This window comes from Rhizobium sp. CB3171, from assembly GCF_029714265.1.
Lineage (GTDB): Bacteria > Pseudomonadota > Alphaproteobacteria > Rhizobiales > Rhizobiaceae > Rhizobium.
In genome coordinates this window covers 1326446-1440840 of the sequence record NZ_CP121653.1, presented here as the reverse complement: position 1 = coordinate 1440840, position 114395 = coordinate 1326446, and the positions used below count along the sequence as shown (strand labels likewise).

At 59.4% G+C, this 114395-nt stretch carries 111 protein-coding genes, 2 pseudogenes and 1 riboswitch (2 of these 114 running past the window's edge); of the genes and pseudogenes, 64 read left to right on the top strand and 49 right to left on the bottom strand.

The annotated features are described in order from the left end of the window. The 3 genes and pseudogenes from thiD to QA648_RS26000 form a co-directional block, all read right to left on the bottom strand. Nucleotides 1-521, bottom strand: partial view of a bifunctional hydroxymethylpyrimidine kinase/phosphomethylpyrimidine kinase gene (gene thiD, locus QA648_RS26010; protein WP_104826496.1) — the 5' portion only. It extends 280 nt beyond the left edge of the window; 521 of the gene's 801 nt are visible here — the first part of the coding sequence; it begins with the start codon at nt 519-521; its stop codon lies beyond the left edge, outside the window. A gap of 86 nt (nt 522-607) precedes the next feature. Then, nucleotides 608-691: pseudogene (locus tag QA648_RS26005) on the bottom strand (hydroxyethylthiazole kinase); the annotation flags it as partial. A gap of 52 nt (nt 692-743) precedes the next feature. Beyond that, nucleotides 744-840: riboswitch (TPP riboswitch) on the bottom strand. An 85-nt stretch (nt 841-925) separates the two neighbouring features. Further along, the gene (locus QA648_RS26000; protein WP_283051519.1) at nt 926-2404 is read right to left on the bottom strand and encodes a DHA2 family efflux MFS transporter permease subunit; all 1479 of its coding nucleotides are present in this window, start codon (nt 2402-2404) and stop codon (nt 926-928) included. A gap of 420 nt (nt 2405-2824) precedes the next feature. Between QA648_RS26000 and QA648_RS25995 the strand changes: the two genes are divergently transcribed. After that, nucleotides 2825-2971, top strand: a complete 147-nt coding sequence (locus QA648_RS25995) for a DUF1127 domain-containing protein (RefSeq protein WP_104826498.1) — start codon at nt 2825-2827, stop codon at nt 2969-2971. Nucleotides 2972-3620: 649 nt separating this feature from the next. Further along, nucleotides 3621-5255 carry a hypothetical protein gene (locus QA648_RS25990; RefSeq protein ID WP_283051516.1) on the top strand — a complete coding sequence of 545 codons (1635 nt, stop codon included), beginning with the start codon at nt 3621-3623 and terminating at the stop codon, nt 5253-5255. A 31-nt stretch (nt 5256-5286) separates the two neighbouring features. Here QA648_RS25990 and QA648_RS25985 read toward each other — a convergent pair whose 3' ends face one another. Beyond that, entirely contained in the window at nt 5287-5871 is a 585-nt protein-coding gene (locus tag QA648_RS25985) for a cation transporter (protein WP_283051515.1), read from the bottom strand. Nucleotides 5872-6091: 220 nt separating this feature from the next. On the opposite strand from QA648_RS25985, the gene QA648_RS25980 reads away from it, so the two are divergent. Then, entirely contained in the window at nt 6092-8164 is a 2073-nt protein-coding gene (locus QA648_RS25980) for an acyltransferase family protein (RefSeq protein WP_283051513.1), read from the top strand. Nucleotides 8165-8192: 28 nt separating this feature from the next. Here the strand turns inward: QA648_RS25980 and QA648_RS25975 are convergent, their stop codons facing one another. From QA648_RS25975 to QA648_RS25960, 4 genes are all read right to left on the bottom strand, one after another. Then, a complete protein-coding gene (locus QA648_RS25975) occupies nt 8193-9800 on the bottom strand; it encodes a DHA2 family efflux MFS transporter permease subunit (RefSeq protein WP_283051512.1) in 1608 nt (535 codons plus the stop codon). A gap of 1 nt (nt 9801) precedes the next feature. After that, nucleotides 9802-10854: an HlyD family secretion protein gene (locus QA648_RS25970; protein WP_283054272.1), complete on the bottom strand. Its 1053-nt coding sequence runs from the start codon at nt 10852-10854 to the stop codon at nt 9802-9804. 212 nt (nt 10855-11066) lie between these two features. Further along, entirely contained in the window at nt 11067-12452 is a 1386-nt protein-coding gene (locus tag QA648_RS25965; RefSeq protein ID WP_283051510.1) for a sigma-54 dependent transcriptional regulator, read from the bottom strand. Beyond that, the gene (locus QA648_RS25960; RefSeq protein WP_283051508.1) at nt 12449-14326 is read right to left on the bottom strand and encodes a sensor histidine kinase; all 1878 of its coding nucleotides are present in this window, start codon (nt 14324-14326) and stop codon (nt 12449-12451) included. Before QA648_RS25960 ends, QA648_RS25965 begins: the two co-directional genes overlap by 4 nt. 221 nt (nt 14327-14547) lie before the next feature. Between QA648_RS25960 and QA648_RS25955 the strand changes: the two genes are divergently transcribed. After that, nucleotides 14548-15873: a dicarboxylate/amino acid:cation symporter gene (locus QA648_RS25955; protein ID WP_283051507.1), complete on the top strand. Its 1326-nt coding sequence runs from the start codon at nt 14548-14550 to the stop codon at nt 15871-15873. A gap of 144 nt (nt 15874-16017) precedes the next feature. Continuing rightward, nucleotides 16018-16602, top strand: coding sequence for a hypothetical protein (locus tag QA648_RS25950; RefSeq protein WP_260304942.1), 585 nt, complete (start codon nt 16018-16020; stop codon nt 16600-16602). Nucleotides 16603-16617: 15 nt separating this feature from the next. On the opposite strand, the gene QA648_RS25945 is transcribed toward QA648_RS25950, so the two are convergent. The 4 genes from QA648_RS25945 to QA648_RS25930 all read right to left on the bottom strand — a co-directional run bounded on the left by QA648_RS25945 (nt 16618) and on the right by QA648_RS25930 (nt 18317). After that, on the bottom strand, nt 16618-16761 hold the full coding sequence (locus QA648_RS25945) for a hypothetical protein (protein ID WP_199773645.1): 144 nt from the start codon (nt 16759-16761) through the stop codon (nt 16618-16620). A 15-nt stretch (nt 16762-16776) separates the two neighbouring features. Beyond that, the gene (locus QA648_RS25940; protein WP_283051505.1) at nt 16777-17073 is read right to left on the bottom strand and encodes a BON domain-containing protein; all 297 of its coding nucleotides are present in this window, start codon (nt 17071-17073) and stop codon (nt 16777-16779) included. 77 nt (nt 17074-17150) lie between these two features. Next, entirely contained in the window at nt 17151-17513 is a 363-nt protein-coding gene (locus tag QA648_RS25935; protein ID WP_283051503.1) for a hypothetical protein, read from the bottom strand. Between the two features lie 78 nt (nt 17514-17591). Beyond that, nucleotides 17592-18317 (bottom strand): MgtC/SapB family protein, encoded by a 726-nt coding sequence (locus QA648_RS25930; protein WP_104826511.1) that lies wholly within the window; start codon nt 18315-18317, stop codon nt 17592-17594. Nucleotides 18318-18443: 126 nt separating this feature from the next. Between QA648_RS25930 and QA648_RS25925 the strand changes: the two genes are divergently transcribed. The 5 genes from QA648_RS25925 (at nt 18444) to QA648_RS25905 (ending at nt 21706) form a co-directional block, all read left to right on the top strand. Further along, nucleotides 18444-18671 carry a hypothetical protein gene (locus QA648_RS25925; RefSeq protein ID WP_104826512.1) on the top strand — a complete coding sequence of 76 codons (228 nt, stop codon included), beginning with the start codon at nt 18444-18446 and terminating at the stop codon, nt 18669-18671. Nucleotides 18672-18847: 176 nt separating this feature from the next. Further along, complete coding sequence (locus QA648_RS25920) at nt 18848-19282, top strand: CBS domain-containing protein (RefSeq protein WP_104826513.1); 435 nt, start codon at nt 18848-18850, stop codon at nt 19280-19282. 34 nt (nt 19283-19316) lie between these two features. Further along, complete coding sequence (locus tag QA648_RS25915; RefSeq protein ID WP_283051499.1) at nt 19317-19964, top strand: protein-L-isoaspartate(D-aspartate) O-methyltransferase; 648 nt, start codon at nt 19317-19319, stop codon at nt 19962-19964. Nucleotides 19965-20154: 190 nt separating this feature from the next. Beyond that, nucleotides 20155-21168 carry a LacI family DNA-binding transcriptional regulator gene (locus tag QA648_RS25910; RefSeq protein WP_260304944.1) on the top strand — a complete coding sequence of 338 codons (1014 nt, stop codon included), beginning with the start codon at nt 20155-20157 and terminating at the stop codon, nt 21166-21168. A 163-nt stretch (nt 21169-21331) separates the two neighbouring features. Beyond that, complete coding sequence (locus QA648_RS25905) at nt 21332-21706, top strand: NUDIX hydrolase (protein WP_245464172.1); 375 nt, start codon at nt 21332-21334, stop codon at nt 21704-21706. A gap of 18 nt (nt 21707-21724) precedes the next feature. Here QA648_RS25905 and QA648_RS25900 read toward each other — a convergent pair whose 3' ends face one another. Genes QA648_RS25900 through QA648_RS25885 form a run of 4 tightly spaced genes read right to left on the bottom strand, consistent with a single transcriptional unit; the run spans nt 21725 to nt 25889 of the window. Next, complete coding sequence (locus QA648_RS25900) at nt 21725-22927, bottom strand: FtsX-like permease family protein (RefSeq protein ID WP_283051493.1); 1203 nt, start codon at nt 22925-22927, stop codon at nt 21725-21727. Nucleotides 22928-22931: 4 nt separating this feature from the next. After that, nucleotides 22932-24083 (bottom strand): ABC transporter permease, encoded by a 1152-nt coding sequence (locus tag QA648_RS25895; protein ID WP_283051491.1) that lies wholly within the window; start codon nt 24081-24083, stop codon nt 22932-22934. Between the two features lie 5 nt (nt 24084-24088). Further along, on the bottom strand, nt 24089-24799 hold the full coding sequence (locus tag QA648_RS25890) for an ABC transporter ATP-binding protein (protein WP_283051490.1): 711 nt from the start codon (nt 24797-24799) through the stop codon (nt 24089-24091). 1 nt (nt 24800) lies between these two features. Further along, nucleotides 24801-25889: an efflux RND transporter periplasmic adaptor subunit gene (locus tag QA648_RS25885; protein ID WP_283054230.1), complete on the bottom strand. Its 1089-nt coding sequence runs from the start codon at nt 25887-25889 to the stop codon at nt 24801-24803. Between the two features lie 160 nt (nt 25890-26049). Here QA648_RS25885 and QA648_RS25880 point away from each other — a divergent pair, with 160 nt between their 5' ends. The 7 genes from QA648_RS25880 to QA648_RS25850 all read left to right on the top strand — a co-directional run bounded on the left by QA648_RS25880 (nt 26050) and on the right by QA648_RS25850 (nt 34034). Further along, nucleotides 26050-27075 carry an AraC family transcriptional regulator gene (locus tag QA648_RS25880; RefSeq protein ID WP_283054271.1) on the top strand — a complete coding sequence of 342 codons (1026 nt, stop codon included), beginning with the start codon at nt 26050-26052 and terminating at the stop codon, nt 27073-27075. 267 nt (nt 27076-27342) lie between these two features. After that, entirely contained in the window at nt 27343-28227 is an 885-nt protein-coding gene (locus QA648_RS25875; protein WP_283054229.1) for an AraC family transcriptional regulator, read from the top strand. Nucleotides 28228-28395: 168 nt separating this feature from the next. Then, a complete protein-coding gene (locus QA648_RS25870; RefSeq protein ID WP_283054228.1) occupies nt 28396-29481 on the top strand; it encodes a sugar ABC transporter substrate-binding protein in 1086 nt (361 codons plus the stop codon). A 93-nt stretch (nt 29482-29574) separates the two neighbouring features. Then, nucleotides 29575-30396 (top strand): ATP-binding cassette domain-containing protein, encoded by an 822-nt coding sequence (locus QA648_RS25865; protein ID WP_283054227.1) that lies wholly within the window; start codon nt 29575-29577, stop codon nt 30394-30396. Then, complete coding sequence (locus tag QA648_RS25860) at nt 30393-31643, top strand: sugar ABC transporter permease (RefSeq protein ID WP_283054226.1); 1251 nt, start codon at nt 30393-30395, stop codon at nt 31641-31643. Before QA648_RS25865 ends, QA648_RS25860 begins: the two co-directional genes overlap by 4 nt. Before the next feature lie 25 nt (nt 31644-31668). After that, complete coding sequence (locus QA648_RS25855) at nt 31669-32397, top strand: SDR family oxidoreductase (protein ID WP_104826524.1); 729 nt, start codon at nt 31669-31671, stop codon at nt 32395-32397. A gap of 2 nt (nt 32398-32399) precedes the next feature. Then, nucleotides 32400-34034 carry an FGGY-family carbohydrate kinase gene (locus QA648_RS25850; protein WP_283054225.1) on the top strand — a complete coding sequence of 545 codons (1635 nt, stop codon included), beginning with the start codon at nt 32400-32402 and terminating at the stop codon, nt 34032-34034. 42 nt (nt 34035-34076) lie between these two features. Here the strand turns inward: QA648_RS25850 and QA648_RS25845 are convergent, their stop codons facing one another. The 8 genes from QA648_RS25845 to QA648_RS25810 are packed head-to-tail and all read right to left on the bottom strand — an operon-like array spanning nt 34077 to nt 42142. After that, nucleotides 34077-35009: a dihydrodipicolinate synthase family protein gene (locus tag QA648_RS25845; protein ID WP_283054224.1), complete on the bottom strand. Its 933-nt coding sequence runs from the start codon at nt 35007-35009 to the stop codon at nt 34077-34079. A 10-nt stretch (nt 35010-35019) separates the two neighbouring features. Continuing rightward, nucleotides 35020-35973, bottom strand: coding sequence for an oligopeptide/dipeptide ABC transporter ATP-binding protein (locus QA648_RS25840; protein ID WP_283054223.1), 954 nt, complete (start codon nt 35971-35973; stop codon nt 35020-35022). Further along, nucleotides 35974-36990, bottom strand: a complete 1017-nt coding sequence (locus QA648_RS25835; RefSeq protein WP_283054222.1) for an ABC transporter ATP-binding protein — start codon at nt 36988-36990, stop codon at nt 35974-35976. 8 nt (nt 36991-36998) lie between these two features. Then, nucleotides 36999-37916 carry a dihydrodipicolinate synthase family protein gene (locus tag QA648_RS25830; protein WP_283054221.1) on the bottom strand — a complete coding sequence of 306 codons (918 nt, stop codon included), beginning with the start codon at nt 37914-37916 and terminating at the stop codon, nt 36999-37001. 19 nt (nt 37917-37935) lie between these two features. Beyond that, the gene (locus QA648_RS25825) at nt 37936-38814 is read right to left on the bottom strand and encodes an ABC transporter permease (protein WP_260304959.1); all 879 of its coding nucleotides are present in this window, start codon (nt 38812-38814) and stop codon (nt 37936-37938) included. Nucleotides 38815-38816: 2 nt separating this feature from the next. Beyond that, entirely contained in the window at nt 38817-39776 is a 960-nt protein-coding gene (locus QA648_RS25820) for an ABC transporter permease (protein WP_260304960.1), read from the bottom strand. 55 nt (nt 39777-39831) lie between these two features. Further along, entirely contained in the window at nt 39832-41415 is a 1584-nt protein-coding gene (locus tag QA648_RS25815) for an ABC transporter substrate-binding protein (RefSeq protein ID WP_283054220.1), read from the bottom strand. Then, nucleotides 41399-42142, bottom strand: coding sequence for a FadR/GntR family transcriptional regulator (locus tag QA648_RS25810; protein ID WP_283054219.1), 744 nt, complete (start codon nt 42140-42142; stop codon nt 41399-41401). Before QA648_RS25810 ends, QA648_RS25815 begins: the two co-directional genes overlap by 17 nt. 172 nt (nt 42143-42314) lie before the next feature. Here QA648_RS25810 and cobF point away from each other — a divergent pair, with 172 nt between their 5' ends. The 5 genes from cobF (at nt 42315) to QA648_RS25785 (ending at nt 46711) form a co-directional block, all read left to right on the top strand. Then, nucleotides 42315-43091 (top strand): precorrin-6A synthase (deacetylating), encoded by a 777-nt coding sequence (gene cobF / locus QA648_RS25805; protein ID WP_283054218.1) that lies wholly within the window; start codon nt 42315-42317, stop codon nt 43089-43091. A gap of 77 nt (nt 43092-43168) precedes the next feature. After that, a complete protein-coding gene (gene cobG / locus QA648_RS25800) occupies nt 43169-44581 on the top strand; it encodes a precorrin-3B synthase (RefSeq protein WP_283054217.1) in 1413 nt (470 codons plus the stop codon). A 2-nt stretch (nt 44582-44583) separates the two neighbouring features. Then, nucleotides 44584-45216 carry a precorrin-8X methylmutase gene (locus tag QA648_RS25795; protein WP_283054216.1) on the top strand — a complete coding sequence of 211 codons (633 nt, stop codon included), beginning with the start codon at nt 44584-44586 and terminating at the stop codon, nt 45214-45216. Then, entirely contained in the window at nt 45213-45950 is a 738-nt protein-coding gene (locus QA648_RS25790; RefSeq protein WP_260304966.1) for a precorrin-2 C(20)-methyltransferase, read from the top strand. The genes QA648_RS25795 and QA648_RS25790 overlap by 4 nt, the downstream gene beginning before the upstream one ends. Beyond that, nucleotides 45947-46711: a precorrin-3B C(17)-methyltransferase gene (locus QA648_RS25785; RefSeq protein ID WP_260304967.1), complete on the top strand. Its 765-nt coding sequence runs from the start codon at nt 45947-45949 to the stop codon at nt 46709-46711. Before QA648_RS25790 ends, QA648_RS25785 begins: the two co-directional genes overlap by 4 nt. On the opposite strand, the gene QA648_RS25780 is transcribed toward QA648_RS25785, so the two are convergent. Then, entirely contained in the window at nt 46675-47445 is a 771-nt protein-coding gene (locus QA648_RS25780) for a cobalt-precorrin-6A reductase (protein ID WP_283054215.1), read from the bottom strand. The genes QA648_RS25785 and QA648_RS25780 overlap by 37 nt on opposite strands. Here QA648_RS25780 and cbiE point away from each other — a divergent pair. Together cbiE and cobM are read left to right on the top strand one after the other, a co-directional pair. Continuing rightward, complete coding sequence (gene cbiE / locus QA648_RS25775; protein WP_283054214.1) at nt 47444-48670, top strand: precorrin-6y C5,15-methyltransferase (decarboxylating) subunit CbiE; 1227 nt, start codon at nt 47444-47446, stop codon at nt 48668-48670. The two genes, QA648_RS25780 and cbiE, sit on opposite strands and share 2 nt — an antisense overlap. Nucleotides 48671-48692: 22 nt before the next feature. Continuing rightward, nucleotides 48693-49451: a precorrin-4 C(11)-methyltransferase gene (cobM, locus tag QA648_RS25770; protein ID WP_283054213.1), complete on the top strand. Its 759-nt coding sequence runs from the start codon at nt 48693-48695 to the stop codon at nt 49449-49451. Between the two features lie 119 nt (nt 49452-49570). Here cobM and QA648_RS25765 read toward each other — a convergent pair whose 3' ends face one another. Together QA648_RS25765 and QA648_RS25760 are read right to left on the bottom strand one after the other, a co-directional pair. Further along, nucleotides 49571-50383, bottom strand: coding sequence for a TIM barrel protein (locus QA648_RS25765; RefSeq protein ID WP_283054212.1), 813 nt, complete (start codon nt 50381-50383; stop codon nt 49571-49573). A gap of 168 nt (nt 50384-50551) precedes the next feature. Further along, nucleotides 50552-51580, bottom strand: coding sequence for a LacI family DNA-binding transcriptional regulator (locus QA648_RS25760; RefSeq protein WP_283054211.1), 1029 nt, complete (start codon nt 51578-51580; stop codon nt 50552-50554). A gap of 150 nt (nt 51581-51730) precedes the next feature. Between QA648_RS25760 and QA648_RS25755 the strand changes: the two genes are divergently transcribed. The 6 genes from QA648_RS25755 to folD are packed head-to-tail and all read left to right on the top strand — an operon-like array spanning nt 51731 to nt 57066. Then, entirely contained in the window at nt 51731-52816 is a 1086-nt protein-coding gene (locus tag QA648_RS25755) for a fatty acid desaturase family protein (protein WP_283054173.1), read from the top strand. Nucleotides 52817-52848: 32 nt separating this feature from the next. Beyond that, nucleotides 52849-53163, top strand: a complete 315-nt coding sequence (locus QA648_RS25750) for a MocE family 2Fe-2S type ferredoxin (RefSeq protein ID WP_260304974.1) — start codon at nt 52849-52851, stop codon at nt 53161-53163. A gap of 10 nt (nt 53164-53173) precedes the next feature. Next, the gene (locus QA648_RS25745; RefSeq protein ID WP_283054210.1) at nt 53174-54400 is read left to right on the top strand and encodes an FAD-dependent oxidoreductase; all 1227 of its coding nucleotides are present in this window, start codon (nt 53174-53176) and stop codon (nt 54398-54400) included. Nucleotides 54401-54425: 25 nt separating this feature from the next. Continuing rightward, nucleotides 54426-55232: a 3-methyl-2-oxobutanoate hydroxymethyltransferase gene (locus QA648_RS25740; RefSeq protein WP_260304976.1), complete on the top strand. Its 807-nt coding sequence runs from the start codon at nt 54426-54428 to the stop codon at nt 55230-55232. A gap of 46 nt (nt 55233-55278) precedes the next feature. Continuing rightward, on the top strand, nt 55279-56163 hold the full coding sequence (gene purU / locus QA648_RS25735; RefSeq protein ID WP_104826551.1) for a formyltetrahydrofolate deformylase: 885 nt from the start codon (nt 55279-55281) through the stop codon (nt 56161-56163). A 3-nt stretch (nt 56164-56166) separates the two neighbouring features. Next, nucleotides 56167-57066 (top strand): bifunctional methylenetetrahydrofolate dehydrogenase/methenyltetrahydrofolate cyclohydrolase FolD, encoded by a 900-nt coding sequence (folD, locus tag QA648_RS25730; RefSeq protein WP_104826552.1) that lies wholly within the window; start codon nt 56167-56169, stop codon nt 57064-57066. Nucleotides 57067-57087: 21 nt separating this feature from the next. On the opposite strand, the pseudogene QA648_RS25725 reads toward folD, so the two are convergent. Next, nucleotides 57088-57201, bottom strand: a pseudogene (locus QA648_RS25725) (transcriptional regulator); the annotation flags it as partial. Between the two features lie 481 nt (nt 57202-57682). Between QA648_RS25725 and QA648_RS25720 the strand changes: the two are divergent. Continuing rightward, on the top strand, nt 57683-58774 hold the full coding sequence (locus tag QA648_RS25720) for a porin (RefSeq protein WP_104826553.1): 1092 nt from the start codon (nt 57683-57685) through the stop codon (nt 58772-58774). A gap of 157 nt (nt 58775-58931) precedes the next feature. Here QA648_RS25720 and QA648_RS25715 read toward each other — a convergent pair whose 3' ends face one another. Continuing rightward, nucleotides 58932-59543 carry a TetR family transcriptional regulator gene (locus QA648_RS25715; protein WP_283054208.1) on the bottom strand — a complete coding sequence of 204 codons (612 nt, stop codon included), beginning with the start codon at nt 59541-59543 and terminating at the stop codon, nt 58932-58934. Nucleotides 59544-59744: 201 nt separating this feature from the next. Beyond that, a complete protein-coding gene (locus QA648_RS25710) occupies nt 59745-60959 on the bottom strand; it encodes an ROK family protein (protein WP_283054207.1) in 1215 nt (404 codons plus the stop codon). Between the two features lie 193 nt (nt 60960-61152). On the opposite strand from QA648_RS25710, the gene QA648_RS25705 reads away from it, so the two are divergent. The 5 genes from QA648_RS25705 to QA648_RS25685 all read left to right on the top strand — a co-directional run bounded on the left by QA648_RS25705 (nt 61153) and on the right by QA648_RS25685 (nt 67598). After that, nucleotides 61153-62427 carry an ABC transporter substrate-binding protein gene (locus tag QA648_RS25705; RefSeq protein WP_283054206.1) on the top strand — a complete coding sequence of 425 codons (1275 nt, stop codon included), beginning with the start codon at nt 61153-61155 and terminating at the stop codon, nt 62425-62427. Between the two features lie 69 nt (nt 62428-62496). Next, nucleotides 62497-63381: a sugar ABC transporter permease gene (locus QA648_RS25700; RefSeq protein ID WP_283054205.1), complete on the top strand. Its 885-nt coding sequence runs from the start codon at nt 62497-62499 to the stop codon at nt 63379-63381. Beyond that, a complete protein-coding gene (locus QA648_RS25695; RefSeq protein ID WP_260304982.1) occupies nt 63381-64232 on the top strand; it encodes a carbohydrate ABC transporter permease in 852 nt (283 codons plus the stop codon). Before QA648_RS25700 ends, QA648_RS25695 begins: the two co-directional genes overlap by 1 nt. 58 nt (nt 64233-64290) lie before the next feature. After that, nucleotides 64291-65436: a sn-glycerol-3-phosphate ABC transporter ATP-binding protein UgpC gene (ugpC, locus tag QA648_RS25690; protein ID WP_283054204.1), complete on the top strand. Its 1146-nt coding sequence runs from the start codon at nt 64291-64293 to the stop codon at nt 65434-65436. A gap of 17 nt (nt 65437-65453) precedes the next feature. Then, nucleotides 65454-67598 (top strand): beta-galactosidase, encoded by a 2145-nt coding sequence (locus tag QA648_RS25685; RefSeq protein ID WP_283054203.1) that lies wholly within the window; start codon nt 65454-65456, stop codon nt 67596-67598. A gap of 109 nt (nt 67599-67707) precedes the next feature. On the opposite strand, the gene QA648_RS25680 is transcribed toward QA648_RS25685, so the two are convergent. From QA648_RS25680 to QA648_RS25670, 3 genes are all read right to left on the bottom strand, one after another. Then, nucleotides 67708-68724 carry a PAS domain S-box protein gene (locus QA648_RS25680; protein ID WP_283054202.1) on the bottom strand — a complete coding sequence of 339 codons (1017 nt, stop codon included), beginning with the start codon at nt 68722-68724 and terminating at the stop codon, nt 67708-67710. A gap of 437 nt (nt 68725-69161) precedes the next feature. Continuing rightward, nucleotides 69162-69572, bottom strand: coding sequence for a DUF4174 domain-containing protein (locus tag QA648_RS25675; protein WP_283054201.1), 411 nt, complete (start codon nt 69570-69572; stop codon nt 69162-69164). Nucleotides 69573-69711: 139 nt separating this feature from the next. Beyond that, nucleotides 69712-69945 carry a hypothetical protein gene (locus QA648_RS25670; RefSeq protein ID WP_260304987.1) on the bottom strand — a complete coding sequence of 78 codons (234 nt, stop codon included), beginning with the start codon at nt 69943-69945 and terminating at the stop codon, nt 69712-69714. A gap of 188 nt (nt 69946-70133) precedes the next feature. Here QA648_RS25670 and QA648_RS25665 point away from each other — a divergent pair, with 188 nt between their 5' ends. From QA648_RS25665 to QA648_RS25645, 5 genes are all read left to right on the top strand, one after another. Then, nucleotides 70134-70397, top strand: coding sequence for a hypothetical protein (locus QA648_RS25665; RefSeq protein WP_283054200.1), 264 nt, complete (start codon nt 70134-70136; stop codon nt 70395-70397). Between the two features lie 363 nt (nt 70398-70760). Further along, the gene (locus tag QA648_RS25660; protein ID WP_283054199.1) at nt 70761-71225 is read left to right on the top strand and encodes a YbhB/YbcL family Raf kinase inhibitor-like protein; all 465 of its coding nucleotides are present in this window, start codon (nt 70761-70763) and stop codon (nt 71223-71225) included. A 16-nt stretch (nt 71226-71241) separates the two neighbouring features. Beyond that, nucleotides 71242-71574, top strand: a complete 333-nt coding sequence (locus QA648_RS25655; protein ID WP_283054198.1) for a four-helix bundle copper-binding protein — start codon at nt 71242-71244, stop codon at nt 71572-71574. Nucleotides 71575-71609: 35 nt separating this feature from the next. Continuing rightward, nucleotides 71610-71780, top strand: a complete 171-nt coding sequence (locus tag QA648_RS25650; protein ID WP_283054197.1) for a hypothetical protein — start codon at nt 71610-71612, stop codon at nt 71778-71780. Nucleotides 71781-72007: 227 nt separating this feature from the next. Further along, nucleotides 72008-72196, top strand: coding sequence for a DUF3008 family protein (locus QA648_RS25645; protein WP_260304992.1), 189 nt, complete (start codon nt 72008-72010; stop codon nt 72194-72196). A 159-nt stretch (nt 72197-72355) separates the two neighbouring features. Here QA648_RS25645 and QA648_RS25640 read toward each other — a convergent pair whose 3' ends face one another. From QA648_RS25640 to treZ, 4 genes are all read right to left on the bottom strand, one after another. Then, complete coding sequence (locus QA648_RS25640) at nt 72356-73378, bottom strand: DNA topoisomerase IB (RefSeq protein ID WP_283054196.1); 1023 nt, start codon at nt 73376-73378, stop codon at nt 72356-72358. A gap of 142 nt (nt 73379-73520) precedes the next feature. Continuing rightward, complete coding sequence (locus QA648_RS25635) at nt 73521-73724, bottom strand: hypothetical protein (RefSeq protein WP_283054195.1); 204 nt, start codon at nt 73722-73724, stop codon at nt 73521-73523. Nucleotides 73725-73898: 174 nt separating this feature from the next. Next, nucleotides 73899-74303, bottom strand: coding sequence for a VOC family protein (locus QA648_RS25630; protein WP_260304995.1), 405 nt, complete (start codon nt 74301-74303; stop codon nt 73899-73901). Nucleotides 74304-74451: 148 nt separating this feature from the next. Beyond that, complete coding sequence (gene treZ / locus QA648_RS25625; protein ID WP_283054194.1) at nt 74452-76215, bottom strand: malto-oligosyltrehalose trehalohydrolase; 1764 nt, start codon at nt 76213-76215, stop codon at nt 74452-74454. 132 nt (nt 76216-76347) lie between these two features. Between treZ and treY the strand changes: the two genes are divergently transcribed. Continuing rightward, nucleotides 76348-78834, top strand: coding sequence for a malto-oligosyltrehalose synthase (treY, locus tag QA648_RS25620; RefSeq protein ID WP_283054270.1), 2487 nt, complete (start codon nt 76348-76350; stop codon nt 78832-78834). 89 nt (nt 78835-78923) lie between these two features. Then, nucleotides 78924-80999 (top strand): glycogen debranching protein GlgX, encoded by a 2076-nt coding sequence (glgX, locus tag QA648_RS25615; RefSeq protein ID WP_283054193.1) that lies wholly within the window; start codon nt 78924-78926, stop codon nt 80997-80999. An 80-nt stretch (nt 81000-81079) separates the two neighbouring features. On the opposite strand, the gene QA648_RS25610 is transcribed toward glgX, so the two are convergent. The 4 genes from QA648_RS25610 to QA648_RS25595 form a co-directional block, all read right to left on the bottom strand. Continuing rightward, the gene (locus QA648_RS25610) at nt 81080-81502 is read right to left on the bottom strand and encodes a type II toxin-antitoxin system VapC family toxin (RefSeq protein WP_283054192.1); all 423 of its coding nucleotides are present in this window, start codon (nt 81500-81502) and stop codon (nt 81080-81082) included. Continuing rightward, nucleotides 81499-81762, bottom strand: a complete 264-nt coding sequence (locus QA648_RS25605) for a type II toxin-antitoxin system prevent-host-death family antitoxin (protein WP_104826582.1) — start codon at nt 81760-81762, stop codon at nt 81499-81501. The genes QA648_RS25610 and QA648_RS25605 overlap by 4 nt, the downstream gene beginning before the upstream one ends. 112 nt (nt 81763-81874) lie before the next feature. Beyond that, nucleotides 81875-82975: a YihY/virulence factor BrkB family protein gene (locus tag QA648_RS25600; RefSeq protein ID WP_283054191.1), complete on the bottom strand. Its 1101-nt coding sequence runs from the start codon at nt 82973-82975 to the stop codon at nt 81875-81877. A gap of 110 nt (nt 82976-83085) precedes the next feature. Beyond that, nucleotides 83086-85359, bottom strand: coding sequence for a cation:proton antiporter (locus tag QA648_RS25595; RefSeq protein ID WP_283054190.1), 2274 nt, complete (start codon nt 85357-85359; stop codon nt 83086-83088). Between the two features lie 601 nt (nt 85360-85960). Here QA648_RS25595 and QA648_RS25590 point away from each other — a divergent pair. The 10 genes from QA648_RS25590 (at nt 85961) to QA648_RS25545 (ending at nt 96336) form a co-directional block, all read left to right on the top strand. Then, on the top strand, nt 85961-86677 hold the full coding sequence (locus tag QA648_RS25590) for a GntR family transcriptional regulator (protein WP_104826585.1): 717 nt from the start codon (nt 85961-85963) through the stop codon (nt 86675-86677). Beyond that, nucleotides 86674-87585 (top strand): dihydrodipicolinate synthase family protein, encoded by a 912-nt coding sequence (locus tag QA648_RS25585; protein ID WP_283054189.1) that lies wholly within the window; start codon nt 86674-86676, stop codon nt 87583-87585. Before QA648_RS25590 ends, QA648_RS25585 begins: the two co-directional genes overlap by 4 nt. Continuing rightward, the gene (locus tag QA648_RS25580; protein WP_260304528.1) at nt 87578-89095 is read left to right on the top strand and encodes an aldehyde dehydrogenase; all 1518 of its coding nucleotides are present in this window, start codon (nt 87578-87580) and stop codon (nt 89093-89095) included. Before QA648_RS25585 ends, QA648_RS25580 begins: the two co-directional genes overlap by 8 nt. Beyond that, a complete protein-coding gene (locus QA648_RS25575; RefSeq protein WP_283054188.1) occupies nt 89092-90435 on the top strand; it encodes an FAD-binding oxidoreductase in 1344 nt (447 codons plus the stop codon). Before QA648_RS25580 ends, QA648_RS25575 begins: the two co-directional genes overlap by 4 nt. A 79-nt stretch (nt 90436-90514) precedes the next feature. Further along, on the top strand, nt 90515-91366 hold the full coding sequence (locus tag QA648_RS25570) for a glycine betaine ABC transporter substrate-binding protein (RefSeq protein WP_104826589.1): 852 nt from the start codon (nt 90515-90517) through the stop codon (nt 91364-91366). A gap of 86 nt (nt 91367-91452) precedes the next feature. Beyond that, the gene (locus QA648_RS25565; RefSeq protein WP_260305002.1) at nt 91453-92541 is read left to right on the top strand and encodes a glycine betaine/L-proline ABC transporter ATP-binding protein; all 1089 of its coding nucleotides are present in this window, start codon (nt 91453-91455) and stop codon (nt 92539-92541) included. 22 nt (nt 92542-92563) lie between these two features. Next, entirely contained in the window at nt 92564-93412 is an 849-nt protein-coding gene (locus QA648_RS25560) for an ABC transporter permease subunit (RefSeq protein WP_260305003.1), read from the top strand. Continuing rightward, the gene (locus tag QA648_RS25555; RefSeq protein ID WP_260305004.1) at nt 93409-94260 is read left to right on the top strand and encodes an ABC transporter permease subunit; all 852 of its coding nucleotides are present in this window, start codon (nt 93409-93411) and stop codon (nt 94258-94260) included. The genes QA648_RS25560 and QA648_RS25555 overlap by 4 nt, the downstream gene beginning before the upstream one ends. 17 nt (nt 94261-94277) lie before the next feature. After that, complete coding sequence (locus tag QA648_RS25550) at nt 94278-95276, top strand: 4-hydroxyproline epimerase (RefSeq protein WP_260305005.1); 999 nt, start codon at nt 94278-94280, stop codon at nt 95274-95276. 43 nt (nt 95277-95319) lie between these two features. Then, complete coding sequence (locus QA648_RS25545) at nt 95320-96336, top strand: GlxA family transcriptional regulator (protein ID WP_260305006.1); 1017 nt, start codon at nt 95320-95322, stop codon at nt 96334-96336. Between the two features lie 29 nt (nt 96337-96365). Here QA648_RS25545 and QA648_RS25540 read toward each other — a convergent pair whose 3' ends face one another. Further along, a complete protein-coding gene (locus QA648_RS25540; RefSeq protein ID WP_283054187.1) occupies nt 96366-97910 on the bottom strand; it encodes an FAD-dependent monooxygenase in 1545 nt (514 codons plus the stop codon). 406 nt (nt 97911-98316) lie between these two features. On the opposite strand from QA648_RS25540, the gene QA648_RS25535 reads away from it, so the two are divergent. Next, on the top strand, nt 98317-98952 hold the full coding sequence (locus tag QA648_RS25535; protein WP_283054186.1) for an outer membrane protein: 636 nt from the start codon (nt 98317-98319) through the stop codon (nt 98950-98952). Nucleotides 98953-99091: 139 nt separating this feature from the next. Here the strand turns inward: QA648_RS25535 and QA648_RS25530 are convergent, their stop codons facing one another. The 3 genes from QA648_RS25530 to QA648_RS25520 form a co-directional block, all read right to left on the bottom strand. Further along, nucleotides 99092-99304 (bottom strand): DUF2945 domain-containing protein, encoded by a 213-nt coding sequence (locus QA648_RS25530; RefSeq protein ID WP_283054185.1) that lies wholly within the window; start codon nt 99302-99304, stop codon nt 99092-99094. Nucleotides 99305-99391: 87 nt separating this feature from the next. Continuing rightward, nucleotides 99392-99706 carry a hypothetical protein gene (locus tag QA648_RS25525; protein ID WP_283054184.1) on the bottom strand — a complete coding sequence of 105 codons (315 nt, stop codon included), beginning with the start codon at nt 99704-99706 and terminating at the stop codon, nt 99392-99394. Nucleotides 99707-99881: 175 nt separating this feature from the next. Next, nucleotides 99882-100565 (bottom strand): 5-formyltetrahydrofolate cyclo-ligase, encoded by a 684-nt coding sequence (locus tag QA648_RS25520; protein WP_283054183.1) that lies wholly within the window; start codon nt 100563-100565, stop codon nt 99882-99884. A gap of 113 nt (nt 100566-100678) precedes the next feature. On the opposite strand from QA648_RS25520, the gene QA648_RS25515 reads away from it, so the two are divergent. The 6 genes from QA648_RS25515 to QA648_RS25490 all read left to right on the top strand — a co-directional run bounded on the left by QA648_RS25515 (nt 100679) and on the right by QA648_RS25490 (nt 106961). Further along, on the top strand, nt 100679-101584 hold the full coding sequence (locus QA648_RS25515; RefSeq protein WP_283054182.1) for a LysR substrate-binding domain-containing protein: 906 nt from the start codon (nt 100679-100681) through the stop codon (nt 101582-101584). A gap of 49 nt (nt 101585-101633) precedes the next feature. Beyond that, on the top strand, nt 101634-102755 hold the full coding sequence (locus tag QA648_RS25510; RefSeq protein WP_283054181.1) for an HPP family protein: 1122 nt from the start codon (nt 101634-101636) through the stop codon (nt 102753-102755). 281 nt (nt 102756-103036) lie between these two features. Next, nucleotides 103037-104542 carry a lipopolysaccharide biosynthesis protein gene (locus QA648_RS25505; RefSeq protein ID WP_283054180.1) on the top strand — a complete coding sequence of 502 codons (1506 nt, stop codon included), beginning with the start codon at nt 103037-103039 and terminating at the stop codon, nt 104540-104542. Between the two features lie 95 nt (nt 104543-104637). After that, entirely contained in the window at nt 104638-105465 is an 828-nt protein-coding gene (locus tag QA648_RS25500; RefSeq protein ID WP_283054179.1) for a galactosyl transferase, read from the top strand. Between the two features lie 6 nt (nt 105466-105471). Next, on the top strand, nt 105472-106581 hold the full coding sequence (locus QA648_RS25495) for an acyltransferase (protein ID WP_283054177.1): 1110 nt from the start codon (nt 105472-105474) through the stop codon (nt 106579-106581). Nucleotides 106582-106685: 104 nt separating this feature from the next. After that, nucleotides 106686-106961: a DUF6522 family protein gene (locus tag QA648_RS25490; protein ID WP_104826608.1), complete on the top strand. Its 276-nt coding sequence runs from the start codon at nt 106686-106688 to the stop codon at nt 106959-106961. Nucleotides 106962-106972: 11 nt separating this feature from the next. Here QA648_RS25490 and QA648_RS25485 read toward each other — a convergent pair whose 3' ends face one another. Genes QA648_RS25485 through QA648_RS25475 form a run of 3 tightly spaced genes read right to left on the bottom strand, consistent with a single transcriptional unit; the run spans nt 106973 to nt 108590 of the window. Then, entirely contained in the window at nt 106973-107713 is a 741-nt protein-coding gene (locus QA648_RS25485; RefSeq protein ID WP_283054176.1) for an RNA polymerase sigma factor, read from the bottom strand. Between the two features lie 18 nt (nt 107714-107731). Beyond that, nucleotides 107732-108061: an amicyanin gene (locus QA648_RS25480; RefSeq protein WP_283054175.1), complete on the bottom strand. Its 330-nt coding sequence runs from the start codon at nt 108059-108061 to the stop codon at nt 107732-107734. A gap of 7 nt (nt 108062-108068) precedes the next feature. Then, complete coding sequence (locus tag QA648_RS25475; RefSeq protein ID WP_283054174.1) at nt 108069-108590, bottom strand: DUF4142 domain-containing protein; 522 nt, start codon at nt 108588-108590, stop codon at nt 108069-108071. A 480-nt stretch (nt 108591-109070) separates the two neighbouring features. Between QA648_RS25475 and QA648_RS25470 the strand changes: the two genes are divergently transcribed. The 4 genes from QA648_RS25470 to QA648_RS25455 all read left to right on the top strand — a co-directional run bounded on the left by QA648_RS25470 (nt 109071) and on the right by QA648_RS25455 (nt 112187). Beyond that, on the top strand, nt 109071-110156 hold the full coding sequence (locus tag QA648_RS25470) for a fatty acid desaturase family protein (protein WP_283054173.1): 1086 nt from the start codon (nt 109071-109073) through the stop codon (nt 110154-110156). 32 nt (nt 110157-110188) lie between these two features. Then, the gene (locus tag QA648_RS25465; RefSeq protein WP_104826613.1) at nt 110189-110503 is read left to right on the top strand and encodes a MocE family 2Fe-2S type ferredoxin; all 315 of its coding nucleotides are present in this window, start codon (nt 110189-110191) and stop codon (nt 110501-110503) included. A gap of 109 nt (nt 110504-110612) precedes the next feature. Then, nucleotides 110613-111170: an NADPH-dependent FMN reductase gene (locus QA648_RS25460; protein WP_260305022.1), complete on the top strand. Its 558-nt coding sequence runs from the start codon at nt 110613-110615 to the stop codon at nt 111168-111170. Nucleotides 111171-111299: 129 nt separating this feature from the next. After that, complete coding sequence (locus QA648_RS25455) at nt 111300-112187, top strand: DMT family transporter (protein WP_283054172.1); 888 nt, start codon at nt 111300-111302, stop codon at nt 112185-112187. A gap of 101 nt (nt 112188-112288) precedes the next feature. On the opposite strand, the gene QA648_RS25450 is transcribed toward QA648_RS25455, so the two are convergent. Then, nucleotides 112289-114395, bottom strand: partial view of a polysaccharide biosynthesis tyrosine autokinase gene (locus QA648_RS25450; protein WP_283054171.1) — the 3' portion only. Its footprint extends 233 nt past the window's final position; only the last 2107 of its 2340 coding nucleotides appear in the window; the start codon falls outside the window, past its right edge; the stop codon is at nt 112289-112291.

Here is a 114395-nt window from a genome sequence, read left to right as displayed (position 1 = left end):
ACCAGAACGGCCAGCGGGCCGAGCTTTGCTAAGCTTTCTGCCTGCCGCGCCATCGTCTCGCGATTTTCGGCAACGGGTTCGTGCAGAAGCGCCGCCGCTTCCGGCAGATTGGGCGTCAGCAGCGTGGCCAGGGGAAGAAGCTGGTTGGTCAGGACGTCGACGGCATCCGCGGCAAGCAGCGCTGCACCGCCCTTGGCGATCATGACGGGGTCCAGCACGATCGGCACGCCTCGATGGGGAGCGAGCGCATCGGCAACGGCTTCGGCGATTGCCGCATTGGCAATCATGCCGATCTTGACGGCATCGACGCGTATATCGGCAAAGATCGCCTTGATCTGATCGGCGACGAACTGCGGAGGAACGGGGTGAACGCCGGAAACGCCTTGCGTGTTCTGGGCCGTCAACGCGGTCAGCGCCGCCATGCCGTAGATGCCGCGTGCCGAAAATGTCTTCAGGTCGGCTTGAATGCCGGCGCCGCCGGAGGGGTCGGAGCCGGCGATGGAGAGGACGTTTCGGATCATGGGCGTGCCTTTCTGATCCAGCCGGTAGACAACGCACCGGAGATTGCGGCGAATTCGCCGACCTCCGTTTCGGCAAACGCCGTCGCGACCAAGTTGGTGATGCATTGCACCAGTGGAGGGTTTGTCCGCATGGCCGTCAGCAGCGCGCCGGGAGTGGTTTTATCTTGCATATCGCCCCTTTCGGGCGGGGCGAGACGCGAAGGGGACAACGACAAGAGCACGCCGAGACCCCGAGCGACTCCCTCCGCCAGCATTATCTGGTTCAGGTTCAAAGGGTGCTTCTCAGCCCATCACGCGACGGGCGCCCCTGTCTCTCATCACCGTCTTTTTCGCAGAGAAAGACCGCCCTGTCACCAGCAAATCGCAGTATCGAGATGACCGAGCTTCCGCAGCGTTGAATGTCTCTAGTGGTGGTGGCCCGCCTCCGGCCCGTGTTTTGGCTTTCTGATGAACAAGGCCGCCGCGATCGCTCCCAGCGAGATGATCGCCCCACAGAGAAATGCCGCCTTAATGCCGCCGGTCGTTGCCGTAAGGATACTGGCGCCGCTGGCGGAGAGGCTGGTGGACCGGAGCGTCATGATCGCGACAAACAGCGCGGTGCCGGCGGCTCCGGCGACTTGCTGGGTCGCACCGAGCATGGCGCTGCCATGCGAATAGAGGTTTGGCGGTAGCGATCCCAGGCTGACGGTGAATAGCGGCGTGAACATCAGCGCAAGACCGATGCTGAGCACGATATGGGCGATCAGCAGCATCCAAAACGGCGTATCCTGCTGAATGAAAACCAGTCCGCCCATCACCATGCTGAGCATGATGGCTCCCGGAATGATCAACGGCGCAGGACCATGTTTGTCGAACAGGCGCCCGACGGTCGGCGCGCAAAGGCCCATGATCAGCCCGCCGGGCAGCAACAGCAGTCCGGTTTGCAGCGTCGACAATCCCAGCACGTTTTGCAGATAGATGGGCAGCAAGATGAAGACGCCGAACATCGACATCATCAGAATGGCCATCATGGCAGCAGCGATCGTGAAGGTTTTTGTGGTCAAGGTGCGCAGATCGAGCAGCGCTCTATCCTGTTTCTGCAAATGCAACTGACGCAGTACGAAAACCGCGATGACGACAGCGCCGGTCAGGAGCGGAATCCATGGCGACACCACCGGCGCGCGAAGTGCTGCGTCGCCGAGCCCGCTGAGGCCGTAGACGAAACCGCCGAAACCGATGGCTGAGAGGATGATCGAAAAGATATCGATCGGCGCGGTGGTTGGAACCGTCACGTTCTTCATCCGCAAGGCGCCAAGCGTCAATGCGCCCAACGCGATCGGCAAGACCAGGAGGAACAGCCAGCGCCATTCGAGCGCCGAAAGGATGAGGCCGGAAATGGTGGGCCCGATGGCCGGCGCCACGGAAATGACGACCGAGATATTACCCATGGTCCTGCCGCGGGAGTCCGGCGGCACCAAGGTCATCACTGTCGTCATCAGCAGTGGCATCATGATCGCCGTGCCCGAGGCTTGCACGATCCGCCCGAGAACAAGCGCCGCGAAACCCGGCGCCAGCGCCGAGATCAGCGTACCGGCGCTGAAGAGCGACATGGCGAGAATGAATACTGGCCGGGTGTTGAGCCGTTGCAGCAGGTATCCGGTGATCGGGATGACGACGGCCATGGTCAGCATGAAGGCCGTGGTCAACCACTGAGCGGCACTCGCGGTGATATCGAGATCCGCCATCAGATGGGGGAGCGCAACACCCATGATGGTTTCGTTGAGAATGACGACAAAAGCCGACACCAGCAGCAGGGCTATAACGAGTTTGTTGCGGGCACTATGGTCTTCCACGGTGGGAATATCCTGTTCCACATCGGCAAAAGTCTGGCTTTCGGTCGTCATGGTGCTGCCTTGAGTTTGAATTCAGAAGGGCAATCGAATTGCCTGGAACGGTGAACCGCTTGGCGCTTTCCCGATTATGACGAACGGCCGCGTGAGATTACGACACGTGCAGCGAATTATTTTTGCGCCATTGATTGTCTGAGCAACGCGCGCCTGCAATTCTTGCCGGTTGCTCACCGGCAAGAATGCTAATGGGCTGACAAAGGTCAACCCTAAAGATGTTTCGGTTGGCCTGGTCCGGAGAGAGAATTTGAAGTGACAGAATGGGCCGCCTTCAGACCCATGCGCTACTTGCATGGGTGCAGTGAAGCCTTGGCGCTGCAATAACCGAGGGTGCCGTATTATATACCTCTCATCGAAGCAAAGGGGAGCGCCACGGACGGCAGCTCGGCTTCGAATGCCCGAAGAAAGGGGATCATCATGAACGTAGCACGCTCTTTCAACAACTGGCGGAAGTATCGTCAAACGGTCGCCGAACTGGGCCGTATGTCCACGCGCGAACTGGATGACCTCGGTATCGGCCGCGGCGACATCCGCAACATCGCTCGTGGCGCGGTTGCTCGCTAACGGCTCATAAACGCCATAACTTCGACTTTTCGTCAGCGCCTGCTTCCTCCCGAGCGGGCGCTTTTGTTTTGCGCACGCTGTCGGCGGTTTCCCGCATTTTCAATGTAAGTCGATGCTAATGGAGCATCCCGCTTTTCGCATAACGCATGCCTGCCCTGCAAAGAAATGCCTATGAACTGAGCAAATCTGCGATATGATCTTGGTTATCGAAGCGATGCACCTCCTCCCGCATCCCTTCGTGATGTAGGCGCCCTTATCCTCCTCCCAAGGTCGTCTGCGGGAACAGTAGCACTCCTCCTCCCAGCTACTGTTCGGTTCTTTTCGAAAGCCTGCCGCACCTCCTCCCGCGGCAGGCTTTTTCGTTTGGAGCTTCGGCAACAGCAGGGAGAGTTGATCGATTCTCGATGTTGTCATGAGGCTCAATGAGCTTTTCGCCGTAGAGGGGCCGCGCCTGCGCTTGCCGGATGACCCATTCGTGCGGAAAATATCGAGCAATCGTTGGTGCCGCCATCTGCGTCCCATCGGCAAGTCAGCTTCGCTCCATCTTATTTGTCCTAATGTTCCGTGCCCGAAATCATCCTGCGGGCCTCGTGCAGATCGCGGCGCTTGACGCGTTTCGATCTCAGGACTGTGAGAGGAATGTTTCCGCATGCTGAAGACCTTTGACGACTACGCCCCCGGCCTTGCCCCGAACGGCAAAATGGCTGAGACCGCAGGCGCGCCGTTAAAGCCGTCCGGCAAGGACAAGGATGCGCTTCTCACCTGCCTGATTTCCGGTGGGGACGAGAGATTGGAGTGCGACGCTGCAACCGGTCTCAACATGTATGGTTACGGGCCATCGCCCCGGCCGCAGGATCTGGCCTTCGGCTCCTCGACGGCATCGACCATTTCCGCACCGGCTTTCGCGGCGGTCGGCGCTTATTATGCTGATCTTTTGCGGGAGATGGAAACGCGGGCTGCGACCGACATCTACGCGCGGGATATCGCGCGGATGCGGACGAAACTGCTGCATCTGCTTGGCCTCGATCAAGGCTCAGGGCCTTCGCGGGTGGATGCCGTCATGGCGACGTCAGGCACCGATATCCATCTTTTCGCTGCGGAGCTGCTGGCGCGCCAGGACGATCGGACCTTGATGACCATCACGCTGATGGGCAACGAGACCGGGAGCGGGGTGATGACTGCCGCAGCCGGGCGTCACTTCATGAGCCGCGTCAGCAGCAATAGGCCCGTCGCCAAGGGTGAGGAACTAAGCCCGGGACATGCCACGCGAAATACGACGGTCGCGGTGCGCAATCCGGATGGCACGTTGCGGAGCGAAGAAGAGATAGAATTGGAATTGAGGGGGTTGATCGAGCTTGCCCGCGCGGCAGAACTCAGATGCCTTTTGGTCGTCACGGATGTTTCCAAGACCAGCCTGCTGGCGCCAGGCCTCGAAACGGTCTTTCGCCTGAAAGCGCGCTTCGGCGCTATGCTCGATATCATGATCGATGCCTGCCAGTTTCGCGTCTCCGGGGCAACGATCCGTGCCTATCTGGCCCATGATTTCCTTGTGGCCGTCACCGGCTCCAAATTCCTGGCCGGTCCGATTTTCAGCGGGGCGCTGCTGTGTCCGCCTCGGATGTCGGATCGCTTGAAACAGCGGCCTTTGTCTCCGGCTTTTGCCGATTATTGCGCGAAAGCGGATTGGCCGGAAGGCTGGGTGGCCCGGGACGCGTTGCCAGATCACGCCAATTTCGGCCTCTTGCTGCGATGGAAGGCGGCGCTGTTGGAACTGGAGCGCTTCGTTGGCATGCCTGAGCAAAAGGTGATTTCGGTGCTGAACACTTTTGCAGAGGCGGTCGGAGAGCGGCTGAAGCACGATAGCGCCTTCGAACTGCTCGATAGCCGGCCGATAGACCGGAAGAGCCTGTGGGGCGACTCGCACGCCCCGCGCTGGGATGAAATACCTTCGATCTTCTCATTCTATCTGCGCAATCCCCATCAGGACGGCATCCTGACGGCGACGGAGATGGCCGCGGTGTACAAGAACCTTGCCGTCGAGCAGAACGGCCTTACACCGGTGCGTCTCGGTCAGCCCGTTCGCTGCGCCGATTTCGGTGACATGCCCGCCAGTGCCTTGAGGATATGCCTGAGTGCGCCGTTGATCGTGCGGGCTTGTGAGAGTGCCGATGCGCTTGATGAGCTCATCTCACAGGCAATGACGGTCCTAGATCGAACGGCTGACATGGCCGCGCAATTGGCATCCCAGCCGAGCATGGCCCGCACGTCAGGCGTCCAAGCCTAGCATCCCACCGAAGCGGCGACAGCAGGGCATCTCAGGCGGCGGCACTATGTTCGCCCCTGGCCGCCGTCCATACCTCACGCGCCGCATCGGCGTTCATGGCGGCGATGGCGATGCCGACGATCAGGTCCGGCCAGGCGGAATTCCAGAGAAATGCGGTCACGAGACCTGCCGCAATGATGGCGACATTGGCGAGCGTGTCGTTGCGAGCCGATAAAAACGCTGCCCGGGTTAGGCTGCCGCCATGCGCGCGAAAACGGGCTAGCATCATGGCGCAGGAAAGATTGATGGCGAGCGCGCCGAGGCCCGCCAGCGATAGGGGCAGCGGTTCCGGCGCAACCGGCATCATGAATTTCTTCCAGGCGGTCCAGATGGTCGCCAGCCCGGGAACGAGCAGGATCGCTGCAAGAGCCATGCCAACGCGGGCGCGATTGCGGGCGCTCCAGCCTAGTGCCATCAGGATCAGGAGATTAACCGACGTGTCTTCGAGGAAATCGACGCTGTCGGCAAAGAGCGATACCGAACCGATGGACAGCGCGACCACAAACTCGACACAGAAATAGCCGAGGTTAAGAAGCGCCACACGTTTGACCACGTTGCGGAGTGTAATGTTGGTCATATCAGCTCTTCACACTCCTCGCCGACCCCAGCTTATCGAGAGCTATTAGGTCTTCCTTACAACCCGCTGAAATCCACCAAACCTCAGCTAAGCGACCGAACAAGACGAATATGGGCTGAACCTAAGTCGCTGCGGTGAGTTTTCAGTTTAACGTCAGCTCGCCGCGATAACAGCTTGGCCACGCCAGACGCAGAACCCTCGTGGCCTTCGGAGAATAAGATTGAATCTCATAGTACTGCGTGATTCTCCTGTTCCGGAGTTCGTGCGCCAGCCTATTCCAGGCCATTTAAAATATCGCGCCGATATCGACGGGCTTCGCGCGCTGGCGATCCTGCCAGTCGTGCTGTATCACGCGGGCATTCCGGGGTTCAGCGGCGGTTTCGTCGGCGTCGATGTTTTCTTCGTCATCTCCGGGTTCCTGATGGCTTCGCTGATCTCGGGTGAGGTTGCTCGCGACGATTTCAGCATCGTGCGTTTCTACGAGAGGCGAATACGGCGAATTTTTCCGGCGCTCTTTGCCGTCCTTGCAGCCTCGTCCATAGCGGCATGGTTGCTTCTGATGCCGGTCGAGCTGGAATATTTCGCCCGCAGTGTAAAGGCCGCCGCATTGTTCACCTCGAACATTCAGTTCGAGAAGGAGAGCGGTTATTTCGACATCGGCGCGCAGTTGAAACCGCTGCTGCACACCTGGTCGCTGGCAGTCGAAGAGCAGTTCTACATCCTGTTTCCGCTGCTGCTGTTGGCGGTCAACCGATTTGCGCGGCGCTATACGGTGCCCATTCTGCTTGGCCTGTTGATCGCCTCGTTCGCGGCGAGTGCCTGGACGGTCTTCCGCACGCCTGCGGCGGCATTCTACCTGTTGCAGTTCCGCGCCTGGGAATTGCTGATCGGCGCTTTGCTGGCTTTCCATGTGATACCGAGACCGGCCCGGCCTGTGGTGCGGGAGAGCCTTGCGGCCCTCGGCGTAATCCTGATCGCCATCGCCGTCTTCGGTTTCACCGATCATACTCTATTTCCCGGCCCTGCCGCTTTGCTGCCCTGCCTCGGTGCGGCCCTGGTGATCTATGCTGGAGCGGAACATGGATTGGCCGGACGAGCGCTGCGGGCGAGGCCGCTAGTGTTCGTCGGCCTGGTTTCCTATTCCCTCTATCTCTGGCATTGGCCGATCATCGTCTTCACACGCGAAATCTTTGGCCGCGAGCTTTCCCCGGTCCAGAGTGGCTTGATCGTCGTCGTCTCGCTCGCTCTCGCCTCATTTTCGTGGCGGTTCATCGAGCAGCCTTTTCGCGGTCGTGGCAGTCGTTTGGGTCGAAGGCCCTTATTCGCGGCCGCAGCAGTGGTCATGGTCGCGGTGGTCGGATTCGGTAGCTACGTCATTCGCGACAATGGTGCGCCGAGCCGCCTCCCGGCCGATGTACAGAAGGTCTACGCCGCAACATATGACATCAGCCGTTACGGCGCACCGCCATGTTTTGCCGACTCCGATACGACCGGCCCGTCTCTATCAGACATACGCGCGGGAAAACTTTGTCCGCTCGGCGCTGACGGATCGGCCTCTCCTTCCTTCCTTGTTTGGGGAGATTCGCATTCCGGAGCTATGTCTCCGGCGATTGACGAGGCGGCGAAACAGGCTGGCGTTTCCGGTCTGTTTGCGGGACATGCGTCATGTCCGCCATTGCCGGATGCGCAGCTTCCGGCTCGCGGTGATGTGAAGCGGTGCGGCGAGTTCAATGCAGCCGTCCGTGATCTCGTTAGATCGAAGCATATTCCGCTGGTATTCCTGATCGCCTACTGGCCGAAATATGTGCATGATGCCGAGTTGCCGCATGAGGGCGTCTACTTCGACCCATCGGTGCCGCCGCCATTAGAGGACAAGTCCGCACCAGTCACGGCATCCCTCGACAGGCTGGTGGCGGAGCTGACGCAGCAGGGAACCAAGGTTGTGTTGGTCATGGACGTGCCGGAAATGGGCCGGTACATGCCGGAAGCCGTCGCCAAGGCTGTGATGACCAAGACATCGACGGAGGTTGCCCCGCCGTGGAGTTACGTTGCGAAACGGCAGGCATTGTCGCGCGCTATTCTGGCTGGTCTAGCGGCCAAATACGGCGCGGCTATAGTCGACCCGCTGCCTGCGATCTGCCACGATGGGCATTGCGACGCGACACAAGACGGCATGCCGCTCTATAAGGATGCCGACCACATCACAGCCACTACCTCGAAAAGGCTCAGCTACCTGTTCTCTCCCATATTCTCGGCCCCGAAGCGAACATCCGCTGCCTTCGGTAATTCATAACCGGTTCAACGCAAGATGCCTTGAGCCTTCAGTGCATTCCACCGCCGCCTTTTCCAAGGTCGATATTGCTGAGGATCAGGGCAAGTGGGATTGCCGAGAGGGCGATGAGAGTCAGCACGTAAAAAACGTCGATATAGGCGAGATAGCTCGATTGCATCTGAACCTGTTGTCCGATCCATGCTGTCGCCTGCGATTGCGCGTCGGCCATGGTCGCGCCTTTCTGCGCAAAGTAGCGCGTCATGGTCTGGAGGGTCTCCTGGTAGGCTGGGGCGGATGGGACTATGTGTTCGACGAGCCGGCTTTGGTGCCATTGCTCGCGATGTGCCAGAACGTTCAAGGCAATGCAGACACCGATCGAGCCGCCGATATTGCGCGCCGCGTTGATCATGGCGGAGGCCTGATTGGTCTGGTCCGGCCGCAGGCCGTAATAAGAGGCTGAGGTGATCGCGATGAAGATCAACGGCAGGCCCAATCCGATATAAAGCCGCGACCAGACGAAGAACGCAAAATTGAGGTTGGGATTGAGCCGCGTCAGCCACCACATCGACCCTGCAATGATCAATGCACCGGTGGCGATCATGTATTTCGGCTGGACCACCGTGGTCAGGCGACCCGCGACGAACATCATGACCATGGTGACGAGACCGCCCGGCGATAGCGCGAGGCCGGCCCAGGTGGCGGTGTATCCATAATCCTGCTGCAGGACCTGCGGAAGGAATTGCGTCGTCGCGATCAGGATCGCGCCGGTTGCCATCATGACGATGAAGCAGGATCCGAACTGCCGGGTTCCAAGCAGCCGTCCATCAATGATCGGGTTCGATTTCGTCAGCACCCAGGGGATCGCCAGTGCAAAGGCCAACACACAAAGCGCCGTCATAGCGATGATGAAATTTGAATCGAACCAAAGTTCCGTCTGACCGCGATCGAGAACGAGTTCGAGCGAACCGAGAAATGTTGCCACAAGCAGGAAGCCGACAAGATCGAAGCGGATGCCTTGCCTGCGGAGCTCCTGCCGTTTTCGGCGCATTTCCTGCGATCGCTCCACCAGAAAATAGACGAGGATGAAGGCAAAGACGCCCACCGGGCCGTTGATCAGGAAACACCAGTGCCATGAATAATTATCCGAGAGATAGCCGCCGAGCGTGGGGCCGATCACTGGCGCCACCACGACCGCAACGCCGAACATCGCAAATGCCTGGCCGCGTTTTGCCGGCGGAAATGAATCGGCGAGGATCGCCTGCGACGTCGGCACCATGCCGCCGCCGGCAAATCCCTGGATGACGCGGAAGATGAGAAGCGATTGGAGATTCCACGCCAGTCCGCAGAGAACGGAGGCGATCGTGAAGATCGCGAGGCAAGAGAGATAGAAGCGACGTCTGCCATATCGTTCGGCGATGAAGCTGCTGGCGACCAAAATGGTTGCGTTGGAAACGAGATAGGTCGTAACCACCCAGGAAGCCTCGTCCGCGCTGACTGCAAGGCCGCCCGAAATATAGCGCAGCGCCACATTGGCGATCGTCGTGTCCAGGACTTCCATGAAGGTCGCAAGCGAGACCACGACCGCGATCAGCCATGGATTGGTGGCGCCCGCGGCGGGGGTGGTCGCTCCGCCAGCGGTTGTGTTTGCGCCGCTCATGTCAGCGCCTCGGCCGGACGGTGACCGTGGGGACCACGGACATGCCAGGGCCGATCGAGAGATCCGCCGGCCAATTGTCGACGACAATCTTCACCGGCACGCGCTGTGTGACCTTCACATAGTTGCCGGTCGCGTTCTCGGCGGGAAGCAGGGAGAACGCCGTGCCGGAGCCGGGCTGAACCGATGCGACCTTGCCGTGCAGCTTGTGATCCGGATAGGCATCGATCGTCACATCCACCGGCTGCCCCGGCCGCATGTCGGTCAACTGCGTCTCCTTGAAATTCGCGGTGATCCAGATTTCGTCGGGAACGAACATCGAGATGGCCTGTCCGGCTTCGATGTATTGCCCTTTGGCACCAGTGAGGCGGACGACACAGCCGCGTTGGGCCGCGACGATCGTCGTATATTTGAGGTTCTGCTGCGCCTCTTCGGCCTGAGCCCGCGCCTGGCTCAAACTCGCGGCAGAACTCGCCCTCTGGGCTTCGGCAACCGCCTTGTTCTTCTGCGCCGAGGTTACGTTTGCCTCGGCCTGTGCAAGGCTCGCCTGGCTCTGCTGCAGGTTGGAGGTCGCCTGCTGCACCGCCTGCACGCTGCCGGAACCGCTTTTGACCAGTTGCTGCTGGCGTGCGGCCTCCTGCTGTGCATATTGCAGCGCGGCCGCTGTCGAGTTCTGCTGGGCCTTTGCGACATCGATCGCGGCGCCTGCAGCGTCGATCTGGGCACCGGCGCTTTGGAGCGCGGCGGCCGCAACATTCACCTGTCCGTTGGCTTGGTCGAGGGTGATCTGGTAATCGCGCGGATCGATCTTCAGGATGACATCGCCAGCCTGAACATGCTGATTGTCGGTCACGGGAACATCGGTGACATAGCCGGAAACCTTCATGGCAAGCGAGAAGCTGCGAGCGTCGATGAAGGCGTCGTCGGTCGATTCATAAGGCTGGAAATAGATCTGCCAGGCGAACCACGTGGCGGCGGCAAGGGCAGCGACAACAATCAGGCCAAGCAGGATCCAAAGGGGATGCCTGCGGACGAATGACGGACGCTTTTTCTCCACCCGGTCAGTCTGGTGATCGTTGCCGGGATGGACACGTTCAATCCGAGGTTCGGTCTGGTTGTCTTTCTGAGCGAGATGCTGATCATCGACCACGGCACAACTCTCATATCTGTTGGCCATAGGGTCGGTAACGTTTGGGTAGAAGATCAGTTCCTGATCGCTTCGATCGGCGCCCCGGCATGGCGGTTTTGTCGCAGGGCCGAAGACATGCTCTAATCACCCACGCGTGGTCGTCGGTCGTCACCATCGAAGCCTGCAAAATCTCCCCGAACAATGCCATGGCGCTGGAGCTTGTCGTAGAAAGTCTTCCGCGGGATGCCGAGGGCCTCGATCGTACGGCGGACATCGCCGCCGTTTTGAGCGAGGGTCTCGCGGATCAGCTCGGCCTCATAGCGCTCGATGCGGGCGGGCAGGGGCAATGTGTTATCTGCGGAGACGATTTCGCTTGCCTTCGGCTCCGCCGCCGATTCCAGACCTAGAACGAAACGCTCCGCGAAATGCGAAAGCTCGCGAACATTGCCCGGCCAATCGTGGTTCTGCAGACGATGACGGACAGCGGCGGACATGGCGGGCACTTCGCGCTTGAAGCGGCTGGCGGCGCGATCCGCGAAATAGCCGAAGAGCAGGGGGATATCATCGCGCCGGTCGCGCAGCGGCGGGATGGATATGGTGACGACGTTGAGGCGGTAATAGAGATCCTCACGGAAGTCGCCGCGTTGGCGCGGGTCGCCGAGATCGACCTTCGCGGCCGCCACCACGCGGAGGTCGACAGGACGCACCTCGTTGGTGCCGAGCGGGGTCACTTCCCGCATTTCCAGCACACGCAGCATCTGTACCTGTATTGCCGGCGGCATGCTTTCAATCTCATCGAGAAACAGCGTGCCGGCGCTTGAATGCTCGATGCGGCCGATGCGCTTCTTCTGCGCGCCGGTAAAGGCGCCGGGCTCGTGGCCGAAAAGCTCGCTTTCGATGACGGTCTCCGGCAGCGCGCCGCAATTGAGCGCCACGAAATTGCCCTTGGCGCGCCGGCTCCAGCGATGCAAGAGGCTTGCGACTACCTCCTTGCCGCTGCCGGTCTCGCCGGTCACCAGCACATCGACATCCGTATCCGCGATCTGCCGCAGCGTATGACGCAGCCGCTCCATCGCAGGGGTCTGGCCAATCAACGGCAGATCGCCCTGTGCCTGTTCGGCCGCAATGCGGAGCGCGCGGTTTTCCAGAACGAGCCGGCGCTTTTCCGCCGCCCGCCGCACGCTTTGTACCAACCGGTCGGTGGCGAAGGGTTTCGTGATGAAGTCATAGGCGCCGTCCTGGATCGCCTTGACCGCCATTGGGATATCGCCATGGCCGGTGACCAGGATGACCGGCAGGTCCGCATCCTGCTCTTTGACGCGACTGAATAGCTGCTGTCCATCCATCTGCGGCATGCGGATATCGGAGACGATGACGCCTGCAAAACCGGCCTCCAGCGCGCCGAGTGCATCGGCCGCGGTGGAGAAGGCGGAAACGGAAAAGCCGGCGAGTTCTAGCGTCTGCTTCGTCGCTTTCAGCAGGTCCCTGTCGTCGTCGATTAGAAAGACCGCGGAAACGTCGCTCATGAAATTGCCCTGCGCAAATGAATGGTGAAACGGGTGCCGTTCTTGCCGCTTTCAACCTCGATGCGGCCGCCATAGTCGGCGACGATGTCCTTGGAGATAACAAGACCGAGGCCGAAGCCCTTTTCCTTCGATGTGTTGAAAGGCGTGAACAGCGAATGGAGGATCGCCGGCGGAATACCGGGGCCGTTGTCAGAGACGATGACAGCAATGCCGTCGGTCGTTTCCTGCACCGAAACCTCGACTTTCGGCTGTTCGCGCCCTTCCAGCGCTTCGAGCGCGTTTTGGAAGAGATTGATCAGCACCTGCTCGAGCCGAACGCGTGTGCCGATGACCGCCAATCCGGCGGGCGGAGGATCGATCGCCAGCGCATCGAGCCGGCCGGCAAAGCGGCTTCTGAGCAGGATCACGGCGCCTTCGATGACGCTCCTCAGTTCCACCGGTTCCGGCGCGGTTCGTCCCTTGCGGGCAAATGCCTTCAACTCTTCGGTAATCGTGCCGATCCGTTCGGTCAGGGCGGCTATGGAAGTAAGATTTTCCTTTACCGGCGCGATCTGCTGTCGCTCCAGGAAGATATGGGCATTGTCGGCATAGGCGCGAATGGTCGCGACCGGCTGGTTGATCTCATGGGCGACGCCGGCGGCGACCTGGCCGAGGATTGCTAGGCGATTGGCCTGTACCAGATCCTGCTGCACGACCTGCAGCTTCGCCTCCGTCGTGCGGTGATCGGCAATTTCCGCTTCGAGCCGATCCCGGGCGCGGCTGAGATCTTCGGTGCGCTCCAATACGCGCCGTTCCAGCTCCTCGCGAGCGACCCTGCTGATGGCGATCTGCATCACGGATACGTGGCGGCGCCTTAGCAGGAAGGCGGCGATCGCCAGGATCGGCACCAGCACAGTCAGGACGAGGAAGCGCGTTTCACGGACCGTGGAAGAAATTGCCTGATCCGTCGGGACGAGATAGTCCAACTGCCAGGGCGTCGAGGGGATTGCTGTTCTCAGCCGCAGATATTCCGCAGCGCTGCTTCCCGGTAGGACCGCGCGCACGATCGAGACATCCGGACCGATCGCTTCGGGGCGGGCGATCGGCAGAGGTGTCAGCGACGCATCGCCGAATTGCAGGCTCTTGCGGATGGCGGCGAGGTTTTCAGCAGGCAGCGGTGATGCCGTCATGAAGCGCCAGGAGGGAACGCTGGTGATCAGCACGACCCCATGCTCGTCGGTGACATAGGCCGGACGGCCGGCTTCCCGCCAATCGGCTTCGAGCTGGTCAAATTCCATCTTGACCACCACGACACCCAGCGCGTTCTCCGCGTCGCCGACGCGGCGGGAAATGTAAAGCCCGGGGCGGTTGCTGACATTGCCGAGCGCGAAATGCTCCGCCGTTCCCGCCTCCATCGCCCGCCGGAAATAATCACGGAAGGAATAATCATTGCCGACGAAGCTCAGTGGTTCGCGCCAGTTGCTGGATGCGATCGCGACACCGTCCTTGCCGGTGACGTAGAGCACCGAGGCCTTGGTACCGGAGACGAGGCTTTCGAGCTTGCGGTCGAGCGTGGTAACGGCATCGCCTTTGGCCGCCGCAAGTGCGTCGCGCACCTGCTGGTCGTCCGCGAGGAGAAGCGGCAAGGCGCGGGGCCGTTCGAGGACGGCTCTCAGCAGTGCGACCTTCAGGTTCGCGTCGGTGCGACCCTGGACCTGCAATGCCTCGATTGCGGTCATGCGGCCGTAAACGCCGGCGCCATAGAGCGCGGCTGCGATGAGGATCGCGCAGAAAGCCGTAAAGACCAACCAGACACGGCGAGAGCGCCGGCCTAGCTGCTCTGGCGTCGAAAATCGTTCCATGGTTGGCCGCTGCAGCATCATGACATTGTGCATGATTTCGCGCGTATCGCAATTCGATCTGTGCGGATTGCCGCACAGATTTGGAGATCTAGCTACCGACCTTCATAAAATCTGCTTTTATATCAATAAATTATTAGGAAATCCTTCATTTGGCACGCCCGTTGCAACGATCCGTCAAACAGTCGGAGGCTGTTGAAGATCAGTAGTCGTTGCCCGGAGGGCCGAAGGATCGGTTGGGCATAACGGAGGATATCATGATTGCACCCGTCGCTGCCGAGACACACGGCAAAATTCCCTTTTACAGGCATCTCTATGTGCAGGTTCTTGTCGCGATCGCCGCCGGCATCCTGCTTGGACATTTCTATCCGCAGATCGGTGCGTCTCTGCAGCCGCTCGGCGATGCCTTCATCAAGTTGGTCCGCATGGTCATCGCGCCGGTCATCTTCCTGACGGTCACCACCGGCATCGCGGGCATGTCGGATCTCAAGAAGTTCGGCCGCGTCGTCGGCAAGGCGTTCATCTACTTCCTGACCTTCTCGACGCTGGCACTGATCGTCGGCCTCATCATCTCGAACGTCGTACAGCCGGGCGCTGGTATGCACATCGATCCGGCAACGCTGGATACGAAGGCCGTCAACAATTACGCCGCTCAGGCTCATGACGCGACGGTGGTCGGCTTCCTGATGAACATCATTCCGGACACGATCGTCGGCGCCTTCGCCAAGGGGGACATCCTCCAGGTGCTGTTCTTCTCGGTCGTCTTCGGTATCGCACTCGGCGCTGTCGGCGAACGCGGCCGCCCTGTACAGGACTTCCTGCAGGCACTGACCACGCCGATCTTCCGCATGGTCGCCCTGTTGATGAAGTTCGCGCCCATCGGTGCTTTCGGCGCCATGGCTTTCACCATCGGCAAATACGGCATCGGCACGATCGCCAACCTGGCCTTCCTGATCGGCACCTTCTACGCTACATCGCTGCTGTTCGTGCTCGTCGTTCTCGGCGCCGTCGCGCGCTACAACGGCTTCTCGATCCTGGCGCTGATCCGCTACATCAAGGAAGAATTGCTGCTCGTTCTCGGCACCTCGTCGTCGGAAGCAGCACTTCCCGGCCTGATGAACAAGATGGAACGCGCAGGCTGCAAGCGCTCGGTCGTCGGTCTCGTTATCCCGACAGGCTATTCCTTCAACCTCGATGGCACCAACATCTACATGACCCTGGCGGCGCTGTTCATCGCGCAGGCGACCGATACTTCGCTCTCGCTCACTGACCAGATCTTGCTGCTGCTCGTGGCCATGCTGAGCTCCAAGGGGGCTGCCGGTATCACCGGTGCCGGCTTCATCACGCTGGCCGCTACCCTTGCCGTCGTGCCGTCGGTTCCGATCGCCGGCATGGCGCTCATCCTCGGCATCGATCGCTTCATGTCGGAATGCCGCGCCCTGACGAATTTCGTCGGCAATGCCGTTGCGACTATCGTCGTCGCCCGCTGGGAAAACGAACTCGACCAGACTAAGTTTGCCGCCGCCATGGCTGGGCGATTGACCAGTGACGTCGATCCGCCGGCGTTGCAGGCAGCGGAATAACGACGCTATCGGCATCTCTGGAAAATGCGAACGGCCTCCCTTCATGGGAGGCCGTTTTCAGTTTCTGCACCCTGAATTAAACCGGAACATCGGCCGCCAACAGACGTTTTCCATTGACACTGCAGGCCGTGCCAAACGGACGTGATGGTGCTGAAGAACATGGAGATTTTTCCGTTTTCTCTCCATGGCCAACGAAATGGCAGGCGAGCTTCCAATCCATCCGGTCTGCAGCCCGCACTTTCATCGATGGAGAACAGCATGGACGAGAGCTTCAAGCTTTGTCGGCCGGTTCCGATCGCAACAGTTGGCAATCGCGATGCCGGTCACATCACGAGCGTGGTGTCATCGCCAGTACGAGCAACGACCACGCCATCAACTTCACCTAAGTCTGAAGCCAAGCATCGATCGCTTGGACGGTTCCTGCTGCTGGCGGCTGCGCTAACAGTTGCAATGCCGGGACTCATGTCCGCGCAACAGCTCAAGATGCCGAACAGCGAACGCTGCCGGGCTCCCGACGCCAATAGCCAGACCCAAGGTGAAAACCAAACCGCATTGGCTGATCCTCAGGATAACGACGATAAACTTTCGGATTGCGGCGGTGTGCTGAAGCCGCCTGTGACTGGAGACAGCGCTATGGAAAAGCCTGCGCCGCGTGGCGGCAAGACACCGGTTATTCCGCCTAGCGAGGTCCCGGGCCAGCAGGAACAGCAGACGCCGGAAGCCAAATAATCCGTTTTGGGAACTCTACGGCTTGGGTTCCGGTTGCTCGATGGTTTTCTGAGCGACAGTCGAATCCTGGTTCTTTCCGGTCACGAACGGCTTGATGACGAGGATGCTGAGGATCGAGGCGACCATCAATCCGATAATGATGATCAACAGTGCGCGCATGCTTGCCTACGCTTTCTATCGCGGCCTACGAACACAAAGATTGCTGTCGTGACCGCTGATGCCGCTTACCTGCCGCGAATGGGTCTCGACGCGTCGCTTGGCCTCGTCGTTTTCGACGGATCCTTCGATGAGAACGCGGCCATTGTTGACGGTGACGAAGACGCCGGAGATATCCAGCAGCGGGTCTTCGCTCAGTTTCCTATGGATTTCCGCGCGAATCTCCGCATCCGGCCGCCACTGCGATTCGGATACCTTGAAAGGGTTTTTCTCAGGCTTTGTCGACGGCGCATATGTCTTGGGCTGACGTCGCATGACGCTTTCCCTTCGTTGGGTTCATGAAATGCAACATGAAAAACGCCATAAGGTTCCATCTCGCAGCCCCGGGCCGCCTATCGACTCCTGAGGACCTCGTGCAGCAAAAAGCCGGCAAGGCCGCCGATTGCCAGCATCGTAACATTGCGCATCGTGCGGTGCTCTCGCGGCTGCGAGGCTCTGACCGCCTCCGCAATCCGGCCGGCGGCAGCATCCAGGGCTTGCTTGCGTTGCCTGTCACAATCCGGCGTATCTGCCGACCGAAAGTCGTCCGTGCCCGGCTCCGCGTAGGTGAAGTTCACTTCCAGCCTCTCCATATCAGGCGCAAGGGCATCGATGTCTCCGGAGCCGCCGGCAGCCTGATCAAGCGCCTGCTGGGTGCGGATATCGGCGTCAGCGGAGGGGGTGGCGTTGGTTTCCATCTCTCTCATTTTGGCCATGGCATCCTCCTTTTGTTCGAAGGGCAAACCATCGCCAGTCAAGAATGTTCCCCGTGAGCATTCTTGTGCATTTCATGGTCATGTAGTCGTCGTCGTCATCTCGAAAGAGACTACTTTGTAGCGCTCTTCGACATCAGCCAGCAGTTTTGGCGCGCCGCCGCTGATACCCCCATGCTTCCATCGCACCTGATAGGCGGCATGAGCCGCGCCGTCGGCCTCATTTATCGATTTGCCGACAAAGCAGAAGGAATATCCGAGTGGAGCGAAGGCCGTTTCGATCTTTGCAATATCGGCGCTGTCGGCAAGCTCGATCACCACGCGCGCCTTTTGCTTATGCGATATCAGCTCATCGAACCATTTAAAGAGTGTGAGCACGATGAAGGCCACCATAGCTCCGGCGGACCCGACCACAAGTTGCCCGCCGCCAATGCACAGGCCGATTGCCGTCATGATCCAAAGCGTTGCCGCTGTTGTCACGCCTGTGACCAGATCGCCGCGCTTGAGGATGGCACCACCGCCGATAAAGCCGACGCCCGTCAGCACGCCGAGCGGAAAACGCAGTATGTCCATGGAGACGAATGATTGGAATGTTTTGCCCGTCATGGGGAGCAGCAAATTGGCCTGAATCATGGTCAGGCATGCCGCCAATCCGACCAGGATCGTCGTCCGAAATCCGGCGGCGTGCCCACCTGCCTCGCGATTGAGGCCAATCAGCCCGCCGGCGGCGACGACCAATAGGACGCGCATCGCGATATCCATCCAAGTGGGATTCAAAGGCATGAGCTCGATCATCGTACTCGGCATCGCACCCTCCTGACGTTCGTGGCCGGCTTGAATGCCGGAACAAAGCTGAAAGGATTTCGTTCCGCCTTCAAGGAGATGAAAGGGCTCGCCGCGATTCCGGGCCTATGAAACCTCAGGAGAATGCATATGACTATGACTGCAAAAGAGATCGTCTCCGTTCTTGGACCAGTCGATGAGACTCTGATGGCCGATATCTCCGCGACCGGCGCAACTCTGGGCGAGCTTGCGGAGGCTTGGGCCTGGGTCAACAATGACGAGGCTCTGATCGGCGAGGGCAGGACTCTGCCGAGCGGCAAGGTAGCCACGCTTGTCGATCTGCTTTCTGCCGATGAGGACGACGAATTCGCGATGTAATTTCGATTATCCGCGCTGTGGACGGGAACAGATCGGCGCTTCGCCTGTTGTTGTAGCGGGCTCTCAGCGGAGGGCACCGCGACCAGTGGGGTGCCGGGCGCCGCCCGATCTAAGGTCGCCGGAAAGATTGTCCTGTGCCTAAAGGCCGGACGAAGCGTCCGCTCATGGAGGAACCAATGAAAGTTCGAGACGCCATGACGCACGACGTGCGCATTACCAATCCTGACGAAACGATCCTGCAGGCTGCACGGACGATGGCGGATCTCGACGCCGGTGTCCTGCCTGTCGGCGACCATGACCGCCTAGTCGGCATGATCACCGATCGCGATATCGCCATTCGCGGCATCGCCAATGGCAAGGGGCCGGACGCGAAGGTCCGCGATGTGATGACATCGGAAGTCAAATATTGCTTCGATGATCAGGAGATCGACGAGGTCTGCCGGAACATGGGCAACATCAAGGTCCGTCGCTTGCCGGTGCTGGATCACAGCAAACGGCTGGTCGGTATCCTCTCGCTCGGCGATATCGCCCTGTCGCAAAGCAACGGTAGTGCCGGCCAAGCGCTGAGCGGCATTTCCCGCCATGGTGGCGAGCATAGCCAGACGGCGTGAACGGCGGCTTGTGCGGGAGTGGAGACAGCCGGCCATGCACGGGCGTCTTCATATGGTGGAAAAACAGATCGCCGGGCGCGGCATTCGCGACCCGGCGCTGCTGAATGCCATGCGCCTGATTCCACGGGAAAACTTCGTCGAAAAGGGCTTCGAGATGTTTGCTTATAACGACTGTCCGCTGCCGATCGGCAAGGGGCAGACGATCTCTCAGCCCTACATGGTTGCGCTGATGATCGAGGCAGCCGAAGTCAAGTCCATCGACACGGTTCTCGAAATCGGCGCGGGGCTTGGCTATGCGACCGCTATCCTCAGCCGCATGGCGGCTCATGTGTTTGCCGTGGAGCGCCATGCCTCGCTTGCGGCCGGAGCGACCGAACGACTACAGCGTCTTGGCTATGACAATATCGATTTGCGTTGCGGAGACGGTTCAAAGGGGTGGCCGAAGGCCGCCCCCTTCGACGCCATCCTTGTTTCAGCCGCCGCGCCGGAGGTGCCCCAGGCCCTGAAAGAACAATTGACCGTAGGCGGCCGGCTGGTCATCCCCGTAGGGCCGGAAGAGAGCAGGCAGACGCTTCTGAAAATTGTGCGGAAAGGCCCGGATAATTTTACCACCCAAAATCTCGGCGCCGTGATTTTCGTGCCGCTGATCAGCGAGCATGGCGGAACTGAAGACTATAATTGATCACATTGCTTTTGCCGCGAAGTACGCACGCCCTCTCTGTATTCGTTCATCTTGCAAACGCGTGCAAATGCCGCATGACCTTACGGCACCCATCAACAGCTTTCTTCATAAAACTGTCACGACATCGGCTCACAGGATGATGCACGCAATTGCAAAACCGAGCAAAGCCGCATGCCGGCTGGAGAGAAGCGTGTCGCAGAAAGTGTTCGTGAGCGCACAAGAAGTCGCGGACTGCGCGGGGGTGTCCCGCTCGGCCGTTTCGCGCACGTTCACACCAGGGGCGAGCGTGTCGCCGGAGACGCGCCGGAAAGTGCTCGAGGCCGCCGATGCGCTCGGCTATCACGTCAATCATCTCGCCCGCGGGCTGATGCGCAACGAAAGCGGCATCGTATGCCTGATCGTGTCCGACATGGCCACCCCGCATCGCTCCGGCCTGATCAAGGCACTGACACAGGAACTGCAGCACAGCGGCAAGATTGCCATGCTCGTCAACACCGATCTGCTGGACGGTAGTGTCGACCTCGCGTTGCGCCAGGCGATCCGCTACCGCGCCGATGCCTCGATCATTATCTCCGGGATGCCCGATAAGTCGATTACGCAACTCTGCCTGAAGAGTGGCCAGCGATTGGTGTTGATCAATCGCGATGACGAGCAGGACGGGCCCTTGCGGATCAATCTCGACGACGAAGAGGCTGCTGCCCGCGTCGTCACCGCCTTCCTTCGTGCCGGCTGCCGCAGGCTCGCCTTTGCCAATTCGGAGGCCGGCACACCAAGCCTCATGGCAAGGGAGCACGGCTTCGTCGCTGCGGCCAGGGCGCATGGTCTAGAGGTCGTCGTCGAGCGCTACGGGTGGACAAGCTATGAGAGCGGCAGGGTCCTTGCGCAGAGGCTCCTAACTCTTCACGAGCGCCCGGATGCCGTCTTCTGCGCGACCGATCTGCTTGCCTGCGGCTTCATAGATGCCGCCCGCCACCAGTTTCGCATTTCCGTTCCCGACCAGCTCTGCGTTGCCGGTTTCGACGATATCGAGCAGGCCTCCTGGGCATCCTACCAACTAACGACCTTTGCTCAGCCGCTTGCCACGATGGCGCGGGAGGCGGTCGCGTGGCTGGAGAGCAAGGAGGCGGCGAAGCCTGAAGGACGGGTACATGCCATCCGTCTTCATGCCGATCTCGTGTGGCGCAACTCGATCAGGGGTGGCTGACGACATGGCACCTTTGACCTCAGGGCAGACAAAATCCTCGAGAGGAACGGACAGATTTCTTTCCGATCTCGCCTCCCATGCGGATGAGCTCTTTAACGGCCCCGTATATGAGCAATGTGCTGCGATCTGTTACCGGAGAAATGAGGAGCTTGGTATATCGGAAGTGCTTCTCGTCACCAGCCGCGAAAGCGGGCGCTGGGTTATTCCGAAGGGCTGGCCGATAAAAGGGAAAAAGCCGCATGAGGTGGCCGCGATCGAGGCTTTCGAGGAAGCCGGCGTTCGCGGCAAGATCAAGAAGAAACCTTTCGGCTATTTCACCTATCTGAAGCAGCTCGCCGACGGCAACCGCGTTCCCTGCATTGTGCAACTGCATTTGCTCGAAGTCGAAAAAATCTACGAGGATTTTCCGGAAAGAGGCCAACGCCGCAACGCATGGGTCTCCTTCATCGAGGCTGCGAACCGCGTGCGCGAACCGGAACTCAAGGGCCTTCTTCTGGTGGCTGACCGAAAGCTTAGGCGGGCGAAAGCAAAGAGATAGCGTTCGCCACGTCCGTCCTCAGCCAATCTCCGTTCGCCCGCTCATCGCCAGCCGCAGCGGAATGCGCGTCGCAGCTACCGCCGGCAATGCACCGCCGACGGCGCCGATGATCAAGGACAGCCAAACGGCCTTCGTTACCAGGGCAGGAGACAGGACCAGTTGAAACCCGATCTGCGTATGATCGGCGCTCATCGTTGAGGCGGTCCAGCCGTTGAGGACGGCATAAGAAAAGCCGACGCCGATCAGGCATCCGAAGCAGGTCAGGATCATTGCCTCGATCCAAGTGCCGGCAAAGGCAGCCCGCCGGCTGAAGCCGATTGCGCGGACGGTGGCAATCTCGGTGCTGCGATCCGACACGGAGCTGAACATGGTCGTCATCGCACCGACCACCGCGCCCGCGGCCATGATCACCGCCAGCGGCCAGCCGAGAAGGAGGATCAGCTTCGACGTGCGTTCTGCGAGCGCTGCGAAATAATCCTGTTCCGACCGCAGAGTTAGCCCGATCTGCGGCGTATCTGCCGCCATGGATTGTAGTGCCGGCAAGGCTTCCTGCGCGGTGAGCTTGATCCTGACGCTCTCAACCAGATTGGGCCGGTTGAACAACGTCTGCACCACGCCGATATCCGCCAGCATTTCGGATTCGAAGACGGAGCCGCCGGCGTCGAAAATACCGACGACGGTCCATTTCGATGTGCCGAGCGTGAGCCGTTCGCCAAGCGCCAATCCCTTGTAGTCAAGGCTCAGCCGACGCCCGACGATGATCTCGCTGGCGCCGGGATTAAACATACGGCCATCAACGATCCTGACATTCGGGCGCAGGCTGAGCCCGAACGGACCGATGCCGCGCAAGGAGAGTGTTGAAAGCAACCCGCCGGTCTTCTGCGGCACATCCACCGGGACGACCATTTCCGGCGACATCACTGAAGCTCCGGCCGCATTGGTCGCGATTCCGGCAGCGCCCTCGAGGAAATGAAGCTGGGACGGTTCGATCCGGCTGCCGAGCTCCGTCGCCGCCCCTTTTCCCAGAGCAATGACGATATTCTTGGAGCCAGCTTGCAGCAGGGAAGTCCGACAGCCGTTCGACATCGCCAGGAAGCCGAGCAGAACCGCAACGACCATCGCAACGGAAAAGACCAGGGAAAGGGAAATCCATGTCCGACGGCGAAGCGATTTCAGATTGGATATGGTCAAGGCCATGGATTGATTGATGATTGTGCTCATCGTCTCATCTTTCTCTTAAAGCGGCGTTGGGCGGCACTCGAATGGCATTGAAGGCTGGCGCGACACCCGTTGCGAGCGCTAGCAGGACAGCGAGGCCGGTTGCTTCGAGAATGATCGTGGGGGTGAGCACGAGATCCGGCACGATCGTGCGCAGCGGCTCGCACAGAAACATGACAGCCGTAAAGGCAAAACCGAGGCCGAAGCTCAGGCCTACCGCAAACAGGGCGAAGGTCTCAGCCAGAATATTGCCGAGGATGAAGCGCCGCGAAAAGCCGAGGACCTTCAGCACGCCGATCTCCCGTGTTCGTTCGCGGATGGCGAAGAACATGGTGTTGGCGACGATCATCAGCATGGTCACGAATGCCACGCCGATCACCAGACGCACGATGGTCGCGATATCGGCAAACTGCGCGATAAAGGCCCTCATGAACTCGGCTTCCGTCCTCGTCCGTGTCTCGTAAGCGGAGTTGGCAAAGAGGGTGTCGATGGCTTTGATGACGTCGTCGGCGCGGACACCGTTCTTCGGCACGATGCCGAAGCTGCTGATGGTGTTGCGATCGGTACTGCGCTCGGAATTGACGTAGTCATACCGCGCCATCACGAAATGGGTATCGGCGGATTGCTTGCCATCCAATATGCCGACGATTTCGAATTCGAAGTCCGAACTGCCGTCGGTCTTGAAGAAGCTGGAGGTATTCAGCGTGATCTTCTGGCCGAGCACCCAACCCTCCTGTGTTGCGATGCTCCGGCCGGCGATGGCGCCATTCCGGATTTGGGCGAAGCGGCTGAGAGCATCGGCTGGGATATCGTATTGATCGCCGATGAAGCCGGCGAAGGTGCCGGGCTCCGCCGCCGTCAGGCCCAGAAAATTCGCCGGTGTCCGGTAGGTCGCGCGGCTGCGCGCCATGTAGGTTGCCACGGCGACATCGGGCAGGACCCGGATCTTGTCGTAATAGCTGATCGGCAAAGGCAGCGTGTCGCCGACCTTGTTGGTCACGATCAGACGCTCCGAATCTACCTCACCACCCAAAAAGCCGTGTTCGAAACTCGTCAGGATGAGGTGGATGAAGAAGGCGATGGCGATGCTCGCGATCAGCAGGGCGCTGCGCATCGGTTTGCGTGCCATGGTCCGGCGAATGAGAGTGAAGCGGCTCATGATGATCACGCAGCCTCGCGCTCGACAAAATGGCCTTTGTCCAGGCGCAGAACACGTCTGGCGGAGCGCGCCGCCGCATCGTCATGGGTGACCATGACGATGGTCTTGCCGAGCTCCGAGTTGAGGATGCGCAGCATGGCGAGCACGTCTTCAGCGGACTCGCGATCGAGATCGCCGGTTGGCTCGTCGCAGAGCAGCAGTTTCGGATCGCTTGCCAGCGCCCTGGCGATCCCCACCCGCTGCTGTTGGCCGCCTGAAAGTTCCGACGGCAGATGCTTGCGCCGGTCGGTGAGGCCGACGAGGGAGAGGATCGTTTCGACCCGCTCGCGACGCTGGCGTCCGGTCAGACTCGTCAGCAACAGTGGAAGCTCGATATTCTGCTCCGCCGTCAGCATCGGCATCAGATTATAGAACTGAAATACGAAGCCGATATTGGCGCCTCGCCACTTTGTCAGGGCGCTTTCGTTCATTCGGCTGATGCGCGCATGGCCGAAATTGATGTCGCCGGCATCGGGGCGATCGATACCGCCGATGAGGTTCAGAAGGGTGGATTTGCCGGAGCCGGAAGGGCCGACGATCGCGACGAAATCGCCTCCTCGGATGGTCATGGTCAGATCCGAAAAGATCGTCACGGCGTTCTTTCCGATGCGGTAGTCCTTGCGCACATTGTTGATCGAAATGCTGCCGTCTTCCGGCGTCGATGCGCTCTCATCCATCTCAAAATCCTCTTTCGTCCAGGTTTGCTTGAAGGTCCGGAGCGTCCAAAGTGACCTTTGCGGCCATGTTGGGCAGCACCCGGGAGGGTGGCGTCAGGAATTCCAGCCGAGCGGTCACGGTGCCCTTCTGCAGCGAGGCCGCTGGTACGATGGTCCGCACCCGCATTTTGAATGGCCGGTCTGGAAAGGCGTCGAGAATGGCCACCGCCGTCTGGCCGGGCTGTATCCGTGCGGCATTGGACTGCGCGATGTCGGCATCGACGGTCAGGGAGTTCGGGTCGAGAAGGATTGCGATCCCGTCTCGCGGTCCGCCGCCATCCGTCCCCGAGGCAACCATATCGCCGAGGCCAACCAGCCGGGTGACGACCACGCCGTCGAAAGGTGCGATAATCTGATGGAGCGACAGGGTTCTTTCCTGCTTCTCCACCTGCAGTCGCGCGGTCTCGGCTGCCTGCCGCGCAGAGTCGAGATCGCTGGTCAATTGCACGACCGCCAGGCTATCGGCGTCGAGGTTGCTGGTCGCGACGACACCGCGCTCGAGAAGGAGCTTGGTGCGTTCGAGGGTTTTGCGGGCCTGCTCCAGCGAAACCTCGACGCGGCGTGCCGCTGCGACGGCGGCAGCGGCCTGGGATTTGGCAATCCTCAGCTCAATCTCATCCGTCGTCTTATCCAGACGGGCAATGACCTGTCCCGCCAGAAAATGATCGCCGACATCCAGCGGCAGGTCGACCACTCTGCCGCCTATCTCCGGCCGCAGGGTGATCATCCGCCCGGCAACGACATAGCCGGACCCGACAATCGTTTGGGGCAGGGGTTTTGCAGTTTGCTCCTGGGCGGTGGGAGCTTTGCTTTGTGAGGACGTTTCGGTCCCTTTTGCCGGCTCGGTGACAATTCTCGTCGCGAAAGGTTTCCAAGGCGCATCGGATGGCACGGGGGTGAAATAGACGGCCGCGAATGTTGCGGCCATGCCTGCCAGTATCATACCGAGCATCCGCAATCGGCCGGTGGGGCGTGAGGCGCGGGGAGGCGGCTCAACGCGCTCGATCGATAGCGACCGAAGCCGAGTTGCGATATTCGCGTCAGAATTCATGGGCGGGTCTCCAGACGTTTACGGCGTCAATGTCCGCCACCGAAGCGTATTGGGCGACCTCGATCATGATTCAGCACGTCTCAGATCGCGATCTGGATCGCCGGGAGCCGCGAGTCAGGCCATAGTGGCGGCAAATATGGTTGCCCCGGGGAAGGGTCTCATGCTGTTCGTGCCGCTGCCGTTCGTCGTCGCCTTCATGCTTCTTCTGCTGTTTCTGACAGTGGTGCGGCGTGATGACGAGCTGGCGGCAAACCGCCCTTTCCTCGTCCTGCTTCTGGCTTGTGCCTTGCAGTCGGTTTTCGTTGGGCTGCGCTGGGGCTATGGCTTGCAGCAGGTCGGCCATCTGACGCTCGCCTTGGCAACGATCATGCCGCCCCTTGTTTATGCCGGTGTTCGCAGGTTGGGTGCGGACAGCCGCCGCCGCTGGCCCGCTCTTTTGATATTCTATGGCTTTCCTGCTGTTGTCATCGCCTTGCTGGTCGTCGTCTGGCCGGAGGCTATCGATATCGCCATGATCCTGATTTACGTGGCCTACGCCCTCGCACTGCTCTGGCTCGTCCGGTCCGGTCCCGACGTGCTGCGCCTTGCGCCCTTCGAAGCGGCGCAGCCGGCCCATCGCGCGCTCGTCTTTGCCGCTGGCGCATTGTGTTTCTCAGCAATGGTCGACGCACTGGTGCTGTTCGATTTCGAATCGACCCGTGGCGCGCATGCCGGCATGATCATCAGCATCGCCAATCTTCTCGGCCTGTTCATGCTCGGCACTGCGGCAGCCGCGGCCAGCCGCAACTCCACGCCCACCGAAAGCTTGGAGGCCGCGCCTCCATATGACCTCGCCGAAGACAAGGATACGATCGCCAAAATCCATGAGCTGATGCAGGAGAAAAAGCTCTACCGCGACGCCAATCTTAATCTTGAGCGTCTGGCCCGTAAGGCAGGGATACCATCGCGGCGCATTTCGGCCGCCATCAACCGGAGCATGGCCAAGAACGTCTCGCAATATGTCAACGATTATCGCATCGCCGAGGCATGCCGCCTGCTGGCCGAAACCGAGCGATCGGTAACCGAGATCATGCTGGAAGCCGGTTTCCTGACGAAATCGAATTTCAACCGCGAATTCCGCCGTGTCACCGACATGACGCCTGTCGGCTGGCGCGAGAAGTGCGCCTATTCCGCAGGTCCGGCTTAGCTGCGGCTGGCCTCGTCTGTGCCTCCGAAGCTGTGTCCATCACCGCGGATAAGCAACTATCCATTGCGGATGGCCGATCTCTGCTACTATGCGATCGGACAACAAATCACCGAAGAATTGTCAAAAAAGTATCAGTCTTGCGTCGATGGCGTAGTAGCGGCCATGGATATCCGCGCGTAAAGTCCCATTGTCGGAAAAGAAACAATGGCCTCTGGGAGGAGGTGCCGGCGGGGAATAAGCCCAGCCGAGTGCAGGCAGGAGGACGACATGAATCCAGATTTGGAAGTGGTCGCGATCGGCAGCGCCGAGTCCTTCAAGGCATGGGAACATGGCTATCCCTATCGCACGGTCCGCTGGCACTTCCATCCCGAATATGAAATCCACCATGTCGTCGCAACGACGGGACAATATTTCGTCGGCGATTTCATCGGGGAATTCGAGCCGGGAAATCTCGTGCTCACAGGCCCGAACCTGCCGCACAACTGGGTGAGCGATGTGCCTCCGGGCACATGCCTGCCACTGCGCTGCCGGGTCCTTCAGTTCTCCGAATCCTTCTTTGCTGACGCAAACAGGGTTTTTCCCGAGCTTTCCGGATGTATCGACATTCTGGAGATGAGCCGTCGTGGCGTTCTGTTTACGCCGGAAACTGCAGGGGTTGTCGGGCCGATCCTCGGTGAATTGGTCGAAGCCAAAGGAATTCGCCGCATCGAGCTTTTCATGAATGTGCTCAATGCATTGAGCAGCGCCAAGAATGCCAGCACTCTCGCCAGCACGCGTTATCATCCCGATCCTTCGGGCTTCATGTCGGCCGGGGTCAACCATGCGTTGGCCTATATCAACACGCATCTGACGGAGCCGTTCAGCGAAGCTGATCTTGCCGAGTTGACCGGCCAGAGCCCGAGTTCGTTTTCCCGCAGCTTCCGCCGGCATACCGGCATGGCGCTCGTTCAATACGTCAATCGGCTGCGGATCAACTTCGCCTGCCACCTGCTGATGAGCAAAGCCGAAATGTCGATAACCGACATCTGCTTTGCCGCGGGTTTCAACAATATCTCGAACTTCAATCGTCGTTTTCTGGATCAGAAGGGCATGGCGCCCTCGCGCTTCAGAACATTGCTGGCACAGAACGTAAGAGCGGTGGAGGCCGCGTAAAACAAGGAGGACCGGGAGGAGAGACCAGACAATCGGGGCAAGGAGGACCGGGTCATGCGAATGACCCGAAGGGGAACCTTTGTCCGTAAATCAGCTCATAAGCATCGCGCTCAAGACATGAGCCGAGGCTTCATCGACACAACTATCATTTGGAGCGGAGGAATTCCAATGACCCAATTCGCATTGAAACTTGCAGGCGTTGCAACACTCGCCATCGGTCTTCTGAGCGGCACATCCGCATTTGCCCAGTCCGCGAAAGTCACGGACGCGACGGTCGCTTTCCTGATGCCCGATCAGAGCTCGACGCGCTACGAGGAGCATGACTATCCGGGTTTCCAGGCGGAGATGAAGAAGCTCTGCGCCGGCTGTAAGGTCATCTATCAGAATGCAAACGGCGACGCTTCGCGTCAGCAGCAGCAGTTCAACTCCGCGATTTCTCAGGGCGCCAAGGCAATCGTGCTCGATCCGGTCGACTCGACGGCCGCAGCGTCTCTCGTCAAGATGGCGCAGAGCCAGGGCGTAAAGGTCATTGCCTATGACCGTCCGATCCCATCGGCGGTGGCCGACTATTATGTTTCCTTCAACAACGAGGAAATCGGCAAGATGATCGCCAAATCGCTAGTCGATCATCTGAAGGCGAAGAACGTGAAGGCTGGTGATGGCGGCCTTCTGGAAATCAACGGTTCGCCGACCGATGCGGCGGCAGGCCTGATCAAGAAGGGCATCCATGCCGGTCTTGCTGAAGGCGGCTATCCGGTGCTTGCCGAGTTCGACACCCCGGAATGGGCGCCGCCGAAGGCACAGCAATGGGCAAGCGGCCAGATCACCCGCTTCGGCAAGAAGATTCTGGGTGTTGTCGCAGCCAATGACGGCACCGGCGGTGCGGCTGTTGCCGCTTTCAAGGCCGCCGGCGTCGATCCCGTGCCGCCGGTTACCGGCAATGACGCGACGATCGCAGGCCTGCAGCTCATCATCGCCGGCGACCAGTACAACACGATCTCCAAGCCGAGCGAGATCGTTGCCGCGGCAGCGGCGAATGTCGCAATTCAGTTGCTGTCGGGCGAAACGCCGAAGGCTGATACGAAACTCTTCGACACGCCGACGCAACTCTTCGTGCCTGCACTCGTTACCGCGGAGAACCTGAAGGCCGAGATCATCGACAAGCAGGTCAACGACAAGCCGATCCAGACTGCGGAGCAGCTCTGCGGAGATCGCTATGCGGAAGGCTGCAAGAAGCTCGGTATCGCGAAGTGATCATATCCTCCCGCCAATTCCTCCGGCCGCTTACGGGCGGCCGGAGGACCGGGAACTCATCCTGTTCCGTTCATATAGAAAGGCTCGCGACATATGACTGACGCTTCCGACCAGACAGCCGCGGCAGGCGAGTTGGTGCTCAGCCTGCGAGGCATCTCCAAACATTTCGGCGCGGTGTCGGCGCTGACCGATATCGATCTGGATGTGCATGCGGGCGAAGTCGTCGCTCTCGTGGGCGACAACGGTGCCGGCAAGTCGACGCTCGTCAAGATTCTCGCCGGCGTCCACCAGCCGAGTGCCGGCACGATCACCTTTCGCGGTTCCAAGGTGACGCTGAGTGATCCCAGCACCGCCCTGCATCTGGGCATTGCCACCGTCTTCCAGGATCTGGCGCTCTGTGAAAATCTGGATGTCGTCGCCAATATCTTCCTCGGGCGGGAACTCAGTCCGCTGCGACTGGACGAGACCGCGATGGAGGTCCGTGCCTGGACGCTGCTGAACGAACTTTCGGCCCGCATCCCAAGTGTCCGTATTCCGATCGCATCGCTCTCCGGCGGGCAACGCCAGACGGTGGCGATCGCCCGTTCGCTGCTTCTGGAGCCGAAACTCATCCTGCTCGATGAGCCGACGGCAGCCCTCGGGGTCGCCCAGACGGCCGAGGTTCTGAACCTCATCGAGCGCGTCCGCGATCGAGGCCTGGGGGTGGTCATGATCAGCCACAACATGGAAGACGTTCGGGCCGTGGCGGATCGCATCGTCGTGTTGCGGCTCGGCCGGAACAACGGAATTTTCTACCCTGACGCAACGAACCAGGAACTGGTCAGCGCGATTACCGGCGCCACGGAAAATGCCGTTTCGCGCCGCGCCGGCCGCCGTCAGGCACAGCGGCAAATAGGGCAGGAGGGTCAGATATGACCAGCGACATCAAACAGGCGGGAACGCTCCTCGACCGCAGCGATATTCGTGTCAAACACGAAGCAGGTCTTAGTGGCACGATCCGCGCGTCGATCGACAAGGTGCGCTCGGGCGATCTCGGCTCGCTGCCGGTGGTCGTTGGTCTCATCATCATCTGGACTGTCTTCGGCACCCTCAATCCGACGTTCCTTTCGAGCAACAACCTTGCGAACCTCCTGTTCGATGCATCGACGGTCGGCGTCATCTCGCTCGGAATCGTCTGCGTTCTGATGGTGGGGGAGATCGATCTGTCTGTCGGCTCGATCAGCGGCTTTGCTTCCGCCATGGTCGGCATGCTCTGGGTCAACGAGGGCTGGCCGGTAGCTATTGGCGTTATCGCCGCACTTCTCGTCGGTGGGTTGATCGGTTCGCTCTATGCCCTGCTTTTCAATCGCCTGGGAATGCCGAGCTTCGTTTCGACCTTGGCGGGCCTGCTAGCGGTGCTCGGCATGCAGCTATACCTGCTTGGCGCCACGGGTTCGATCAACCTGCCCTATGGGTCGGCGATCGTGAACTTCGGCCAGCTCATGGTCATCCCGCGTCCGCTCGCTTATGTCTTCGCGCTGCTTCCCGGCATCGTGATGCTGGTTTCGGGTTATCGTGCGGCTCTGCGCCGTCGCGAGGCCAATCTCTCCTCGCGGTCGATCGGCGGCCTTGTGGTACGCGCCGTTGCGATCACCGTCGCGCTCGAATTCGTCGCTTTCTACCTCAATCAGGACCGTGGCATCCCGTGGATGTTCGCGCTCTTCGTAGCACTCGCCATCATCATGAATTATGCGCTGACGCGGACCCAATGGGGCCGATCAATGGCGGCTGTCGGCGGCAATCGTGAGGCGGCGCGGCGCGCGGGCATCAATGTCCGGTTCATCTATACGAGCGCCTTCGTTCTCTGCGCGATGTTTGCAGCGCTTGGCGGCGTACTCGCGGCGGCGCGGCTGGCTTCGGCAAGCCAGCAGGCCGGTACGGGCGATGTCAATTTGAATGCGATCGCCGCAGCCGTCATCGGCGGAACGAGCCTCTTCGGCGGCCGCGGCAGCGCATATTCGGCGCTGCTCGGCATCATCGTCATCCAGTCGATCGCAAGCGGGCTGACGATGCTCGATCTGTCCTCGGCGCTTCGCTACATGATCACCGGTGCTGTCCTCGCCATTGCCGTCATCGTCGACTCGCTGGCGCGCCGGTCGAGAGTTTCCCACGGCCGGGCCTGATACAACGACCAAGGTAAGGATTGATATGAGACAGGAACTTTCTGGAAAGGTCGCAGCCATTACCGGGGCAGCCTCGGGGATCGGCCTTGAATGCGCTAAATCGCTATTGCAAGAGGGCGTCAGCGTTGCCCTCGTCGACAGGGCCGAGGAGTCCCTGAAGAACATATGCTCCGAGCTTGGTCCGGAGGCTTTTCCTCTGGTCATCGACCTCACCAATCCCGCCAGCGTCGCGACCATGATGCCGCAGATATTGGAGAGGTTCGGAAAGCTCGATATCTTTCATGCCAATGCCGGCTCCTATATCGGCGGCGAGGTGGTCGATGGAGATCCCGATGCCTGGGACCGGATGCTGAACCTGAACGTCAACGCGGCCTTCAGATCGGTCCAGGCAGTATTGCCGCACATGGTCGAGAGGAAGACCGGCGATATCATCATGACCAGTTCCATCGCCGGCCTGGTTCCCGTCGTCTGGGAGCCGATCTATACGGCCTCCAAGCATGCGGTGCAGGCCTTCGTCCATACGGTTCGACGGCAAGTCGCCAAACATGGTATTCGCGTGGGGGCAGTTGCTCCCGGCCCGGTGGTAACGGCCCTGATCAGCGACTGGCCCAAGGCAAAGCTCGATGAAACCATCGCGGCGGGCGGATTGATGGAAGCGACGGAGGTTGCCGAGGCGGTCTTGTTCATGCTGTCCAGACCTCGCAACGTCACGATCCGCGATCTCGTCATCCTTCCGAACAGCACGGACCTCTGAAAATGACGCAATATTTCATCGGTGTCGACGTCGGTACAGGCAGCGCCCGGGCGGGTGTCTTCACGGAGAACGGTAGTCTGCTGGCTTCGGCAAAACGCCCGATCAGGATCTGGCATGAGGCCGGCAGCATTGTCGAGCAATCCAGCGAACAGATATGGCGAGCGGTTTGCGACAGCGTCAAGGAAGCCGTCGCCTCGGCCGGAATCCAGGCCACGGCCGTCGCCGGGCTGGGTTTCGACGCGACCTGCTCTCTCGTCGTCGTCAAGGTTGACGGCGCGCCGGTTGCCGTCGGGCCGTCCGGCGATCCGAATCGCAACATCATCGTCTGGATGGACCATCGCGCCGCCGGCGAAGCGGCCGAAATCAACAGCGGCAATCATGAGGTTCTGCGTTACGTTGGAGGTACTATCTCGCCGGAGATGGAAACCCCGAAGCTTCTCTGGCTGAAGCGCAATCTGCCGCAGTCCTTTGCGGCTGCCGATCACTTCTTCGACCTTGCGGACTATCTCACCTGGCGTGCGACGGGCTCGCTCAGCCGATCGGTCTGCACCGTTACCTGTAAGTGGACCTATCTTGCCCATGAGAAGCGTTGGGATGCGGACTATTTCAAGGCTATCGGCCTGGCAGAGCTGGCAGCCGAAGGCTTTTCGAGACTCGGTACGGATATCGTCGAGCCTGGCGCGGCGCTGGCAAGCGGGCTGACAGAGATCGCAGCCTTGGATCTAGGATTGCCGATCGGAACCTCCGTCGGAGCGGCGCTGATCGATGCCCATGCGGGCGGCGTCGGCACGCTCGGAGGGGACGGCGCAGATGGCCAATCGAAAGTGCAAAACAGACTTGCCTATGTCTTCGGCACATCGGCCTGCTCGATGGCTTCGAGCGACAATCCCGTCTTTGTCGGGGGCGTATGGGGACCATATTACTCGGCAATGATACCGGGGCTCTGGCTGACCGAAGGCGGCCAGTCGGCAGCGGGAGCGGCGATCGACCATCTGGTTACGATGCATCCCGCATCTGCCGAGGCGCGCGCCAAGGCGGAAATGGAAAGCCTTTCGCTGGTTGCGTGGCTTGACCGTCAAGCGACCGAATTGTGCCCTGACCTGACGCGTGCCGTCGAGCTTGCAAAGTCTGTCCATGTGGTTCCGGAATTCCTCGGAAACCGGTCACCCCATGCCGATCCCGACGCCCGCGCGGTGATCGCGGGCGTTGGACTTGAGGTCGAAATCGCCGACCTGATTTCGCTCTATGTCGCCGGTCTCTGCGGTATCGGCTATGGCCTCAGGCAGCTTTTGGAGACGCTGTCAAAAGACGGCATCGACATTGGTACGATCGTTGCGAGCGGCGGCGCCGCGCAAAGCAATCTCGTGCGGCAGCTTCTGGCCGATACGACGAACACCCCGGTGGCGATCGCCAATACCGAGGAGCCGGTATTGCTTGGCGCGGCGATGCTGGGAGCCGTTTCCGCCGGACGCTATGTTTCGCTGCTGGAGGCGATGAAAGCAATGTCGAGCCTCTCGACAGTCTTCTCGCCTGCAGGCGGCACGATCGAGACGCTACACAGGAACCGTTATCGGGCTTTCGAGCTGTTGCAGTCGGCAGACCGGCAAATTCGTGGATTCGCCGCAGCGGGCGGATGAGCAGTGTCACTTGCATACTGCGGATATTCGCGGTGATATTAATTACGCAAAAAGTTCGCTCAGCTCCGTCCGCGCGACATCGCGGAGCCTTTCTGCCTCGCTCATGTCGATCGAACGGTACGGCCAGCGCAGGCGCGTGCCGACGGGTCCCCAGTTGCCGATAGCGCAGAGAAGCTTGTCGAGCGCTGCGTTCGAATAGCCTAATCGCTGGCGATAGGGAACGATATGCGTTTCCATGAACTTGCAAATTCGGCGCTCCAAAGCGAGAGCGGCATGAATGTCGTCCTGCATCGATGCTGTCCACATCTGTGCACCTCGGGGGCTTAGACAGGCGACATTGGAAAAGGATCCCGCCGCAACACCCTCCATAATGCCGGTTGCAAGATGATGGCCGGGGACAAAGAGTGAGAGTTCCGAAAGGTGCTGGCGCGCGTCCGCGTACCATTGCTTGTCGCCATCAGCCACCTTGGCGCCGATGACGCCTGGTACCGCAGCGCAGATCCTGCCCAGTTCTTCCGGCGTCAGGACACGTTTGGCATGCGGTGGATTGTAGAGGATCAGCGGAATGCCGCTTCCGACATCGACAGACCGGTTCAAAAAATCGATCGCTTCCCGATCCGTTACAGGCCACCAGTCGGGCAGGATAACTTGAATCGCCAGCGGTTTCAGGAGCGCCGAACGCCGAACCCGCTCCAGCATGATGCGAGCATCCGGTTGGCAAGCGCCGATGACGAAGTTCATACTGGCAGCAGCGCATCGTTCGGCCAACATCGATTGAATGCGGTCGAATTCGTCTTCGGTCTGGCTATGGAATTCCCCCGCCGTACCATTCGAATAGATGCCGTCGACGCCGGCCGCGATCAGGAGATCGATTTCCTCGCCGAACTTTGCGAATTCGATGTCATCATCCACCCCGATCGGCAGGAGAAGGGTCGCCCAATTGCCGGCGATGGCATGCCGCTTTTTTGCCGTCATTGATTGCCCCTCAATTTAAATCGTCGCGAATGCAGGCCTTGAAATGACCCGGCGCGACCTCTCTCAGCTCCGGGATGGCCTTCCCGCAGGCGTCCAATGCGTGCGGACAGCGGGTGCGGAAGACACAGCCGGAGGGTGGATTGGCCGGGCTCGGTATGTCACCTCTGAGGATCTGACGGTCGCGCCGGAGATTGGGATTGGTCGAGGGAATCGCGGAGAGCAGCGCACGCGTATAGGGATGCTGTGGGCTGGCGTAGAGATCGGCACTCGGCGCGATTTCCATGATGCGGCCGAGATAGAGCACGATCACTCGGTCGCAGATATATTCGACGACGGCCAGATCATGCGAAATGAAGAGCATGGTCAGGCCGAGTCGCATTTGCAATTCGCGCAGCAGATTGATGATCTGCGCCTGAATAGAGACATCAAGTGCGGAGACCGGCTCGTCGGCCACGATGAATTCCGGCGACAGGGTCAAGGCGCGGGCGATGCCGATGCGCTGGCGCTGGCCGCCTGAAAATTCGTGTGCATAGCGATTGATCGCATCGACGGGCAAATCGACCTGGGCGAGGGCGGAGCGCGCCCGCTCGAGCCGTTCCTTGCCGGTTCCGATGCACTGGATCTTCAACCCTTCCGTCAAGATCTCGCCGATCGTCATGCGCGGCGAGAGGCTGGCGAAAGGATCCTGAAAAATATATTGCATGCGCGGCCGTGTGCGCCTTAGAGCGGAGGCGGAAAGCGTGGTCAGTTCGACACCATCGAAGCGGACGCTGCCTGCCGAGGGTTCGACGAGACGCAGGATCGAACGTCCGATCGTGGTTTTTCCGCTGCCGGATTCGCCAACAAGCCCGACGACCTCGCCTTTGGCGATATCGAAGGAGATATTCTGAAGAACGTTCAGCTTCATGCCTCGGGACGTATAGTGTTTCCCGAGATCGCGAACGGAGAGCAAAGGCTCGCTCATCTAGATCTCCTGCCATCTTATGCAGCGGCTGCGGTGCCCCGAACCGACCTCTTCGAGCACCGGAACGGCGACGCGGCAGGCATCGATAGCGAATTTGCAGCGCGGGGAAAATGCGCAACCGGCCGGCATGTTCATCAGGCTGGGGACCACACCCGGAATGGCGGCGAGTTTCTCGCCGGCCTGCTTCATCCGCGCCGCATCGCCAAGACGCGGCATGGAGGCGAGAAGGCCCATCGTATAGGGGTGGCGCGGATCGCCAAAAACCTCGCCGACCGGCCCCTCTTCGACGATCCGGCCCGCATACATGACCGCAACGCGATGGGCGATCTCCGCAACAACGCCGAGATTGTGCGTGATAAACAGCATGGCCATGCCGCGTTCGCGCTGCAGCCTAAGGAGCAGATCGAGAATTTGCGCCTGGATTGTCACATCGAGCGCCGTTGTCGGTTCATCCGCAATCAGCAATGTCGGATCGCACGCCAGCGCCATGGCGATGGTCGCTCTCTGCCGCATGCCGCCCGAGAGTTCATGCGGATATTGTCCGGCGCGTCGCTTCGCATCCGGAATACCGACGCTGTCGAGGAGTTGCACGGCCGCATTCATCGCGGCTTTCCGACCCGCGCCGCGATGAATGCGGATCGGTTCCGATATCTGGTCGCCGATCGTGAAGACGGGATTGAGGCTCGACATCGGCTCCTGAAACACCATGCCGATATCATCGCCCCTGATCCTGCGCATATCCTCATCGTCAAGAGAGACCAGATTGTGGACCGCGCCGTTCTTGCTCCTCAGGTGGATAGTGCCCGCGGCGATCCTGCCGATGTTGCGGGTGAGCAAACGCATGACGGAAAGGCTGGTCACCGATTTGCCGGACCCGGATTCGCCGACGAGCGCCAGGGTCTTACCGGCTGCAACGGTCAGATCGATATCGTTGACAGCCGTGATCTCGCTGCCGCGGATACGGAAGATCGTTCGCAGCCCCTTGATGTCGAGAACGGGATCGGCGGTCGGCTCCATTATGTGCCTCAGTTCAGCAGGCCGGTTGCGCGCAGGATTTCATCGATCCGTGCGGTTTCAGCCGCGTTCAGCGAAGCGCGGGGCCGCGGCATGATGGCGCTATCGATGATCCCGAGGCTGCGCATGGCGGCTTTGAAAGCGCCTATACCGGATGCGCCGCCGCTAACGCGGCCCTGGGCGACCCAAACGATTTCGAAGAGGCGGCAAAGGCGCTCCTGTTCTTTTCGAGCGGCGGCCCAATCGCCGCGCTGTGCGGCCTCCCACAGGCGCACATAGCCATGCGGGTCGACGTTGGCGATGCCCGGAACGACACCGTGAGCGCCCATCAGCAAGGCATTATCGACGACGATCTCGGAGCCGGTCATCAGGAAGACATCCTCGTGGTCGGCGAGATCGAGTAGCGCATAGCGGAAATTGCCGTCATCGCCGCTTGAATCCTTGAGGCCGATGATGGTGCCTTCCTTGGCGAGCGTCACGACGGTCTGCCGCTGCAGTTTCACATGGACGCAGACGGGAATGTCGTAGGCGACCAGCGGAACGTCCACCGCATCCCTGATATAGCGGAAATGATCGAGGATCTCGGATTGGCTGGTGACCGTATAGAAGGGTGCCGTGACCACTACCGCGTCGGCCCCAGCGGCCTTCGCGACCTTCGAGTGCGCGATGACGCGATCGGTCGTCGGATCGATGGCGCCGACGATGAGCGGCACGCGGCCGTTCACCACCTTTGCCGAATGCTCGATGATCTCACGCCGCGTCTTTTCGTCGTGAAAGACGACTTCGCTTGTCGAGCCGAGCACGAAGACGCCGTGGCAGCCGGCATCGATCAGATGTTCAAGAACCCGCGTATAGGACGGATAGTCGACAGTGAAATCCGGATTGAGCGGCGTTACGACAGGGGGGACGACACCCTTGAATTTGGTCATGTTTGCTTTCTTTCGGTTGTCAGTTCAGTTCGGCACGGGGATCGAAGGCATCTCTGAGGCCATCGCCGATGAAGTTGATTGCAAGCACGGCAAGGATCAGCGCTCCGCCGGGGAAGAGCCATTGCCAGGGATATTGTTCGAGCACAGCGGTCGACCGGGCGGCGTTCAGCATGTTGCCCCAGCTTGCCGCAGGCGGGGCAATGCCGAGACCGAGGAAGGACAGACCCGCCTCCAGCAGGATGGCATTGGCGATCTGCAGCGTTGCGTAGACGACGAGGATGTCGATCGCGTTCGGCAGGCCATGGCGAAAAAGCAGGTGTCCAATGCCGGCGCCCATACCGCGCGAGGCCATGACGAAATCGCGCTCGCGCAGTTCCAGAAGCCGCGAGCGGACCATGCGCGCAAGAAGCGGCCAGGAGAGCAGCGAGATGACCAGCACCGTCGGCCAGATGCCAGTGCCGGCGATCGAGGCGAGCACCAGCAGGAAGATGACAGGCGGCAGGGTCATCACCAGATCGACGAAGCGCATGGAGACGGCATCAGCCCACCGGCCGGCGAGTGCCGAGACGGCGCCGAAGAGGAAGCCGATGATCGCGGAAAGGGCGGTCGATGCGGCGGCAACGAGCAGCGAAATCCGCCCGCCTTCCAGAACACGCGCAAACACGTCGCGGCCGACTCCATCGGTTCCGAACCAGTGCGTCGCCGTCGGGCCGCTGTTCATGGCCAGCAGATCGATATCGTTCGGCTGAAACTTCCACCACAGCGGATAGGAGAGGATCAGCAGCAACATTGGAATAGCGACGCAAATGCCGGCGACGGCGGCGTGGTTCAATAGAAAGCGTTCGAATGCGCGAGCGAGCGGCCCGGGGCTGCGGCGGGACGTGGAGCGAGCAAACATCGTCAGCCCACCTTGATGCGCGGATCGACAACCGCGTAGGTGATATCGGTCAGAAGATTAACGACGATGACGCAGATGCCGATGACGAGCGTCGCGCCCATGATGACGGGGTAGTCTCGCGTCTCCACTGCATTGACGAGAAGCAGGCCCATGCCCGGCCAGTTAAAGACGCTCTCGATGAAGATGGCGCCGCCGATCGCAAGCCCGATGGTCGAGCCGATGAGGGTTACGATGGGAAGGAGGGCATTGCGCAGCGCATGCTTGGTGATGACCCAGAACTCCTTCACTCCCTTGGCGCGAGCCGTGCGCACGTAATCCTGATTGAGGACTTCGAGCAGCGAAGCGCGCATATAACGCGTGATCAATGCGGCCTGCGCGATGGACAGCAGCGCGGCGGGCAGGATCAGGTGATGAATAAGATCACCGATCGAAAATTCCTCGCCAGGCGTCAGCATGCCGCCGGAGGGCATCCAATGCAGGCGAACGGAGAAGACATAGAGGCCAATGAGGGCGCTGAGGAACGCAGGGCTGGAAATACCGGCAAGCGCGAACACCGAGAAGGACAGGTCGGCGAGCGAATTGCGGCGGACGGCGCTGAAAACGCCCACGGCAATGCCGGCAATAACGGCGATCACAAGCGCCGAACCCATGAGAAGCACCGTCGGTCCGATCCGTGACAGCACAAGACCGAGAACCGGCTGGTCGAGACGTTTGATCGAATAGCCGAGATTGCCCGTCAGCGCGTTCTGCAGCCATCCAAGGTATTGCAGCGGCAAGGGCTGGTCGAGCCCCAAACTCCTGCGCAGGTTCGCAAGGTCGGTCGGCGACATCGGGACATTCGGATCGATATAAGCATCGATCGGATCGCCGGGCGTCAGACGCAAGAGGAGGAAGATCAGCATGCTCAGGGCGATGAGCATGCCAGCCCCTATGGCCAGGCGTCGAAGGCTGTATCGAAGCATTGTAAATCCTGTCAGGATGGCCGAGGCCGCCCTCAAGGCTTTGGAAGGAAACGCCTTATTCGGCGATCGACCATTTCTGCGGATTGGCCTGATAAGGCCCGCCGCCAGGCGCCGGCGTCCAGACGAAATCCTTCACCTTGGACGAGACGATGCCATAGCGCTTTGCCACCCAGAGCGTTGCCCAGGGCAAGTTCGTATTCATGACCTTGCAGACGTCCTGATAGCGGCCGTCGCGTTTGGAACCGTCGGTCTCGGTCAGTGCGGCGTTGAGCGCGGCGCTCAGATCCGGCATGCGCGCTCGAACGACATTCGCTCCGGCTGGCGGAATCTGGCTTTCGTTCAGCCCGACATTGATGCTTCCGGCATCCGGTCCGTTCTGAAGTCCGGCGTAGACCATTTGGAACTGCGCGACATCCGGTTTCGCGTTGAGCACGATGCTGTTGTAAGTCGGCGCATCGACGGCGCGTGGGACGACATTGATGCCGACTTGGGCGAGCATCGCTTGGACAGCAGCCAGAACATTGGTCGCGAGCGGCGTTGTGTAATAGGTCAGCAGCGTGATCGGCTTGCTACCGTTGATCTGATCCCATCCCGCTTCCGTCAGCAACTGTTTGGCTTTTGCCGGGTCGTAGGCATAGTCGTCGATGCCTTTTGGTATCAGTTGCTCGGCAACATAGGCGCAATTGGCAGGCTTGGCCGCGCCGCCATAGAGGCTCTTGATGATGGCATCGCGATTGATCGCGTACATCACCGCCTTGCGGACGCGCGGATCCTTCCAGATGGGGGAATCGTGGTTGAAGCCGAGATAGTTGACGACGAAAGAATCGCCTTCGATGACCCTGAAATTCTTATCGTCCTTGAAAGTCGGCACGTCGTTGGAATCGACGTAAGTGAACTGGATTTCACCGGATCTCAGAGCCGCGATCGCCGCAGCCGGATTGGCGAAATAGCGGTTGATGATGCGTTCGAGCGCAGGCTTGCCGCCGCGGTATTCGGTGTTGGTGGCGAGCTCGACATATTGATCGGATACGTATTTCGTGAACTTGAAAGGTCCAGTGCCGATCGGCGTGGTGGACCACCATGTACTCTTGGCCAACTGATCGGCCGGTATCGCGGACAGGGCATGTTGCGGCAGCATCATGACCTTGGTCATGGTATCGAGAAAGCTGCCGGTCGGCGCGCTCAGCTTGACCACAACCGTGTGCTCGTCCGGCGTTTCGACGGATGAAATGCTCTGCAGCCGGGCGGCGAGTACCGAACCGGTCTTGGCGTTCATGGCGAGGCCGATGGTGAACTTGGCGTCCTTGGCCGTAAATGCCTGGCCATCATGCCATTTGGCGTCCGTCAGCTTGAACGTGTAGGTCTTCTGATCCGGGCTCACCTCGTAGGAGCTAGCGAGTTCGCCGACGACTTTCTGCAGCTTCTCGTCATAGGCGACGAGCGGTTCGTAATAGATGCTGAGCCAGGTGAATCCGGCCGTTGCGGCAAGAGGATTGAAGTTGCCCTGGAAGCCGCCCGGGCCGACATCGAAGCCGCCGGAAAGGGTCGCGGCCCGCGCCTGGCCGACAAGGGCCGGAATTGCGGTCGTCGACAGCATGGCTGCAAGGGCGATGACGGATAGTCTATATGCTCTCCTCATGTGTTCCTCCCACATTTGAACTTGTCTTGTTGTTGGCAATCACCCGGGCAATGCCTTCGTAGTGCCGATCCAGGCGTCTGCGCGCCTCCTCCAGATCTTTTGCTTCCACTGCATCCACGATCGCAGCGTGATCGCGCCAGGTCGCCATCGGGTCGAGGTTCTCCAGGTTCACGAAATCCGAAGCCTTGTAGAAAGCGAGCCAGAAGACATCGATCAGCCGCACGAGCGTTTCATTGTGCTGGCAGCGAAAGAGCAGCCGGTGAAAGAGCTGATCGTCTTCGGCAAAGGTCTCTCCGCGCTCGGCATGGACGCGCATCCTGTTGACCGTGCTGCGCAGTTCGGCGATGTCTTCCTCGCCGATCATCTCGATGGTCTTGCTAATCAATCCCACTTCCAGCGTGCGGCGGATTTCGAGGACCTCCTCGATTTGCCGCAGCGCGCCACCGAGGCCATAGGCGAGATTGTCGAGCAACGGTTCGAAGGAAAAAGCCTTCACGAAGATGCCGACACCGCGCCGCGTCTCCAGCACACCGAGCGATTCCAGCGCCTTAATCCCCTCCCGCAGCGAATTCCGGCTGACGCCGAGCTGCGTCGCGAGCTCTCCTTCGGCCGGCAGAAGCGTGCCGGGCGCTAAACCGTTTTCATCGATATAGGCGCGCAAACTCTCCTGCACGGAAACATGCAGCAGGGGTGCGCGGGTCAGGGGCTTCATCGATTTCAAGGCCATCGTTGGTTCTTCCGCGCATATTCGTAATGGAGATGAAGCTTACATATCCACTTGTAGGATATCTGTCAAATGGCGGCCTACCGATTGATGCCGAGTGGCCAACTTGATCGCCCGCCACACTTGAAATGCTCCTCCGCTTCCGGCAAACAGCCGCAAGAACGAGGACGAGGAAATGAGGCACATCTATTTAGTCGGCATCGGAACGGGTAATCCCGAGCACCTGACAGTGCAGGCGATCAATGCGCTGAATAAGGTGGATGTCATTTTCATCCCCAGCAAAGGGGCGGCCAAGGCCGAGCTTGCCGATGTGCGGAAAGACATCTGCCAGCGTTATGTGACGAACAAGGCCATCCGCTTCGTCGACTATGCCGTGCCGGTACGCCAGACTGCGGATCGCAGCTACGTGCAAAGCGTCGATGACTGGCATGCCCAGATTTCGTCGACCTACGAGGGGTTGTTCGAGGATCATATGGCGGAACACGGAAGCGCTGCCTTCCTGGTCTGGGGCGATCCCAGTCTCTACGACAGCACGATCCGCATCATCGAGCGGGTCAAGGCACGGGACCGTGTTGCCCTGGGCTATAGCGTCATACCCGGAATCACCAGCATCCAGGCTTTGACGGCAAGCCATCGCATTCCGCTCAATCTTGTCGGAAAGCCGGTGCAGATCACGACTGGGCGCCGACTGGCCGAGAGCTTTCCGGGTATGGTCGAGACAGCCGTTGTCATGCTCGACGGCGAGCTGGCTTTCAGCAAGATCGATGATCCCGATGCCTATATTTATTGGGGCGCCTACCTCGGCACCGAGGATGAAATCACCATTGCAGGCCGCCTTGCCGATGTGTCTGACCGTATCGTGGCGACCCGGTCGGAAGTGCGTGCGGAGCATGGGTGGATCATGGATATCTATCTGCTGCGCAAAGGCTCAGATTTCGACGATCAGGCATGAGGCACTGTGCCGCCGCCAAATTGTTTGCCCGCCGATGAGGATTATGTAAGGACATGTCCTTCGGGAAGGATGGTCCTATGGCGAAGGCCGACAGGCAATTGGTGGAAGAGCGCGATATTTCCTTGCGAAAGGATATCGATGCCGTTGCCTGCGTTCCGGGCGCGTCGCCGATGGCCCGCGGCGCCTGCCCGTCGCTCAGTGCCCCGATGATGACTGGTGACGGACTGCTCGTGCGGCTGCGTCCGACGAAGCCGGGCCTGACGATCGGGCAATTCCGGACGCTTGCCCAGGCGGCGGAGAGACATGGCAACGGATTGATGGAAATCACGGCGCGCGGCAATCTTCAACTGCGCGGCATGACTACCGAAAGCATGAGCGGACTTGCCGCGGATATCGAACGAGCCGACATCGTCCCGGAAACCGGCGTCACGATTGAGATCCCGCCGTTCAGCGGACTGGACCCACTGGAGATCGCCGATGCCAGGGAGTTAGCCAGCCGGCTTCGTCAACAGATCGGCGCCCTCGATCCTAAGCCGATACTGGCACCCAAGCTGGCCATTATCATCGATGCCGGCGGGCGGCTGAGCCTCGATACGATCACCGCGGATATTCGGTTGAAGGCGGCGAGAACCGCCAATGGTTCGACGGCATGGGTTCTCGCAATCGGCGGTACGGCAAAAACGGCGAAGGTTCTTGCATCTTTGTCCACCGAACAATCCATATCGGCTGTCATCAAGCTGCTGAAAACGCTGGTGTTTCTCGGACCGCGCGCACGCGGCCGCGATCTGGATGTAAACAGCCTGCGCATAGAGTATCAGTCGCCGGCAGCCAGCGTACTCGGCACAGCCGACCCGCATGTTTCACCAATCGGCATCCATTCTCTCGGCGGCGATCGTCTCGCGCTCGGCCTGCGCCCATCCTTCGGGCAGATCCATGCGAGAGACATTCTCCGCTTTCTCGCCATCGCCGAGGCCGCTGGAGCAAGCGAAATCCGCACTGCGCCGGAGCACGCCATGGTGGTGCTGGGGCTGGGGCTCGAGGCGGCAAAGGCCGTTCAGTCGGCCGCAGCCGATTGCGGTTTTCGGACGCGTGCCGATGATCCGTCAAATCACCTGGAAGTCTGCGCCGGAGCAGGGGCTTGCGCTTCCGCTTTCTACGCGACGAAATCCGCAGCGGCGGATCTTCTGGACCTAGCCCCCGAACTGCTCGACGGCTCGCTCTCGGTGCATCTGTCCGGCTGCCGCAAAGGCTGTGCCCATCCGGGCAATAGTGCAGTCACCATTGTCGGTGCGCCAATGGGCTATGGGGTTGTCGTAAATGGGTCCGCATCGAGCGAGCCTGTGGCCTACATCGGGAAAGAAGAGTTAAAATCCGCTCTGGCAGAGATGAACAGGCTGGTGCGGAATAACAAAGTTGCTGGCGAATCGGCGGAGGAGTGTCTTACACGGCTCGGCACCGACGCGATCGTTACAGCACTACGACAGGGGTAGGAATGCCGGACTATGATTATATCCGCGAGGGCAATGCGATCTATGAGCGCTCCTTCGCGATCATCCGCAGCGAGGCCGATCTGTCGCGCTTTTCGGAAGCTGAGGCCGACGTTGCGGTACGCATGATCCATGCCTGCGGCCTCGTCGAAGCCTCGGAACACTTCGTCTTCTCTCCCGATTTCGTCGCGACTGCCCGCGCGGCGCTTGCCAACGGCGCGCCGATCTTCTGCGATGCCGAAATGGTCGCTCACGGTGTTACGCGCGCGCGCCTACCGGCGGCCAATGAGGTGATTTGCACGCTGCATGATCCCCGCACGTCGGAACTGGCGAAGACGACCGGCAATACACGCTCGGCAGCCGCGATGCATCTCTGGGGCGATCGTCTGGCAGGCGCTGTCGTCGCCATCGGCAATGCGCCGACGGCGTTGTTCCATCTCCTCGAAATGCTGCGCGACGGAGCGCCGAAGCCGGTCGCTATCATCGGCATGCCCGTCGGATTCGTTGGCGCTGCTGAATCCAAGGACGCGTTGGCGGAAAATTCCTATGGCGTTCCCTATGCCATCGTTCGTGGCCGTCTTGGCGGCAGCGCCATCACCGCCGCCGCGATCAACGCATTGGCGAGGTCTGGCCTATGAGCGCGCAGTCTACTGGCCGGCTGATCGGCGTTGGCACCGGGCCTGGCGATCCGGAATTGCTGACGGTCAAGGCAGTCAAAGCCCTGGAGAAAGCCGAGGTCGTCGCTTATTTCGCCAAGCAGGGTAAAAATGGCAATGGTCGCGGCGTCGTTGGGGATGTGCTCAGAACCGACGTGACGCTGCTGCCGCTCTACTATCCCGTGACGACGGAAATCGACAAGAACGAGGCGGAGTACAAGAGACAGATCACCGATTTCTACGATGCCTCCGCCGAGATGGTCGCTGCCTACCTAAAGGATGGCAAGACGGTAGCCGTGCTCAGCGAAGGCGATCCGCTGTTCTACGGTTCCTATATGCATCTGCATGTGCGGCTTGCCGACCGCTATCCGACAGAAGTCATTCCTGGCGTAACGGCGATGTCCGGCTGCTGGTCGCTGGCCGGCATGCCGATGGTGCAGGGGGATGATGTTCTTTCCGTGCTTCCGGGCACCATGGCGGAAGCCGAACTTGCCCGGCGCCTCGCCGACACCCAGGCGGCGGTGATCATGAAGGTCGGCCGCAACTTGCCGAAAATCCGCCGTGCCCTTGAAGCTGCAGGACGCCTTGACGAGGCAATCTATGTCGAGCGCGGAACGATGGCGAATGGCGCGGTCACACCCCTCACGAAGAGGGGGGATGCGGAAGCTCCCTATTTCTCGCTGATCCTTATTCCCGGTTGGAAAGACAAGCCATGAGCGGCCGTCTCTATGTCATCGGCACCGGTCCCGGCAATCCGGCGCAGATGACGCCGGAAGCGCTGGCGGCTGTGGCCGACTCGGCGGAATTTTTCGGTTATGGCCCGTATCTCGATCGCCTGTCGCTACGACCTGATCAGCTTCGCCACGCCTCCGACAACCGCGAGGAGCTGGATCGCGCCAAGACGGCGCTGGAGCGTGCGGTCGCCGGCGCCAATGTCTGCGTCGTTTCGGGTGGCGATCCCGGCGTTTTTGCCATGGCGGCAGCAGTCTGCGAGGCGATCGACAATGGACCGAGCGAATGGCGGGATGTCGATCTCGTCGTCGTGCCGGGTATCACCGCCATGCTCGCCGTCGCGGCTCGCATTGGGGCGCCCTTGGGGCACGATTTCTGCGCCATCTCGCTATCAGACAATCTAAAGCCCTGGAATATAATAGAAAATAGGCTGCGCCTGGTTGCGGAAGCAGGGCTTGTGATCGCCCTCTACAATCCCATCAGCAAAGCACGCCCCTGGCAGCTCGGCAAAGCCTTCGACATCTTGCGTGAGGTTCTGCCTGCCGACGTTCCTGTCATTTTCGGCCGCGCTGCGGGCCGGCCGGATGAACGCATGACAGTTGCAAGGTTGGCGGATGCGCAAGCGTCGAGCGCTGATATGGCGACCTGCGTCATCATCGGTTCGGCCGAGACTCGTGTCATTGCCCGAGAGACAAAACCCGATCTGGTTTATACGCCACGCTTCATCAAGGACGGGGCAAGATGATCGATATGGTGCAGCGCCGCCTCGACAGTCTCGACCGCCAGCATATCGGCAACGGGTGCGCGCTCGATCATGATCACTTCGATGCCGAGTTGCCGCGCCGCCTCGATCTTCGCGTAGGTCGCACTGCCGCCGCTGTTCTTCGTCACGATCACGTCGATACGATGGTGCCGCAACATGACCAGCTCGTCCGCCAGCCGGAACGGACCCTTGGAATGGATATAGGTGATGTTGGGCGCTGTCAGCGGCGGCTCGACCGGATCGACGCTGCGCACCCAATAATGATGGATGGGCGCGGCATTAGCGTAATGCGCCTCCTGTCGGCCGATCGCCAGGAAGACGTGACGAGGGGTCGGACCAAGCGCAGCAATTGCCTTCGAAACAGTTTGCACCGAGCGCCAACGATCGCCCTCGACGGGCAGCCAGGCCGGCCTGCGAAGTGCGAAGGCGGAGATGCCGCTCAGGGTAGCCGCTTCCGCGGCATTGGCGGAAATGCGGGCGGCGAAGGGATGGGTCGCGTCTATCAGCAGATTGATCGCCTCATCCACCAAATAGCGGGAAAGCCCCTCAGCACCGCCGAACCCGCCGCTGCGCACGGGAACCGGCTGCGGAGCCGGATCGACGGTTCTGCCGGCCAGCGACAACACAACGTCGAGATCGGCGCGCGCCGCCAGCGCCTCCGCCAATTGACGGGCTTCCGTCGTGCCGCCCAAGATCAGAATGCGGGTCTTGCCCATGTCTGAGATGCCTTCCACTCAACGCTGGCTCACTCTTATCGGCATCGGCGAGGACGGTCCAGCCGGGCTTGGCGACGATGCGAAACGTCTGATTGCTGCGGCGCCCGTCGTCTTCGGCGGCACGCGGCATATCGAACTGATGCAGGCGCTGATCAAGGGCGAAGCGCGGAGCTGGCTGAGCCCCTTCGAGAAATCCGTTGAAGCCGTGCTGGCGCGACGCGGAATGCCGACCGTCGTTCTTGCCTCCGGCGATCCCTTCTTCTATGGCGCCGGCGCCACGCTCTCGCGGCATGTTCCGGCATCTGAGATGACCGTCATTCCGGCACCCTCTTCCTTCAGCCTTGCCGCCTCGCGCCTCGGCTGGCCTTTGCAGGACGTGACCGTTCTTTCCCTGCATGGCCGGCCGCTCGACCTCATCCGCCCGCATCTCCATCACGGCCGCAAGATCCTGGCCCTGACGTCGGATGGTGAAGGTCCCGCCGATCTGGCGCGTCTGTTGCAGGAAAGCGGATTTGGCCAATCGACGCTGACAGTTCTCGAAGCTCTGGGTGGACCCGATGAGCGGGTTTCGACGCGGCGGGCGGCGGATTTCACGCTTTCCGGCATCAATGATTTGAACCTTTGTGGTATCGAAGTTGCGGCAGTTGATGGCGCTCGCATCCTGCCGTTCAGCGCCGGACTGGATGACAGCCTGTTCGAACATGATGGCCAGATCACCAAACGGGAAATCCGGGCAATGACCTCGTCGGCGCTGGCGCCGCGCCACGGCGAGTTGTTGTGGGATATTGGCGCTGGCTCCGGTTCCATCGGCATTGAATGGATGCTGGCGCATCCTTCGATGCGCGCCGTCGCGGTCGAATCTTCCAGCGAACGCGCTGCTCGCATTCGCCGTAATGCGGCAAGCTTCGGCGTTCCGGGGCTTACCATCATCGAAGGACAGGCGCCGCAAGCGCTTGCAGGTCTGCCGGCACCGGATGCGATCTTCATCGGCGGGGGCGGCAGTGAAGCCGGCGTCATGGATGCGGCCATTGCCGGATTGAAAAGGGGAGGGCGGCTGGTCGCCAACGCGGTGACTACCGAGATGGAGGCTGTCCTGCTTGCCGAACACGCCCGTCGCGGCGGCTCGCTGATCCGTATCGATATCGCCCGCGCCGCACCCGTTGGCGCCATGACCGGCTGGCGGCCGGCCATGCCGGTGACGCAATGGTCCTGGGTCAAACCATAAAAATGAAAAACGAGGTAGCGGAATGACGGTGCATTTCATCGGAGCGGGGCCTGGAGCTGCGGACCTGATCACCGTGCGTGGGAGGGATCTGATCGGCAAGTGCCCGGTCTGTCTCTATGCAGGCTCGATCGTCTCGCCGGAACTCCTGCAATATTGCCCGCCCGGCGCCCGTATCATCGATACGGCGCCGATGTCGCTCGATGAGATCGAGGCCGAATATCTAAAGGCTGCCGCGTCCGGCGAGGATGTCGCCCGCCTGCATTCGGGTGACCTCTCCGTGTGGAGCGCCGTCGCCGAGCAGATCCGCCGTCTGGAAAGGCACGGCATCCCTTATACACTGACCCCCGGCGTTCCCGCTTTCGCAGCGGCGGCGTCTGCGCTCGGGCGCGAGCTGACCATACCTGCCGTCGCACAAAGCCTTGTCCTGACACGCGTTTCCGGCCGCGCTTCGCCGATGCCGAACAATGAAACACTGGAAAAATTCGGCGCCACGGGCGCGACGCTCGCCATCCATCTGGCAATCCACGCACTCGGGCAGGTGGTCGAGGAACTGACGCCGCTTTATGGCGCGGATTGCCCGGTTGCTATCGTTGTTAAAGCCTCCTGGCCGGACGAACGCGTCCTTCGCGGCACGCTAGGCACGATCGAGGCAAAGGTGGCGGCAGAACCGATCGAGCGTACGGCGTTGATTTTCGTCGGCCCATCGCTGGGCGCCAACGATTTCCGCGAAAGCTCGCTCTATGATCCCGCCTATCAGCGGCGTTTCCGAGGCAGGGAATAACGGCGGCGTGCGCTTCGGGAATTTGCATATCATTCCGTCAGCGTATGGCTTGCATAATCGTCGGCTGCACTTGCGCAATTGACCAACGAGACGCAGTGGTCTCGTTGGTCACGCCGCCATCAAACGTGTGCGGCCAGATATGCCATGCTTTCCTTCAAAGCTTCGACGGGCTCCTTCAGCGCATGCACATCCGGCGCAAAGGGCTCGAAGGAGAAGGGGCCGGCATAGCCGGCGGACAATAGCGCCCGCATCTGTCCGACATTGTCGAGACGATCGCTGGCATCGACCAGAACGCGATGCGGATCGCGCATATCGGCAACCGAGACGGCGGAATCGTTGACGCCGGAAATATGAACCAATCCGGTGAGATTGGGGAAAGTTGCTGCTTCGCCAGCGAGATGATGATGGAAGGTGTCGTGAACAAGACGGAAGATCGATTGCGCGCCGAGCTTTTCGATCGCAGCGGCGGCTTCGGTCTTCGAGCGCAATGAGCAGATCTCGAAGCCAAGCGGTTCCACCAGGCCAATGATCCCGGCGGCATCCAGCATCGGCTTCAGCGCCGTCAACGCCGTTTCGAGGTTCTGCCTGCGCGCCTCGGGCTCCCTGCCGCTACCGTCATTGACGGGAACGAGCACCAGCGCTTTTGCGCCGCAATCCCGCGCATAGCCGATGAGTTCCGCCGCTTCCGTGGCGCGCGCCTCGTTCCACTCGTTGAAACGCTGCAGCGCGTTGATCGAGATGATCGTCAGTCCATGACGCGCCGCGAGTTCCTTGACCGCTGCTGCCGGCGTTCCGTCCAGGATAGCATTGCCGGCCAAATCATTGCGGATTTCGACGCTATCGATGCCGAGTGTTTTCGCCGCGGAAAAGAACGATTCCAGGCTGAGGGACGGCGCACACATATGATTGAGCGCGAAACGAATGGAACTCATGGCAGGCATTCCTCCTCTTGGTCGCCGGCCCAACAGGACGTCGATCAGCCGTGCGTATTCCGCAAATGACTATCGACAATCACGCGGCCGATCCACAGGCAAGCACCGGCTTCTTCCATCATCCATGATAGAAATATTCTGCCCGATGATGGGATTCCATCACATTCGCTAGATATTTTCCGAGACGAAAATATCGAAGGGCAGGAAGGACTGCCCCGGCATTGCCGCTTCGCCGCGTTCGATGGCGCCGATCATCAAATCCATGAGTTCCTTACAGAGCGAAGGGAGAGGGGTGCCGATGACCATGGTGACGACATCGTCGGCGAGTGCCGCCTTCGATTCCGGTGTCAGCTCGTTGACGACGACGATCAGCTTGCCGGCAAGCCCCTCCTCGCGAATGGCGGAAATCGCGCCTTCCATGCCGCCGCCACAGACATAAAAGCCGATGAGATCGGGATGTTTCTGCAGCAGGTTGAGGGTTGCCTCATGGGTGATTTCCGCCGTGTCCAGATTGATCAGCGTATCCAGCACCTCGAAATCCGGCGCGTTCTCGCGAAAATAGGAGCGAAAGCCGATCTCGCGCAGTTCATGCCCGTGAAAGCGATGGCTTCCGACGAAGCAGGCGACCTTGCCTGGATGGCGAGCAGATCGGGCGATCGTCCAGGCGGCGGTGCGCCCGACCTTGCGGTTGTCGACACCGACATAGGTTTCGCGAACGCCTGTCGCGAAATCGGAGAGCAGCGAAAAGACCGGGATGCCTTTTTCCTTCAGCGCTTCTATTGCCGTCGTCACTGCAGGATAATCGGGCGCAACCAGGGCGATCGCCTGGCTCCGCGCTGCCATGGATTTCAGCTTCTCGACAATTGCCGTCGGGGTCGATGCGGCGACGAAATCGATATGCGCATGGACGCGCGCGGTTGCGAGTACCTGTGCCGCCGCGCCAATCTCCTTGGCAAACGACTGGTAGAAGGGCTGGGACGGTTTCTGCAGCAGGAACCCCAATCGATATTGGGGCAGATCCTCAAAGACGCGCTGCCGCAGCAAACCCACGGCATGGTAGCCGATCGATTGCGCCGCCTCATAGACGCGCTTAGCCGTCTCCTCCCGGACGCGATGGCGTCCGTTCAGCACGCGGTCGATGGTTGCGACGCTGACGCCGGAAGCCTTAGCGAGATCAGCGATGGTTGGTCTGCGCATGGATGGTCCTGAGGTATTCCATCATGAATGAGATGGAGGATTGATGGAATATGATAGATTCCATCATCGTTGCATTGAGGCAAGCAAAAACTCGACCTATCATCCCCGTCATCAGGTGCGGCGCGCTGGTTTGCGACGCGGGAGGCAGGAATGAGCGAGACAGGAAAGCGTGATTACAGCCTGCTTGGTCCAAGCGGCCGGCAGGCGGTCGAAACCGGATTGGCGGCGGCGGAGTGGTATCATACCGAGATTGCCCGCAAGGAGATGAAGGCGCTGATGCAGCGCTCCGATGACGCCGCCATCCGCGACACGATCATCTGGCTCGGCAGCATGGCGATCCTTGCCGGCCTCGGCATCTTTTTCTGGGGTTCCTGGCTTTGTGTCCCCTTCTTCCTGGCTTACGGCGTGCTTTACGGTTCGGCCTCTGATAGCCGCTGGCACGAATGCGGCCATGGCACGGCGTTCAAGACCCGCTGGATGAACGATGCGGTCTATGAGATCGCCTGCTTCATGATCATGCGCAATCCGGTGACCTGGCGCTGGAGCCATACCCGCCATCACACCGACACCGTCATCGTCGGCCGCGATCCGGAGATCGCCGTCATGCGGCCGCCGGATCTCGTGCGCCTGGTCCTGAACTTCTTCGGCATCGTCGATGTCTTCTATGCGATGCTCGACATGGTCCGCAATGCCTTCGGCATCATCAGCGCCACGGAGAAAACCTTCATTCCCGAGATGGAGCAGCCGAAGGCGATCCGCATCGCCCGCATCTGGAGCCTCATCTATATCGCCACCATCGCCGCCGCTATTGCCATGGGCTCTGTCCTGCCGCTGGTGCTGATCGGCCTGCCGAGGCTCTACGGCGCCTGGCATCATGTGCTGACCGGCCTGTTGCAGCATGGCGGCTTGGCCGACAATGTCATCGACCACCGGCTGAACAGCCGCACGGTGCTGATGAACCCGATAAGCCGCTTCATCTATTGGAACATGAACTATCATGTCGAACACCACATGTTCCCGATGGTGCCCTATCATGCGCTGCCGAAGCTGCATGCGATGATCAAACACGATCTGCCGCGGCCCAATCCGTCGATCTGGTCGGGCTACCGCGAGATGATCCCGGCCTTCCTGCGGCAGTTGCGCAACGAGGATTATTTCCTGAAGCGCGACCTGCCGCCGACGGCGAGGCCCTATCGCGAGGAATTCCACAACGGGCTGGCCGAAGCGGCACAATAACCGACTGACAATGTGAAAACAGGGAGGCAGGAATGAGCGGCAACTGGATTAAGGTCTGCGCGGCGGATGCGATCGACGAGGAGGACGTCATGCGCTTCGACCATGGCGGCAAGACCTTCGCGATCTATCGCAGTCCGGAAGACGACTATTTTGCCACCGACGGCCTGTGCACGCACGAGCAGGTCCATCTTGCCGACGGGCTGGTGATGGACAACATCATCGAATGTCCCAAGCACAACGGCCGCTTCGACTATCGCACCGGCGAGGCCAAGGGCGCCCCCGTCTGCGTCAACCTCAAAACCTATCCCGTCAAGGTCGAAAACGGTGCCGTTTTCATTGCGCTATAAGGGGAAAGCCATGCTGCATTTCGTCATTATCGGGGCTGGAGAGTGCGGCGCCCGCGCCGCCTTTGCGCTCAGGGAAAAGGGCTTTAACGGTGACATCACACTGATCGGCGCCGAGCCGGTTGCGCCCTATGAACGTCCGCCACTGTCGAAGGAGGGACTTGTCCTTGCCCATGAGCCGAAATTCGTGGCCGCCTTGGAACACTATGCCGACCAGCGCATCGACCTGCGGGTTTCCACGCACGCGACCGACATCGATCCGATCGGCAAGGTGGTCACACTCTCGGACGGAGAGCAGCTTAGCTACGACAAACTGCTGCTGGCGACCGGCGCATCTGCGCGCAGCTTTCCCGGCATTATCGGAACCGGCGAGCTTATTCGCATGCTCCGCACCCATGCCGATGCCACGGCGCTGCGGCCGGCATTACTCCCCGGCCGGCATATCGCCATCATCGGCGGCGGCTTTATCGGTCTCGAGCTGGCGGCGACGGCGCGCAAGCTTGGCGCCGATGTCACCGTGATCGAAGGCCTGCCGCGCGTCCTGAAGCGGGGCGTGCCGGAAGCGGTTGCCGAGGTGATAACGCAACGTCATCGGGACGAAGGCGTCGATATCCGCTGCGGCGAGACCATTGCGGCAGTGGAGGAAGGTGCGACCGGTGCGATTGTTCGCTTGGGCGACGGCGAGGAACTCTCCGCCGATCTCGTGCTCATCGGCATCGGTGCTCAACCGAATGTCGCGCTCGCCGAGAAAGCGGGTCTTGCGGTCGACAACGGCATTGCCGTCAACGAGCGGCTGGAAACCTCTGCAGCCGATATCTACGCCGCAGGCGATTGCTGCTCCTTTCCGCTGGCACTTTATGGCGGGCGACGGGTTCGCCTGGAATCCTGGCGCAACGCACAGGAACAGGGAACTTTGGCTGCGGCCAATTTGCTGGGCGCGGGGGACAGCATCTCCGCCGTGCCGTGGTTCTGGTCCGATCAATATGATCTGACGCTGCAAATTGCCGGCCTTGCCGATGGCGCGACGACGATGCTCAGGCGTGACCTTGGCGAAGGAGCCTTCATCCTCTTCCATCTCGATGAGACCGGCCGGCTGCTGGCGGCCAGCGGCATCGGTCGCGGCAATGCAGTCGCCCGCGATATTCGTCTCGCCGAAATGCTGATTGCCGCCCGCGCTCGTCCCGATCCGGAAGCGCTGACGGCGAGCCATGTCAAACTCAAATCACTTCTTGCCGCATGAAGAGTCCTTACCCCAGGAGTTTCCAATGAAGAAACATAATCGTGCAACGGTCGCCGACCTGCTGGCGCTCAAAGGACAGCGGCAGCTCACCATGTTGCGCGTCACCTCGCTGGAGGAAGCCGAAGCGGCGGAAAAGGCCGGGATTGATATGCTTTCCGTACCGCCGGCACTGCTTGGCCCCGTATTCCGCGAGGCTGCTCCGAGCCCCTTTGCTGTTCCTGGCCTCGAATATGGCGATTACGTCTCGGCGGAAGAGTACATGCGGGAGGCGTTCAGGGCGCTGAAGGCCGGTGGCGACGCCGTTTATTGCGCCGCCGGGCTGCAAACGATTCGGCGGATGCGCGAAGAGGGCATTCCGGTCTGCGGCCATGTCGGCCTCATTCCGTCTAAGGCGACCTGGACGGGTGGCTTTCGCGCCGTCGGCAAGACCGCGGCAAGCGCTTTCGAGATCTGGCGCCAAACCAAGGCACTGGAAGAGGCGGGCGCCTTTGCGGCGGAGATTGAAGTCGTGCCTGGCGATGTCGCTTCCGCGATCAGCGCGAACACATCGATGCTGATGATTTCCATGGGTGCCGGAAGCGGATGCGATGCCCAATATCTCTTTGCCGACGATGTGCTGGGCAGTAATCGCGGTCATAGGCCGCGTCACGCCAAGGTGTATCGCGATTTTGCGGCCGAATATGACAGGCTGCAGAATGAACGCACCGCCGCTTTCAAGGAATTTGCCGAGGACGTTCGCTCGGGCGCCTATCCGGCAAAAGGGCATCTCGTCGCAATCGACGAAGGGGAGCTACAGGCGTTTCTCCGGCTGCTTTCCCAAGGCGGTCGATAACGCCACAGGTGGCGTTTCATGATTTTTTCCAATCGGACGACATAAGATGAAAAATTTCGTACTGACCGTATCCTGCAAATCGACGCGCGGGATCGTTGCGGCGATAGCGAATTATCTGGCCGACCAGGGCTGCAATATCGTCGACTCCAGCCAGTTCGACGATCTCGATACCGGCAAGTTCTTCATGCGGGTCTCCTTCATCTCCGAGGAAGGCGTCAAGCAGGAGGCATTGGTCGAAGGTTTCAAGCCGGTCGCCGAGAAATTCGAGATGGATGCCGAGATCTATGATGCCCAGAAGCGCATGAAGGTGCTCTTGATGGTGTCGCGCTTCGGCCATTGCCTCAACGACCTGCTGTACCGCTGGAAGATCGGCGCGCTGCCGATCGACATCGTCGGCGTCGTCTCCAACCATTTCGACTACCAGAAGGTGGTCGTCAACCACGATATCCCCTTCCACCACATCAAGGTGACGAAGGACAACAAGCCGCAGGCCGAAGCGCAACTGCTGGACCTCGTCGAGCAGACAGGCACCGAACTGATCGTGCTGGCCCGCTACATGCAGGTGCTGTCGGACGCCATGTGCAAGAAGATGTCGGGCAAGATCATCAACATCCACCATTCCTTCCTGCCGAGCTTCAAGGGCGCCAACCCGTACAAGCAGGCCTATGAGCGCGGCGTGAAGCTGATCGGGGCGACGGCACATTACGTCACCGGCGATCTCGACGAAGGTCCGATCATCGAGCAGGACACAGCCCGCATCACGCATGCGCAGTCGGCGGAAGACTATGTCTCGATCGGCCGCGATGTCGAAAGCCAGGTGCTGGCGCGGGCCATCCATGCCCATATCCACTACCGCACCTTCCTCAACGGCAACCGCACCATCGTCTTCCCGGCAAGCCCCGGAAGCTATGCCTCGGAGCGGATGGGGTAGGCGATGGCTGACATCATCGATGGCAAGCAGGTGGCTGCTTCGGTAATTGATGCGGTGAAGACGGCGACCGCAGCACTGGAAAAAGAGACGGGTGTGAAGACCGGCCTTGCCGTCGTCATCGTCGGCGATGATCCGGCGAGCCACACCTATGTCGGCGCCAAGGGCCGCATGGCCAAGGAATGCGGTTTTACCTCCATCCAGCATACGCTGCCGGCCGAGACGACACAGGACGAGCTGGCAAAGCTTGTCCAGTCCCTCAACGAGGATGCCGGCATTCATGGCATCCTGGTGCAACTGCCGCTGCCGAAACATCTAAATGCCGAAGCGATCATCCAGTCGATCCGGCCGGACAAGGATGTCGATGGCCTGCATGTGGTCAATGCCGGCAAGCTGGCGACCGGCGATCTTGCCACCGGGCTGATCTCCTGCACGCCGGCCGGCGCCATGCTGCTGGTGCGCCGCATCCATGGCGAGGACCTGTCGGGTCTGAATGCCGTCGTCATCGGCCGCTCGAACCTGTTCGGCAAGCCGATGGCGCAATTGCTGCTCAATGCCAATGCGACGGTGACGACGGCCCATTCCCGCACCAAGGACCTGCCGGCGGTTGCCCGCAGTGCCGATATTCTGGTGGCGGCGGTCGGCCGGCCGGAAATGGTCAAGGCGGATTGGGTGAAGCCGGGAGCGACGGTGATCGATGTCGGCATCAACCGCATCGCCGCACCGGAACGCGGCGAGGGCAAGAGCCGGCTGGTCGGCGATGTCGCCTTTGCCGAGGCGGCGGAAGTGGCCGCTGCCATCACCCCGGTTCCGGGCGGCGTCGGGCCGATGACCATCGCCATGCTGATGGCCAATACGGTGATCGCCGCCCATCGTGCTGCCGGCAAGCCAGCGCCGCGGTTCTGAGATCACACCACCTAAATCATATCAATCGGCCGGTGCCACGCCGGTCGAGGCACGCACGATCAGCTCGGTCTTCCAAAGCTCCTGCTCGGGAAATGTCTCGAGCTGCTTGATCTCGCCGATCAGCCGCTCGGCGATCGTTTTTCACAATGGTGCAGACAGAATGCGACAGACGCCGAATCACGCGTCTGTATCGTTCTGCGACGATTTGAAATTCGTAAACGCCGACACCAAATGCCGTTGAATAAAATGTGCTACCCGCCGCGGCACCTGACGACCCAGGTGGCAGCGTGAAGCTGATAGTTGCATATTGGTCACAGCGCCCGAAGCTTGTAGTAAGGGGACCTTCATATAATTGACAAACATACCGTTGGTTTGTAAACAAAGCTCAGGACATGAATATGTCTTGCGGTCGAAGCATCGGCCGCATCGGTAGGGTATTTCAGGGCCGTGTCGCGGGGCTGATTGGGCGGAACAAGAGGGACTCAAGCCAGCATCAAGCAGGGCAATCGCAGATCTGTTCGATCGCGTTGATGCGAGGTCAATTCTGCATGGGGTTGGTAGTGAACCTCCATGCGTGCGGAATCTCTGAAATGCATATTGCAACCAGGAGTTTAAAATGAATTTGAAAAGCCTTCTGATCAGCTCTGCTGCTTCGCTCGCAGCAGTTTCCGGGGCCCATGCCGCGGACGCTATTGTCGCTGCCGAGCCGGAGCCTCTTCAGTACGTTCGCATTTGCGACGCTTATGGTGCTGGCTACTTCTTCATTCCGGGTACCGAGACTTGCTTGAAGATCGGCGGCCAAGTTCGTACCGAAGGTGAATGGTACGATGCCTACAGCCCGACGAACAAGACCGGAACGTTGTGGCATACCCGCGCCGAGCTGAGCCTCGACACCGCAACCGACACCGAATACGGCCCTCTGAAGACCAACACGGTTCTCCGTTGGGACTGGAGTGAAGGCAATTCGACAAGCACCAAGCTGCTGTTTGCCAATATCAGCCTCGGCGGATTCACTGTCGGTAAGGCAGACTCCCAGTACAACTCGTACATCGGTTACGCCGGCGACGTCATCAACGACGACGTGATCTACGACGGCCCGTATGAACTCAACCAGTTGACCTACAACTATGACGCCGGCAACGGCTTCACGGCTGTGATCTCGGTCGAAGATAGCTACTCCAGCGGCTCGGATGCATCCTATGGAGCGAGCTGGTGGGGTGACGACAAGGCGGATCACTACGCTCCTGACGTCGTTGCCGGTGCTGGGTTCAAGTCTGGCATCTGGGGTGTCAAGGTCGTCGGCGGTTACGATTCGATCGTCGAAGAAGGTGCCGTCAAGGCTCGCGTCGACGCCGATTTCGGCGCTTTCTCTGCCTTCTTGATGGGTGGCTGGAACACGGACGGCGACAAGCTGAACAAGTACGCCGGTACGAACCTGGATCGTTCCGCTTGCCCGGCAGGCCGTCCTGATCTTTGCGGCTGGGGTGACTGGGCTGTCTGGGGCGGCGTTGGCGTTCCGATCAACGACAAGCTGAAGTGGAACCTGCAGCTCGCTTACACCGACTCCAAGATCTTCGCCGCCACGACGAACATCAAGTGGAACCCGGTCAAGAACCTGCTGATCGAACCCGAAGTCTCCTACACCGATTGGGATTCGGTCAATCAGGACCAGTGGGCCGGTATCCTGCGCTTCCAGCGTAGCTTCTAATCTGAAATTATCCGGCCCCCCTTTGCCGGGTAAGAGAAGCCTGCGGTTTCCAATCCTGCGGGCTTCTCACACCGATCGGTTGACCTCCGATCAAATACGGAAAGGGTTCGGCTTTCCCTGCCGAACCCTTTTCACTAGGCACTCCGCTGTAGCTTACCTAATGCGTCGGAAACCATGTGGTCAGGATCATTTTGATAAGAGCTTGCCCACAGGGAACCAATTCAAAATCGCCCTTATCGAGAGCCCATTCGGCGACCAATCCTCCAATGACCGCAGTCAAAGCGGAAGCGGCGGTATCTGCCGACCACGGCGGAGGCAACGGCTTGTCGGCATCCATGGAGTGGAAAATTCTCGCAAAGTGCTCCTGCATATCGTGCCGGAAAGAGTCTGTGTTTTCCGCCGCGTCATCACAAAATGCCATGTCGAGATACATGATGACTTTCAGTAGCCCACGCTTGCGCGGCTCCTGCTGAATCTCTGCGAATGTCGCCGAAATCGTATCTATGAGCAGCTCAAGCGGATTGGGCGGATGTCCTTCGGCAATTCGCTCCGCAAGTTCCTGGAAGGGCTGCTGCGCCTTGTCGCGGATCGAAAACAAGAGACCTTGCTTGTTCTTGAAATGCCAATGAACTGCGCCGCGGGTAACACCGGCCGCCGAGGCTATTTCGTCCAGCGTGACATTTTCATAGCCGTTGTCGAGAAACAGCGCCTCCGCCGAGCGTAATATCTCACGTCTGGTTTCAGCCGCTTCCTCCTTTGTGCGTCTCATTCATTCCCCTCCAATTTCCGCGCCGCGCCCCTTCAGCTCTGTCACAATAGTCATAACGTCGATTATTGTGCTTACAACACCGTTACCTTGCGCGATGTTTTCCCCGGTTATTCTACGGCTGTTGCGGCGCGCGGTCACCGACGACCGCGAAGGCGGCCCTCGTTCGAGCAAAGCCGCTCCTTCTTGGGGCGGCAAGCCCGGCTACCTGGCGGATTTCTGCGTGCTGCCGGTATATGTCCGGCTAATGTCGGTAAAGCCGCTCGATGATTCAAAATCAAACATTCTTTGGGTTACCAGAGCGGCCGCGCCGCGGGCCCAAGAATTATCTTCCCAGTCCGGAAGCAGGGAAGGTGCTGTCCTGAAGGTCCTGGCGGTCAGGGCTTCCCGAAGTGGCCCGAGAAAATGTTCGCCAAGCGAGACGGCTTCGCCGCCGGCAACGATGACTTCCGGATCCGTGACATTGACGAGATTGGCGAGCGCCGTTCCTATGCTTTTGCCGGAATGTTCGACAAGCGCGACTGCCGTCGGATCGCCGGCAGCCAAAGCGCTTCGCAGTTCAGGAAGGCCTCGTTCCCCGCCATGTCCGGTTGCCTCGCGCCAGCGTCTCAAGATCGACGCTTCGGAATGATATGCCATGAGACAGCCGCGTTTGCCGCATTCGCATATCCGGCCATTTTCTTCATAAAGCGTATGCCCGAACTTGCCGGCCGCACCATTTGCGCCGCGATAGAGCTTTCCCTCGATGACGAGCGCGCAGCTTATGCCGACGCCGACAGCGAGAACGGCCATATTGCGATGTTGTCGCCCCAAGCCAAAAAGTTGCTGGGCGATGGCATAGGCGTTGGTGTCGTCTTCCAGCCAGACCGGCACGTTGGCACGATTCGCCACGAGTGAGGCGAGGGGAATATTGTCCCAATTGAAGCGATGACTGCGGACGCATGCGGTCTGTTCATCATTGATAACGCCGGGCATGGAGATGCCGATCCCTGCAAGCTTGGCATGCGGTCGTCCGGCGAGCTTGACCATTTCGGGAACAGTGCTGGCCAGCAGGTCGGCAACGTAGTCCGGCTGGTGACCGGCAAGGGGGATCCGCATGGCCGCCACGGGATTGGTCGCAAGGTCTGTTGCGACGCATTCCACGGAATCCACCATCAACTTGAACCCGACCACGAGCCCGTGCTCATAATTGATCTGTACCGGGATCGGGCGCCTGCCGGTGAGGCCGGTTACGGCTTGGCCTTCTACAACGATGCCTTCCTCACAGAGATCGCCGACAACGAAGGTCACGGCTGCAGGGCTTAGCCCTGTAATTGTTGCGATATCGGCGCGACTTCGCGGCCCCTCCATGCGCAAAAGATTGAGGATCAGGCGTCGATTTAGCGCCCTTGCCGTGCTCTGGTCGCCCTTCAGCTTCACTTTTAGTTCCTTAATTTTGTAAATTAATTATTGCAGGCTCTATCGATCTATGCATAACTCCACCCGCCGATCAACTCCGGATGCGGTTTCCGTCCTGAGAATAAGCGACAAAATCGGCGCGTTAAATGCCTGACATGCATCTCGAGGGGAGGGCTTGCCAGGACGTGTTGATCGATCAACTGGGAGGAACTCCATGGTGCATTTCAAGCAAATTTTTCCGTCCACTCGCCGCAACTTCCTGAAAGGCGCAGGTGCCGTATCGGCGGCAGCTCTGGCGGGCGGCCTGTCCGCGCCCGCAATTGCCCAGGCGCAGAAAGTCACGGTGATCTCGGCGGAGAACAATGCGGAGGCGCTTGCAGCGCTGAAGAAAATCGCCGAGGCTTTCGGAAAGGAAGCCGGGGTCAGCGTCGTCATCAACAACATGGATCACGAGGCCCACAAGACAGCCATTCGCAACTACCTTGTTGCAGGGGCGCCCGACATTTGCACATGGTTTTCGGGCAATCGCATGCGTGCTTTCGTAAAGCGCGGCCTGTTCGACGATATTTCCGATCTGTTCGAGAAGGAAAAATACAAGGATGTGCTCGGTGCGACGACGGGAACGGTCACGGTCGATGGCAAGCAATATGGCCTGCCGACCGGCGGCACCCTTTGGGGGATGTTCTACCGTAAGGATGTCTTCGATCAGCATGGCCTGACTGTGCCGACGACGGCCGAGGAATTTGTGGCTTACGGCGACAAGTGCAAGGCCGCCGGCCTCACGCCGATCGCCATGGGAACCAAGGAGCTTTGGCCGGCTGCCGGCTGGTTCGATCAAATGAACCTGCGCATCAATGGCCTCGACAAGCACATGGCGCTGATGAACGGCGAGATGAGCTATCTCGACCCATCCCTGAAGCCGGTTTTCGATCAATGGGAAGGGATGATCAACAAGGAGTTCTTCACCGCCAATCATACATCGTTCGGCTGGCAGGAGGCCGCAGCGCTGCTTGCCCAGAAGAAGGCCGGCATGATGAATCTCGGCGCCTTTTTGAAGTCCGCCTTCACCGCCGAGGATTTGCCGCAACTGTCCTATGCCACTTTCCCGGTTATGGACCCGAAGGTCGGTCACTTCGAAGAATTCTCGGTCAATTCGATCCATATTCCCGCAAACGCGAAGAACAAGCAGGGCGCTCGCGAATTCCTTGCCTATTTCTATAAACCGGAAAATCTCGCGGCCTATCTGGAGCCCGGCGGAAACGTACCACCGCGCAACGATCTTCCGCCCAGCAAGGACCCACTCGTCAACGTGGCGGTAGAGACCTTGAAGAAGCTGCAGGGAGCTTCTCAGTATTACGATCGCGACAGCGACCCCGATATGGCCCAGGCCGGCCTTGTCGGCTTCCAGGAATTCATGGCGAAGCCCGATCGGCGCGACTCCATTCTTCAGCGCCTCGAAGGGACCCGCAAGCGCATCTACAAACTCTAGTTCTCCTCCCGGTGACCGGGGAGCGGAAGCGCGCTTCCGCTCCTTCATAACTCCAATGAGGCTCTGGATATGTTGATGATTTGGCGCCGCCAGCGTTGGTGGCTCACCCCCACTTTGCTTATTGCACCCGCGATCCTGCTCTTTTTCACGGTCATCCTGCTGTCGGCCGTGCGGAGCGTCTGGATCAGTTTTCACGAGTGGGATGGTTTCGGCCCGATGAACTGGGTCGGTTTTGGAAATTACATCGAGCTTTTCAACGACCCGCAATTTTACGTTTCGCTGAAGAACAATCTCATCTGGCTGATCATGTTCATGGCCGCGCCGCCGCTCGGGCTAGCCATAGCATTGCTGGTCAATCAGAAAATAAGGGGCATGCGCTTCCTGAAGTCACTGTTCTTCATCCCGCTGGTGCTGGCTTCGGTCACGGTAGGGGTCGTGTTCACATGGGTCTATACGCCGGAGTTCGGACTTCTTGCCCTGATCTTCAAGGCATTTGGCGCGACCGCCCCAGCCGTTCTTTCAGACGAGCATTTCGTGACGTTTGCGATCGTCATCGCAGCACTTTGGCCGCAGGTCACGTTCTGCATGGTTCTCTATCTCGCGGGGCTGAACAATCTGAGCGAGGAGCTCATAGGTGCTGGCCGCGTCGACGGGGCGAGGGGATGGAACATGCTTTGGCACATCGTCCTGCCTCAACTGACGCAGGTGACCTTCATCGCCATCGCGGTGACGGTGGTCGGCGCGCTTCGATCCTTTGACATGATCTCCGTCATGACGGCCGGCGGCCCGTTCGGATCGTCTTCCGTGCTGGCCTATCAGATGTACGAGCAATCGATCTTCTCCTATCGCTTCGGCTACGGAGCGGCGATCGCATCCGTTCTCTTCGTGATCATGGCCGCATTCATCGCCTGGTACCTGGCACGCATCATTCGCACAGAAGAGAGAGGTGGCTGATGTATCCTCGCCCTATTCCGGAAACAGCCATCTGGCAGCGACGGTTTTATGTGCTGGCGGTGCTGCTTGTTCTCCTGCTTTGGCTCTGCCCTCTGTTTGCGATCATCCTGACGTCGTTCCGTTCGACGACCGATGTCATGAGTGGCAATCTGTGGGGGTGGCCGACCGAGCTTGGTCTGATCGACAATTATACCGCGGTCTTCACCCAGACCCCGATGGCCCAGTATTTCCTGAACAGCCTAACGATTACCATTCCTTCGGTAATCGGCGTCCTGGTTCTGAGCACGCTCGCGGGCTTTGTTCTCTCCCGCTACCGCTTTCCGGGCAATATGCTGATCTTTGCGCTCTTCGTCGGCGGCAATTTCCTGCCGCACCAGATCATGATGATCCCCGTGCGCGATCTTATGGTGCGGCTGAATCTGATCGATACGACGGCGGCGCTGATCATCTTCCACGTTGCCTTCCAGACAGGATTTGCGACGCTTTTCATGCGGAATTTCATCGCGGCCTTGCCCGATGAACTCTTTCAGGCTGCCCGCGCTGAAGGCGCGACACCTTTCCAGACGCTGATACATGTTGCCGTGCCGCTGGTCCGGCCGGCTCTCGCGGCGTTGGCCATTCTGATCTTTACGTTCATCTGGAACGACTACTTCTGGGCGGTGGTGCTGACGGTCAGCGACTCCGTGAAGCCCGTGACTGCCGGTCTGGCCAATCTGCGCGGGGAATGGGTTTCGGCATGGAACCTCATCTCGGCAGGCACGATCGTCGTCGCGGTGCCGCCTGTCGTCATGTTCTTCCTCATGCAGCGCCATTTCATCGCCGGTCTGACCATGGGGGCCGTCAAAGGATGAGCGAGACGGCATTTCCTTTCCCAGAACTCAAGAACCCAACAGCAGAGAGCCAGGAAACATGACCAGCCTCGAACTGCGACAGATCAACAAGAACTATGGTGCATACCATGCATTGCGCGGGATCGACCTTGCCGTCGAGCAGGGCGAGTTCATCGTCATGGTCGGACCTTCCGGTTGCGGCAAGTCGACCCTCCTCAAGACGATCGCCGGTCTGGAAGGGATTTCGTCCGGCCAGATCCTGATCAATGGCCGCGACGTCAGCAAGGAAGAGCCGGGGGATCGTGGCATCGCCATGGTTTTCCAGTCCTATGCCCTTTACCCGCATATGACCGTGGCGGAGAACATGGGGTTTGGCCTGCGCATGGCCAAGCGGCCGAAGGCAGAAATCGATGCCGCCGTCGCGCGCGCCGCGAAGGTCCTGCGCATCACCGATCAGCTTGAGAAGCGGCCCAAGCAATTATCCGGCGGCCAGCGGCAGCGCGTTGCCATCGGCCGTGCCATTACCCGTTCTCCCGACGTGTTCCTCTTCGATGAACCTCTCTCGAATCTCGACGCGGCGCTGAGGACGCAGATGCGCGTCGAGCTGAGCAGTCTGCATACGGAACTCGGCGCGACCATGGTCTACGTAACCCACGATCAGGTGGAGGCCATGACCATGGCGAGCCGGATCGTGGTGTTGAACCAGGGTGTGATCGAACAGGTAGGCTCACCGCTGGAGCTCTACCGAAATCCGGAAAATCTCTTCGTTGCGGGCTTCCTTGGGGCTCCGAGAATGAATTTCCTTGCCGTAACCGTGGACGAAGTCTCCGGTCGAGTGGTTCGGGTCTCTGCTCCCGGCATCGTCCCGCTGACGGTCGAATTGTCCGATGGAGTGGCGCTGCAAAAGGGCGCCGATCTGACGCTGGGTGTCCGGCCGGAAAACATATCGATCGTCACAGACGTCGCGCATGGTGGCGCGATCGAAGGGCAGGTGCAACTGGTTGAGCACCTCGGTCGCGAGACCATCCTCTATGTCGATGCCGGCAGCCTGCGTACCATCGCCTCGGAAAGCGGCACCGGAAATATTACCGTCCAGCTTAGCTATGTCGCGCCGTTCACATCTGGCCAGGCTGTGGCTCTGAAGCTCGACGCCAGGGAGCTTTATCTCTTCTCATCGAACGGCGGACGCACGATCAGTGCCCGCAAAACCATCATCGACAAATGAATTCGGGAAATAAGACCGTGTCTGACAAGAACATTGCGAAGACCCCATCCGCTTGGAATACCGTCAAGACCGACCGCTTTCTCGTCGGTGCCCCCCACTATCCCGAGCATGTCGACGAGAGCTACTGGGAGCGCGATGCGGAACGCATGGCGAAGGCGGGCTTCAATGTGGTGAGAATGGCGGAATTCGCCTGGCATATCCTCGAGCCCAGGCTCGGCACCTTTGATTTCGATCTGTTCGATCGCGCCATCGCCATACTCGGGCGGTACGGGATCGATACGATCATGTGCACGCCGACAGCCACGCCACCGCGCTGGCTGACCGTTGCTCATCCGGAGATCCTGCGCGTGGACGGCAAAGGCCGTCCCATGAGCCATGGATCGCGTCAGCATTGCGATACGGCAAGTCCCGTCTTCCGCGAACACAGCCGCCGCATCACCAAGGCAATGGCCGAACATTATCGGGACAATCCGCATGTTGTCGGCTGGCAGACCGACAATGAGCTAAACACGAGCATGCCGGAGAGCTACTCGAAGGCGACATTGAGCGAATTTCAGATCTTTCTTGCCGAGAAGTACGGCGATATCGGCAAGCTGAACGCTGCATGGGGCGGTGACTTCTGGGCAACTGCCTATGACAGTTTCGACCAGGTCGTGCTTCCGATCGAATTCGGCCCGACCTTCCCCAGTCCCGGCCATGTGCAGGATTACCACCGCTTCCTCGCATTTGCGACCGCACGGTTTCAGCACGATCAGGTCGAGATTCTGCGGGCCACGAACCCGTCGTGGTTCGTCTTCCACAATCTCGGCGGCTTGCGGGATATCGACTTCCGCGGTCAGTTCACCACGGATCTCGATTTCGTCGGCTACGACATCTATCCGATGCTCTACGATGAGTTTCAGCGCATCGGAAATCACGCAAAGGTTCAGGCACTGCACCTGGATATATGCCGCGGCTTTTCGGGGAACTACATCGTGCCGGAGCAACAGTCCGGCTTCGGCAGCCAGCCGGGCTTCTGCACGCTGACGCCAGAGCCGGGCGAGCTTCGGCGCATGGCCATGTCATCGGTCGCGCATGGTGCTGACGGGCTGATGTTCTTCCGCTGGCGTCCGGCCCATTTCGGCGCCGAGATCTACTGGATGGGCATCATCGACCACGACGACGTCGGCCGCCATCGCTATGACGAAGCCAAGCAGTTTGCGACCGAAATGACGGCGCTGAAGGACAAGATCCTTGGCACCTACGTGCGTATGGATGTGGGCATTGCCGGCTCGGACTTTGACAATCAGGAAGCCCATAAGACCTACGCAATCGGACTGCCAAGCCCGCAAGACGATGCGGTTCTGCTGCACCAGTATTGCTACGACCGCGGCATCGCTTGCGGCTTCATCCATCCAGAGGATGATCTGTCGAAGCTGAAGCTGTTCTACGTTCCGCATTGGGTGATGTGGAAGGATGAATGGACTGAAAAACTCAAAGCTTTTGCGGAGCAGGGCGGCACGGTCGTTATCGGCGCACGCACCGGAACGCGGAATGAGGACAATCACGTCATCCGGCAGACGGCCCCGGGCACGTCTCTTTCCAACCTCACCGGCGTACGGGTCGAAGACTTCGGTCGTCTCGCCGCCCCGGGCGCCAACGGACTGTTCGACGTGATGGAGCGATCCGGGGGCCTGGTGGTGCCGCCAAACAAGCCCGCTGAATCCCATCGCAGGACGCGCCGTTTCAAGATCGGCAACCAGGAACTGCCCGCCGGACACTTCTACGAAAACCTCTTGGTCGACCCGGATGTCGAGATCGTCTCCGCCTGGTCCAATCGCTATGCGGACGGTCTACCCATGGCGACGTCGCGCAAGGTCGGCAAGGGTCAGGTCGTCTATGTCGGCACCTATCTCACGCCCGAGCTGACGGCTGCACTGGCCGAACGGCTGTTCCCGGCGGCAGGTGTGCAGCCGCTGGTGGACGATCTTCCTGATGGCGTCGAGGTCACCATGCGCATGAATGACGAGCGCAGGCTGCTGTTCATCCAGAACTACACCGATCAGCCCGCTAGCCTCACCGCCGTGGCGCCCGGCAAGAACCTTCTCGATAATGGAAAGGCTGTCGCCGGCGGGCTCGATCTGGATGGCTATGACTGCGCCATCATTGAATTGGAGCGCTGAGCCCATTTGCAGGACCCGGCCGGACCGCCGCCGATTTTTTGCCGACACACAGCAATCGGTTGGCGGTCGTGTCGAGGCAATCGGCGCGCGCTTCGTGCGCCGAGCGAGATCAGCGCGTCAGGTTCTCAATCGGAACTCGCAAATGAATTCGAAGCCCTTCCGGCCTCCATTCCCGTGTGATCGATCCGTTGAGCGAACCTTCGACGGTCACCCGCTCAAGTTGGGATCCGAAGCCTGAGCTCGGCCCAGGCGCTGTAACAGCCGGGCCGCCGGTTTCAGTCCAGATGAGGCTGAGCTCGCCGTCCGTCGCTAGGTCGATTCTGATTTGTCCCTCCGGGAGGGAAAGCGCCCCGTATTTGATCGCGTTGGTGGCGAATTCATGTAACAGCAATGCCAAGGATGTCAGCGCGGAGCCCCCAACCGGCGCATCCGATCCATGAATCTGTATCCTCTGCCGGTCATCCTCCCGATGAACGGCAAGAACCGCGTCAAAGAGGGAAAAGAGAGTCGTCGACGATCGAGCGGCTACATCTCCGGAAAGATCCGGCAATGTCAGATCATGAGCGCGAGCCAAGGAGACGATCCGTTTGCGCAGATTGTCGGCGAGATCCTGCGCACTCGTGGCCGAACGCTGGCTCATCGTGATCAATGCATTGGTGATTGCGAACAGATTCTTGATGCGATGGTTCATCTCCCGCAGGAGCAGCGTCTGGCGTTCGTGTTCACGTTTGCGCTCGGAAATGTCCCGCGCGATTTTCGACGCTCCGATGATCGAGCCGTCCTGATTGCGGATCGGCGACACGGTGAGGGAGACATCGACCAGGCTGCCATCCTTGCGTCGGCGCACCGTCTCATAGTGATCGACCCGTTCGCCTCGGCGGATTCGCCCGATGATCGTTGTTTCCTCGTGAAGTCGCTCATCCGGGATCAGAATGGTAATCGGCTGGCCGATCATTTCTGCCGCCGTAAATCCGAACAGGCGTTCGGCGCCCCGGTTCCAGCTTGTGATGATGCCGCCAAGGGTCTTGCTGATGATCGCGTCATCGGAATTTTCAACGATGGCGACCAGCCAGGCATCCGCCGAAGGTGCCTGCGGTCCAAATTGCTGGGTGAGATTCTCGCTCAAGCTTCTACTCGGAGTAGGTTCGTCTTCGTTCGCTGCCCCCTCGGAATCTGATGCTGACACGGAGACCAAAGAAACCGTTTCGTCAGCCGCCATCGCCTTTCCTTTCCCCATCATCATCTCCCGGACGGTAGAGGTCGCATGGGCCCCACCCTATCCACACGCCAAGGTAGCCACAACCAATATTATCGCCGCTCTATGGTCCAACGCCGCTGTTGCCGTGTCCTGATATCGAGGCTGCGTGTATTCGGCGCGTCACCTGCGATCGGCCGCTGATTATACCCCTTCGGCAATCACAGTCACGTGATTGGCGGAGCGATGGGAAGAGCTTTGGGAACAACCGGTTTCCGCAGATGTTCGATACATGCTCCAACCGCATGCTCGGATCGCCAAATGTCCTGTTCAGGGACGCGGACCATGCCGGCTCTCGCAGCTTCGAACTATGATATCGATGGCGGGAGTGCATCGAGGACGCCCAGAATGACGACTGTCGGCAGAGGTGCATAGGATCTGAGTTTGGTCATGCCATCCGTTCCGACCAATACCATTTCGAATTCGTCGTTTTCCGGACCTTGCAGATCGCGGCGTATATCGTCGGCATTGAGTTCGTACGGTTCCTCGAAGAGCTGAAAGACTCCGCCGCCGGCGACCCTCAGCACGGTCACGTTACGATCGGTCAGGTTCTTTTCATGATGTAGAAGCTCCTCCTCCTGCCTGATCGGCCGGTCGTCGTTGGAGTCCTCGAAGATCACGAGGACATTGCACCTGTTCCGAAACGATGCGAGGCTGGGACAGGGATCATCTAATTTGCCACCCGCCCCGGCGAATTCTCTGAACAGAGACCTGAGCATCGGAAATTCTCCTTGTGGAAGTGCAGCCCAGTGTTGCTGGGTGAAAATCAAGCCATGAGGCGTCAGGAATATAAATCCATCAGCAGCTCGTCTTGTTCCCGCCAGTTCGTCTCTTGGATCGTGCCCGGCCTCGGTCACTTCATGCCTCACAAAAAATCTGTCCCTGAAGGTTGAGGCTGCCTCGCATGCGCGCAACGCGCCGCTCGGCGTCGGCTATGTCATATGCCCAAAAGCTGACGCTGAAGATCCTGCCGTCGAACTCATAGTCGGCGAGGAAGCAAAACATATGCAGCCCGAAGTCGTCGACGGTGCGAAACTCGGCCTCCGGATTGCTCTCCTCCCGCCAAGCCTTCGAAAACTTGATAACGGTCATCACCGAAACTCCTGTTCTATTCGGTCTATTCGACCAAACCCGTCAGGGGGGCGTTTGTTGCCTATAGAAGCGGCAGGCATAGGGCCCGCGACTTCGGTTGTATGGATCGCAATCAAAATGCCGAGGGGCGGGAACAATGGCGGGCTTGCCAGCTTAGACCGGGTAGTCACGACAAAGAGGAGGCTGAGATGAGCGCATCTCAAACGACGACGGAACACGACAAAATCCGTAATTGGGTGAAAGCCAGGAATGGCCGCCCAGCCCGGGTCAAAGGTGCGAAGAAGGGCGGAATTTTGCGGATTGATTTCGGCAGGCCTGAAGAGACGCTCGAAGAGATTTCCTGGGAGGAGTTTTTCCGGATCTTCGACGAGAACGAACTCGCCTTTCTCTACCAGGAGAAGACGGAAAGCGGCGACAAAAGCTGGTTCACGAAATTCGTCAGTCGCCATTGATAGGCAAGGCGGAATGGATTTTGCCTGGGGAAGGGAGCCGGCACTTACACATAAGGCGCGTCTTGGCCGCCGCAGCCTCGGCTGCGGCGGGTAATAATGATTGGGAGGATCTGTTCGGCTTATTGCGACGCAACTCTCGCAAAAGCGGAATGTTCCCACGGCCGCGCGGAAATATGATTGATGCCTTTAAAATTGGAACTTCGCGCAGAAACGCTCCTCCGGAATTGCAGCGGAACAATGAGAACGCGCAGGGGTTCGACTATGAAGCCGATATTCGACGCGGCCGCAGATCTTTGCCGCAATGAGCAGGTGAAGAAAGCCTGTCGAAAGAACGGCTATCCCCAACAGTAAAAGGAGAATGTCATGGCTTTGACATTGATCAGCAAAGCCTTTGCGCAGGATCAGCCGATCCCCCGGAAATATGCGCGAGCGGGCGAGAACCTTTTTCCGCCGCTTGCCTGGAGCGGCGCTCCAAATGGAACCAGGAGTTTCGCTCTGATCGTCGAAGATCCGGACGCTCCGAGCGGCACCTTTCGCCACTGCGGCATCGCCAACATCCCGGCGCAATGGACCGATCTCGCCGAAAGCGCCGATACGGCGCCGGATCGGGCGACGCGGTTCTACAGGAATGATTTCGGCAATGCTCGCTACGACGGCCCGCAACCGCCGCCCGGCGATCGTCCTCATCACTACATTTTCCGCCTTGTAGCCCTCGACGTCCCGAGGCTTTCGATTCCCGATGCTGCCGGCATAGGTGCGATGTGGGCTGAGGCGAAGAAGCATGTGCTCGCGGAAGCGAGCGTCACAGGCACGTACCAGACGCAATAGCCCAAAGGAGACGGCAATGCATTTGGATAGTAAGATGCAGCAATGCGTCGAAAACTGCCTGCGCTGCTACAGCGTTTGTTTGTCCACGGCGATGAACCATTGCCTGGAAGCCGGTGGCGAGCATACCGAGCCGCAGCATTTCAGGTTGATGATGGCTTGTGCGGAGATATGCCGCACGTCGGCACATTTCATGCTGATCGCTTCAAGGCACCATCCGCATGTTTGCCGCGAATGCGCGGAGATCTGCGGCGAATGTGCTGCCGATTGTGAACGGATCGGCGATATGGCGGAGTGTGCTGACGCCTGCCGTAAGTGCGCCGAGACCTGCCGGCACATGGCGTGCACGTAAGATCGCGGCTTCGCCGGAACACAGGTGAGGCGAAAATGAATGACGATAAGGAGACAGACCAGAAGCGAGCGGAACCTCCGACATTCGCGGCTCAAGATGTCCGGCAGGGCGAGATCATTCTGAAGCGCCGTTGGCAGCGTCTGGTTTTCATCGGTGGCCTGGTGGCCGTGGTTCTCGTCATCCTGCTGCTGCGATTTGCCGGGTGAGGAGAAAGGTAATGGCGCGTGCAGGGAAGAAAGACTTCGCACGCGGAGCGCAGGGCAAAGGCGATGCCTCAGGCGCGCTCGCCGTGCTTTCTAATGCGCCATGCGTTCATTTGAACGTGTAAAAGATCGCTTTAGTCTTTTGAATTTCAAGTACCTTATCCGTTTTCAGATGATCCGAAGACGGGATGCTCTACTGCCAGAGGACCATTAATCGAAGGAGGTCCATGATGCCTGCGAAATCGAAGTCTCAACAGAAGGCCGCCGGTGCGGCCCTTGCCGCCAAACGCGGCGAAAAGAAAAAGAGCGAATTAAAAGGCGCTTCCAAGAGCATGGTCGATTCCATGAGCGAGAAGGAACTTCACGACATGGCGTCCACCAAGCGGAAGGGAAAGCCGGAGCACGCCTCAAAGTCCTGAGCCGGATAACGCAGCTCAAGGGCGCGCTGCGGTGAAGCCTTATTGGTTCGCAAGAAAATAGACGACAAGCTGGTCACCGACGGATGTTTCCAAGAAGTGATGGCTGACGCCATGATGACCGTATATTGCTTACCGCCGACTTGGTGCCGCCCCCTGCAGTCACTCCAGCTCTTCCAGCCAGCGCAGCACCGCCACCTCGTCTTCATCCAGCCATTTCAGAATGCTGGAATTCTTCCTCACTTTCGTCTCGGCGATTTTCGCCAGGCTGCCATTCTCGAAACCGTCGAACACGCCTGGATGTATGTAGGATCCGCGGCAGACGGCGCGCGTGTTCACAAGCTTCCCTGCCACTGCATCGATGATTTCGTTGATCTGCCTTGCCCGCGCTGCGGCGCTGCTGCCGGGTTCGATGATCGCCAGTGCCGAAGCTGCCATCCGCGTGGCGCCCCAGATCCGGAATTGCCGTGAGCTGAAGTAGTTGCCAGCCGCGGCCTCGCGAATATAGGCATTGACGTCTTGCGAGCGGATCGGGTGGAGAACACCGTTCTCATCGACATATTGGAACAGATGCTGGCCCGGCAGTTCCTGCAGCATGCGTATGGCGCGTATGATGCGGCGGTCGGTGTAGCTCAATCGCCATTCCTTGCCGGATTTGCCCTTGAAACGAAACTGCAGGCGCGATCCAACCAGTTTGACATGCCTGCTGCGCAAGGTGGTCAGCCCATAGGAGCCATTTTCCATCGCATAGGCCTCGTTGCCGATGCGGATGAAAAGCTTGTCCATCAGCCAGACGACGGTGGCGAGCGCCTTCGCCAATCCGGGCTTCCTGCGGCGGAGATCGATATCGATCCGTTTGCGGATATCAGGCAATGCCCGAGCGAACTCCACCAGTTGCGCGAATTTTTCCCGATCGCGATCCGCAATCCAATTCGGATGATAACGATATTGTTTCCGCCCCCTGGCATCGCGACCGACGGCTTGCAAATGCGATCTCGGATCGGGCGAAATAATGACGTCGGTATAAGCGGGAGGAATGACGAGTGCGGCAAAGCGCTGGAGTTCCGCCTCATCGTTGATCCGGTTTCCCCGCTGATCGTAATAGAGAAAGCCTTTTTTGCCCTTCCTGCGGGTAATCCCGCTATCCAACGCCGCGAGGTAAACGACTTCAGATTCGTCTCCCATTGTTGATGGGGCTTTCGAACCGGTTGCCTCGGGTGGGGTAGGGCCAGCAGCGATCGGCAATTGCCCTGATGCTAGCGCGGCTCCGGCGCATGCTGCGCCGGTATCGACGGCACTTGGTTCCTGTCCCAATTGCAGGCCGCTCTCAGTCATCGCCTTTTTGCTTCAGCGCATCGGAGACCTTCCGCTTGCGTGGATGATTGATGTTCTCGTCATTGGCGTCACGCGTTGCTTCCCCGCCATCCTTGGCAGGAAGATAACCTGCGGGCTTGGAGCCTGCCGGGCCTTCCCATCTCGGGGACTGGTCGGTCGTTCCCGGCGCGCCGTCACGTGGTTGCTGATGTTTCATCGCTGGTCTCCTATGGAACTGGCGTTCTGGCATTTCGCCGGTCTCGCCGCCGGGAGGTGAGCAGCGCTCTTCGATCCCGCCATGGTGAATGTAACCCACGGCCGGAACACATTGTTCCATCGACGATGAAGGAGAGCGTGCGGCGGTAACCCGCCCTATCTCGGATCGCGCCGCCTACGGCGCTCCATTGACCTCCACAATATTCAAATCAGGATCGCGAAGGTAGAGCTGCGGGAAATCAGCATGGCCGGTGCGAAAGATCAGCAGGCACTTTGGATCGCCTTGAGGCAGGTCCTCTCGAAAGCCGAGGGTTTTCAGCCGTTCGACAACACCCTCGAAGTCATCCGTACGAAAGGCGAAATGCCAATCATTGCGGTCGATCGCGGGATTCTTGCGAAACGTGCCTTCGGGATTGACGATGAGATGGATCTGCAGGCTGCCACAGGCAAGCCAAGCTCCATCCACCGGAAAATTCGGCCGCGGAATTTGAACAAGCTCGAACACCTTGCAATAGAAAGGCAGCGACTTTTCCAGATCGGTGGTGACGATCGATACATGATGCAAGGCAAGCAGAGACATCACTCTTCCTCCTCAACCAAGTCGCGATGACCATAACAGCGGGGCACTTAAAGTGTAGCCGTCTTGCGAAATCGGAGCGCCCTAACGTCGGCTACGGGGCCAAGCATATCTGGTGACCGGCCTCTCCGATGCTCGGCTGAATCGGATATCAAGACGACAGGCCCCAGGCGACTGTCCAAGGGCCGATTTGAGCGCTGGCAATATTGCCCGATGTAAAGAGCGTCTGTGCATCGGCAGGGATTGTGGCGGCAATGGCCTTGTCCGACAAATTGGCAATAAGACCGAGCTTTGCCTGGCCCAGTCGCCAGGTGACGCGCACCAGTGAGCCGCTTTTGTCGTGGACGGCCGAGTGACCTTGGGCGTGTGGGAGAAGTGGCACGATCTTTTCGCGCCGGAGCGTTATCAGCCGCTCGTAATAGGCGTTGAGTGCCTTGTCCTGCTCCGCCTCGTCCCAACGCAGCTTTGCGCTGCGAAAAGTGGCCTCTGAGGTCGGATCGGGCGCATCCTCTGCATCGAAGCCAGGTAGGCGTGATAGTTCCTCCTTTCGGCCGAGCCTCACCTTGCTATTCAGTTCCTCGTCGAAATCGCAAAAGAAGGGAAAAGGTGTGATGGCACCCCATTCCTCGCCCATGAACAGCATCGGGATTTGCGGTGAGAGCAGATAGACGGCCGCGATTGCTTTTATGGCTTCAATCGAATGGGAAGTGACCATACGGTCGCCCATGGCCCTGTTGCCGATCTGGTCGTGGTTCTGCATGAAGGAAATAAAGGCCGTTGGCGGCAGACCGGCGCTGGGCGATCCTCGGGATCGCCCTCGATACCCCATGTGTTCCCCTTGAAATACGAAGCCCTCGGCAAGCGCCCGGCCTATGTGCGATCGATAATCGACATAGTCGCGGTAGTAGCCGAAGGTCTCGCCGGTCGCTGCCACGTGGAGGGCATGGTGGATATCGTCGTTCCATTGGGCCGTGAAGTGAGACGGCTTGCCATGAGGATCGCGAGCCAAAAGACCTGAATTGTTGTCCTCATTCTCAAGGATGAGATGGATGTGGCGATCGGGGAGCGCCTGTCTGACGCTGTCGGCCAGCTCGTTCAGGACATGCGGATCGCTGTCGTCCTTGATTGCATGAACGGCATCGAGCCGCAGACCATCCATGCGAAACACGCTTAACCAGTAGATGGCGTTCTGGATGACAAAATCGCGTACGAAGCGGCTGCCCTCGCCATCATAGTTGAGACCATTGCCCCAGGGGCTTTTGTGCCGGTTGCTGAAGATCGGTGCGTAAGTGGACAGGTAATTTCCGTCCGGGCCGAAGTGGTTATAGACGACGTCCAGGAAAACGCAGATGCCACGCTCATGTGCCGCGTCGACGAGCATTTTCAGATCTTCGGGACGACCATAGCTGCTGTCCGGCGCATAGGGCAGAACGCCGTCATAGCCCCAGCCATATCGCCCCGAAAAATCACTGAGTGGCATGAGCTGGATCGCCGTGATGCCGAGCCGTTGCAGATGATCGAGCTTTTCGATGGCGGACAGGAAGGTGCCGGCTTCCGTAAACGCTCCGACATGCAGTTCGTAGATGACGATTTCCTCCCAAGGCCGGCCTTTCCAACGCTCCATGCGCCACTCGAACGTCTGATCGATCAGTTCGCTGGGGCCATGAACATCGTTTGGCTGGAAACGCGATGCCTGATCCGGCACTTCCAGACCGTCGGAGAGCACGAACTTGTAAAGATCACCCGGGCGTGCCTGCGGTACATCAGCGATATGCCATCCGTCCTGCTGCCGGCGCATCTCCCGTTCCCCGTGCTGCTCGATCCTGACTTTCACACGGTCCTGCAACGGCGCCCAGAGGCGGAACGTGACGGAATGCGCCTTGATATCAGGCCCGAATGTGAAGCTGTTTTGCATGTCCTCTCCGCCCGTGTCGTCGCTTTGAATTCTGCACGTCCTCCAACGCATCCTGTCGGCGAGTGTTCCTCAGCCCGGAACAGATCTTGTTTGGCTCCGTTGATAGAAGCCATTCTTATGCAGGGGAAAGCTATGCGTGTTCCGACCTCCTCCTACCGCCTGCAATGTCGCGGCGACGTCACTTTCGACCGGGCGTGCGAGCTTGTTCCTTATCTGCAAGATCTCGGCATCAGCCACCTCTACCTCTCGCCGATCTTCACGGCTACGAAAGGGTCGACGCATGGCTACGACATCACCGATCCAAACGGGATCGACCCGGCGATAGGCGGTCGCAAGGGGTTCGACATGCTGACGGCAAGTTTGCAAAGAGCCGGACTCGGCCTCATCGTCGATATCGTTCCGAACCATATGGCTGCCTCGCTCGAAAACGGCTGGTGGCGCGACGTGCTACGACATGGGCCGAAAAGCATTTATGCCGGCCATTTCGACATCGATTGGAGCGAGAAGTTGACATTGCCGTGGCTTGGTAAGCCTCTTGAAGAAGCCCTCGCGGCCGGCGAGCTTCAGCTCCGTTACGATCCCACCGTAGGTCCTTTGCAATTGGCTTATTTCGACAATTGCTTTCCACTCTCCGAAGGCAGCGCCCAATTTATGATAGCGCAGACAGGCGGGGATACCGAGCGATTGCAGGCTTTTTCACGGGATGCAGCGAAAATGAAAGAGCTGATCCAAGAGCAGCACTGGCAATTGCTTCTTTGGAAAGATGCCGCACGGCACCTCAACTACCGCCGCTTCTTCGAGGTCGCGGGACTGGTCGGCATAAGGGTGGAAGACGAGCGGGTCTTTGAAGACACGCATCGGCTGACGATAGAACTGGTCCGGTCCGGTCAAGTACAGGGTTTGCGCATCGATCATATCGACGGGCTTGCGGATCCGAAAACCTATCTTGAACGCCTGCGGCGGGCGGTCGGTGCCGACACGTTCATCGTGGTTGAGAAAATCCTTGGCCGCGGCGAGAACCTGCCGACGGGCTGGCCCGTGTCGGGCACCACCGGATACGAATTCATCTCCGCCATGGCGGACCTCTTCGTTGCAGACGAGGGCTTACAAAAAATCGAGGCAGCATACGCGACCGTCGACAATGAGCATTCCGACTTTGCCACTGGTTTGCGCAACGCGAAGCTGCTGATGGTCGAGCGCAATTTCGCCGGCGAGATGGCGCGCCTGACCAGGTTGGGCAAGTCGATTTTTCCTAGAGTCAGCGGAGCGGAAGTGTTGTCGGCGCTTCGGGAGCTGTTGGTCGCCTTTCCGGTCTATCGTACTTATGGTTACCGGGGAGCTCTGTCTGCGGCGGATGATGCGGTCCTTTGTATGGCGATAGAAAAGGCGCGAGCCAGATTGCCGGCGGTGGACGCTTTGGACGCGATCGGCAGCCTGTTGCGCGGAGAAAACGCGGATGACCGGGTTGTGGAGTTTCGAGCCAGATTTCAGCAACTCAGCGGTCCGATCATGGCAAAGGCCGTCGAAGATACGCTGTTTTATCGGTACAATCGCCTGATCGCGATGAATGAGGTCGGTGGCGAACCCGCAAAGCCGCCGCGTGGCGTTGCCGCCTTTCACCAAGCGATGGCGGATCGACTTCAGCGCCAGCCGTATGGGCTTTCCGCGACGTCGACGCATGACACGAAACGCGGAGAAGACGCGCGTGCGCGTCTCTACAGCCTTTCACTGCATCCTGACGTCTGGATCGACGGTGTCGCGCGGTGGCGCGCGTTGAATGCAACCTTTCGCACCGATCTTGCGGACGAGCCGGCGCCGGAGCCCAATATCGAATGGATGTTGTATCAGACACTGGCAGGAATCTGGCCTGACGATATCGGGCAAAGCGATACGGATGAGCTGAAAGACCGGTTTTCGGCCTTTGTGTTGAAGGCGATACGCGAGGCGAAGTTGCGAACGGATTGGATGGAGGAAAAGCCCGAATATGAAAAGGCAGTTTTGGATTACACCGCCGCTTTGCTTTCGCCTCAAAACCACGATTTCCTGAGCGACTTCAGAAAGACACTGCAACCATTTATTAAGCTTGGTTATTTGAACGGCCTGTCTCAGTTGCTGATCAAGCTCACCGCCCCTGGCATCCCCGATATCTACCAGGGGGCTGAGGGTCTCGATTTCAGTATGGTCGACCCGGATAACCGAAGGCCAATCGATTATCGTGCAGCCGGCGCGGTGCAAGTCCTATCTCCCTTCGAAAAGCCGTGGGCCACATCCCTGAAACGGCAGATCATCCGAAGCGTCCTGCGCCATCGAAACGACCATCCTCAACTCTTTCTCGAAGGCAGCTACCTGCCCCTTGAGGTCAAGGGACAGCGGCCGGACAACCTCGTCGCCTTTGCCCGAGTTCATCACCAGGAGGCGGCAATCACGATCGTCCCGCGGCTGGCGGATGCTGCCGGTACCGGAGCTGATTTCTGGGAGAACACGGCGGTGTCGATACCGCCAAGGCTTCGTGGGCAGATGCGGGATCTGCTGACGGGTAAGTCGCTTATTGCTGGCAATGTTTCCGCGGCGCAATTGTTTGAGGAACTTCCCGTCTCCTTCCTTGTCACATCCAACTAACTATTTTGTCGGCCAATCCACAGCCGTCGGTGTGCCGGAACAAAACGTGTCGTTGCGGGGTTTGTGGGTGCATCAAAGAAGAGGCCTGCATGACACAAGACGGAAAGCGATATTCGATCGAGCCAGGCGATTTCACGCGTCTCGGAGCAAATTACGACGGACAGGGCGTCAACTTCGGGCTCTTCAGCGCCTATGCGGAAAAGGTGGAACTCTGTCTCTTCGATGAGACCGGAACTCGGGAGATCGAGCGGATTGTTTTGCCGGAATTCACCAATGAGATCTGGCATGGCTATATGCCGGACCTGAAACCCGGCGGTCTATACGGCTACCGTGTTCATGGGCCGTTTGATCCCGATGGGGGTCATCGCTTCAACCCGAACAAGCTGCTGATCGACCCCTACGCCCGCGAATTGGTGGGCAATGTCGAATGGTCGCAAGCGCAATTCGGCTACATTCTGGATGACGAGCTGAAAGATTTGTCTTTCGACGAGACGGATAGTGGCCCCCTGATGCCGAAGTGCCGCGTCATCGATCTCAATGGCAGAGATAAAACTCCCTACCCAAAGCCGTCCGTTCCATGGTCGCAAACGATTTTTTATGAATCTCACGTCAAGGGATTGACGATGCTGCATCCGGCAATTCCAGGGGAACTGCGCGGCACGTTTGACGGGCTCGGCCAGAAAGCGATCGTCGACTATGTCAAAAGCCTTGGCATTACCTCGATCGAGCTGCTTCCGATCCACTCTTTTCCGGATGACGGCCATCTGCTCGACAAGGGCCTCAGCAACTACTGGGGCTACAATACGCTCGCCTTTTTTGCACCGGCTTCGCGCTACTACGGTCCGAAAGGCTTTGCAGGCTTCCGTGAAATGGTGCGCGCCTTCCATGACGGCGGCATCGAGGTGATCCTGGACGTCGTCTACAATCATACGGCCGAAGGCAACGAGCTTGGCCCGACCCTCTCGTTCAAAGGCATCGACAATTTTTCATATTATCGCACTCTGCCCGACACGCCACGCTACTACATCAACGACACGGGCACCGGTAACACCATCAATACGTCTCACCCACGCGTACTGCAGATGGTGACGGACTCGCTTCGCTATTGGGCTGAGGAGATGGAGGTTGATGGCTTCCGCTTCGATCTCGGCACAATTCTCGGCCGGGAACCGCAAGGCTTCGACCAGCGCAGCGGCTTTTTTGATGCGGTTGGCCAAGATCCGGTGCTCTCCAAAATCAAGCTTGTAGGCGAGCCGTGGGATATCGGCCCCGGCGGGTATCATGTCGGCGGCTTTCCGCCGGGCTGGGCAGAATGGAACGACAAATATCGCGATACGATCCGCGACTACTGGAACGGCACCCCGGGCACGACGAGAGATTTCGCCGCGCGCATCCTCGGCTCGGGCGACGTCTATGATCTGCGCGGGCGCCGACCATGGGCGAGCGTCAACTTCTTTGCGGCCCACGACGGCTTTACCCTCAACGATCTCGTCTCTTACAACGACAAGCACAACGAGGCCAATGGCGAGGACAACGAGGACGGCCACAACGACAACCGCAGTTTCAACTATGGTGCCGAAGGGCCAACGGAAGACGAGGACATCAACACGACGCGAGATCGTCAGAAGCGGAATTTCATGGCGACCCTGTTCCTGTCGCATGGGACGCCGATGTTGCTCGCCGGCGACGAGTTCGGCCGCAGCCAGATGGGCAACAATAACGGCTATTGCCAGGACAATGAGCTTAGCTGGCTACACTGGGAGGCACCCTATGAGAGTGCCGAAACACTCCGCGCTTTCACCAAACGTCTAATTGCGCTTCGACAGGATCATTCGATCTTCAGGCGGGAGAATTGGCGCGATGGCTTGATCGTCATCTGGCTCAATCCCGGCGGTGGCGAGCATGCCGAAGAACATTGGGAAGATGAGGCAAGCACGACCATCGGACTGCGTCTGTCACGTGAGCACCCCTTCGAGGAAGGGTGGGACGACGTGCTGCTCCTGTTCAATCCTCAGGATGAAAATGTCGACTTCAGCCTGCCCGATGACAAAAGCTGGGTTTTGGAACTCACCACATCGGATCCGATGGCGAGGGGCGTAGAAGCAATCGCCGAGCAAAGCCTGCAGCTCGAAGCCCGAAGCTTAGCGGTTCTGCGGCCGATCTGAATTGGCGCATTCGAGGCGGCGGCCATGCTTGCCATATTCCGGCATGCGCGAGCTTCCAGCGTTGCCGTCCACTATGGATGTCATACCACCCACGGATCGACCAGCTCAATCCCAAAGCCTTCGAAATCTCTTATGTTGCGCGTTGCAAGGGCAAGATTATGGGCAATCGCCGTGGCAGCGATCAGGCCGTCCATGGACGACAGGCCGCGGCCGTTCCGCTTTGCGAGGCCCATCAGATCGCCCCAGGCCACGGCAACCGGTTCATTCACAGGGAGGACACGATGCTCGAAGCGTTGCGGCAGGTCCTGGGCAAGCCATTCAGTCAGCGCGTCGCGCTTCCGCCCGCTATCCATCAGTGCAACCCCGCGCCGGATCTCCGCGATCGATACGACACTGATGAAGGAGCGATCCTCGTCGAGACCATCTAGCCATTTCAAAACATGCGCATCAGGGCGCGGTCTTGTCACCTCAGACAGGACATTGGTGTCTAGCAGCAGTCTCACAGCGAAAGATCACGCGGGTCGTCGCGCTGACGTTCGAGGTCCAGATCGGCGCCGCGCAGGGGTGACCCCATCAGAAACTCTGCAAGCGTGCCTTTGCGCGCAGTCTTCCGATGCCACTCTTCGGCAGAGACGACGACGACACTTGGCTTGCCGTTTCGCGTAATTGTCTGCGGCGCGGATTGCGCGCATTCGATGACCTCGGAAAGTTTCGCCTTTGCGCTGGCGACAGTCCAATTTTGCTCGCTTGGTGTTGGTCGCATTGCTCGTTTCTTCCTGACCATTGTGACTATAATGACTATATAAGACCAGGATCGTCGAGTGGCAAGCGGCCAGACATTTTGACCGCAACATCATCGAATGTTTCACTGCCGCTCAGGTGAAAGATTTCCCGATCGTATCGGCAACGTGAGCGCCACGACTGCCCATGGGAAGGGCGGGGCCGATGGTCGTGTCAACCGCCGTCTGGTGCTCCAGTTCCGCGTTGACTTCCGCCCCGACCAGCAAGATCACCATGGACAGCCAGATCCAGATCAGAAAGCCGATCAGAGCGCCAAGCGTGCCATAGGTGGCATCGTAGTTGGCAAAGTTCTTGAGGTAGATAGAGAACAGCAGGGACATGGCGATCCAGCCTGCGGTTGCCAGTGCGGCTCCCCAGGTGAGCCATCGCACCTTCGCTGGTTCCCGGCTTGGGCCGAACCGGTAAATTGCCGTCACCGCAATGATCATGAGAACCAACAGAATTGGCCAGCGCAGGATCAGCACGAGGTTCTCCTTCCACTGGTCGAGCCAAAGCAAAGACAAGGCCAGCGGCATGATGGCGACCGATCCAATGACCAATATGGCCGCCAATATTGCACATAGCGTAAAACAGAGCGCGATGAGATTGAGGCGGACTAGCCCGCGCTTTTCGGCTTCTTCATAAGCAACATTCATCGCATCGAAGAGTGCCAATGTTCCGCTATGCGTGCTCCACAAGGCGACCCCCAATCCGAGAAACAACGCCACGCTCAGCGTCTCGCTCCGCCGTTCCACGAGATCGTTCAGCCGATCGGCGATCATGTCAAAGGAGCCGGGGGGAAGGAGAAGGGCAAGTGAACGGAGATGATCACTGATGCTCGCGGGATCGGCAACGAAGCCATAGAGCGAAACGAGTGCTGCAAGTGCAGGAAAGAGCGCAAGCAGAAGATAAAAGGTCACGCCTGCGGCAACGAGCGTAATGCGATCGTCGCTGACCTCGTGGATGACGCGCCAGAACACATCACGCAAGCCGCGGGCCGGTATTTGCTCCGGAACGGCTGCAAATCGCCCGAGTTCCTGATGGAGCGCGTGGTCTCCAGCCTTAGCAGGCCCGGCTTCGATATGTTCTCGCTTCACGAATGCACGAGCCACGAGCAAGGCGAGGATCGCAATACTAGTTGTTTGAAATAGGGAAGCCGTACTTTGTGGACGACCATGGCGGACACGCTTTCTCATCAGGTTACTCCATCAGACAGCCCATCGCTTTGCGGTAACGCTTAACCTGACGAAAAGATGCGCCGGACGCCGTGCGGAACGACGCGCGGTACCCGCGGGCCATCCGGATGCTATTTTTCAGCTTCGATAACGACGATCGATCTGTCAGCGGCGTCGATCAGTGAATTGGCAATTCCTCCGTAGGAAAGCCTTTTGCCCGCTTGCCTGCTGACGCCCAGCACTATCAGATTTGCGCGGCGGCGCCTGGCGTTTCGTAATATAGCCAGCTCCGGCGATGTCCCTCGTTCAACGGTTTTCTGAATGTCGAGGCCATAATTTGCCGCGATTTCGTCGACGCGTTTGAAGGCTTCTTCATGAAGATCGCTCGTATCGCTGAGGCGGGGGCGCCGAAGGAGTTGCTGGGGATCGGTGACGTATACGACGGCGATTTCACAAGCCGCAGCTTTTGCGATTGCCGAAGCGAATTCGACGGCGCGGGTGGAGCGCTCCGTCCCTGAGACCGGAACGAGGATGCGGAGTTTACTATCCTCTTCTGGTACCCGCCCTCTGCTGAAGGTAATGGCTACGGTTCCCTGAAACGAGGACGTCATCTTTGTAAAACGCTCGTCCAGCCCCCCGGCGTCGGCGATGGCTGGTTCGGCTCCGATGATCATCAGGTCGTGTCCTTGCTCAGCGCTTTCGGAAAGTGCTCGCTCCAGATCGCCGCCTTTCTTTCTGCCGGTGACGTGGACGTCCGAGGGTGTGGCAGAATTGGCATCGGATTGCGCCACGGATTTCGTTGCGGTTGCCTTGACGCGATCTACAAATGTTGCGACGCCGTCTGCGTCCGACCGCTGCTCGCTCGTCTCACTCTTTGCCTCGTCGTCAATACGCAGCACAGTCACCGGCATCTGCCTGATCGCGGCGAGGAACCCTGAGATTCTAGAGGCCAGGTTGCCATTTTTAGACAGATCGACCGCCAGCAATATGCGTTCAAATTTGCCGAGGTAGCTCGCCTTTTCGAACTCCTCGCTCTCCAGCCGGTTCTGCTCCTCTGCCCGAACCGGCAACCGCGCAAGCGCCCATCGCAAAGTCGGCGGCATGAGCATTGTTGTGACGACGGCCATTGCTACAATGATGGAAAACAACCGCTGATCCAGGACGCCGACGGAAAGTCCGATGGAAGCAACGATCACCTCGGTAGAACCCCTCGCGTTCATACCGCAGCCGAGCGCAATGGCTTCCGAATTTGAGAACCCCCCGAAACGGCCACCGAGAAATGCGCCGCCGAACTTTCCGATGCTGGCGATGACGATCAAGCCGCTTGCCAGCAACAGGATTGCCGGATCCCGAAGGACCGTTAGATCTGTCTGAAGCCCGGTGAGACCAAAGAACACAGGCATAAACAGAGCCGTCGTCAGCGCTCGAAGCTGCGTGTCTATTTGACGTGTCAGGATGGGCGACTGTCCGACGAGGATGCCTGCCACAAACGCGCCCAAGACCGTATGAACGCCAATTAAATCGGTGATGATCGCCATGACGCCCATGATCGCGACAATGGCACTGAGGACGGGAAGGTCGCTTTTGAAGCGGTCGTTCGTCCAACGGATTATCTCGAAGACGACACGTCGTCCAATCGTAAAGCTCACTCCCATGAACATAAGAGTGCCGATCACGCTCTTTGCAAGCGTCGGCAGCTCGACTCCTCCTTTTTCCGCAAGGGAGAAGGTGACCGAGATGATGACCCAGCCAACCGTGTCGTCGATGATGGCGGAGGCAACGATCAACTGACCGATATTTCTCCTCATGAAGTCCATTTCGCGAACGACGGAGGCGACGATTTTCACCGACGAGATGGAAAGCGCCGTACCCAGGAACAGCGAGGCCACAAGTCTCTTTTCGGGGTCGGGAAGCAAGCTCGCCGGAAGGAGTTCGCCAAGCGCAAAACCTGCCGCGAAGGGGACGACGATGCCCGTGAACGAGACACCTAATGCCGCGCGCCGCATTCGTCGCGCCAAGCCGAGGTCGGTCTCCATTCCCGCCAACAGAAGTAGAAAAAGTATGCCTAGCTGCGCCACCGAGTTGATCATGCTTTTTTGCGCATCGTCGGCGGGAAACACTATGGTCTGAAAATCAGGCAGGATCGCACCGAGAACGGACGGACCAAGCAATACCCCACCGATGATTTGGCCCATGATCGAAGGCTGCCCGATGCGCACCATAAGTTCCCCGAGCAATCGCCCGACGATAACCAGGATGACAATTTGAATAAGGAAAAGTCCTTCGGAGGGCACGGCGGTATGGCCTTCATTCGCGGCGAAAGCCGATGTCGCAATGCCTGCATAAAGTAGCAGGCCGATCAAAATCGGACCTGAGTATCGCTTTCCGAGGTTCATTGATCTCATGAGGGCCTTGCTCACCGCGGAGAACCTGACGCGAACGAGTGTCGATAGTGAAGGGGCTAGCAGGCGGGGTATTTAGCTCGCTTGACGAAGCGCTCAGATGTCGTTTCGACTGGGAAACCTCTCAATGCATTCAACGTCTTGCGCCGATGTCCTGCTCATTTGTGGCTTGCTATATCTGATCGCCATGGGGCTCTTTCTTGTTCAAGAGGCATGCTGGCGAGTTAACGCGGCCCTTGAGATGGAGTTCCTTCGATTGCGCCGCTCCAGACCGACGCCACTTAAGAGGCCCTGACATCAAAGGGCCACTGAGGACTTTGGCGGCTTGTTTGCCGGCCTCTCCGTGACCTCAATTCGCCCATCATTGGATCCAGCTCCCTTGGCTTCGCAGTGGCCGAATACCGGCCTTTTGCCTGGCGGTTGCTGGATGAATTTGCCTGTCGCATCAGACTTCACTCTCGGGAAGATGGCTTCCCGGCGGCTTGCACTTTCATAATTGTATTCTTACTAAACACTCATTGTGTACAACAAGTACACAATTATTGACACGAGCGGCTGAGCGTGCAATGATCCCCTCATCAGGAAAGAGAAGCGGAGTTTTCCCATGGCGAAGACCGTAAAGAGCAGCCTCTATGAGGACTTGAAGCGCCAGATCCTGACGATGGAGCTGGATCCCGATGCCGATCTTGATGAGGTGAGCCTCAGCGTGCGTTACGGTCTTTCGCGCACCCCGGTTCGCGACATCTTCCGGCGGCTTGCGGGGGAGGGCTATATCGATATTCGCGAGAACCGCGGAGCTCGGGTCATTCCGATGAACCACGCGACGCTCAGGAACTTCTTTCTGGTTGCGCCGATGATTTACGCGGCGATCGGCCGCCTCGCGGTACAGAACTTCAAGCCGGCCCAGCTTGCCGATCTGAAGGAGACGCAGGAGCGGTTTCGCCAGGCCAGCGTGGACATGGACGCGTTTACGATGGTTCTCGAGAACAATCGTTTCCACGAAATCTTCGGCGAGATGTCGGCCAACGTCTATCTGCAGCCGAGCCTCGGCCGGCTCCTGATCGACCATGCGCGCATCGGGCACACCTTCTTCCGTCCGAGAAATCAGGACATGCGGCGCCGCCTGCAGGTGGCGGTCGAGCACCATGACAGCTTCATCGAGGCCTTGAGCGCTCACGACGAAGACGCCGTCGTCGACCTGGTCTTCGAGCATTGGGAACTGTCCCGCGAGAACATGGAAATGTTCATCGCGCCACAAGGACTTAAGTCGGACGCCATGATCGGCGGTCCGAGCGTGCAATCATTGGAGAAACTGCCGTGAAGTTTGAAGGTATCTACACGCCTGCGATCACGCCGCTGAGCTCGGACGGGCAGATCGACCGGGCCGGGTTTGCTGCGGTCCTGGAATCCCTGATCGATGCCGGCGTGCATGGCATCATTGTCGGCGGATCGACGGGCGAATATTATGCCCAGAGCAGCCAGGAACGTTTCGAGCTCGGCGCCTACGCCAAGGAGGTGATCGGCAACCGGTTGCCGCTGATCATCGGCACCGGCGCGACGCGCACCGAAGATTCGGTCGAATACGCCAAGGCGGCCAAGGACATCGGCGCCGATGCCATCCTGGTGTCGTCGCCACCCTATGCCCTGCCGACCGAGCGCGAAAACGCCGTTCATGCACTGACCGTCGACCGCGCCGCCAACCTGCCGATCATGCTCTACAACTATCCCGCCCGCATGGGTGTGATGATGGGCGAGGAGTATTTCTCCCGCGTCGGCAAATCCAAGAACGTGGTGGCGATCAAGGAAAGCTCCGGCGACATGGGCAACCTGCATCGGCTCGCCCGGAAGTTTCCGCACATCGCGCTGTCATGCGGCTGGGACGATCAGGCGCTCGAATTCTTCGCCTGGGGCGCCAGGAGCTGGGTCTGCGCCGGCTCCAACTTCCTGCCGCGCGAGCATGTCGCGCTCTACGAGGCCTGTGTCATCGAGAAGAACTTCGACAAGGGCCGGGCGATCATGGCGGCGATGCTGCCGCTGATGGATTTCCTCGAATGCGGCAAATTCGTGCAGTCGATCAAACATGGCTGCGAGATCATCGGCCTGAAAGCCGGTCCGGTCCGCGCGCCGCTGCGCGGACTGAACTCCGAAGAGAAAAGAACCCTTGAGACCGTTGTTTCCACCTTGAAGCGCACGGTCGCCCAGACCACCTCGGGAGCCAATCATGCATGAACCCTTGACCGCAGCCGAATACAAGGCAATCGCCGCCGGCCTTCAGTTCCCGACCAATGCCTTCATCGATGGCAGCTTCCGTCCGGCCAATTCCGGCAAGACGTTCAAGACGACGAACCCGGCGACCGGCGAACTTCTGGCGGACGTTGCCGCCTGTGACGCAAGCGATGTCGATTACGCCGTCCTCAAGGCAAGAGAGGCGTTCGAGGATGGCCGCTGGCGGCAACTGTCGCCCGGCGAGCGCAAGGCGACGCTGATCAAGTTCGCCAAGCTGCTTGAAGACAACCGCCATGAACTGGCGGTGATGGAAAGCCTCGACAGCGGCAAGCCGGTTCGCGAATGCCAGACCGTCGACGTGCCCGATACCATCCACACCCTTCGCTGGCACGCCGAGGCAATCGACAAGCTCTATGACAACACCAATCCGGTCGGCCCGAATGCGCTGGCGATGGTGGTGCGCGAGCCGATCGGTGTCGTCGGCTGCGTCCTGCCCTGGAACTTCCCGCTTTTGATGCTCGCCTGGAAGATCGGCCCGGCATTGGCGGCCGGTTGCTCGGTCGTCGTCAAGCCGGCGCAGGAGACGACGCTGACGACGCTGCGGGTTGCCGAACTTGCGCATGAAGCCGGCATCCCGGCCGGTGTCTTCAATGTCGTCACCGGCAGCGGCCGGGAGGTCGGCGAGCCGCTCGGCCTGCACATGGATGTCGACATGGTGGCCTTCACCGGCTCGACGCCGACCGGGCGACGCTTCCTGCATTATTCCGCCGATTCCAACCTGAAGAAGGTCGTGCTCGAATGCGGCGGCAAGAACCCGGCCGTGGTGCTGGAGGATGCAGAGGATCTCGATCTCGTCGCCGAGCAGGTGGTGAATGGCGCCTTCTGGAACATGGGCGAAAACTGCAGCGCCAGTTCCCGCCTCATCGTCCATGCCAAGATCAAGGACGAGCTTTTGAAGCGCATCGGTGCCTATATGCGCGAGTGGAAGACGGGCGATCCGCTCGATCCGGAAAACCGCGTCGGTGCGCTGGTCAGCAAGAACCACTATGAGAAGGTCACCTCCTTCCTCGACGACGTCAAAAGCGAGAAGCTGACGATCGCCCATGGCGGCGAAACACATGGCGGCATCTTCGTCGAGCCGACGGTGGTCGACGGCGTCACCTCCTCCAGCCGGCTGTTCAAGGAAGAGATCTTCGGGCCGATCCTGTCGGTGACGACGTTCAACACGCTGGCCGAGGCGGTCGCCCTTGCCAACGACACCAATTATGGCCTGACGGCATCGGTCTATACCGGCAGCCTGAAGCATGCGATCCGCCTGTCGCGCGACATCCGGGCCGGCCTCGTCACGGTCAACTGCTTCGGCGAAGGCGACGCGACGACCCCGTTCGGCGGCTACAAGGAATCCGGCTTCGGCGGCCGCGACAAGTCGATCTTCGCACACGACAACTACTGCGAACTCAAGACCATCTGGATCGACATCTCCGATCGCTCCGTCGACGAGACCATCCGATGACCCGGCATGTGATCAAGCGCCTACCGATTGATACCGGCGTTTCGGGATGGGAGGCGATTAGCGAACGCGCCTATCCCGTGACGGCGCTTGACCACGACATTACTGCGGACTGGCTGATCATCGGCGCAGGATTTGCCGGGCTATCTGCGGCCCGGCGCCTCTCGCAATCGCGGCCGCAGGACAAGATCGTCATTCTTGAGGCTCGTGAACTCGCAAAAGGACCGGCCGGACGAAATTCCGGCTTCATGATCGACGTGCCGCACAATCTCTCGTCCGGCGAGTACTCGGTTGCCGACGAGCAGTCCACCAAGGACGAGATCAGACAGAACCGCCTGGCAATCGCGTTCGCCGCGGATGTTGCGGCCGAGTATGGCCTGTCCAAGGAAACATTCGATCCATCGGGCAAGACGAACGCCGCTGCGTCGGACAGGGGCTTGGGGCTCAACGAGAATTACAGAAAGTCCCTCGAGAAGATCGGCGAAGATTATCGCGTTCTCGATGCCGATCAGATGCGGGAAATGACCGGCTCGCACTATTATCGAGGAGGGCTCTATACCCCAGGGGCCGTGCTGATCCAGCCGGCGGAATATATCCGGGGCTTGGCGCGCGGATTGCGATCAAAAATCGATCTTTACGAGCATTCACCGGTGCTGGAGCTTTCGCGCGAAGGCAGGTTCTGGAAGGCCAAGTCAAACCGCGGATCCGTGTCTGCGCCGAAGGTCATTCTGGGTGTGAACGGCCACATCGAAAGCTTCGGCCACTTTCGCCGCCGCTTGATGCACATCTTTACCTACGCATCGATGACCACCGCCTTCTCACAGAACGAATATGGCGGCGTTACCGGAGCGGACCGCTGGGCGCTTCTGCCTGCAGACCCCATGGGCGCGACCGTACGCAAGATCACCACAAACGGCCTGTCCCGCATCGTCATAAGGACGAGGTTCACATACGATCCAAGCCTCCAGGTGTCGGATAGGCGTGTCGCCGGCATAGCTGCCGAGCAGCGCCGGTCATTCGATGCCCGTTTCCCCGGACTGAAAGGCTTGCCCCTGGAATATAGCTGGGCCGGTGCGCTGTGCCTCAGCCGGAACCATGTGCCAGCATTTGGTGAGGTCGAAGAAGGGCTCTTTTCTGCCTGCTGCGAAAATGGCCTCGGCACCGTCAAGAGCACACTCGCGGGGATGATGGCTGCCGATCTGGCGACAGGGGCGGGTAGCCCTGAACTCGAACAATACAGAAATCAACCGGAGCCGAGCAAGTTGCCGCCCGAGCCGATCGCATGGCTCGGCGTGAACTCGGTCATCCGGCTGCAGGAGTTGCGTGCAGGCCGCGAGGGATGATCCCTCGCCGCGCAATAATGAGGATCGAGCCAAGCGCAGATCTTCAGAAGAATGGGAACGAGAACTAGGAGTAAAAACAATGAAGGCTTTGTGGAAGGCGCTTTGCGCCGCTGCGATGATCGGAATGAGCATGTTTCCTGCTCATGCTGAAGAGAAAACCATCACCATCGGCACCATGTCCTGGGAGGATCTGACCCCTATCACGGGCATCACCAAAAAGGTCCTCGAAGATTCGGGCTATACGGTCAAGGTTCTGCCCTTTTCGGAATGGGGTATCGCCTACGCTGCCTTGAGCAAGGGTGACATTCAGATCCTTGCATCTCAGACCGATTATGTTGCTCAGGACTATTGGGACAAGAACAAGAACCGTCTGGAGAAAATCTCGCCGGTTTCCCACGGCCTTTACCAAGCCATCGCCGTCCCCAACTACGTTCCGATCGACTCTACGGACCAGCTGAACGACAATGCCGACAAGTTCGGCGGCAAGATCGTCGGCATCGAGCCGGGCTCGGGCCTGATGCGTGACGCGGCCAATGCCGTCAAAGAATACGGTCTTAAGCTGCAACTCGTGGAAGGCAGCACGGCAGCTATGACCGCTGCTCTGAAATCGGCCATTGATCGCAAGGAATGGATTGCCGTTACGATCTGGGAACCGTCTTGGATGATGCAGAAGTATCCGGTCAAGTTCCTCAAGGATCCGAAGGGCGTGTTCCCGCCTCCGCAGAGCTACTACTGGATCGGCAAGAAGGGTTTTTCGGCTGACAATCCACATGCTCGCGAAGTCATCGCCAGCGTCTATGTTCCGCTTGCTGATATCACGGCGATGAACGGCGCCGTCAGCGATGGCAAGACCATGGATCAGGCCGTCCAGGATTGGATCGGGGCCCATGCCGACCTGATCAAGCGCTGGGAAAACATCAAGAAAAACTAATCGTATCCTGGCCGTCCGGCTCGCCGGGCGGCCATCCTGAAGCCCAACGAGAGAAGCCAGCACCAATTGGCTCAAAGGGGATCGCTATGAAAACAAATGTCGATACCAATGAAGTTCTGATTGACTGCCAATCCGTCTGGAAAGTCTTCGGAGACAAGTCCGCCGCCGCGATGAAGTCCATCGGAGAGCGCGGTCTCGGGAAAAAGCAGGTCCTGCAGGAGTTCAACTGTGTCGTCGGCGTGTCCGATGCGAGCATCGAGGTTCGGCGCGGCGAAATCTTCTGCATCATGGGCCTGTCGGGCAGCGGTAAGTCGACGCTGATCCGTCTCCTCAACAAGCTGATCACGCCCAGCGCCGGAAAGGTTCTGGTCAAGGGACGCGACCTAGCCGCCTTATCTCCCGTCGATCTGCGGCAGATGCGCGCCCGGCATATCGGAATGGTCTTTCAGAGCGTCGCACTCTTGCCGCACAAGACGGTCCTGGAGAATGCGGCCTTCGGCCTCGAGGTGCAGGGAATTCCAAAGTCCGAGCGAAACGAGACGGCACGCGCGGCCTTGGAGAAGGTCGGCCTTGCTGATTGGACGAACCGCTATCCTCAGGAACTTTCCGGCGGCATGCAGCAACGCGTCGGCCTTGCTCGCGCGCTAGCTGCCGATCCGGAAATCATTCTCATGGACGAGCCGTTCAGCGCGCTGGATCCTCTGATCCGGCGGCAGCTTCAGGACGAATTCCGGCAGCTTACCAAAGCTCTCGGGAAGTCCGCTGTCTTCATTACCCACGATCTCGACGAGGCCATCCGGATCGGCGACCGCATCGCAATCATGAAGGATGGCGTGATCATCCAGACCGGCACCGCCGAGGAGATCATCCTCAATCCCGCTGACGACTACGTCGCAGAATTCGTTGCCGGGATATCGCGCCTTCATCTGATCAAGGCGCATTCCGTCATGCGCAGCGTCGCCGAGTTCCAGCAGAGTCAGCCGAATTCCGACATTTCTTCGTTGGCACGCACGACACCGGACGCCGATATCGACGAGCTCATCACATTGACGATGCAGTCGAACCGCGACGCCATTGCTGTCGTGGACAATGGTCAGGTGATCGGCGTCGTCACACCGCGAAGCTTGTTGATGGGCGTCAAGGGAACGTCCACCAGCAATCTCGCCGCGGCGTGACACCTAACTGGAGTTCAGCGACATGGAAAGTTCAGGCTTTACCGATGTTTTTGACGAATGGACGGACTCCGCCCTCGGCTGGGTGAGCGACAATGGCGAGTCCCTTTTCGACAATGTTCGATGGGTTCTCGAAGGGCTCTACGGTGCAATCCTATGGCTTCTCGAGCTCCCACCATTCTATGTGGTTGCTCTTGTCGTCGCCCTTATCGGCTGGCGGCTGGTCAATATCTGGTTTGCCGTGCTCAGCGGCGTTGCGCTTGCCCTCTGCTTTTCCATGGGGCTTTGGCCGGAAACGATGAGCACTCTGGCTCTGGTGCTCACCGCGACCGTACTCGCGCTAGCGCTTGGAATTCCGATCGGCATCGCCGCCGGGTTCTTCACCGCGCTGGATCGCTTCATGGAGCCCGGCCTCGATTTGATCCAGACGCTTCCGCCATATATCTACCTGCTGCCGGCGATCGCGCTGCTCGGCTACGGGCCGGCGACGGCGCTGATCGCCACGATCGTAGTTGCGATGCCGCCGGCCATCAGACTGACGTCGCTGGGTATCCGGATGACGCCGAAGGAGTTCATCGAACTCGGCGAGGCGAGCGGCATCAGGCCGAGCCAGATGTTCTTCAAGATCCGCTTGCCGTTTGCTCTTCCGAGCATCATGGCCGGTATCAACCAGAGCCTTATGATGGCATTCGGGATGGTCGTCATCGCGGGTATCGTCGGCTCCGGCGGGCTGGGGGAGACGATCTACGGTGCGATCCGCACGCTCGATATCGCAACATCCATTAACGGTGCGATTGCCATCGTGGTTCTGACGATGGTGATTGACCGGATCACCCAGAGCGCCGCAAGCTTCGGTACGGGGAGGAAGCCATGAGCCCTTCGATCCTGCAGTTTTCACCAGGCGCCTTCCTTGCCCCGGCGGTCGACTGGCTGAACACCAACCTTCATCCGCTGTTCGCGGCGATCAGCACTATCATCGAGGCAGTCCTTTCAGGGATCGAGGCGGCTCTGCTCTTCGTGCCGTCCTATGCGCTGATCGCGATCGTTGTCGTTCTGGCATTTGTGGCCGTGGGGCTCCGCGCCGCGATCCTGTCGGGCCTTTGCCTTGGGTTTTGCCTTCTCGTCGGACTCTGGACGGCGTCCATGCAGACCGTTGCCTTGGTGACAGTCGCCGTCCTGATATCCGTTCTCATCGCGTTTCCGATCGGTGTTCTCTGCTCCCGCTATAAGGCCCTGCAAGCGACGGTGCGACCGATACTGGACGTGATGCAGACCGTTCCGCCGTGGGTCTACCTCATTCCGGCCGTGATGATCTTCAGCCTTGGGCGGGTGCCGGCAATCATAGCCACCATTGTCTATGGCATTCCGCCGATGCTCCGGTTGACCACGCTCGCATTCAACCAGGTGCCGAGGGAGTTCAAGGAGCTCGGCAGTGCCATCGGTGCGCATCCCCGTGCCATCCTTTGGAAGATTGAAATTCCCTTGGCAAAGCGGACCCTTCTGGTCGGCCTCAATCAGTGCATTCTTCTCTCTCTGGCGATGGTGGTCTTGGCCGGTCTGGTCGGCGCAGGTGGCCTCGGCGCGGAGGTCACGCGCGGTCTGACACGCATGGAGATGGGTCTGGGTCTCAGGGCTGGTTTGGCAATCGTGGCGGTCGCGCTGCTCCTCGACAGGCTGTCCCGCGGTCTGCTGGACCGTGACAAGCTTCCAGTGTCGAAATGACATCAAGGACACCCACGATGAGAAACAGCTTTTTCTGCATCGATGCGCACACCTGCGGAAATCCCGTGCGGCTGGTCGCAGGCGGCGGTCCGCTTCTGCCGCACGCACCGATGGGCGAGCGGCGAGAGATATTTCTTCGGGATCATGATTGGGTTCGCAAGGCGCTGATGTTCGAGCCGAGGGGGCACGACATCATGTCCGGCGCGATCATATATCCGGCCTACCGCGATGATTGCGACATAGCGGTCCTGTTCATCGAGGTCAGCGGTTGCCTGCCGATGTGCGGGGCAGGCACCATCGGGCTTGTTACCGCTGCGATCGAGGAAGGTCTGGTTCAGCCGCGCGAGCCCGGGAAGCTCTCGATAGAAACCCCCGCTGGAAGGGTGGATGTCACGTTCGAGACGAGCGGAGATCATGTCGATTCCGTCCGGCTCTTCAATGTGCCGAGTTATCTCCACGCAGCGGATGTTGAGGTGAATGTGCCTGGCATGGGACGTCTGCGTGTCGATATTGCCTATGGCGGCAACTACTACGCGGTGGTGGAGCCGCAAGAAAACTGGAGCGGTCTCGACGGCATGACTGCGGCCGATATCGTCGGTTGCAGTCAGAAGCTCAGGACCGCTCTCGCCGGCATATGTGATCCGATCCATCCGGATGATGCCCGCATTCGTGGCGTTCACCATGCGATATGGTGCGATCGTCCGGTCAACGATGCCTCCGATGGCCGTTGCGCGGTGTTTTATGGTGAAAAGGCCATCGATCGGTCGCCGGGCGGCACCGGCACATCAGCGCGGATGGCGCAATTGCATGCAAAGGGACGTCTGGCTGTCGGATCGACATACCGTCATGAAAGCTTGATCGGAACCATCTTCGAAGGCCGGCTCGAAGCCGAGGTTAGTATCGGAGCTTATAAAGGCATCCTTCCGAGCATCGGAGGCTGGGCACGCGTCATCGGCCACAACACGATTTTTGTCGATGAACGCGATCCACTCGCGCACGGCTTCCAGATCCGATAAAATAGGTCTTTGCGGTCTTTGGAAGCGGCAGGGAGATAAAGAGATGCTTGAGAAATATCGGCCGGAAGATGACGTCGTCACGTCCGCCAGCCGTCTCAAGGTGGGGTTCATCTTGGCGCGGTCGTTCACTTTGTCCGCCTTCGCGCTCTTCGTGGATACGTTGCGGCTTGCAAGCGACAAACAGGATCGTTCCGGAAGGGTTCTTGCGGACTGGCAGGTGATTGGAAGCACGAGGCACCTCATAGCCTCGAGCTGTGGCGTCCAGGTCGCTCCGACGTCGGATCTCGTTGATCCCTCGCGGTTCGACTACATCGCGGTCGTCGGCGGCCTTCTGACCGTCGAAAACCCCGTCGACCAGGAGACAATTGCATATCTCAAGCAGGCGGACGCCAAGAAGGTGCCACTGATCGGCGTGTGCACCGGGTCATTCATTCTTGCTGCGGCGGGCCTCATGAAACGGCACGAATCCTGTGTAAGCTGGCTGCATTACGAGAAGTTTCGAGAGCGCTTCCCCGAGCTCAAGGTCCGCTCCGACCGACTGTTCAATCTCGATCGCCAGCGAGGATCGTGCGCAGGCGGCAGCAGCGCCGCCGACTTGGCGGCATTGCTGGTCAGGAAATACATCAGCCGTGACGCGGAGCGAAATGCGCTGGAGGTCCTGCAGATCGAGAAGGCCCGAACCACCGCGGACATCCAGCCCCGTCGTCCGCTGTACGAAGACTATGACGATGCCCGCGTGAAGGCGGCAATGATCGCAATGGAACAGTTCGTCGATGGCAGCCTGCCGATTCCCAAGTTGGCTGCCAAGGTTGGACTGTCACGGCGGCAACTGGAGAGAATTTTCATCGAAAAGACGGGAATGTCTCCTGCCAAGGCATACAACCGGGTTCGCATGGAGCGGGCGAAGTCGATTCTTGCCCGGTCGAAGGCGCCTCTCATCGAGATCGCGCTGGATGTCGGATTTGAAAACACGTCGCAGTTCACGAGGACATTCAAGCGCACATTTGGGCAGACGCCGTCGCAACATCGCGCGGCGGTTTTGAGCGCCCGCTCCGTTTGATTGATACGATCACGGACTTAATGCGGTACCTATGAGGAGACTTCGCTGAACCACCGCGACGCGGCCTCAGCAGCCTGCTCAAGGTTAGGGGCAGCGTCAGCCGCCCAGGCGACGACGCCGTCCGGGCGCACGAGCACAGCGCTTAACCCCAGCCGATCCCTGACATCACTTGCGATATAAGTTATCCGCCCACGCCAGCGGCTTGCAAGCGCGCGCAGGGGAGAGCGCAGGTCAAAGTCCAGCAGGATGCCTTGCCCCTTCCTGAGAAGTTCTCCGAGCGTTGTCCCGTCGGTCAACTCGAAATCGGGTACGCTGCGGCCGATCAGCGGGTGGAGGCTTGCAAGGTCGTAGCGGAGTGAAACGCCCCACACCCGCTCGGCGAAGTATGTCGCGCCGTCGTGCGTGTCGATGAGGTCGCGGATGATGGCTTCGAGCGCGCGCGAACTCTGGGTCGGCCGCATGAGCGCGACCTGGGCGCGCGACCAGTCGAGGACCTGAGCTCCGACTGGATGCCGTTCACGCCAGTAGCTGTCAAGCAGATCGGTCGGGGCATCGCCGCGGATGATGGCAGCAAGTTTCCAGCCAAGGTTCATCGCGTCGCCAAGCCCGAGATTGAGCCCTTGGCCACCCAATGGCGAGTGGATGTGCGCGGCGTCGCCGGCGAGCAGCACTCGTCCTTTTCGATAGGTGGTCGCTTGATAGGCGCGGTCCGTCCAGGTCGTAGCGAGCCCGAGGGCCGTCACTGTGACCTCGGCGCCGGAGGCACGGCGCAATACCGCCTGCACATGGTCAAGCGTGATCGGCTGGGTTCGATGGAAAGCGCCACCGTCGAAATCGACCATCGCGATCGTTCCTGGCGGCGCGTAGTTATACATGCCCGTTGGCGTGTAGGTACGGCCCGGTCGGAGCTTGTCCGGATCAGCCAACTCGACTTCGGCCGAATAGCCGGTGAACTCGGGATCCGTACCGACAAAGTCGAAGCCGCCAGCCTTGCGCACAGTGCTGCGGCCGCCATCACATCCAACAAGCCAGCGTCCGAGGATGGTCTCGCCGCCGGCGCGGACGGTCACGTCTTCGTCCGCTTGATCGAACGTCTCGACGCCGAAGCCGCGCCGGATCTCGACACCCATCGCGCCTGCCCGAGCGGCGAGGGCATTTTCGAGCGACTCCATGTCCACCATCATGCTGGTCCCGGCAGGGCTCGGCAGACGATATGGCCACTGCGATGTGTCGATGTTGTCATAGTAGAACTGGATGCCGGCGAAATGACCGGCCGGCCGGCGCGGCTGTTGCATCCAGTGGGCGGCTGATCGCGTTGCGCCCAAGATATCGTTCTCGCGCTGCGCCGCGACGACGGCGTCCAAAAGGCCGCGACGGTGAAAGGCTTCGATGGTGGGAGACGAAAGGCCGCGCATGCCGAACGGCAGGCGCTTCAAGGGGGAGCGTGGATCCTCGGCCTGCTCCAGCACCAGCACTGAAAGATCGAAGAGCTGCAGCTCGCAGGCGAGAAACAAGCCGACAGGGCCGGCTCCGGCAATCACAACATCATAGGGGATCGGGTGGTGGCTGGGCATGAAGTACTCCTGTGTCGATGTTCGACCGGAGCGTTCCTCGATTTTGAGTACCACACGGACGAACGATTGGGCGCCCGGGCGGCGTCCGATGTTCGTCGTGGGGATCTCGTGCACGAAGCCAAAGACCAGAGCTTTCGTTACCGAAAGGACTTGGGCTTACCAGACCAAGTCCGCCTTTTCCGACGTCGGCTGTATAACGGATTGGCGACTGGTCTGCAACGGGAGCTTGGCTTCTCTAGGCGCGGCAGAGCTGAAAGGACAGTGCGGAGGAGCGCTCCTAATGGACGCGATCCGTCAAATCCTGAAGCGAAAATAGGCTTCCAGGTCAAAACGTGATAGTTTTACGACAGCCTTTGAACGGTGCCGACCTATATCCCGACCCATAACAACAACCGAGGATACACCGATGCATAAGCTGCTCATCTCCACCGCGATTGCCAGTATCGTTGGATTCAGTGCGGCGTCGGCCGCGGATGTTGTAACCCAGGCACCGGAAGCGCCTGTCGTCGAAACTCCGGCAGGTTTCACTTGGGCAGGTGCCTATGCCGGTATTCGTGGCGGCGGCAATTGGGTCAATGGGGATTTCAGCATTCCCGGCGCAAGCACGTCTGAAGATCTGAGCGGCGGCCTCGTCGGTGGCTTCATCGGCTACAATTGGCAATTTGAGAATAATGTTGTGCTCGGTCTCGAAGGCGACCTGAATTATAACTGGAACAAAGATACTATCGCACCCGGCATCGATGTTGGGACGGACATTGATGGTTCGGTCCGCGCCCGCCTCGGCTATGCTTTCGATCGCGCTCTGATCTATGCGACAGGCGGCTGGGAAGCGACGCGTGGGTTTGTCGACACGGGCAGCAAAGACACCAAAACCTTCAACGGCTGGACGGTTGGCGCCGGCGTTGATTATGCCTTCACCAATCGGGTCTTCGGACGCTTGGAATACCGCTACACCGACTTCGGCGATAAGGATATCAACGGCGTGAACGTCGATCTGAAGCAGAACGCCGTTGTCGTCGGTATCGGCGTGAAATTCTGGTGATTGGTTTCAGCAGATAACGTCAGGCGCCTCGCAAGTCACCGCGGCCGCATCGGAAGACGATCCTCAGCCTTATGGCAGCGGGACGTCAGCACGGTCTCTAGGCTGACGAGGAAGCCATGCTGGCGCGAACTCCGCTGGCTCAGTGGATCTTCTGAAGCGCGCTCCCCTTATGCGCTGCAATATGGTCGGTCTTGTCGCTCTTGATTTCGTACTGCGGATCGTCGGCCGAAGCGCGATGCGTATGGCTTTTATAATCAAAATCGCGGGTGTGAATTTTGGTGATCGTGCCGCTGACATGGCCCGCTTCGGAGTTCCAGCTCACATGATCGCCAACTTTGAATGTTTTTCCCACGGCGTTTTGCTTCCGTACTGGACTCTCTTACGCCATTAACGCGACCTCGTGCTCTTTGTTCATTCAGCACGAAAGCACTGGCGGCCGCTAAAGAGCGTGAACCGTGAACTGCAGATAGGCGGCAAGGCTGACAGCCGAAAGTCCCACAATGATGACGGGATGGGGGAGGCCCTTGCTGATGGTCGCAAGTACCAGGCCGAGCAGAACGATCATTCCTCCCAGTAACAATCCTTTGTCGGCAACGGAGAGCGCGAGGGCGGACAGGCAGACGGCCGCGGCGACCATCGTCACCGGCATCTGGTTTTGAAGAGGCTCGCTTCGGCTTGTGAAGGTGAGCAGGAACCTGTTCCAGCTCAGCCCGAGAGAAATGCTTAGAAGCAAGGAGGGGAGAACATGCCACATGAAATATCGTCTCTTCTGATGTCGATCATAGAGAAGCAATCCATGTGCCAAAGGTGAGAAACTGCGATTTCGCAAGGGCAAGTCGGGACGCCGACAAGGTTGGCTGCCTGTTTGGAAGTCGATTTGCCGTTCTCTTCGGCATTCAAGTTGGACATTACGGCTAAGGCCTGAGAGCTCAGCGGTATCGCAACTCGGTTTGCGTGACGACCACATCCATGGGAATGTCGTGAGCAAGGGGATGAATGGTGGCGATCTTCTGGGACTCGAAGCCGACGCCGATGATAAAAGGCTTGCGGTCGAAACTAGCCAGTGTTCTGTCGAAAAAGCCGCCCCCATAACCAAGCCGGAAGCATTCAGCATCGAAGCCGACGAGGGGCGCTATGACGATGTCCGGAACGGCTTGCGCACCTTCCGCAGGCACCGGGATATTCCAAACGCCACGTTCAAGCCGGTCACCCATTTTCCACGACCGGAATATCAATGGTTCGGCTTTGGCGACGACCACGGGCAGCAGGCAAATGGCGCCACGGGCAGTCAAGGCGGCCATCCATCCTCGGAGATCGGGTTCTCCGAGGAACGGCCAAAACAGGCTTATGTGTTTACCGGAGACCTTAGTGACAATCCGGTCAAGATGGCTCGCGATGGCGCGCGTATAGTCCTTGCGCTGCGCTACCGGTAAGGCCCTGCGTTCATCGATCAGCTTCTGCCGTTCCGGCTTTCGCCAGGCAAAGACCTCTGAGTCCGTGGCAAAGGCGGGCGAAATGCCGCTATAGGCGCGATCGACTTCGTGCAGCATGCACGCGGGCGACGCGTATTCATGCGCTTCTTCGTCCATCTCCGATCGATCTGATTTTGTCATCCGCTCTTTGATCTCTCCCGCTTGACGGTTCGAGGCGAAAACCCGCTTGAGCAGCGGCAATGATTTTTATATAGGGAACGATATGGTAATTTAATTCCTGAATCGAGATCTTTTTGGACCTATCATCGATCGAGATATTCCTCGCCGTCGCCGGTGACCGCAGCGTGACCAAGGCGGCCAAAGCCGTCGGCCGCGCGCCGTCGAATGTGACGACCCGAATTCAGCAGTTGGAGGATGATCTCGGCGTCCTGCTCTTCAGCCGCGACGGCAAAAAGATGACTTTGACGCGAGAAGGCGAGACATTTCTGGTCTATGCCAATCGCCTCGCCGCCTTGGCGCTGGAAGCGAGACAGGCCGTCAGGCCCCTGCAGCCTTCCGGGACATTGCGTGTCGGGACGATGGAAAGCACGGCGGCAAGCCGATTGCCGGCAGCGCTCACCCAATTCAACCGGATGTGGCCCGATGTGTCGCTTCATCTGACATTGGGTGCATCGCGCGATCTCACCCGGGACGTTCTTGGTGACGTATTGGACTGTGCGCTGATCGCCCGCCCGCCGAAAACGATGCTTGACGAAGATGCGGATTTTGATGCCGAGCTTGAGAGCCTTGAAGTAGAACCTGTCTTTGTCGAGGATCTATTGCTCGTATTGCCGTCCGGGCATCCGCCCATTCAATCCGCCGCCGACTTGCGGGTCGGATCGCTTGCTGCTCTCGAACCCGGATGCACCTATCGAAGGATTGCCGAAAGCTGGGCGCGAAAATCGAGTGGCTTGCAGACGAGAGAGCTTGGCTCCTACCACGCGATCCTGGCAAGCGTTGCAACCGGGGGCGCGGCAGGTGTCATGCCGAAATCGGTTCTCGATCTCATGCACTGGCCGACGAATTCTCCGACCCATCAACTGGGAGCCGTCGACACGATCCTCATCTATCCTAGGAATGATCGGCCAACCGCCTTCAAAGCGTTTCACGAAGTCCTCAGCGCGGCCAAGAGCCGGGATCCGCGGCTGGTAACAAACTAAACGGCGCCTCCACCCACTCACAAACAATCTTTCCTAAACTGGTTTCATCATGCAGCATCCAGACTCCCCCAAGGTGGGGCCGAGCCGTTTCCGCTTGTTTTCGCCAATCCTCGCTGGGGCAACCCTGCATGAACGATTGATGGCTTGCCTTGGGGCCTTGATCGGTATCGGCCTTACCGGCGTCATCAGCGGCTATCTCTTCGGGCAAGGACCCCATCTACCGCTCATCGTCGCACCGATGGGCGCATCGGCGGTGCTTCTTTTCGCGGTCCCGTCCAGTCCGCTTGCCCAGCCCTGGTCGATTATCGGCGGCAACACCATTTCCGCCATGATGGGCATCATTGCAGGCTATTTCATTCATGATCCGATTATCGCAATCGGGGTCGGCGTCTCACTTGCGATCGGTGCGATGTCTTTCACCCGATGCCTCCATCCACCCGGCGGCGCGGCAGCTCTGACCGCCGTTCTCGGCGGCCCGGTCGTTGCAAGTTGGGGTTTCTTCTTTCCGTTCATCCCCGTGGCCTTGAACTCCTGCATACTGGTCGGCCTCGGCTTGGTGTTTCACAGGTTTGCCAAGCGCAACTATCCGCATGTTGTCGCAAAGCCGACGGAAAACACCCATCAGACGCGTGACCTGCCGTCGGTCCTGCGCGTGGGCTTCCGGGAAGAAGACGTCGATGCCGCTCTGGCCGCGCTCGATGAGACCTTCGATATCGATCGGGCCGATCTCAGCCGCCTGCTGCGGCAAGTCGAATTGCAGGCAGCGGTGCGGTCGCACGGCAACATAAGCTGCGCCGACATCATGTCACGCGACGTCATCGCCATCAGCGAGGGCACCGAGCCGGATCATGCCCGGCATCTTCTGTTGAAGCACAACATCCGCACACTGCCGGTAAAGGATCGGGAAGGCCGCTTGATCGGTACGATTGGCCTGCGTGAATTGTCTGACAGCATCGATAGCATCGCGGGCGCGATATCGAAGCCGGCCGTGGCGGACGCAGCCGATCCTGCACTATCGCTGTTGCCTGTTCTGACCGACGGGCGCACGCATGCGGTGATTATCGTGGACACCGACCGCCGTGTCCTTGGCCTGATATCGCAGACGGATCTTCTGAGTGCCATGGCGCGGCTTTTGTCAAACAACAACGCGGCGGCGCTGGCCGACGCTTGAGGCAGGTCATGGCTGCCAATGCCTCTGGGTATGGCCGTTACATTTATGTCCAAGCCATCAGCCAATAACGAAACGTGAGGGCAATATCATTGCTCAGCGCCGTCACTAACTGTGCGCTGCAGCAAAAAAGATATGAAATGCATTGCGCTGCGCAAGACGGGCGCTTGACCATTTCGATTTCGGCGCCATTTGAGCCCCAGCCTTCGATTTCGTGACCTTGCACGGCTGCTTCGGCGGGAACCAGATGGAGTTGTAACATCGCTAATGAATCGGATGAAAGCTTGAGGTCGCCGCCTTCCTGGGAAACGGGAAGCGCGATTCTCGAGTCGGACGAGATCGTCTTCGAACACTTGAGCGAGAACCGGTCCGGCGCGGCGCTGAAAGGGGCGTTCTGGTCGGCGTTGGATACGCTGATACCGACGGCGCTGAACAGCCTCGTTTTCATTGTCACGTCGAGATATCTGCTGCCGCAGGACTTTGGCCTTGTGGCGCTGGCCTTCAGTATCGTGAGCTTTGCCGCCGGCCTTGGGCCGACCGCGTTCGGCGAAGCGTTGATCCAGCAGAAGACCATTCGCCAAAGCCACCTCGATACCGTGTTCTGGCTGTCGTTCGCGTCGGCGGCGATCCTTTACCTCGTGCTTTTCGCGGGATCCTCCTACATTGCGCATGCCCTGGGCCATGACGAAATCGTCGGCTTGCTGATGATTATCGGCTTGAAGATTTTCTTCGACATGATGATCATCGTTCCCAATGCCCTTATCGGCCGCACGATGTCCTTTCATCTCGCCGCCGTCCGCACGGCGATCGCTACGGTCGTATCGGGCCTCGTATGCCTGGCCTTGATTTTCGCCGGCTTCGGCCTCTGGGCACTGGCGATCGCGCAGATCGCCGCACCTGCCGCCGGATGCATAGCCGCCTTCTGGGGCGCGGGATGGCTTCCGGGTGTGCGGATCAAGTGGAGCAGTCTTCGCGAGCTCCTGCATTACGGCGTCTTTGCGTCCGGCAATCGCTTCCTCCAGTCCATGAGCCTCGATCAGCTCATCATAGGCACGCTCGTCAGTCCGGCCGCGCTCGGCATCTATAATTTCGCCCGGCGGCTTTTCGAAATGATCAACAATGTCGTTGCCGGCGGCCTGACCTCGGTCACGCACGTTCTCCTGTCGTCGCTGCAGCATGATCAGAACAAGGTCCGTGAGGCATTCCTCATGGCAACGTTTGGCTGCTCGCTGGTGTCATTTCCGGCCTTTATGGGCCTTGCCGCCGTGGCCGACGACGCCATTCCGTTGATCTTCGGGCAACACTGGGCGGCTGCGATCTGGCCGGTGCGGTTTTTCTGCGTCATCGGATTGATGAGCGGCATCGGCGTTGTCCAGGCATCCTTGATCACCAGCCAGGGCAAGTCGGACTGGTGGTTCTACTACCAGCTCGTGCGAAACATCGTCACGATCATTACCGTGCTGCTGCTTTACCCATATGGCGTGACCACCATCGTCTTCGCACTGATGCTCGAAGTGCTGCTCCTTTGGCCGGTAACGCTCTGGATGGTTTCGCGCCTGATTGCACTCAGCGTCGGAGCCTATTTCGCCCAGTTCCTTAGGCCGATAGCTGCCTATGTCGGAATGCTTGCCGCGGTGCTCGGCGCTTCGGCATTGCTGCAGGACTGGAGCCCGGCCTCGCGCCTGGCAATCGAAATATCCGTCGGCGCGATCGTCTATACGAGCCTGATCTTCGTCCTTTGCCGGGAGAGGGCTCTTTTCCTGGCAAAGACAATGCTCCGGCGGCGCTAACTTTCGTTCGGCTCAGCGGCCGAGCATCGAAATCGATTGTTTATTCCAATGTCCCTGTCGGATGCAGGGCCGATGCGATCGCAAAAGAGGGAATTATGTCACTCGTTACGTTCATCATCCCGGTTCGACACCAGGACAATGCCAAGGATTGGCCGGCGCTGAAAGAACGGTTGTCCCAAACCGTGGCGTCGATTGCCGGTCAATCGAATCCCGATTGGAGCGCCGTTATCGTTGCGAACGAAGGTGCGGATCTCCCCGATCTGCCGCCGCAGTTTTCAGTCGAACGCGTTACGTTTCCCCCGAACCAGCTCCACGATTTGGATAGCGCGGACAGAGAAAAGGTCTACGACGCGTTCCGCCTGGACAAGGGCCGCCGCGTGCTGAGCGGTATGCTTTCAGCCCGGGATTCGCGGTTTTTCATGATCGTAGACGATGATGACTTCGTCAGCGCCAATATCGTCAGCTACGTTGCGCAGCACCCGGATACGAACGGCTGGAAGATCGACAAGGGCTACCTCTGGAACGAAGGCGGCCGGTTGATCATGCATTACGATGATTTCGCGAATTACTGCGGCACATCATTGATCGTGCAATCGCGTCTCTACGACCTTCCGGCGACACTTGAGGTTGCCGATATCGACTATGTGAAGTCGATGCTGGGCAGTCATGTGCGTATCGCAAACATATTGGCCGAGCGCGGCACGCCCCTCGAGGCACTGCCGTTTCGCGGTGCCATTTACCGGGTTGGGCATAGCGGCGCGCACAGCAAGTCCGCCAGTCTGCTGTCGACCTATTTTTTCAATGCCCGCGCGCTTCGGCGCCCTCGCCAACTTCTTCGCAATCTCACGCGGGTTCGTCCGCTCGATCGCGGCCTGCGCAACGAATTTTTCGGTGCTGCCAGCGCCAACAACGTGAAATGGTGACCAGTTGTGAAAGCATCTGATAGTTCAGCGACGGGAGAAGACCTTAGGTCGATCCCTGTCCCACCGCAGCGACGCTCGCTTCAGGCGGGTCGGACAAGCCATCGATATGCATCGCTCGACGCGATGCGGGGCCTCGCGGCATTTGCGGTCGTTGTCTATCACCTTCAACGGCCGTATGCGCCTTTGGCCTATGTCGCGGTCGACTTCTTTTTCGTTCTGAGCGGCTTCGTCATTGCAAGGGCATATAGCGAAAAGCTCGCCAGCGGCATGCCGCTGGCGGCCTTTATGAAAGCCCGCTACGCGCGCCTCTATCCGTTGTTCATACTCGGAACCTTCTATGGACTGGTGCAATTGCTGGCCCATTGGAATTGGTCGACCGACAGTGTCGGCGATTTGCTCGCAAGCCTGATCTCGACCGCATTCATGCTGCCGTCTCCGAGCTTTCTGACGAGATCCGCAACGGATTTGTGGCCGTTATATCCTTTGAACGGGCCTGCGTGGTCGCTATTCTGGGAGCTGCTCGTCAATCTGGTATTCGCCCTGATGCTTTTCAGGATGAGAACGAAATACCTGGCTATTCTAGCCGCGGTGTCGCTTGCGTGCCTGCTCGCATCCGTCGCCTTGCACCGCTCCCTCGACCTCGGCTGGGAATGGCGATCGGTCGACGGCGGGCTGGCTCGCGTGTTTTTCTCGTTTGTCGTCGGCATGATCATATTCAGGCTTCAGAAAGACAGGCGGCCCGTCACCACCTATTTTGCGCTCCTGCCGATCTCCTTGATTTTCGCTCTACTGTTTCTGCCGACCTATTCGCTGAAATTCGCTCTGCTCTTCTGCATCGTCATTTCGCCGCTTATCGTCCTTGCCGGCACATATCTGGAAATTCCGGAGAAGATTCAGCCGATTGGCATATTTCTCGGCTATCTCTCCTATCCGATCTATATGTGTCACAGGGGCTTTACCGAAATATATGAGCACTTCGTCCACAGCGACCACATGTCGCCGTGGATCTACATCGGAGGCTTTTTGGTGCTGATTTCGGTGATATCGCTTTTGTCGGCCCAGCTTGTCTCCATCGTGCCGAGATTTGCGTTTTCTGCAAAGGTGCGAACGCCGTAGACGCCAAAGCGTTTGATCGGAGGCAGGAACGATTCTCCCGCCGGTGGTCGTTCTCCATTTCGGTTTGATATATGAGCGTGTATGTCTGCGGAAGGGGTGAAGCAATGTTCGTTGAGCGCGCGCAAAATGGGGATTTTATTGTCGATTCTTCGGAAATCGCCGCTCGGTTTGGTCTCTCGCTTGCAGAATTTCGCCGCTACATGCAGCGCGGCTCCGTCACCTCTTCCGTGGAGGTGGGCACGGAAGATCACGCGGGAACGAAACGCCTTTCCTTGCGACTAGGCAACCGCATGTGGCGCGCGATTCTCGATGACGAGAACAGGGTGAAGCACGAGGAAATGACATTTCTCGGCAGGCAGCATGCGACACCCAAATCCTGATACGACCCCTTCTACTGCGATGGTATCGAGGAATCCCTTTTCCCCGCGTGTATTGTGCGCAGCGCTGTAATCACCCGGTCAGCCATATCGGCGCAGCGGGCACCATCGAAGGGAAAGAGGGCGGAAAATGCCCCGGAAAACTGCTTTTCTATCGAAAGCCGCATCATCTTGCGGGCACGGTGCAGCCGGGTCTTGGTGGTCTCCGGCTTGATGTTGAGGAGGAACGCCGTTTCCTCCGTGCTGAAGCCTTCCACGTCGCGCAGAATGAAGACGGTGCGGAACTTGGCGGGCAGGGCATCCACCGCATGTTCCAGCAGACGCCTCGTCTGATTTCGCGCCAATTCAGCCTCGGGATCGGCTGGCGCGAGCGAGGAGGGGAAGTGCAACAAACCGCCGCATGACGCCTTGTTCTGCATGTCGATCTCCTCAAGCCCGGTAAAGTCGCGTCGTCGCTGCATGCGGGCAAACGCTTCGTTGAGCGCAATCCTCGTCAGCCAGGTTGATAATGTTGAACTGCCGCGGAATGCCGCCAGATTGATGAACGCTTGCACATAGGTTGCCTGTACAACGTCCTCCGCTTCAGCGTCGTTGCCGACGATGGCGCGCGCCGTTCGAAACAAGCGTTGGTTGTTGCGCTGGACAATGATCCGGATGGCATCCTCATCGCCAGCCTTGGCGCGAGCGATGAGTTCGGCTTCCGAATAGGTGGAAGGATCCGGTTGTCGCTTGACTGCGGCGGAGACGGCAGTCATCGTGGCTCCTCTCTCTCCCTACGGCTGTACATTCAGTTCCCCGATCATCATCGGATGAAAGCGGCAGTAAAATTTCACGTCGCCGGTGCGTTCGATGGTCATTTTCTTTTGCGACTTGGCCGGCAGGTCGATGTCGAAGCTGGCATCGCGCGCGGTGGCCGTGTGGCGGAATATATCATCGTTACGCCAGACGATCACGTCGCCGACGTGCAACGTGGTCGGCGGCAGGCCGAATTTCATATTCGCGATGGCGATTTGATATTCGGCCGACTTCGTCACCGTGCTGACCGTCATGAGCAGCAACCCCACGACAATCACCGATAGACGCTTTGTATTCATCGCGCCCATCGCCGGTTCATTTCATCGCCGCGGCAAGATGTTCCGCATGCGTTTGATGTTCCTGGAAGAGTGTAAGGCCGGTCTCCAACAGTGACTTGAGTTCGGCATTCTTTGCCGATGGGATCAGTTGCTTGGAAAGCGCGTCGTTGACCGCCTTGTGATAGGCCACTTCATTGTCGATATAGGCCTTGTCGAAGGCCTTGCCGTCCAACTTGCCGAGCTTGGCCAGTTCCTTGCTGGCTTGGGCACTCAGCGACTTGCTGACGTCATTGTCCTCAGGCGTGACCTTGAGTTTTTTGACCAGCGCCAGCGCCTGCTCGTTAACGGATTTGTGGTCGCGCTCCATAGTCTTGGCGAATTCGACCACCTCCGGATTCTTGCTTTTTTTCACCGCCTGCTCGGCAGCCGTGACGTCGATCTGTCCGGCGGTGTAGGCGATATGGGCGATTTGTGGATCGGAGATTTTCGCATCTGCGGCGATTGCCGCAGTGCTGGCCAAGCCCAGCAGGAATGTCGCGGTCAGAATGTGCTTGAACATGATTTCTCTCCCGTTCGTTGTTAATCCCGAGCGAACATTGAATGTCACGCGTCCTTCGTCCGTTGGTCCGGTGTCGGAACTAGCCATTGGATAGAGTTGAGAGAAAAAGGTTCCCAAAAAAATCGCGGACTTTTTGGAGTCAGGTGATTTTGGGCGAAGGAGCGCTTTGTTCTTTGTGGAAGAATTTTTGGTCTGAATGATAGAATTCTATCATTCGAATATTTCCCGAGTAGGAGGCCTCGAAAGGAAAAAATGTCTGATCCGCTACTCATTGGGCGCCGTCCCGCTCCATCACGCCTTAGCGAGATCAGCGATGGTTGGTCTGCGCATGGATGGTCCTGAGGTATTCCATCATGAATGAGATGGAGGATTGATGGAATATGATAGATTCCATCATCGTTGCATTGAGGCAAGCAAAAACTCGACCTATCATCCCCGTCATCAGGTGCGGCGCGCTGGTTTGCGACGCGGGAGGCAGGAATGAGCGAGACAGGAAAGCGTGATTACAGCCTGCTTGGTCCAAGCGGCCGGCAGGCGGTCGAAACCGGATTGGCGGCGGCGGAGTGGTATCATACCGAGATTGCCCGCAAGGAGATGAAGGCGCTGATGCAGCGCTCCGATGACGCCGCCATCCGCGACACGATCATCTGGCTCGGCAGCATGGCGATCCTTGCCGGCCTCGGCATCTTTTTCTGGGGTTCCTGGCTTTGTGTCCCCTTCTTCCTGGCTTACGGCGTGCTTTACGGTTCGGCCTCTGATAGCCGCTGGCACGAATGCGGCCATGGCACGGCGTTCAAGACCCGCTGGATGAACGATGCGGTCTATGAGATCGCCTGCTTCATGATCATGCGCAATCCGGTGACCTGGCGCTGGAGCCATACCCGCCATCACACCGACACCGTCATCGTCGGCCGCGATCCGGAGATCGCCGTCATGCGGCCGCCGGATCTCGTGCGCCTGGTCCTGAACTTCTTCGGCATCGTCGATGTCTTCTATGCGATGCTCGACATGGTCCGCAATGCCTTCGGCATCATCAGCGCCACGGAGAAAACCTTCATTCCCGAGATGGAGCAGCCGAAGGCGATCCGCATCGCCCGCATCTGGAGCCTCATCTATATCGCCACCATCGCCGCCGCTATTGCCATGGGCTCTGTCCTGCCGCTGGTGCTGATCGGCCTGCCGAGGCTCTACGGCGCCTGGCATCATGTGCTGACCGGCCTGTTGCAGCATGGCGGCTTGGCCGACAATGTCATCGACCACCGGCTGAACAGCCGCACGGTGCTGATGAACCCGATAAGCCGCTTCATCTATTGGAACATGAACTATCATGTCGAACACCACATGTTCCCGATGGTGCCCTATCATGCGCTGCCGAAGCTGCATGCGATGATCAAACACGATCTGCCGCGGCCCAATCCGTCGATCTGGTCGGGCTACCGCGAGATGATCCCGGCCTTCCTGCGGCAGTTGCGCAACGAGGATTATTTCCTGAAGCGCGACCTGCCGCCGACGGCGAGGCCCTATCGCGAGGAATTCCACAACGGGCTGGCCGAAGCGGCACAATAACCGACTGACAATGTGAAAACAGGGAGGCAGGAATGAGCGGCAACTGGATTAAGGTCTGCGCGGCGGATGCGATCGACGAGGAGGACGTCATGCGCTTCGACCATGGCGGCAAGACCTTCGCGATCTATCGCAGTCCGGAAGACGACTATTTTGCCACCGACGGCCTGTGCACGCACGAGCAGGTCCATCTTGCCGACGGGCTGGTGATGGACAACATCATCGAATGTCCCAAGCACAACGGCCGCTTCGACTATCGCACCGGCGAGGCCAAGGGCGCCCCCGTCTGCGTCAACCTCAAAACCTATCCCGTCAAGGTCGAAAACGGTGCCGTTTTCATCGATATATGAGGGGCAGGCGATATTCGACTTGGGCTATCCGCATTCACATGACCATCGGTCCTTGACGAATAGTATCGAGCTATAAATCTCTCCCCATCCAATTCTTATGGGGGACGCGATGAAAATTCTCGGCATATCGGGCAGCCTTCGCAAGGGCTCATTCAACACGGCACTGCTGCACGCCGCTGTCGCGCTCGCGCCGCCGGGCGTTGAACTCATCGCCGGGACGATCCATGGCATTCCGCTTTATGACGCCGATGTCGAGGCCGAAGGTATTCCGGAAAAGGTGAGCGAGCTCAAGGAGCTGGCCGCAGCCTCCGACGGCCTGATCCTGTTCACGCCGGAATACAACAATTCGCTTCCAGGCGTCTTCAAGAACGCGATCGACTGGATGAGCAGGCCGCCCAGCGATATTCCCCGCGTCTTCCGGGCAAAACCCGTCGCCGTTCTCGGCGCCTCGCCCGGCAATTTCGGCACGATCCTTAGCCAGACTGCCTGGCTGCCCGTTCTGCGCACGCTCGGCGCCAATCCCTGGTTCGGCGGCCGGCTGATGGTGTCGCGCGCCGGCAGCGTGTTCGATGCGGAAGGTCAAATCGTCGACGAGAAAGTGAAGCAGAACCTCGCCGCCTTCGTCGAGGGTTTCGCCGCCTTTGTCGAAAGCACGCAAAAAAGCTGATCGACACATTTCGTGTAGTAAGGCAGATGCGGGAGCCTATGATCGAAAGATCGAATGGCCTATTATGATCGGCAGCGTCGGTTCGGCCGGCGCTTCCGGGGCCGCATACCATCCTTCCTTCGAGCCGAAATGAAATCCAATACTGCCGGTTATGTCTTCACGCTGTTGGCGATCAGCATATTCGCCATACAGGACGGCATCTCAAAACATCTGGTGAGTGCCTATCCGCCGCTCTTCGTGGCGATGATCCGCTACTGGGCCTTCATGCTTTTTGCCGTGGCGTTGGCGTCGCGCTCACCAGGCGGATTGCGTGTCGCCATCCGCACCAAACGGTCGCGCCTGCAGATCGCCCGAGGGCTGCTGCTAGCCGCGCAGATCGTGGTCGCCATCTCGTCCTTCGTCATCGTCGGCCTTGCTCGTTCGCAGGCGATCTTCTCGTCCGGACCATTGATGGTCGCGTTATTGTCCGTGCCGATCCTTGGCGAAAGGGTCGGTTGGCGGCGCTGGCTGGCAATCTGCATTGGCTTCGTCGGCGTGCTGCTGATCCTGAAGCCGGAAAGCGGCTTTTTCGACATTCGTTTCCTGCTGCCGCTTGCCGGTGCCCTGTTGTTTTCGCTGTATGTCGTTCTCACCCGCTATGTCAGCCGGGACGATTCCGCGATGACGAGCTTTCTTTACACCGGCGTCGTCGGCGCCGTTGCCATGAGCTGCATCGGACCGTTCTTCTGGGCACCGGTTGTGCCGTATGACTGGGCTTTCCTGGGTGTGCTCTGCCTCACGGGCATGTCGAGCCACTATTTTCTCATTCGCGCCTATGACCTTCTCGACGCGGTGGTGATCCAGCCGCTCACTTATCTGCAGCTCGTCTTCTCGGCGATCATCGCCGTCTCGATCTTCGGCGAGACGCTCAATGTCTATACTGTGATAGGAGCCATCATCGTCGTGGCTGCGGGCATCTTCACGATTTGGCGCGAACACGTCCTGGCACGCGCCGGTGCCAGGACGTTGAAAGCGTAGGGGAGAGCGGTTCAGCGTTTTACGGAATCGCCTTCCCGCTCTATCACTTTGTTTTTACGCATTCCGGACCGAAAACCGGTTCGCACTTTTCCTGGATTGCTCTAGGCGTCGATTTCTGCCTTCGGTTGTTCCTCGGTGTAGTAGCTGGTGTATTTCTGCCGGTAGCGCTCCGTGCCGCCGAAGTCGCTGTAGCGCGACAGTTCCGACATATCCGTCTTGTTGAGGATGACGCCGAGAACACGCGAATTGATCTGCGGCTCCTGTTCCAGCAAATCCCTGACGAGATTGGTCGGCGTCGCGCCCCACTCGGCAACAAAGAGGAAAGCGTCCACCTGCGGCGCGAACGCCTTGGCGTCGATGACCGGGCCTAGCGGCGCAAGGTCGACGACGATGTAGTCGAACATCTTCCGCGCGCTTTCCATCAGGTTCAGCATGCCCTGCGAAGACAGGAGCTCGCTGGTATGCAGCAGATGATCGCGTAGAACCACCGGCAGAATAGCAAGCTTGGTGCGTGGATCGACCCTGACGGCACTTGCCCAGGGAATTTCGCCGAGAGCCGCCTCGATGAGGCCGGTCTGCGGCGGTGATTTCAGCATCCGGCTCAAACCGGGATTGCGCAAGTCGGCATCGATCAGCAGCGTGCGTTTGCCGCTGCTCGCGAGCAGCGCGGCAAAATTGGCGGCCGTCGTCGACTTGCCTTCGCCGGGCAATGCCGAGACAACGCCGATCACGCGGTCAGCCCGTCCTTGCAGCATGACATCGCTGGCAAGCTTGGCGTTGCGCAGGGTTTCGGCGAATATCGAGCGCGGGGCCTCGACCGAGACACGCATGATCCGTTCGAAAGCGACACCGGTCTCGGCATCCTCGGCCGTTGCCGGCCCGACTTTGAGCTTGCGACCCTTCTTTTTCTTCTTGTCGAATGTCTGTTGGCCGAGCAGCGGCAAATAGCCCAGGAATTTGAGGCCGAGCGCTGCGCGCACATCGGCTTCGACCCGGAAGTAGCGGTCGCGGAATTCCTGCAGCGCGGCAAAGGCACCGCCGGCCATCAAGCCGAGCACGATCGAAAGTGCCAGGACGAGCGTCTTTTTCGGGCTTGACGGCGCGGATGGCACACCGGCGGCGGAGATGACGCGGGCCTTGGCGATCGGGAAGGAGCGTTGCTGCGATGCCTCCTCATAACGGCTGAGATAGGATTCGTAGAGCGTCTTCAGCGCTGTCGCTTTCTGGTTCAGCGCATTCAATTGCACGAGGGATTTATTGGCCTCGGAGTTCTTGCCGACCACGCCTTCGATGCTGTTGCGCAGCGACACCGCACGCGATTGTGCTACGTCGAATTCATTCTTGTAGCTCGCCGTCAGTTGCTGCAGTTCCTGGTAAATCTGCCGCGTGATGTCTTCGCGCTCCGCCTTCAGCGCCACGGCCTGGGGATGACTGGCGCCGAAATTCTGCGTCACGTCCTGCTCGCGCTTCTGCACATTGAGATAACGCGTCTTCAGATCCTGCAATACGCTATTGTCGGTCTGACTGGACGAGATCGTCGCGTTTTTCACCGCATTGTCCGGTCCCTGATCGATGATCGATTTGTATTGATAATAGCGCGCCGAGGCGCTGGCGGTATCGGCCTGAGCGATGATCAGTTGCTTGTTGAGATCGGAAATCTGCTGTTCCGACATCAGTTCGCCGCCGGTCGAGGTCAGACCGTTCTCGGCCTTATATTTTTCGACATCGAGCGAAGCCTGTTGCGAACGCTCGCGCAGGTCGTTCAGTCGCTCCTGCAGCCAGACGGATGCCCGCTCGGTCGCATCGAAATTGGCATTGAGCTGATCCGTCAGATAAGCGTCGGCATAGGCCGCAGTGACCTTGGCGGCCAATTGCTGATCGGTCGAGCCGAAGGATACGGAGACGACGGAACTGCGGGTGACGCGCTCCACCTTCAGAGCGTCCTGCAATGTCGCGGCGATTTGCTGACGTTGCGCCTCGCGCGCCTCTTCGGCAGTTAGCGGCGGCTTCGCCGGTTTAAAGGCGCTGGCAATCAGCTTCACGCCGGATTTGATCAGCGCTACCGGCGACTGCGGCGGATTGAGGATCGCGTCATTGTTGACGAGGCCTGCCGCATCGACGACGCGCAAGGCCATCTCGTTGGATTTCAGGATTTCGACAGCGCTGGCGATCTCCATGTCGGCCTGCTGGCTGCTGGCCTGCGGCGGC

Excerpts from the sequence above, each read along its gene's own strand:
- QA648_RS26000 (WP_283051519.1), bottom strand. The coding sequence starts at position 2,404 with ATGACGACCGAAAGCCAGACTTTTGCCGATGTGGAACAGGATATTCCC.
- QA648_RS25995 (WP_104826498.1), top strand. The coding sequence starts at position 2,825 with ATGAACGTAGCACGCTCTTTCAACAACTGGCGGAAGTATCGTCAAACG.
- QA648_RS25990 (WP_283051516.1), top strand. The coding sequence starts at position 3,621 with ATGCTGAAGACCTTTGACGACTACGCCCCCGGCCTTGCCCCGAACGGC.
- QA648_RS25985 (WP_283051515.1), bottom strand. The coding sequence starts at position 5,871 with ATGACCAACATTACACTCCGCAACGTGGTCAAACGTGTGGCGCTTCTT.
- QA648_RS25975 (WP_283051512.1), bottom strand. The coding sequence starts at position 9,800 with ATGAGCGGCGCAAACACAACCGCTGGCGGAGCGACCACCCCCGCCGCG.
- QA648_RS25965 (WP_283051510.1), bottom strand. The coding sequence starts at position 12,452 with ATGAGCGACGTTTCCGCGGTCTTTCTAATCGACGACGACAGGGACCTG.
- QA648_RS25960 (WP_283051508.1), bottom strand. The coding sequence starts at position 14,326 with ATGCACAATGTCATGATGCTGCAGCGGCCAACCATGGAACGATTTTCG.
- QA648_RS25955 (WP_283051507.1), top strand. The coding sequence starts at position 14,548 with ATGATTGCACCCGTCGCTGCCGAGACACACGGCAAAATTCCCTTTTAC.
- QA648_RS25950 (WP_260304942.1), top strand. The coding sequence starts at position 16,018 with ATGGTGCTGAAGAACATGGAGATTTTTCCGTTTTCTCTCCATGGCCAA.
- QA648_RS25945 (WP_199773645.1), bottom strand. The coding sequence starts at position 16,761 with ATGCGCGCACTGTTGATCATCATTATCGGATTGATGGTCGCCTCGATC.
- QA648_RS25940 (WP_283051505.1), bottom strand. The coding sequence starts at position 17,073 with ATGCGACGTCAGCCCAAGACATATGCGCCGTCGACAAAGCCTGAGAAA.
- QA648_RS25935 (WP_283051503.1), bottom strand. The coding sequence starts at position 17,513 with ATGGCCAAAATGAGAGAGATGGAAACCAACGCCACCCCCTCCGCTGAC.
- QA648_RS25930 (WP_104826511.1), bottom strand. The coding sequence starts at position 18,317 with ATGCCGAGTACGATGATCGAGCTCATGCCTTTGAATCCCACTTGGATG.
- QA648_RS25925 (WP_104826512.1), top strand. The coding sequence starts at position 18,444 with ATGACTATGACTGCAAAAGAGATCGTCTCCGTTCTTGGACCAGTCGAT.
- QA648_RS25920 (WP_104826513.1), top strand. The coding sequence starts at position 18,848 with ATGAAAGTTCGAGACGCCATGACGCACGACGTGCGCATTACCAATCCT.
- QA648_RS25915 (WP_283051499.1), top strand. The coding sequence starts at position 19,317 with ATGCACGGGCGTCTTCATATGGTGGAAAAACAGATCGCCGGGCGCGGC.
- QA648_RS25900 (WP_283051493.1), bottom strand. The coding sequence starts at position 22,927 with ATGAGCACAATCATCAATCAATCCATGGCCTTGACCATATCCAATCTG.
- QA648_RS25895 (WP_283051491.1), bottom strand. The coding sequence starts at position 24,083 with ATGAGCCGCTTCACTCTCATTCGCCGGACCATGGCACGCAAACCGATG.
- QA648_RS25890 (WP_283051490.1), bottom strand. The coding sequence starts at position 24,799 with ATGGATGAGAGCGCATCGACGCCGGAAGACGGCAGCATTTCGATCAAC.
- QA648_RS25885 (WP_283054230.1), bottom strand. The coding sequence starts at position 25,889 with ATGAATTCTGACGCGAATATCGCAACTCGGCTTCGGTCGCTATCGATC.
- QA648_RS25880 (WP_283054271.1), top strand. The coding sequence starts at position 26,050 with ATGCTGTTCGTGCCGCTGCCGTTCGTCGTCGCCTTCATGCTTCTTCTG.
- QA648_RS25875 (WP_283054229.1), top strand. The coding sequence starts at position 27,343 with ATGAATCCAGATTTGGAAGTGGTCGCGATCGGCAGCGCCGAGTCCTTC.
- QA648_RS25870 (WP_283054228.1), top strand. The coding sequence starts at position 28,396 with ATGACCCAATTCGCATTGAAACTTGCAGGCGTTGCAACACTCGCCATC.
- QA648_RS25865 (WP_283054227.1), top strand. The coding sequence starts at position 29,575 with ATGACTGACGCTTCCGACCAGACAGCCGCGGCAGGCGAGTTGGTGCTC.
- QA648_RS25860 (WP_283054226.1), top strand. The coding sequence starts at position 30,393 with ATGACCAGCGACATCAAACAGGCGGGAACGCTCCTCGACCGCAGCGAT.
- QA648_RS25855 (WP_104826524.1), top strand. The coding sequence starts at position 31,669 with ATGAGACAGGAACTTTCTGGAAAGGTCGCAGCCATTACCGGGGCAGCC.
- QA648_RS25850 (WP_283054225.1), top strand. The coding sequence starts at position 32,400 with ATGACGCAATATTTCATCGGTGTCGACGTCGGTACAGGCAGCGCCCGG.
- QA648_RS25845 (WP_283054224.1), bottom strand. The coding sequence starts at position 35,009 with ATGACGGCAAAAAAGCGGCATGCCATCGCCGGCAATTGGGCGACCCTT.
- QA648_RS25840 (WP_283054223.1), bottom strand. The coding sequence starts at position 35,973 with ATGAGCGAGCCTTTGCTCTCCGTTCGCGATCTCGGGAAACACTATACG.
- QA648_RS25835 (WP_283054222.1), bottom strand. The coding sequence starts at position 36,990 with ATGGAGCCGACCGCCGATCCCGTTCTCGACATCAAGGGGCTGCGAACG.
- QA648_RS25830 (WP_283054221.1), bottom strand. The coding sequence starts at position 37,916 with ATGACCAAATTCAAGGGTGTCGTCCCCCCTGTCGTAACGCCGCTCAAT.
- QA648_RS25825 (WP_260304959.1), bottom strand. The coding sequence starts at position 38,814 with ATGTTTGCTCGCTCCACGTCCCGCCGCAGCCCCGGGCCGCTCGCTCGC.
- QA648_RS25820 (WP_260304960.1), bottom strand. The coding sequence starts at position 39,776 with ATGCTTCGATACAGCCTTCGACGCCTGGCCATAGGGGCTGGCATGCTC.
- QA648_RS25815 (WP_283054220.1), bottom strand. The coding sequence starts at position 41,415 with ATGAGGAGAGCATATAGACTATCCGTCATCGCCCTTGCAGCCATGCTG.
- QA648_RS25810 (WP_283054219.1), bottom strand. The coding sequence starts at position 42,142 with ATGGCCTTGAAATCGATGAAGCCCCTGACCCGCGCACCCCTGCTGCAT.
- cobF (WP_283054218.1), top strand. The coding sequence starts at position 42,315 with ATGAGGCACATCTATTTAGTCGGCATCGGAACGGGTAATCCCGAGCAC.
- cobG (WP_283054217.1), top strand. The coding sequence starts at position 43,169 with ATGGCGAAGGCCGACAGGCAATTGGTGGAAGAGCGCGATATTTCCTTG.
- QA648_RS25795 (WP_283054216.1), top strand. The coding sequence starts at position 44,584 with ATGCCGGACTATGATTATATCCGCGAGGGCAATGCGATCTATGAGCGC.
- QA648_RS25790 (WP_260304966.1), top strand. The coding sequence starts at position 45,213 with ATGAGCGCGCAGTCTACTGGCCGGCTGATCGGCGTTGGCACCGGGCCT.
- QA648_RS25785 (WP_260304967.1), top strand. The coding sequence starts at position 45,947 with ATGAGCGGCCGTCTCTATGTCATCGGCACCGGTCCCGGCAATCCGGCG.
- cbiE (WP_283054214.1), top strand. The coding sequence starts at position 47,444 with ATGTCTGAGATGCCTTCCACTCAACGCTGGCTCACTCTTATCGGCATC.
- QA648_RS25780 (WP_283054215.1), bottom strand. The coding sequence starts at position 47,445 with ATGGGCAAGACCCGCATTCTGATCTTGGGCGGCACGACGGAAGCCCGT.
- cobM (WP_283054213.1), top strand. The coding sequence starts at position 48,693 with ATGACGGTGCATTTCATCGGAGCGGGGCCTGGAGCTGCGGACCTGATC.
- QA648_RS25765 (WP_283054212.1), bottom strand. The coding sequence starts at position 50,383 with ATGAGTTCCATTCGTTTCGCGCTCAATCATATGTGTGCGCCGTCCCTC.
- QA648_RS25760 (WP_283054211.1), bottom strand. The coding sequence starts at position 51,580 with ATGCGCAGACCAACCATCGCTGATCTCGCTAAGGCTTCCGGCGTCAGC.
- QA648_RS25755 (WP_283054173.1), top strand. The coding sequence starts at position 51,731 with ATGAGCGAGACAGGAAAGCGTGATTACAGCCTGCTTGGTCCAAGCGGC.
- QA648_RS25750 (WP_260304974.1), top strand. The coding sequence starts at position 52,849 with ATGAGCGGCAACTGGATTAAGGTCTGCGCGGCGGATGCGATCGACGAG.
- QA648_RS25745 (WP_283054210.1), top strand. The coding sequence starts at position 53,174 with ATGCTGCATTTCGTCATTATCGGGGCTGGAGAGTGCGGCGCCCGCGCC.
- QA648_RS25740 (WP_260304976.1), top strand. The coding sequence starts at position 54,426 with ATGAAGAAACATAATCGTGCAACGGTCGCCGACCTGCTGGCGCTCAAA.
- purU (WP_104826551.1), top strand. The coding sequence starts at position 55,279 with ATGAAAAATTTCGTACTGACCGTATCCTGCAAATCGACGCGCGGGATC.
- folD (WP_104826552.1), top strand. The coding sequence starts at position 56,167 with ATGGCTGACATCATCGATGGCAAGCAGGTGGCTGCTTCGGTAATTGAT.
- QA648_RS25720 (WP_104826553.1), top strand. The coding sequence starts at position 57,683 with ATGAATTTGAAAAGCCTTCTGATCAGCTCTGCTGCTTCGCTCGCAGCA.
- QA648_RS25715 (WP_283054208.1), bottom strand. The coding sequence starts at position 59,543 with ATGAGACGCACAAAGGAGGAAGCGGCTGAAACCAGACGTGAGATATTA.
- QA648_RS25705 (WP_283054206.1), top strand. The coding sequence starts at position 61,153 with ATGGTGCATTTCAAGCAAATTTTTCCGTCCACTCGCCGCAACTTCCTG.
- QA648_RS25700 (WP_283054205.1), top strand. The coding sequence starts at position 62,497 with ATGTTGATGATTTGGCGCCGCCAGCGTTGGTGGCTCACCCCCACTTTG.
- QA648_RS25695 (WP_260304982.1), top strand. The coding sequence starts at position 63,381 with ATGTATCCTCGCCCTATTCCGGAAACAGCCATCTGGCAGCGACGGTTT.
- ugpC (WP_283054204.1), top strand. The coding sequence starts at position 64,291 with ATGACCAGCCTCGAACTGCGACAGATCAACAAGAACTATGGTGCATAC.
- QA648_RS25675 (WP_283054201.1), bottom strand. The coding sequence starts at position 69,572 with ATGCTCAGGTCTCTGTTCAGAGAATTCGCCGGGGCGGGTGGCAAATTA.
- QA648_RS25670 (WP_260304987.1), bottom strand. The coding sequence starts at position 69,945 with ATGACCGTTATCAAGTTTTCGAAGGCTTGGCGGGAGGAGAGCAATCCG.
- QA648_RS25665 (WP_283054200.1), top strand. The coding sequence starts at position 70,134 with ATGAGCGCATCTCAAACGACGACGGAACACGACAAAATCCGTAATTGG.
- QA648_RS25660 (WP_283054199.1), top strand. The coding sequence starts at position 70,761 with ATGGCTTTGACATTGATCAGCAAAGCCTTTGCGCAGGATCAGCCGATC.
- QA648_RS25655 (WP_283054198.1), top strand. The coding sequence starts at position 71,242 with ATGCATTTGGATAGTAAGATGCAGCAATGCGTCGAAAACTGCCTGCGC.
- QA648_RS25650 (WP_283054197.1), top strand. The coding sequence starts at position 71,610 with ATGAATGACGATAAGGAGACAGACCAGAAGCGAGCGGAACCTCCGACA.
- QA648_RS25645 (WP_260304992.1), top strand. The coding sequence starts at position 72,008 with ATGCCTGCGAAATCGAAGTCTCAACAGAAGGCCGCCGGTGCGGCCCTT.
- QA648_RS25640 (WP_283054196.1), bottom strand. The coding sequence starts at position 73,378 with ATGGGAGACGAATCTGAAGTCGTTTACCTCGCGGCGTTGGATAGCGGG.
- QA648_RS25635 (WP_283054195.1), bottom strand. The coding sequence starts at position 73,724 with ATGAAACATCAGCAACCACGTGACGGCGCGCCGGGAACGACCGACCAG.
- QA648_RS25630 (WP_260304995.1), bottom strand. The coding sequence starts at position 74,303 with ATGTCTCTGCTTGCCTTGCATCATGTATCGATCGTCACCACCGATCTG.
- treZ (WP_283054194.1), bottom strand. The coding sequence starts at position 76,215 with ATGCAAAACAGCTTCACATTCGGGCCTGATATCAAGGCGCATTCCGTC.
- treY (WP_283054270.1), top strand. The coding sequence starts at position 76,348 with ATGCGTGTTCCGACCTCCTCCTACCGCCTGCAATGTCGCGGCGACGTC.
- glgX (WP_283054193.1), top strand. The coding sequence starts at position 78,924 with ATGACACAAGACGGAAAGCGATATTCGATCGAGCCAGGCGATTTCACG.
- QA648_RS25605 (WP_104826582.1), bottom strand. The coding sequence starts at position 81,762 with ATGCGACCAACACCAAGCGAGCAAAATTGGACTGTCGCCAGCGCAAAG.
- QA648_RS25600 (WP_283054191.1), bottom strand. The coding sequence starts at position 82,975 with ATGAGAAAGCGTGTCCGCCATGGTCGTCCACAAAGTACGGCTTCCCTA.
- QA648_RS25595 (WP_283054190.1), bottom strand. The coding sequence starts at position 85,359 with ATGAGATCAATGAACCTCGGAAAGCGATACTCAGGTCCGATTTTGATC.
- QA648_RS25590 (WP_104826585.1), top strand. The coding sequence starts at position 85,961 with ATGGCGAAGACCGTAAAGAGCAGCCTCTATGAGGACTTGAAGCGCCAG.
- QA648_RS25580 (WP_260304528.1), top strand. The coding sequence starts at position 87,578 with ATGCATGAACCCTTGACCGCAGCCGAATACAAGGCAATCGCCGCCGGC.
- QA648_RS25575 (WP_283054188.1), top strand. The coding sequence starts at position 89,092 with ATGACCCGGCATGTGATCAAGCGCCTACCGATTGATACCGGCGTTTCG.
- QA648_RS25570 (WP_104826589.1), top strand. The coding sequence starts at position 90,515 with ATGAAGGCTTTGTGGAAGGCGCTTTGCGCCGCTGCGATGATCGGAATG.
- QA648_RS25565 (WP_260305002.1), top strand. The coding sequence starts at position 91,453 with ATGAAAACAAATGTCGATACCAATGAAGTTCTGATTGACTGCCAATCC.
- QA648_RS25560 (WP_260305003.1), top strand. The coding sequence starts at position 92,564 with ATGGAAAGTTCAGGCTTTACCGATGTTTTTGACGAATGGACGGACTCC.
- QA648_RS25555 (WP_260305004.1), top strand. The coding sequence starts at position 93,409 with ATGAGCCCTTCGATCCTGCAGTTTTCACCAGGCGCCTTCCTTGCCCCG.
- QA648_RS25550 (WP_260305005.1), top strand. The coding sequence starts at position 94,278 with ATGAGAAACAGCTTTTTCTGCATCGATGCGCACACCTGCGGAAATCCC.
- QA648_RS25545 (WP_260305006.1), top strand. The coding sequence starts at position 95,320 with ATGCTTGAGAAATATCGGCCGGAAGATGACGTCGTCACGTCCGCCAGC.
- QA648_RS25540 (WP_283054187.1), bottom strand. The coding sequence starts at position 97,910 with ATGCCCAGCCACCACCCGATCCCCTATGATGTTGTGATTGCCGGAGCC.
- QA648_RS25535 (WP_283054186.1), top strand. The coding sequence starts at position 98,317 with ATGCATAAGCTGCTCATCTCCACCGCGATTGCCAGTATCGTTGGATTC.
- QA648_RS25525 (WP_283054184.1), bottom strand. The coding sequence starts at position 99,706 with ATGTGGCATGTTCTCCCCTCCTTGCTTCTAAGCATTTCTCTCGGGCTG.
- QA648_RS25520 (WP_283054183.1), bottom strand. The coding sequence starts at position 100,565 with ATGACAAAATCAGATCGATCGGAGATGGACGAAGAAGCGCATGAATAC.
- QA648_RS25510 (WP_283054181.1), top strand. The coding sequence starts at position 101,634 with ATGCAGCATCCAGACTCCCCCAAGGTGGGGCCGAGCCGTTTCCGCTTG.
- QA648_RS25500 (WP_283054179.1), top strand. The coding sequence starts at position 104,638 with ATGTCACTCGTTACGTTCATCATCCCGGTTCGACACCAGGACAATGCC.
- QA648_RS25490 (WP_104826608.1), top strand. The coding sequence starts at position 106,686 with ATGTTCGTTGAGCGCGCGCAAAATGGGGATTTTATTGTCGATTCTTCG.
- QA648_RS25485 (WP_283054176.1), bottom strand. The coding sequence starts at position 107,713 with ATGACTGCCGTCTCCGCCGCAGTCAAGCGACAACCGGATCCTTCCACC.
- QA648_RS25480 (WP_283054175.1), bottom strand. The coding sequence starts at position 108,061 with ATGGGCGCGATGAATACAAAGCGTCTATCGGTGATTGTCGTGGGGTTG.
- QA648_RS25475 (WP_283054174.1), bottom strand. The coding sequence starts at position 108,590 with ATGTTCAAGCACATTCTGACCGCGACATTCCTGCTGGGCTTGGCCAGC.
- QA648_RS25470 (WP_283054173.1), top strand. The coding sequence starts at position 109,071 with ATGAGCGAGACAGGAAAGCGTGATTACAGCCTGCTTGGTCCAAGCGGC.
- QA648_RS25465 (WP_104826613.1), top strand. The coding sequence starts at position 110,189 with ATGAGCGGCAACTGGATTAAGGTCTGCGCGGCGGATGCGATCGACGAG.
- QA648_RS25460 (WP_260305022.1), top strand. The coding sequence starts at position 110,613 with ATGAAAATTCTCGGCATATCGGGCAGCCTTCGCAAGGGCTCATTCAAC.
- QA648_RS25455 (WP_283054172.1), top strand. The coding sequence starts at position 111,300 with ATGAAATCCAATACTGCCGGTTATGTCTTCACGCTGTTGGCGATCAGC.